Annotated in this window: 119 protein-coding genes (1 of these 119 only partly in view); 46 read left to right on the plus strand and 73 right to left on the minus strand. The window is 60.8% G+C overall.

The features are described 5' to 3' along the window. Positions 1-21 precede the first annotated feature (21 nt). The 27 genes from R2E40_RS21325 to rpsJ all read right to left on the minus strand — a co-directional run bounded on the left by R2E40_RS21325 (position 22) and on the right by rpsJ (position 13,218). Positions 22-1,011, minus strand: a complete 990-nt coding sequence (locus tag R2E40_RS21325; protein ID WP_005307997.1) for a DNA-directed RNA polymerase subunit alpha — start codon at positions 1,009-1,011, stop codon at positions 22-24. Positions 1,012-1,036: 25 nt separating this feature from the next. Then, complete coding sequence (gene rpsD, locus R2E40_RS21330) at positions 1,037-1,657, minus strand: 30S ribosomal protein S4 (RefSeq protein ID WP_011704319.1); 621 nt, start codon at positions 1,655-1,657, stop codon at positions 1,037-1,039. A gap of 39 nt (positions 1,658-1,696) precedes the next feature. Further along, positions 1,697-2,086 (minus strand): 30S ribosomal protein S11, encoded by a 390-nt coding sequence (gene rpsK / locus R2E40_RS21335; protein ID WP_005319702.1) that lies wholly within the window; start codon positions 2,084-2,086, stop codon positions 1,697-1,699. Positions 2,087-2,100: 14 nt separating this feature from the next. Then, positions 2,101-2,457, minus strand: a complete 357-nt coding sequence (gene rpsM, locus R2E40_RS21340; protein ID WP_005307991.1) for a 30S ribosomal protein S13 — start codon at positions 2,455-2,457, stop codon at positions 2,101-2,103. 139 nt (positions 2,458-2,596) lie between these two features. After that, a complete protein-coding gene (gene rpmJ, locus R2E40_RS21345) occupies positions 2,597-2,710 on the minus strand; it encodes a 50S ribosomal protein L36 (RefSeq protein ID WP_005319705.1) in 114 nt (37 codons plus the stop codon). Positions 2,711-2,737: 27 nt separating this feature from the next. Continuing rightward, positions 2,738-4,066 carry a preprotein translocase subunit SecY gene (secY, locus tag R2E40_RS21350; RefSeq protein WP_010672567.1) on the minus strand — a complete coding sequence of 443 codons (1,329 nt, stop codon included), beginning with the start codon at positions 4,064-4,066 and terminating at the stop codon, positions 2,738-2,740. Between the two features lie 8 nt (positions 4,067-4,074). Next, positions 4,075-4,512 carry a 50S ribosomal protein L15 gene (gene rplO, locus R2E40_RS21355; protein WP_005307987.1) on the minus strand — a complete coding sequence of 146 codons (438 nt, stop codon included), beginning with the start codon at positions 4,510-4,512 and terminating at the stop codon, positions 4,075-4,077. A 2-nt stretch (positions 4,513-4,514) separates the two neighbouring features. Then, positions 4,515-4,694 carry a 50S ribosomal protein L30 gene (gene rpmD / locus R2E40_RS21360; protein ID WP_005307985.1) on the minus strand — a complete coding sequence of 60 codons (180 nt, stop codon included), beginning with the start codon at positions 4,692-4,694 and terminating at the stop codon, positions 4,515-4,517. 6 nt (positions 4,695-4,700) lie between these two features. After that, positions 4,701-5,201, minus strand: a complete 501-nt coding sequence (gene rpsE, locus R2E40_RS21365; protein WP_011704318.1) for a 30S ribosomal protein S5 — start codon at positions 5,199-5,201, stop codon at positions 4,701-4,703. A 14-nt stretch (positions 5,202-5,215) separates the two neighbouring features. Next, a complete protein-coding gene (rplR, locus tag R2E40_RS21370) occupies positions 5,216-5,569 on the minus strand; it encodes a 50S ribosomal protein L18 (RefSeq protein ID WP_011704317.1) in 354 nt (117 codons plus the stop codon). A 9-nt stretch (positions 5,570-5,578) separates the two neighbouring features. Beyond that, entirely contained in the window at positions 5,579-6,112 is a 534-nt protein-coding gene (rplF, locus tag R2E40_RS21375; RefSeq protein ID WP_005307981.1) for a 50S ribosomal protein L6, read from the minus strand. 13 nt (positions 6,113-6,125) lie between these two features. Next, positions 6,126-6,518 (minus strand): 30S ribosomal protein S8, encoded by a 393-nt coding sequence (gene rpsH / locus R2E40_RS21380; RefSeq protein ID WP_011704316.1) that lies wholly within the window; start codon positions 6,516-6,518, stop codon positions 6,126-6,128. Positions 6,519-6,539: 21 nt separating this feature from the next. Then, positions 6,540-6,845, minus strand: coding sequence for a 30S ribosomal protein S14 (rpsN, locus tag R2E40_RS21385; protein WP_011704315.1), 306 nt, complete (start codon positions 6,843-6,845; stop codon positions 6,540-6,542). Positions 6,846-6,855: 10 nt separating this feature from the next. Beyond that, the gene (gene rplE, locus R2E40_RS21390; RefSeq protein ID WP_005331162.1) at positions 6,856-7,395 is read right to left on the minus strand and encodes a 50S ribosomal protein L5; all 540 of its coding nucleotides are present in this window, start codon (positions 7,393-7,395) and stop codon (positions 6,856-6,858) included. A 13-nt stretch (positions 7,396-7,408) separates the two neighbouring features. Then, positions 7,409-7,726 (minus strand): 50S ribosomal protein L24, encoded by a 318-nt coding sequence (gene rplX, locus R2E40_RS21395; RefSeq protein WP_005307977.1) that lies wholly within the window; start codon positions 7,724-7,726, stop codon positions 7,409-7,411. Positions 7,727-7,737: 11 nt separating this feature from the next. Then, the gene (gene rplN / locus R2E40_RS21400) at positions 7,738-8,106 is read right to left on the minus strand and encodes a 50S ribosomal protein L14 (RefSeq protein WP_005307975.1); all 369 of its coding nucleotides are present in this window, start codon (positions 8,104-8,106) and stop codon (positions 7,738-7,740) included. Positions 8,107-8,253: 147 nt separating this feature from the next. Further along, complete coding sequence (rpsQ, locus tag R2E40_RS21405) at positions 8,254-8,502, minus strand: 30S ribosomal protein S17 (RefSeq protein WP_005307966.1); 249 nt, start codon at positions 8,500-8,502, stop codon at positions 8,254-8,256. Beyond that, on the minus strand, positions 8,502-8,693 hold the full coding sequence (gene rpmC, locus R2E40_RS21410; protein ID WP_005307965.1) for a 50S ribosomal protein L29: 192 nt from the start codon (positions 8,691-8,693) through the stop codon (positions 8,502-8,504). The genes rpsQ and rpmC overlap by 1 nt, the downstream gene beginning before the upstream one ends. After that, complete coding sequence (rplP, locus tag R2E40_RS21415) at positions 8,693-9,106, minus strand: 50S ribosomal protein L16 (RefSeq protein ID WP_005307963.1); 414 nt, start codon at positions 9,104-9,106, stop codon at positions 8,693-8,695. Before rplP ends, rpmC begins: the two co-directional genes overlap by 1 nt. Positions 9,107-9,119: 13 nt before the next feature. Then, complete coding sequence (rpsC, locus tag R2E40_RS21420; protein ID WP_005331168.1) at positions 9,120-9,833, minus strand: 30S ribosomal protein S3; 714 nt, start codon at positions 9,831-9,833, stop codon at positions 9,120-9,122. A gap of 3 nt (positions 9,834-9,836) precedes the next feature. Beyond that, positions 9,837-10,181 (minus strand): 50S ribosomal protein L22, encoded by a 345-nt coding sequence (gene rplV, locus R2E40_RS21425; protein WP_011704314.1) that lies wholly within the window; start codon positions 10,179-10,181, stop codon positions 9,837-9,839. 10 nt (positions 10,182-10,191) lie between these two features. Continuing rightward, positions 10,192-10,470 (minus strand): 30S ribosomal protein S19, encoded by a 279-nt coding sequence (gene rpsS / locus R2E40_RS21430; RefSeq protein WP_005307960.1) that lies wholly within the window; start codon positions 10,468-10,470, stop codon positions 10,192-10,194. Between the two features lie 22 nt (positions 10,471-10,492). Beyond that, entirely contained in the window at positions 10,493-11,314 is an 822-nt protein-coding gene (gene rplB, locus R2E40_RS21435; RefSeq protein WP_005307957.1) for a 50S ribosomal protein L2, read from the minus strand. A gap of 15 nt (positions 11,315-11,329) precedes the next feature. Then, positions 11,330-11,632 (minus strand): 50S ribosomal protein L23, encoded by a 303-nt coding sequence (gene rplW / locus R2E40_RS21440; RefSeq protein WP_005307955.1) that lies wholly within the window; start codon positions 11,630-11,632, stop codon positions 11,330-11,332. Continuing rightward, positions 11,629-12,234 (minus strand): 50S ribosomal protein L4, encoded by a 606-nt coding sequence (gene rplD, locus R2E40_RS21445; protein WP_005340616.1) that lies wholly within the window; start codon positions 12,232-12,234, stop codon positions 11,629-11,631. The genes rplW and rplD overlap by 4 nt, the downstream gene beginning before the upstream one ends. Positions 12,235-12,251: 17 nt before the next feature. Next, on the minus strand, positions 12,252-12,884 hold the full coding sequence (gene rplC / locus R2E40_RS21450; RefSeq protein ID WP_005340620.1) for a 50S ribosomal protein L3: 633 nt from the start codon (positions 12,882-12,884) through the stop codon (positions 12,252-12,254). 22 nt (positions 12,885-12,906) lie between these two features. After that, the gene (gene rpsJ, locus R2E40_RS21455; protein WP_005307944.1) at positions 12,907-13,218 is read right to left on the minus strand and encodes a 30S ribosomal protein S10; all 312 of its coding nucleotides are present in this window, start codon (positions 13,216-13,218) and stop codon (positions 12,907-12,909) included. Between the two features lie 356 nt (positions 13,219-13,574). Here rpsJ and R2E40_RS21460 point away from each other — a divergent pair, with 356 nt between their 5' ends. Continuing rightward, positions 13,575-14,489 carry a DMT family transporter gene (locus R2E40_RS21460; RefSeq protein WP_318164344.1) on the plus strand — a complete coding sequence of 305 codons (915 nt, stop codon included), beginning with the start codon at positions 13,575-13,577 and terminating at the stop codon, positions 14,487-14,489. A gap of 35 nt (positions 14,490-14,524) precedes the next feature. Here R2E40_RS21460 and envZ read toward each other — a convergent pair whose 3' ends face one another. Both envZ and ompR read right to left on the minus strand, forming a co-directional pair. After that, positions 14,525-15,835 (minus strand): two-component system sensor histidine kinase EnvZ, encoded by a 1,311-nt coding sequence (gene envZ, locus R2E40_RS21465; RefSeq protein ID WP_017410611.1) that lies wholly within the window; start codon positions 15,833-15,835, stop codon positions 14,525-14,527. Further along, positions 15,832-16,551 carry a two-component system response regulator OmpR gene (gene ompR, locus R2E40_RS21470; RefSeq protein WP_005307934.1) on the minus strand — a complete coding sequence of 240 codons (720 nt, stop codon included), beginning with the start codon at positions 16,549-16,551 and terminating at the stop codon, positions 15,832-15,834. The genes envZ and ompR overlap by 4 nt, the downstream gene beginning before the upstream one ends. A gap of 236 nt (positions 16,552-16,787) precedes the next feature. Between ompR and greB the strand changes: the two genes are divergently transcribed. Together greB and R2E40_RS21480 are read left to right on the plus strand one after the other, a co-directional pair. After that, entirely contained in the window at positions 16,788-17,261 is a 474-nt protein-coding gene (greB, locus tag R2E40_RS21475; protein WP_318164345.1) for a transcription elongation factor GreB, read from the plus strand. 268 nt (positions 17,262-17,529) lie between these two features. Next, a complete protein-coding gene (locus R2E40_RS21480; RefSeq protein WP_318164346.1) occupies positions 17,530-19,836 on the plus strand; it encodes a Tex family protein in 2,307 nt (768 codons plus the stop codon). A gap of 55 nt (positions 19,837-19,891) precedes the next feature. On the opposite strand, the gene R2E40_RS21485 is transcribed toward R2E40_RS21480, so the two are convergent. The 4 genes from R2E40_RS21485 to bioH all read right to left on the minus strand — a co-directional run bounded on the left by R2E40_RS21485 (position 19,892) and on the right by bioH (position 22,134). After that, complete coding sequence (locus R2E40_RS21485) at positions 19,892-20,170, minus strand: hypothetical protein (RefSeq protein WP_011704307.1); 279 nt, start codon at positions 20,168-20,170, stop codon at positions 19,892-19,894. Positions 20,171-20,265: 95 nt separating this feature from the next. Continuing rightward, a complete protein-coding gene (locus R2E40_RS21490) occupies positions 20,266-21,063 on the minus strand; it encodes a putative metalloprotease CJM1_0395 family protein (protein WP_318164347.1) in 798 nt (265 codons plus the stop codon). Position 21,064: 1 nt separating this feature from the next. Beyond that, positions 21,065-21,298 carry a hypothetical protein gene (locus R2E40_RS21495; RefSeq protein WP_005319796.1) on the minus strand — a complete coding sequence of 78 codons (234 nt, stop codon included), beginning with the start codon at positions 21,296-21,298 and terminating at the stop codon, positions 21,065-21,067. A gap of 71 nt (positions 21,299-21,369) precedes the next feature. Beyond that, positions 21,370-22,134: a pimeloyl-ACP methyl ester esterase BioH gene (gene bioH, locus R2E40_RS21500; RefSeq protein WP_318164348.1), complete on the minus strand. Its 765-nt coding sequence runs from the start codon at positions 22,132-22,134 to the stop codon at positions 21,370-21,372. A gap of 36 nt (positions 22,135-22,170) precedes the next feature. Between bioH and R2E40_RS21505 the strand changes: the two genes are divergently transcribed. Together R2E40_RS21505 and nfuA are read left to right on the plus strand one after the other, a co-directional pair. After that, positions 22,171-22,899: a ComF family protein gene (locus R2E40_RS21505; RefSeq protein ID WP_318164349.1), complete on the plus strand. Its 729-nt coding sequence runs from the start codon at positions 22,171-22,173 to the stop codon at positions 22,897-22,899. An 80-nt stretch (positions 22,900-22,979) separates the two neighbouring features. Continuing rightward, entirely contained in the window at positions 22,980-23,558 is a 579-nt protein-coding gene (nfuA, locus tag R2E40_RS21510; RefSeq protein WP_011704302.1) for a Fe-S biogenesis protein NfuA, read from the plus strand. A 70-nt stretch (positions 23,559-23,628) separates the two neighbouring features. On the opposite strand, the gene gpsA is transcribed toward nfuA, so the two are convergent. From gpsA to R2E40_RS21525, 3 genes are read right to left on the minus strand one after another with little or no spacing between them, the layout of a single operon-like run. Further along, positions 23,629-24,633, minus strand: coding sequence for an NAD(P)H-dependent glycerol-3-phosphate dehydrogenase (gpsA, locus tag R2E40_RS21515; RefSeq protein ID WP_011704301.1), 1,005 nt, complete (start codon positions 24,631-24,633; stop codon positions 23,629-23,631). A 2-nt stretch (positions 24,634-24,635) separates the two neighbouring features. Further along, the gene (secB, locus tag R2E40_RS21520) at positions 24,636-25,106 is read right to left on the minus strand and encodes a protein-export chaperone SecB (RefSeq protein WP_011704300.1); all 471 of its coding nucleotides are present in this window, start codon (positions 25,104-25,106) and stop codon (positions 24,636-24,638) included. 46 nt (positions 25,107-25,152) lie between these two features. Further along, complete coding sequence (locus tag R2E40_RS21525; protein ID WP_005307875.1) at positions 25,153-25,584, minus strand: rhodanese-like domain-containing protein; 432 nt, start codon at positions 25,582-25,584, stop codon at positions 25,153-25,155. A 325-nt stretch (positions 25,585-25,909) separates the two neighbouring features. Between R2E40_RS21525 and gpmM the strand changes: the two genes are divergently transcribed. Continuing rightward, a complete protein-coding gene (gene gpmM / locus R2E40_RS21530; RefSeq protein WP_318164350.1) occupies positions 25,910-27,439 on the plus strand; it encodes a 2,3-bisphosphoglycerate-independent phosphoglycerate mutase in 1,530 nt (509 codons plus the stop codon). Between the two features lie 9 nt (positions 27,440-27,448). Further along, complete coding sequence (envC, locus tag R2E40_RS21535) at positions 27,449-28,798, plus strand: murein hydrolase activator EnvC (protein ID WP_043118209.1); 1,350 nt, start codon at positions 27,449-27,451, stop codon at positions 28,796-28,798. A gap of 121 nt (positions 28,799-28,919) precedes the next feature. Here envC and R2E40_RS21540 read toward each other — a convergent pair whose 3' ends face one another. Beyond that, complete coding sequence (locus R2E40_RS21540) at positions 28,920-29,570, minus strand: Qnr family pentapeptide repeat protein (protein ID WP_016349102.1); 651 nt, start codon at positions 29,568-29,570, stop codon at positions 28,920-28,922. Positions 29,571-29,660: 90 nt separating this feature from the next. On the opposite strand from R2E40_RS21540, the gene R2E40_RS21545 reads away from it, so the two are divergent. Then, positions 29,661-30,668: a substrate-binding domain-containing protein gene (locus R2E40_RS21545; RefSeq protein ID WP_103828659.1), complete on the plus strand. Its 1,008-nt coding sequence runs from the start codon at positions 29,661-29,663 to the stop codon at positions 30,666-30,668. 97 nt (positions 30,669-30,765) lie between these two features. Here R2E40_RS21545 and R2E40_RS21550 read toward each other — a convergent pair whose 3' ends face one another. From R2E40_RS21550 to R2E40_RS21560, 3 genes are read right to left on the minus strand one after another with little or no spacing between them, the layout of a single operon-like run. Then, positions 30,766-31,407 (minus strand): bifunctional 4-hydroxy-2-oxoglutarate aldolase/2-dehydro-3-deoxy-phosphogluconate aldolase, encoded by a 642-nt coding sequence (locus R2E40_RS21550; protein WP_318164351.1) that lies wholly within the window; start codon positions 31,405-31,407, stop codon positions 30,766-30,768. Between the two features lie 23 nt (positions 31,408-31,430). After that, positions 31,431-33,227: a phosphogluconate dehydratase gene (gene edd / locus R2E40_RS21555; RefSeq protein ID WP_318164352.1), complete on the minus strand. Its 1,797-nt coding sequence runs from the start codon at positions 33,225-33,227 to the stop codon at positions 31,431-31,433. Beyond that, positions 33,224-33,733, minus strand: coding sequence for a gluconokinase (locus R2E40_RS21560; protein ID WP_005307862.1), 510 nt, complete (start codon positions 33,731-33,733; stop codon positions 33,224-33,226). The genes edd and R2E40_RS21560 overlap by 4 nt, the downstream gene beginning before the upstream one ends. A gap of 245 nt (positions 33,734-33,978) precedes the next feature. Between R2E40_RS21560 and gntU the strand changes: the two genes are divergently transcribed. From gntU to R2E40_RS21585, 5 genes are all read left to right on the plus strand, one after another. Continuing rightward, entirely contained in the window at positions 33,979-35,319 is a 1,341-nt protein-coding gene (gene gntU / locus R2E40_RS21565; protein WP_017410600.1) for a gluconate transporter, read from the plus strand. A gap of 146 nt (positions 35,320-35,465) precedes the next feature. Continuing rightward, positions 35,466-36,815, plus strand: coding sequence for a CDP-diacylglycerol--serine O-phosphatidyltransferase (gene pssA, locus R2E40_RS21570; RefSeq protein WP_016349097.1), 1,350 nt, complete (start codon positions 35,466-35,468; stop codon positions 36,813-36,815). A gap of 34 nt (positions 36,816-36,849) precedes the next feature. Beyond that, positions 36,850-37,104 (plus strand): hypothetical protein, encoded by a 255-nt coding sequence (locus tag R2E40_RS21575; protein ID WP_124252692.1) that lies wholly within the window; start codon positions 36,850-36,852, stop codon positions 37,102-37,104. A gap of 213 nt (positions 37,105-37,317) precedes the next feature. Continuing rightward, a complete protein-coding gene (gene recG / locus R2E40_RS21580; RefSeq protein WP_039215264.1) occupies positions 37,318-39,387 on the plus strand; it encodes an ATP-dependent DNA helicase RecG in 2,070 nt (689 codons plus the stop codon). A gap of 170 nt (positions 39,388-39,557) precedes the next feature. Continuing rightward, positions 39,558-41,624, plus strand: coding sequence for an AsmA-like C-terminal region-containing protein (locus R2E40_RS21585; protein ID WP_318164353.1), 2,067 nt, complete (start codon positions 39,558-39,560; stop codon positions 41,622-41,624). Positions 41,625-41,686: 62 nt separating this feature from the next. On the opposite strand, the gene R2E40_RS21590 is transcribed toward R2E40_RS21585, so the two are convergent. After that, the gene (locus tag R2E40_RS21590) at positions 41,687-42,595 is read right to left on the minus strand and encodes a bifunctional GNAT family N-acetyltransferase/hotdog fold thioesterase (protein WP_016349094.1); all 909 of its coding nucleotides are present in this window, start codon (positions 42,593-42,595) and stop codon (positions 41,687-41,689) included. A 295-nt stretch (positions 42,596-42,890) separates the two neighbouring features. Between R2E40_RS21590 and R2E40_RS21595 the strand changes: the two genes are divergently transcribed. Further along, positions 42,891-43,568, plus strand: a complete 678-nt coding sequence (locus tag R2E40_RS21595; protein ID WP_236660175.1) for a spermidine synthase — start codon at positions 42,891-42,893, stop codon at positions 43,566-43,568. Here the strand turns inward: R2E40_RS21595 and dtd are convergent. The 3 genes from dtd to typA form a co-directional block, all read right to left on the minus strand. Then, on the minus strand, positions 43,557-43,994 hold the full coding sequence (gene dtd, locus R2E40_RS21600; protein WP_201887344.1) for a D-aminoacyl-tRNA deacylase: 438 nt from the start codon (positions 43,992-43,994) through the stop codon (positions 43,557-43,559). The genes R2E40_RS21595 and dtd overlap by 12 nt on opposite strands. An 80-nt stretch (positions 43,995-44,074) precedes the next feature. Next, entirely contained in the window at positions 44,075-44,947 is an 873-nt protein-coding gene (locus R2E40_RS21605) for a virulence factor BrkB family protein (protein ID WP_201887345.1), read from the minus strand. A gap of 173 nt (positions 44,948-45,120) precedes the next feature. Then, positions 45,121-46,932, minus strand: a complete 1,812-nt coding sequence (typA, locus tag R2E40_RS21610; RefSeq protein WP_011704285.1) for a translational GTPase TypA — start codon at positions 46,930-46,932, stop codon at positions 45,121-45,123. Positions 46,933-47,283: 351 nt separating this feature from the next. Here typA and glnA point away from each other — a divergent pair, with 351 nt between their 5' ends. From glnA to add, 5 genes are all read left to right on the plus strand, one after another. Next, positions 47,284-48,693 (plus strand): glutamate--ammonia ligase, encoded by a 1,410-nt coding sequence (gene glnA / locus R2E40_RS21615; protein WP_011704284.1) that lies wholly within the window; start codon positions 47,284-47,286, stop codon positions 48,691-48,693. Positions 48,694-48,785: 92 nt separating this feature from the next. Further along, a complete protein-coding gene (locus R2E40_RS21620) occupies positions 48,786-49,367 on the plus strand; it encodes a DUF4124 domain-containing protein (protein WP_101615738.1) in 582 nt (193 codons plus the stop codon). 80 nt (positions 49,368-49,447) lie between these two features. Next, on the plus strand, positions 49,448-50,503 hold the full coding sequence (glnL, locus tag R2E40_RS21625) for a nitrogen regulation protein NR(II) (protein ID WP_011704282.1): 1,056 nt from the start codon (positions 49,448-49,450) through the stop codon (positions 50,501-50,503). Between the two features lie 9 nt (positions 50,504-50,512). Next, positions 50,513-51,931, plus strand: coding sequence for a nitrogen regulation protein NR(I) (gene glnG, locus R2E40_RS21630; RefSeq protein WP_010635441.1), 1,419 nt, complete (start codon positions 50,513-50,515; stop codon positions 51,929-51,931). A 141-nt stretch (positions 51,932-52,072) separates the two neighbouring features. Beyond that, entirely contained in the window at positions 52,073-53,074 is a 1,002-nt protein-coding gene (gene add, locus R2E40_RS21635) for an adenosine deaminase (RefSeq protein WP_318164354.1), read from the plus strand. A 68-nt stretch (positions 53,075-53,142) separates the two neighbouring features. Here the strand turns inward: add and hemN are convergent, their stop codons facing one another. The 4 genes from hemN to R2E40_RS21655 all read right to left on the minus strand — a co-directional run bounded on the left by hemN (position 53,143) and on the right by R2E40_RS21655 (position 57,018). Continuing rightward, positions 53,143-54,516, minus strand: coding sequence for an oxygen-independent coproporphyrinogen III oxidase (hemN, locus tag R2E40_RS21640; RefSeq protein ID WP_044798902.1), 1,374 nt, complete (start codon positions 54,514-54,516; stop codon positions 53,143-53,145). A 27-nt stretch (positions 54,517-54,543) separates the two neighbouring features. Further along, complete coding sequence (locus R2E40_RS21645) at positions 54,544-54,984, minus strand: DUF2489 domain-containing protein (protein WP_016349087.1); 441 nt, start codon at positions 54,982-54,984, stop codon at positions 54,544-54,546. Positions 54,985-54,995: 11 nt separating this feature from the next. Continuing rightward, complete coding sequence (yihI, locus tag R2E40_RS21650; protein WP_199268939.1) at positions 54,996-55,574, minus strand: Der GTPase-activating protein YihI; 579 nt, start codon at positions 55,572-55,574, stop codon at positions 54,996-54,998. An 826-nt stretch (positions 55,575-56,400) separates the two neighbouring features. Beyond that, positions 56,401-57,018 carry a c-type cytochrome gene (locus tag R2E40_RS21655; protein WP_318164355.1) on the minus strand — a complete coding sequence of 206 codons (618 nt, stop codon included), beginning with the start codon at positions 57,016-57,018 and terminating at the stop codon, positions 56,401-56,403. Between the two features lie 142 nt (positions 57,019-57,160). Here R2E40_RS21655 and yihA point away from each other — a divergent pair, with 142 nt between their 5' ends. Continuing rightward, the gene (gene yihA, locus R2E40_RS21660) at positions 57,161-57,811 is read left to right on the plus strand and encodes a ribosome biogenesis GTP-binding protein YihA/YsxC (RefSeq protein WP_318164356.1); all 651 of its coding nucleotides are present in this window, start codon (positions 57,161-57,163) and stop codon (positions 57,809-57,811) included. A 790-nt stretch (positions 57,812-58,601) separates the two neighbouring features. Here yihA and R2E40_RS21665 read toward each other — a convergent pair. The 9 genes from R2E40_RS21665 to R2E40_RS21705 all read right to left on the minus strand — a co-directional run bounded on the left by R2E40_RS21665 (position 58,602) and on the right by R2E40_RS21705 (position 65,344). Next, a complete protein-coding gene (locus R2E40_RS21665) occupies positions 58,602-58,862 on the minus strand; it encodes a DUF1488 domain-containing protein (protein ID WP_011704275.1) in 261 nt (86 codons plus the stop codon). Beyond that, the gene (gene aroE / locus R2E40_RS21670) at positions 58,859-59,680 is read right to left on the minus strand and encodes a shikimate dehydrogenase (RefSeq protein WP_318164357.1); all 822 of its coding nucleotides are present in this window, start codon (positions 59,678-59,680) and stop codon (positions 58,859-58,861) included. Before aroE ends, R2E40_RS21665 begins: the two co-directional genes overlap by 4 nt. A gap of 103 nt (positions 59,681-59,783) precedes the next feature. Continuing rightward, positions 59,784-60,692, minus strand: coding sequence for an oxygen-dependent coproporphyrinogen oxidase (gene hemF / locus R2E40_RS21675; protein WP_318164358.1), 909 nt, complete (start codon positions 60,690-60,692; stop codon positions 59,784-59,786). A gap of 94 nt (positions 60,693-60,786) precedes the next feature. Further along, complete coding sequence (locus R2E40_RS21680; protein ID WP_042065946.1) at positions 60,787-61,347, minus strand: Sua5/YciO/YrdC/YwlC family protein; 561 nt, start codon at positions 61,345-61,347, stop codon at positions 60,787-60,789. A gap of 134 nt (positions 61,348-61,481) precedes the next feature. Then, on the minus strand, positions 61,482-61,985 hold the full coding sequence (purE, locus tag R2E40_RS21685) for a 5-(carboxyamino)imidazole ribonucleotide mutase (protein WP_016349078.1): 504 nt from the start codon (positions 61,983-61,985) through the stop codon (positions 61,482-61,484). A 74-nt stretch (positions 61,986-62,059) separates the two neighbouring features. Next, complete coding sequence (locus R2E40_RS21690; RefSeq protein WP_318164359.1) at positions 62,060-62,617, minus strand: type I DNA topoisomerase; 558 nt, start codon at positions 62,615-62,617, stop codon at positions 62,060-62,062. A 55-nt stretch (positions 62,618-62,672) separates the two neighbouring features. After that, complete coding sequence (locus R2E40_RS21695) at positions 62,673-63,146, minus strand: DUF494 family protein (RefSeq protein WP_011704269.1); 474 nt, start codon at positions 63,144-63,146, stop codon at positions 62,673-62,675. Next, a complete protein-coding gene (gene dprA / locus R2E40_RS21700; protein ID WP_318164360.1) occupies positions 63,139-64,254 on the minus strand; it encodes a DNA-processing protein DprA in 1,116 nt (371 codons plus the stop codon). The genes R2E40_RS21695 and dprA overlap by 8 nt, the downstream gene beginning before the upstream one ends. A gap of 1 nt (position 64,255) precedes the next feature. Beyond that, positions 64,256-65,344 (minus strand): LysM peptidoglycan-binding domain-containing protein, encoded by a 1,089-nt coding sequence (locus R2E40_RS21705; RefSeq protein WP_318164361.1) that lies wholly within the window; start codon positions 65,342-65,344, stop codon positions 64,256-64,258. A gap of 108 nt (positions 65,345-65,452) precedes the next feature. On the opposite strand from R2E40_RS21705, the gene def reads away from it, so the two are divergent. The 5 genes from def (at position 65,453) to R2E40_RS21730 (ending at position 71,334) form a co-directional block, all read left to right on the plus strand. Next, entirely contained in the window at positions 65,453-65,965 is a 513-nt protein-coding gene (def, locus tag R2E40_RS21710; RefSeq protein WP_011704266.1) for a peptide deformylase, read from the plus strand. Positions 65,966-65,977: 12 nt separating this feature from the next. Next, the gene (gene fmt, locus R2E40_RS21715) at positions 65,978-66,922 is read left to right on the plus strand and encodes a methionyl-tRNA formyltransferase (RefSeq protein WP_318164362.1); all 945 of its coding nucleotides are present in this window, start codon (positions 65,978-65,980) and stop codon (positions 66,920-66,922) included. Positions 66,923-66,978: 56 nt separating this feature from the next. Further along, positions 66,979-68,271 (plus strand): 16S rRNA (cytosine(967)-C(5))-methyltransferase RsmB, encoded by a 1,293-nt coding sequence (gene rsmB / locus R2E40_RS21720; RefSeq protein WP_017410576.1) that lies wholly within the window; start codon positions 66,979-66,981, stop codon positions 68,269-68,271. Positions 68,272-68,418: 147 nt separating this feature from the next. Then, entirely contained in the window at positions 68,419-69,795 is a 1,377-nt protein-coding gene (trkA, locus tag R2E40_RS21725) for a Trk system potassium transporter TrkA (RefSeq protein WP_011704263.1), read from the plus strand. A gap of 96 nt (positions 69,796-69,891) precedes the next feature. Beyond that, complete coding sequence (locus R2E40_RS21730; RefSeq protein ID WP_011704262.1) at positions 69,892-71,334, plus strand: TrkH family potassium uptake protein; 1,443 nt, start codon at positions 69,892-69,894, stop codon at positions 71,332-71,334. A gap of 104 nt (positions 71,335-71,438) precedes the next feature. Here the strand turns inward: R2E40_RS21730 and rmuC are convergent, their stop codons facing one another. Both rmuC and R2E40_RS21740 read right to left on the minus strand, forming a co-directional pair. Beyond that, on the minus strand, positions 71,439-72,779 hold the full coding sequence (gene rmuC, locus R2E40_RS21735) for a DNA recombination protein RmuC (protein WP_076362604.1): 1,341 nt from the start codon (positions 72,777-72,779) through the stop codon (positions 71,439-71,441). Further along, on the minus strand, positions 72,776-72,991 hold the full coding sequence (locus R2E40_RS21740; protein ID WP_016349071.1) for a hypothetical protein: 216 nt from the start codon (positions 72,989-72,991) through the stop codon (positions 72,776-72,778). Before R2E40_RS21740 ends, rmuC begins: the two co-directional genes overlap by 4 nt. 138 nt (positions 72,992-73,129) lie before the next feature. Between R2E40_RS21740 and R2E40_RS21745 the strand changes: the two genes are divergently transcribed. Continuing rightward, positions 73,130-73,642, plus strand: a complete 513-nt coding sequence (locus R2E40_RS21745) for a ferredoxin-type protein NapF (protein ID WP_011704259.1) — start codon at positions 73,130-73,132, stop codon at positions 73,640-73,642. 58 nt (positions 73,643-73,700) lie between these two features. Here R2E40_RS21745 and R2E40_RS21750 read toward each other — a convergent pair whose 3' ends face one another. From R2E40_RS21750 to R2E40_RS21775, 6 genes are all read right to left on the minus strand, one after another. Continuing rightward, a complete protein-coding gene (locus R2E40_RS21750; protein WP_011704258.1) occupies positions 73,701-74,153 on the minus strand; it encodes an Rrf2 family transcriptional regulator in 453 nt (150 codons plus the stop codon). Between the two features lie 299 nt (positions 74,154-74,452). After that, the gene (locus R2E40_RS21755; protein ID WP_016349070.1) at positions 74,453-75,292 is read right to left on the minus strand and encodes a PfkB family carbohydrate kinase; all 840 of its coding nucleotides are present in this window, start codon (positions 75,290-75,292) and stop codon (positions 74,453-74,455) included. Positions 75,293-75,411: 119 nt separating this feature from the next. Next, complete coding sequence (ald, locus tag R2E40_RS21760; RefSeq protein WP_017410574.1) at positions 75,412-76,527, minus strand: alanine dehydrogenase; 1,116 nt, start codon at positions 76,525-76,527, stop codon at positions 75,412-75,414. Next, positions 76,524-77,279 (minus strand): glutamine amidotransferase-related protein, encoded by a 756-nt coding sequence (locus R2E40_RS21765; protein ID WP_011704255.1) that lies wholly within the window; start codon positions 77,277-77,279, stop codon positions 76,524-76,526. The genes ald and R2E40_RS21765 overlap by 4 nt, the downstream gene beginning before the upstream one ends. Before the next feature lie 84 nt (positions 77,280-77,363). Next, a complete protein-coding gene (locus tag R2E40_RS21770) occupies positions 77,364-78,860 on the minus strand; it encodes a CoA-acylating methylmalonate-semialdehyde dehydrogenase (protein ID WP_318164363.1) in 1,497 nt (498 codons plus the stop codon). Between the two features lie 98 nt (positions 78,861-78,958). Further along, positions 78,959-80,290, minus strand: coding sequence for an aspartate aminotransferase family protein (locus R2E40_RS21775; protein WP_318164364.1), 1,332 nt, complete (start codon positions 80,288-80,290; stop codon positions 78,959-78,961). A gap of 185 nt (positions 80,291-80,475) precedes the next feature. Between R2E40_RS21775 and R2E40_RS21780 the strand changes: the two genes are divergently transcribed. From R2E40_RS21780 to R2E40_RS21805, 6 genes are all read left to right on the plus strand, one after another. After that, positions 80,476-81,018, plus strand: a complete 543-nt coding sequence (locus tag R2E40_RS21780) for a cupin domain-containing protein (protein ID WP_011704252.1) — start codon at positions 80,476-80,478, stop codon at positions 81,016-81,018. A gap of 268 nt (positions 81,019-81,286) precedes the next feature. Then, complete coding sequence (locus tag R2E40_RS21785; RefSeq protein ID WP_318164365.1) at positions 81,287-82,783, plus strand: aldehyde dehydrogenase; 1,497 nt, start codon at positions 81,287-81,289, stop codon at positions 82,781-82,783. A gap of 125 nt (positions 82,784-82,908) precedes the next feature. Next, positions 82,909-83,082: a hypothetical protein gene (locus R2E40_RS21790; protein ID WP_016349064.1), complete on the plus strand. Its 174-nt coding sequence runs from the start codon at positions 82,909-82,911 to the stop codon at positions 83,080-83,082. Between the two features lie 125 nt (positions 83,083-83,207). After that, positions 83,208-84,110, plus strand: coding sequence for an EamA family transporter RarD (gene rarD, locus R2E40_RS21795; protein WP_011704249.1), 903 nt, complete (start codon positions 83,208-83,210; stop codon positions 84,108-84,110). A 67-nt stretch (positions 84,111-84,177) separates the two neighbouring features. After that, a complete protein-coding gene (locus R2E40_RS21800; RefSeq protein WP_318164366.1) occupies positions 84,178-84,996 on the plus strand; it encodes an AraC family transcriptional regulator in 819 nt (272 codons plus the stop codon). A gap of 79 nt (positions 84,997-85,075) precedes the next feature. Then, entirely contained in the window at positions 85,076-85,723 is a 648-nt protein-coding gene (locus tag R2E40_RS21805) for a LysE family translocator (protein ID WP_318164367.1), read from the plus strand. A 99-nt stretch (positions 85,724-85,822) separates the two neighbouring features. Here the strand turns inward: R2E40_RS21805 and mgtA are convergent, their stop codons facing one another. After that, entirely contained in the window at positions 85,823-88,585 is a 2,763-nt protein-coding gene (gene mgtA, locus R2E40_RS21810) for a magnesium-translocating P-type ATPase (protein ID WP_318164368.1), read from the minus strand. Positions 88,586-89,812: 1,227 nt separating this feature from the next. Here mgtA and R2E40_RS21815 point away from each other — a divergent pair. After that, positions 89,813-90,922 carry a YeeE/YedE thiosulfate transporter family protein gene (locus R2E40_RS21815; RefSeq protein ID WP_005307705.1) on the plus strand — a complete coding sequence of 370 codons (1,110 nt, stop codon included), beginning with the start codon at positions 89,813-89,815 and terminating at the stop codon, positions 90,920-90,922. A gap of 86 nt (positions 90,923-91,008) precedes the next feature. Here the strand turns inward: R2E40_RS21815 and R2E40_RS21820 are convergent, their stop codons facing one another. Further along, positions 91,009-92,202, minus strand: a complete 1,194-nt coding sequence (locus R2E40_RS21820) for a DUF2920 family protein (RefSeq protein WP_318164369.1) — start codon at positions 92,200-92,202, stop codon at positions 91,009-91,011. A 127-nt stretch (positions 92,203-92,329) separates the two neighbouring features. Further along, the gene (locus tag R2E40_RS21825; RefSeq protein WP_318164370.1) at positions 92,330-92,950 is read right to left on the minus strand and encodes a LysE family translocator; all 621 of its coding nucleotides are present in this window, start codon (positions 92,948-92,950) and stop codon (positions 92,330-92,332) included. Positions 92,951-93,051: 101 nt separating this feature from the next. Here R2E40_RS21825 and R2E40_RS21830 point away from each other — a divergent pair, with 101 nt between their 5' ends. Beyond that, a complete protein-coding gene (locus R2E40_RS21830; protein WP_318164371.1) occupies positions 93,052-93,936 on the plus strand; it encodes a LysR family transcriptional regulator in 885 nt (294 codons plus the stop codon). A 9-nt stretch (positions 93,937-93,945) separates the two neighbouring features. Here the strand turns inward: R2E40_RS21830 and R2E40_RS21835 are convergent, their stop codons facing one another. Further along, positions 93,946-94,620 (minus strand): chromophore lyase CpcT/CpeT, encoded by a 675-nt coding sequence (locus R2E40_RS21835; protein WP_041213570.1) that lies wholly within the window; start codon positions 94,618-94,620, stop codon positions 93,946-93,948. A gap of 271 nt (positions 94,621-94,891) precedes the next feature. Between R2E40_RS21835 and R2E40_RS21840 the strand changes: the two genes are divergently transcribed. From R2E40_RS21840 to R2E40_RS21850, 3 genes are all read left to right on the plus strand, one after another. Further along, the gene (locus tag R2E40_RS21840; protein WP_024944646.1) at positions 94,892-95,548 is read left to right on the plus strand and encodes a DUF3313 domain-containing protein; all 657 of its coding nucleotides are present in this window, start codon (positions 94,892-94,894) and stop codon (positions 95,546-95,548) included. Positions 95,549-95,646: 98 nt separating this feature from the next. Continuing rightward, positions 95,647-96,159 carry a cupin domain-containing protein gene (locus tag R2E40_RS21845; RefSeq protein WP_017410560.1) on the plus strand — a complete coding sequence of 171 codons (513 nt, stop codon included), beginning with the start codon at positions 95,647-95,649 and terminating at the stop codon, positions 96,157-96,159. A gap of 79 nt (positions 96,160-96,238) precedes the next feature. Further along, on the plus strand, positions 96,239-96,688 hold the full coding sequence (locus R2E40_RS21850; protein WP_011704236.1) for an SRPBCC family protein: 450 nt from the start codon (positions 96,239-96,241) through the stop codon (positions 96,686-96,688). Between the two features lie 104 nt (positions 96,689-96,792). On the opposite strand, the gene R2E40_RS21855 is transcribed toward R2E40_RS21850, so the two are convergent. Further along, positions 96,793-97,293 (minus strand): DUF1993 domain-containing protein, encoded by a 501-nt coding sequence (locus R2E40_RS21855; protein ID WP_029302441.1) that lies wholly within the window; start codon positions 97,291-97,293, stop codon positions 96,793-96,795. A 278-nt stretch (positions 97,294-97,571) separates the two neighbouring features. Here R2E40_RS21855 and ydfZ point away from each other — a divergent pair, with 278 nt between their 5' ends. The 4 genes from ydfZ to R2E40_RS21875 all read left to right on the plus strand — a co-directional run bounded on the left by ydfZ (position 97,572) and on the right by R2E40_RS21875 (position 101,492). Continuing rightward, positions 97,572-97,769: a putative selenium delivery protein YdfZ gene (gene ydfZ / locus R2E40_RS21860; protein WP_226032723.1), complete on the plus strand. Its 198-nt coding sequence runs from the start codon at positions 97,572-97,574 to the stop codon at positions 97,767-97,769. Between the two features lie 284 nt (positions 97,770-98,053). Further along, the gene (locus R2E40_RS21865; RefSeq protein ID WP_318164372.1) at positions 98,054-98,839 is read left to right on the plus strand and encodes a hypothetical protein; all 786 of its coding nucleotides are present in this window, start codon (positions 98,054-98,056) and stop codon (positions 98,837-98,839) included. 146 nt (positions 98,840-98,985) lie between these two features. Continuing rightward, entirely contained in the window at positions 98,986-99,879 is an 894-nt protein-coding gene (locus R2E40_RS21870; protein WP_318164373.1) for a LysR family transcriptional regulator, read from the plus strand. Between the two features lie 452 nt (positions 99,880-100,331). Continuing rightward, entirely contained in the window at positions 100,332-101,492 is a 1,161-nt protein-coding gene (locus tag R2E40_RS21875) for a glycosyltransferase (protein WP_318164374.1), read from the plus strand. Positions 101,493-101,584: 92 nt separating this feature from the next. On the opposite strand, the gene R2E40_RS21880 is transcribed toward R2E40_RS21875, so the two are convergent. Next, positions 101,585-102,097 carry a hypothetical protein gene (locus R2E40_RS21880; protein ID WP_318164375.1) on the minus strand — a complete coding sequence of 171 codons (513 nt, stop codon included), beginning with the start codon at positions 102,095-102,097 and terminating at the stop codon, positions 101,585-101,587. 264 nt (positions 102,098-102,361) lie between these two features. On the opposite strand from R2E40_RS21880, the gene R2E40_RS21885 reads away from it, so the two are divergent. Continuing rightward, positions 102,362-103,524, plus strand: a protein-coding gene (locus R2E40_RS21885; RefSeq protein ID WP_318164089.1) for an IS3 family transposase whose coding sequence is annotated in 2 segments (ribosomal slippage) — positions 102,362-102,617 and positions 102,617-103,524 — 1,164 coding nt in all. Because the reading frame shifts where the segments join, the coding sequence is not laid out codon by codon here. Between the two features lie 29 nt (positions 103,525-103,553). Here the strand turns inward: R2E40_RS21885 and R2E40_RS21890 are convergent. Then, entirely contained in the window at positions 103,554-104,672 is a 1,119-nt protein-coding gene (locus R2E40_RS21890; RefSeq protein ID WP_318164376.1) for a DUF1963 domain-containing protein, read from the minus strand. Between the two features lie 252 nt (positions 104,673-104,924). Beyond that, positions 104,925-107,096, minus strand: coding sequence for a DNA helicase II (uvrD, locus tag R2E40_RS21895; RefSeq protein ID WP_318164377.1), 2,172 nt, complete (start codon positions 107,094-107,096; stop codon positions 104,925-104,927). A gap of 432 nt (positions 107,097-107,528) precedes the next feature. Between uvrD and R2E40_RS21900 the strand changes: the two genes are divergently transcribed. From R2E40_RS21900 to R2E40_RS21915, 4 genes are all read left to right on the plus strand, one after another. Beyond that, positions 107,529-108,527: a BMP family lipoprotein gene (locus R2E40_RS21900; protein ID WP_024944638.1), complete on the plus strand. Its 999-nt coding sequence runs from the start codon at positions 107,529-107,531 to the stop codon at positions 108,525-108,527. Between the two features lie 83 nt (positions 108,528-108,610). After that, entirely contained in the window at positions 108,611-110,191 is a 1,581-nt protein-coding gene (locus R2E40_RS21905; RefSeq protein ID WP_043163420.1) for an ABC transporter ATP-binding protein, read from the plus strand. 82 nt (positions 110,192-110,273) lie between these two features. Further along, the gene (locus tag R2E40_RS21910) at positions 110,274-111,389 is read left to right on the plus strand and encodes an ABC transporter permease (protein ID WP_005307647.1); all 1,116 of its coding nucleotides are present in this window, start codon (positions 110,274-110,276) and stop codon (positions 111,387-111,389) included. A 57-nt stretch (positions 111,390-111,446) separates the two neighbouring features. After that, positions 111,447-111,593, plus strand: partial view of an ABC transporter permease gene (locus R2E40_RS21915; RefSeq protein ID WP_016349044.1) — the beginning only. It continues 819 nt past the right edge of the window; 147 of the gene's 966 nt are visible here — the first part of the coding sequence; it begins with the start codon at positions 111,447-111,449; the stop codon falls past the right edge of the window.

Genomic DNA, 111,593 nt, shown 5'->3' on the forward strand with positions numbered 1-111,593 from the left:
CTGTGAAACCCGTAATCTGGATTACTCGTCAGCGATGCTGGCGGGCGGCCAATTCTCGAGGCGCATGCCAAGAGACAGACCACGGGAGGCCAACACGTCCTTGATCTCAGTCAGGGACTTCTTACCGAGGTTAGGAGTCTTAAGCAACTCAACTTCAGTACGCTGTACCAGATCACCAATATAGTGGATAGCTTCTGCCTTCAGACAGTTCGCAGAACGAACTGTCAGCTCCAAATCATCGACAGGACGCAGCAGAATCGGATCAAACTCGGGTTTCTCTTCTTTCTTCTCGGGCACGCTGACATCGCGCAGATCCACGAAGGCTTCCAGTTGCTCGGCCAGAATAGTGGCAGAACGACGGATGGCTTCTTCAGGATCCAGAGTACCATTGGTCTCCATGTCGATGACCAGCTTGTCCAAGTCGGTACGCTGCTCCACACGTGCTGCCTCAACGTTGTAGGCAATACGAACGATGGGGCTGAACGCGGAGTCCAGCAGCAGGCGACCAATAGGACGCTCTTCATCATCGTTGTGAACACGAGCAGAAGCAGGCACATAACCACGACCGCGCTGAACTTTCAGGCGCATGCTGATTTCAGCATTGGCGCCAGTCAGGTGGCAGATTACGTGCTCCGGGTTTACGATCTCGACTTCATCACCGTGAGTGATATCACCAGCGGTAACGGGGCCTGTTCCAGACTTGGTCAGGGACAGAGTTACCTCGTCCTTGCCTTCCAGCTTCACAGCGATACCTTTCAGGTTGAGCAGGATTTCAAGAATGTCTTCCTGTACACCTTCTTTGCTGCTGTACTCATGCAGTACCCCGTCAATTTCGACTTCAGTAACTGCACAACCGGGCATAGAAGACAGCAAAATACGACGCAGGGCATTACCCAGCGTGTGACCAAAGCCACGCTCAAGTGGCTCGAGAGTCACTTTCGCATGAGTCGGGCTAACTTGCTCGATGTCAACTAGCCGCGGTTTAAGAAAATCTGTTACAGAACCCAGCATTGTGTCCTCTCTTTAGAAGCTAGCTTTACTTGGAGTAAAGCTCGACGATCAGCTGTTCGTTAATGTCGGCAGACAGGTCGGAACGCTCTGGCAGACGCTTGAAAGCACCTTCCATTTTAGCGGCATCAACCTCTACCCAAGTCGGCTTCTCGCGCTGACCAGCAACCTCGAGGGATGCTTTGATACGCGCTTGCTTCTTAGCCTTCTCACGAACGCAGATCACGTCCTCAGGGGAAACCTGGAAAGAAGGAATGTTCACAACGCGACCGTTGACCATGATGGCCTTGTGGCTCACCAGCTGACGAGATTCAGCACGGGTAGCACCGAAGCCCATACGGTAAACAACGTTGTCCAAACGACCTTCCAGCAGCTGCAACAGGTTTTCACCGGTGTTACCCTTTTGACGGGCAGCGTCGCGGTAGTAGTTGCGGAACTGTTTTTCCAATACGCCGTAGATACGACGAACTTTTTGTTTCTCGCGCAGCTGAACACCGTAGTCAGACAGACGCGCTTTACGCGCACCGTGTTGACCAGGAACGGTGTCAATCTTGCACTTAGAATCAATCGCACGAACACCAGACTTCAGGAAGAGGTCGGTGCCCTCACGACGGCTAAGCTTAAGCTTAGGACCGATATATCTTGCCATCTTCTTTCTCCAACAATCCTAGACCAAGTAGCTACAGCGTTACACGCGGCGCTTCTTGGGAGGACGACAACCGTTGTGCGGGATCGGAGTCACATCAGTAATGTTAGTGATGCGGAAACCAGCCGCGTTCAGAGCGCGGATGGAAGACTCACGACCGGGACCCGGACCTTTGACCATGACTTCCAGGTTCTTCACGCCGTATTCTTTGGCGATCTCACCAGCACGCTCAGCAGCTACCTGGGCAGCAAACGGAGTGGACTTACGGGAACCACGGAAACCTGAACCACCGGAGGTAGCCCATGACAGAGCATTGCCCTGACGGTCAGTAATGGTCACGATTGTGTTGTTGAAAGATGCATGAACGTGCGCAATACCGTCGCTCACTTGCTTTTTAACGCGCTTGCGAGCACGAGTCGGAGTTTTAGCCATTTTCTACCTTCCCGTTACTTCTTGATAGCCTTGCGCGGACCCTTACGGGTACGAGCGTTGGTCTTGGTACGTTGACCACGAACAGGCAGGCTACGACGGTGACGCAAACCACGGTAGCAACCCAGATCCATCAATCGCTTGATGTTCATGGAAATCTGACGACGCAGGTCACCTTCAACGGTGAATTTACCTACTTGTTCACGCAGACTCTCGATCTGAGCTTCGTCCAGGTCTTTAATTTTCACATTCTCAGCGATACCGGCTGCGGCACAGATGGCCTTGGAGCGGGTACGACCGACGCCATAAATAGCAGTCAAAGCAATGACTGCATGCTTATGGTCAGGAATGTTAATGCCAGCGATACGGGCCACTATTCACTCCTACATATAGTAGATTACGACCACCACAAAGCCCGTGAGCGGATACGTGGCGGTCAACCAATACACAACAAAAGTTGGCTGGCTATATTAGCCAGCACAACTATTTGTTGCAAGTACTAACCGTAAAAAATTAGCCTTGGCGCTGTTTATGCTTTGGCTCGCTGCAAATCACACGCACCACACCGTGACGCTTGATGATTTTGCAGTTACGGCAGATTGCCTTAACGGAAGCACGAACTTTCATTGCTTAACTCCGTAACTACGCCGACCTTTAGCGGCCGTAGCCCTTCAGGTTGGCCTTCCTCAGGACATCACCATATTGATGAGACATCATATGGGTCTGAACCTGAGCCATGAAGTCCATGATAACTACCACGATAATCAGCAGCGAGGTGCCACCGAAATAGAACTGTACGTTCCAGGCAGTCATCAAGAACTGGGGTACCAGACAGATAAAGGTTATATAGAGCGCACCTGCCAATGTCAGGCGAGTCATAACCTTATCGATATAACGTGCTGTCTGCTCGCCCGGGCGGATCCCCGGGATAAAGGCTCCACTCTTCTTCAGGTTATCTGCTGTCTCGCGGGGGTTGAACACCAGCGCGGTATAGAAGAAGCAGAAGAAGATAATGGCTGCTGCATAGAGCATCTCATACAAGGGCTGACCCGGCTGCAGGACCATAGAGACCTGTTGCAGGATGTCAGCGATCTTGCCCTCGCCCTGACCAAACCAAGAGGTAATGGTCCCTGGGAAGAGGATGATGCTGGATGCGAAAATCGCAGGAATCACACCGGCCATATTCACTTTCAACGGCAGGTGCGTGCTTTGCGCGGCAAATACCTGGCGGCCTTGTTGACGCTTGGCATAGTTAACGACGATACGACGCTGACCACGCTCCACGAACACCACAAAGTAAGTCACTGCGAAAACAATCAAGCCCAGCAACAACAACAGCAGGATGTGCAATTCCCCTTGACGTGCCTGTTCGGCCGTAGCGCCAATGGCATGAGGCAGACCAGCAACGATACCTGTGAAGATAATCAACGAGATACCATTACCAATCCCACGCTCGGTAATCTGCTCACCCAACCACATCAAGAACATGGTACCGGTGACCAGACTCACAACGGCCGTGAAATAGAAGCCCAAACCCGGATGAGTCACGAGTCCTTGCATCATATTCGGCAGACCGGTTGCAATACCAATGGCCTGGAACGTTCCCAAAACCAGCGTGCCCCAACGGGTATATTGGCTAATCTTGCGACGGCCGGATTCACCTTCTTTCTTGAGTTCAGCAAGAGCAGGGTGAACCACAGTCAGCAGCTGGATAATGATCGACGCCGAAATGTACGGCATGATCCCCAGCGCAAGAATAGAAGCACGCGAGAGTGCACCACCACTGAACATGTTGAACATCTCAATGATGGTGCCCTTCTGTTGTTGGAACAACTCGGCCAGTACGGCGGCGTCAATACCAGGAATCGGCACATAAGAGCCTGCACGGAAAACGATAATCGCCCCGAGAACGAAGAGCAGACGGCTCTTCAGTTCACTCAGACCACCCTGTGCTTTAACATCCAATCCTGGTTTCTTAGCCATTGTACTGATTATTCCTCGATTTTACCGCCAGCGGCCTCGATGGCTGCACGTGCACCTTTGGTGACGGACAGACCACGAACGGTCACAGCACGGTCAATGTTGCCAGACAGAACAACTTTAGCGAACACGATGTTTTTAGTAATAACACCGGCTTGCTTCAGAGTGCTCACGTCGACCACATCACCTTCTACCAGGGCGATTTCGTTCAGGCGCACTTCGGCAGAAACCAAAGATTTGCGAGAGAAGAAACCGAACTTCGGCAGACGGATTTTCAAAGGCATCTGGCCGCCTTCGAAACCGTTGCGAACTTTGCCGCCACCGGAACGAGAGGTTTGACCTTTAACACCACGACCACCGGTCTTGCCCAGACCAGAACCGATACCACGGCCCGGACGGTGCTTAACGCGCTTGGAGCCAGCGGCCGGAGACAGAGTATTCAGACGCATGCTTAGCCCTCCACCTTAACCATGTAATAAACCTGGTTGATCATGCCGCGTACGCAGGGAGTATCTTCCAGCTCAACGGTGTGACCAATGCGACGCAGACCCAGACCACGCAGAGTCGCCTTGTGCTTTGGCAGACGGCCGATAGAGCTGCGAGTTTGAGTTACTTTTACAGTGTTAGCCATGTCGCATTACCCCAGAATTTCTTCAACGCGCAGACCACGCTTGGCAGCGATCTGGGCCGGGGATTGACCCTGTACCAGAGCGTCGACAGTTGCGCGAACAACGTTGATTGGGTTGGTGGAACCGTAGGTCTTGGCCAGCACGTTGTGGATACCAGCAACTTCCAGAACAGCACGCATGGCGCCGCCTGCAATGATACCAGTACCTTGAGAGGCCGGCTTCATGAACACGGTGGAACCGGAGTGAACACCGCGCACCGGGTGGTGCAGAGTGCCGTTGTTCAGCTCAACCTTGTTCAGGTTACGCTTAGCCTGTTCCATCGCTTTTTGAATAGCGGCCGGAACTTCACGGGCTTTACCGTAACCGTAACCTACACGGCCGTTACCATCACCCACCACGGTCAACGCGGTGAAGGACATGATACGACCACCTTTAACAGTTTTCGAAACACGGTTTACTGCAATCAGCTTTTCTTGCAGTTCGCCGGCTTGAGATTCGACTTTAGCCATCTTCGACTCCTAGCTTAGAACTGAAGACCAGCGTCACGTGCAGCAGCTGCCAGAGCAGCGATGCGACCATGATACTTGAAACCGGAACGATCGAAAGATACGTTCTGAACGCCTTTGGCAATAGCACGCTCAGCGATTGCTTTACCTACCGCGGTCGCTGCATCAGCGTTACCGGTGTATTTAATAGCTTCACTGATGGCTTTCTCTACTGTGGAAGCAGAGGCCAGAACTTCGGAACCGTTGGCTGCAATAACCTGCGCATAGATATGACGCGGGGTACGGTGAACAACCAGACGGGTAGCTCCCAGTTCCTGCATCTTTTTCCGAGCACGAGTAGCACGACGGAGACGAGCTGCTTTCTTGTCCATAGTGTTACCTTACTTCTTCTTAGCTTCTTTAGTACGCACTTGCTCGTTGGCATAGCGTACACCCTTGCCCTTGTAGGGCTCCGGAGCGCGGTAAGCACGGATATCGGCGGCGACTTGGCCAACCAGCTGCTTGTCGACACCACGCAGAACGATTTCTGTGGCAGTCGGGCACTCAGCGGTCACACCAGCCGGCAGCGCATGCTCTACCGGGTGAGAGAAGCCCAGAGCCAGCGCAACAGCATTGCCCTTGATGGAGGCTTTATAACCTACACCAACCAGCTGCAGCTTGCGCTCGAAGCCTTGGGTAACACCGATTACCATGTTGTTGACCAATGCACGGGCAGTACCGGCCTGAGCGTCAGCACCAGCGATGCCGTCGCGCGGGGCGAACTTCAGTACATTGTCTTCTTTGGTCACTTCTACACCGGCGTGAATAGAGCGAACCAGGGAACCTTTACCACCTTTGATGGACAGTTCCTGGCCGTTCAGAGTCACCTCTACGCCAGCAGGAATAGTGACGGGTGCCTTAGCAACACGAGACATTTCCTACCTCCTATTAAGCGACGTAGCAGATGATCTCACCGCCCATGCTTGCTTTGCGGGCAGCACGGTCAGTCATCACACCTTTAGACGTGGACACGATAGCAACACCGAGACCGCCCATAACTTTCGGCAGATCAGTAGTGCGCTTGTAAATACGCAGGCCGGGACGGCTCACGCGTTGGATTAGTTCTACAACTGGCTTGCCCTGGAAATATTTCAGTTCAATTTCCAGTTCCGGCTTCACGTCACCAGCTACGGAGTAGCCAGTGATGTAACCTTCTTCTTTCAGCACTTTGGCGATAGCCACTTTCAGCTTGGAAGAAGGCATGGAAACCGCAACTTTGCTCGCCGCCTGACCGTTACGGATGCGGGTCAGCATATCCGCGATCGGATCTTGCATGCTCATAAGTCTAACTCCCGAGATTCGTTACCAAGAAGCCTTCTTCAGGCCCGGAATTTCGCCCTTCATGGCATGCTCACGCACCTTGATGCGAGACAGGCCAAACTTGCGCAGGAAACCGTGCGGACGACCAGTAATATTGCAACGGTTACGCTGGCGGGACGGACTGGAATCACGGGGCAGCTGTTGCAGTTGCAGGACAGCATCCCAACGCGCTTCTTCAGAAGCGTTCATATCAACAATGATAGCTTTCAGCTCGGTTCGCTTGGAGGCGAACTTGGCTACCAGCTTCGCACGCTTTGCTTCACGTGCTTTCATGGAAGTTTTAGCCATAACCCTAACCTTACTTGCGGAATGGGAAGTTAAAGGCAGCCAGCAGAGCACGGCCTTCTTCATCGGTATTCGCGGAAGTGGTGATGGTGATATCCAGACCACGGACGCGATCGACCTTGTCATAGTCGATTTCCGGGAAGATGATTTGCTCACGCACGCCCATGGAGTAGTTACCACGACCATCGAACGCTTTAGCGTTCAGGCCACGGAAGTCACGGATACGCGGTACGGAGATGCAAATCAGCCGTTCCAGGAACTCCCACATACGCTCGCCACGCAGGGTTACTTTACAACCTATCGGGTAGCCTTCACGAATCTTGAAGCCCGCAACAGATTTGCGAGCTTTGGTGATCAGCGGCTTCTGACCGGAAATGGCAGCCATATCGGCAGCAGCATTTTCCAGCAATTTCTTGTCAGAGATCGCTTCACCAACACCCATGTTCAGGGTGATTTTCTCGATCCGAGGGACTTGCATGATAGTCTTGTAACCGAACTGTTTGGACAGTTCATTTACTACATCGGATTTGTAGTAATCATGCAGTTTCGCCATCGTTAAACTCCAATTACTTCACAAGTTCGCCGGTGGATTTGAAGAAACGGACTTTTTTGCCGTCTTCAATCCGGAAACCAACGCGGTCAGCCTTGCCAGTGGCAGAGTTGAACAGCGCTACGTTAGATACATCGATGGGGGCTTCTTTGGTGACGATACCGCCAGCCTGACCCAGTGCGGGTACCGGCTTCTGGTGTTTCTTCACCTGGTTGATGCCTTCCACGATTACCTTACCTTTTGCAATCAGGACTTGAGTGACTTTGCCACGCTTGCCCTTGTCTTTGCCGGTAAGAACAATCACTTCGTCTTCGCGACGGATTTTAGCTGCCATCGTTCGACTCCTTACAGTACTTCGGGTGCCAGGGACACAATCTTCATGAACTTCTCATTACGCAGTTCACGAGTCACCGGGCCAAAAATACGAGTACCGATTGGCTGTTGGTTGTTGTTAAGCAACACAGCCGCATTGTTGTCGAAACGGATGACAGAGCCGTCCGGACGACGAACGCCTTTACGGGTGCGTACGACCACCGCGTTATACACATCACCTTTCTTCACTTTACCGCGAGGAATGGCTTCCTTGATGGAAACCTTGATGATGTCGCCGATGCCGGCGTAACGGCGGTGCGAACCACCCAGAACCTTAATACACATTACACTGCGAGCGCCGGAGTTGTCGGCAACACCCAGCATACTTTGCATCTGGATCATCTTAGTGCTCCGCTTTGTTTACTTCTTATCCCTCTCGGGATCTGGCTGCCTTCAAAAGGCGCGAAACTATAACACAGGATTTTTAGAAAAGGTAGCCTAAAAAACAAACGGCCCCGCTAAGGGGCCGTTTGGACTACAAAGTACCGATTAGGCCTTTTCTACAACGGCAACCAGAGTCCAGGACTTGGTCTTGGACAGCGGGCGGCATTCGCGGATTTCCACGAGGTCGCCAGCTTTGCATTCGTTGTTTTCATCATGTACGTGCAGCTTGGTAGTGCGCTTGATGATCTTACCGTAGATCGGGTGCTTTACCTTGCGCTCGATAGCAACAGTGATGGACTTGTCCATCTTGTCGCTGATTACACGACCTTGCAGAGTACGGATCTTGTCAGTCATTACGCACCTGCCTTCTCAGTCAGTACAGTCTTGATACGTGCGACGTCACGACGCACTTGTTTCAGAGTGTGAGTCTGAGCCAGCTGGCCGGTGGAAGCTTGCATGCGCATGTTGAATTGCTCACGCAGCAGACCCAGCAGCTCCTGGTTCAGTTCTTCGACGCTCTTTTGACGCAGATCTTGGGCTTTCATCACATCACCGTCTTAATTACGAAAGTGGTCTGAACGGACAGCTTAGCTGCGGCCAGGGCAAACGCTTCACGCGCCAGAGCCTCAGGTACACCATCCATCTCGTACAGAACCTTGCCAGGCTGGATCGGGCAAACCCAGTATTCCACGTTACCCTTACCTTTACCCATACGAACTTCGAGGGGCTTTTCGGTGATGGGCTTGTCCGGGAACACACGGATCCAGATCTTGCCTTGACGCTTAACGTGACGGGTCATGGCACGACGGGCTGCTTCGATTTGACGAGCAGTCAGTTGACCACGGGATGTCGCCTTCAGGCCAAAGGTACCGAAGGATACTTCGTTACCAGAGTTGGCCAGACCGCGGTTACGACCCTTGTGGGTCTTGCGGAATTTAGTACGCTTTGGTTGCAACATTTACCGAATCTCCTTACTTAGCAGCGCGGCGCTTGTTGTCACGCTTGGGCTTTGCAGGAGCTTGCTCTTGAGCAGCAGCGGCATTAACAGCAGCCAGACCGCCCAGAACTTCGCCCTTGAAGATCCAAACTTTAACGCCGATCACACCGTAAGTGGTGTGGGCTTCAGAAGTTGCGTAGTCGATGTCGGCACGCAGGGTGTGCAACGGCACACGACCTTCACGGTACCATTCGGTACGCGCGATTTCAGCGCCGCCCAGACGACCGGAAACTTCCACTTTGATGCCCTTGGCACCCAGGCGCATTGCGTTCTGTACGGCGCGCTTCATAGCACGACGGAACATTACACGACGCTCCAGCTGGGAAGTGATGCTGTCGGCAACCAGTTTGCCATCCAGCTCCGGCTTGCGGACTTCGGAAATGTTGATCTGAGCAGGCACGCCAGCAATTGCGGCTACAGCTTTGCGCAGTTTCTCAACGTCTTCGCCTTTCTTACCGATCACAACACCCGGACGAGCGGTGTGAATGGTCACACGGATGCTCTTGGCCGGACGCTCGATGGTGATCTTGGACAAGGACGCGTTTTTCAGTTCCTTGGTCAGGAACTGGCGTACTTGAAAATCGCTGTACAGGTTGTCAGCGAAGTCTTTGGTGTTCGCGAACCAGGTAGAATTCCAAGGCTTGGTAATACCCAGGCGAATGCCATTAGGATGTACTTTCTGACCCATTGCTTATCTCCCAGCCTTAGCGTCGGATACCACTACGGTGATGTGAGCGGTACGCTTGAGGATACGATCCGCACGACCTTTGGCACGCGGACGGATGCGCTTCATGGAGGGACCTTCGTCGACCATGATAGTAGCAACACGCAGCGCGTCGATATCGGCGCCTTCGTTGTGCTCAGCGTTTGCAATGGCAGATTCCAGCACTTTCTTCACCAGAGCTGCAGCCTTTTTCGGGCTGAAGGTCAGGATGTTCAGAGCCTTGTCTACGGACAGACCACGTACTTGATCGGCTACCAGACGAGCTTTCTGGGCAGAAGTACGGGCATAACGGTGTTTAGCGATAGCTTCCATCATTTATCCCTTAGCGCTTCTTAGCCTTCTTATCAGCAGCATGGCCGCGATAAGTACGAGTCGGTGCGAATTCACCCAGTTTGTGACCGATCATTTCTTCGGTAACGAAAACCGGAACGTGCTGACGACCATTATGGACAGCGATGGTCAAACCGATCATGTTCGGGATGATCATTGAACGACGGGACCAGGTCTTAACCGGCTTTTTATCCCCGCTTTCCACCGCTTTCTCTACCTTCTTCAGCAAGTGCAGGTCAATAAATGGACCCTTCTTGAGAGAACGTGGCATGGTGATTCCTCTATGTTAACAATTACTTGTTACGACGACGTACGATGTACTTGTCGGTACGCTTGTTCTTACGGGTCTTGAAGCCTTTAGCCTTCTGGCCCCATGGGGACACAGGCTGCATGCCCTTGTTGCGACCCTCACCACCACCGTGCGGGTGGTCGACCGGGTTCATCGCCATACCGCGAACGGTCGGACGAATACCACGCCAGCGGTTTGCACCGGCTTTACCCAGTTGACGCAGCATGTGCTCGGAGTTACCAACTTCACCGATGGTGGCGCGGCACTCGGCCAGAACTTTACGTACTTCGCCGGAACGCAGACGCAGAGTTACATAGTTACCTTCACGAGCCAGGATCTGGATGAAAGTACCAGCGGAACGAGCCAGCTGGGCACCTTTACCAGGCTTCATCTCAACAGCGTGAACGGTAGAACCGACCGGGATGTTGCGCATCGGCAGGGTGTTACCTACCTTGATTGCGGCATCAGCACCAGAAGCGATTGCATCACCAGCTTTCAGGCCTTTCGGAGCCAGGATGTAACGACGCTCACCGTCTGCATACAGCACCAGGGCGATGTTTGCGGTACGGTTAGGATCGTATTCCAGGCGCTCTACTTTGGCCGGGATACCGTCTTTGTCGCGCTTGAAGTCGACGATACGGTAGTGTTGCTTGTGACCACCGCCGATGTGACGGGTGGTGATGCGGCCGTTGTTGTTACGACCACCGGACTTGTCTTTCTTGTCCAGCAGAGCTGCAAAGGGCTTGCCCTTGTACAGGTCTTGGTTGACGATCTTGACGACGTGGCGGCGGCCCGGAGAAGTAGGCTTGCACTTAACGATTGCCATTTTTGAGAACTCCTCTTACTCGGCTGCGCCCATGAAGTCGATGTCCTGACCAGCTTTCAGGGTCACATAAGCCTTTTTCCAATCGGAACGACGGCCTACGCGTGCACCTGCGCGCTTGGTCTTACCCTTCATGTTCAGGGTACGGACGGTCTCAACTTCGACCTCGAACAGTTTCGCAACTGCAGCTTTGACTTCCGCCTTGGTAGCATCAACAGCAACTTTGAACACGATAGTGTTCTGCTTTTCTGCAACCATGGTGCTCTTTTCAGAGATGTGCGGAGCCTTCAGAACTTTCAGCAGACGCTCTTCACGGATCATGCCAGCATCTCCTCGATTTGCTTAACTGCGTCAGCAGTCATCAGAACCTTGTCGAAAGCGATCAGGCTGACCGGGTCGATACCGGCAACGTCACGCACGTCAACTTTGTACAGGTTGCGAGCAGCCAGGAACAGGTTCTCATCGACTTCAGCAGTCACGATCAGAACGTCAGTCAGTTCCATTTCTTTCAGCTTGGCGATCAGTTCTTTGGTCTTCGGAGCTTCGATGCCGAACTTCTCAACAACGATCAGGCGCTCTTGACGTACCAGCTCGGACAGAATGCTACGGATAGCGCCGCGGTACATCTTCTTGTTTACTTTCTGGCTGTGATCTTGCGGCTTAGCAGCAAAAGTCACACCACCGGAACGCCAGATGGGCGAACGGATGGAGCCAGCACGGGCACGACCAGTACCCTTCTGACGCCACGGCTTTTTGCCGCCACCAGACACTTCAGAGCGAGTCAGCTGCGCACGAGTACCCTGACGGGCACCAGCGGCATATGCAACGACGACCTGGTGAACCAGAGCTTCGTTGAATTCGCGCCCGAAGGTAGTCTCGGAAACTTCAAGAGCGCTCTTGGCGTCTTTCATTACCAATTCCATTACTATCTCCTCAGACGTTACGCTTTGACGGCAGGTTTGACGATCACGTTGCCGTTGGTTGCACCCGGTACTGCACCTTTGATGAGCAGCAGGTTGCGTTCAGCGTCAACACGAACCAGTTCCAGGTTCTGAGTCGTTACACGCTCAGCACCCATGTGACCAGCCATCTTTTTGCCCTTGAATACACGACCCGGAGTCTGGTTCTGACCGATAGAACCCGGAACGCGGTGAGACAAGGAGTTACCGTGGGTCATATCCTGGGTGCGGAAGTTGTGGCGCTTAACAGTACCAGCAAAGCCCTTACCTTTGGATGTGCCGGTAACGTCTACCAGCTTAACGTCAGCGAGAAGATCTACTTTCAGCTCGCTACCAACAGTGAAAGTTTCACCGTTGTTCAGGCGGAATTCCCACAGACCGCGACCGGCTTCTACACCAGCTTTGGCGAAGTGGCCAGCTTCCGGCTTGGTCACACGGCTGGCTTTTTTGGCGCCAGTGGTAACCTGAATAGCGTTGTAGCCGTCGGTTTCTACAGATTTGACCTGAGTTACACGGTTAGCTTCAACTTCGATAACAGTCACCGGGATAGAAACGCCATCTTCAGTGAAGATGCGAGTCATACCCACTTTGCGACCTACAAGACCGATTGTCATTGTTATCAACCTCTTTCCGTAATTAACCCAGGCTGATCTGGACGTCTACACCAGCTGCCAGATCCAGACGCATCAGGGCGTCTACGGTCTTGTCAGTCGGCTCAACGATGTCTACCAGACGCTTGTGAGTGCGGATCTCGTACTGATCACGCGCATCTTTGTTGACGTGCGGGGAGATCAGGACGGTGAAGCGCTCTTTGCGAGTCGGCAGCGGAATAGGACCGCGAACCTGCGCGCCAGTGCGCTTAGCAGTTTCAACGATTTCCGCAGTGGATTGATCAATCAGGCGATGATCAAAAGCCTTCAGGCGGATACGGATTCTTTGGTTCTGCATTGACAGAGCTCCAATAGATAAAAGAACATAAATCAACACCGCCCGACCGAGATTTCTCCCGCCAGAGGTGTGATTTTTCACGTTTCCCCCCATATCGGGAGGACTGTATGGCTGGCCCCCGCAAGCGGGAAACTCAGCAAGCAGACATATCGTCTGGCTTACCTCATGGGTAAGCGGAGGGGATTATACGGATTTTTTCAATTTGCGCAAGAGAAGGCGAACAGATTGTGCGCAATTTTATGTGACAGATGGATCTCGCCAACGGCTGGGCAAGCCCTTGCCTGGCAGGGGTAACGACAATGTTGCAAACAGGCTGGTAGACTGTGCGCCGGCCTTCGTCATCGGAACGACACCCCATGCTCAAAGATCAGAAAAAAGCCTATCAATATGGACTCTGCGCCGTCGCCCTCTGGTCGACGGTCGCCAGTGCCTTCAAGATCTCCCTCGCCTACTTTGAACCGGTGCAGCTGCTGCTGGTCGCGGCCTGCACCTCGACCCTGACGCTGGGGGGGATCGTGGCCTGTCAGGGCAAACTGCCGCTGCTGCTCGGCTACATCAAGAGTCGCCCCTTTTACTATCTGGCACTGGGAGTGCTCAACCCCTTCCTCTATTACCTGCTGCTGTTCAAGGCGTATGACCTGCTACCCGCCCAGCAGGCACAGACCCTCAACTACACCTGGGCCATCACCCTCAGTCTGCTGGCGGTGCCCTTCCTCGGTCAGAAGCTGCGCCGCCGCGACGGAGTCGCCATCGTGCTCGGCTACTTCGGTGCTCTAGTGATTGCCACCAAGGGGGATGTATTCGGTCTGCAGTTCGACAGTCCCCTCGGCGTTACGCTGGCACTGGTGTCGACCCTGATCTGGGCCGGCTACTGGATCCTTAACACCCGCAACCAGGGCGACCCCATCGTCAGCCTGCTGCTCGGCTTCCTCATCAGCCTGCCCTTTATCGTCGCGGCAACCTGGCTGCTCTCGGACTTTGCCATGACCGCCTGGCAGGGGTGGGCTGGCGCCATCTACGTGGGGTTGTTCGAGATGGGCTTCGGCTTCGTGCTCTGGCTGATGGCGCTGCGCCACGCCACCAACACGGCCCCCATCAGCAACCTCATCTTCATCTCGCCGTTTGCTTCGCTGGTGCTGCTCAACCTGCTGATCGGCGAAACCATCCACCCGGCCACCCCGATCGGGCTGGCGCTCATCGTCGTCGCCCTGCTGATCCAGCAGCTGAAATACGGCAGGCGCTACCGCAAGACCAGCGAGCCGCAAGCCTGACATACGAAGGGCGTATCCACGGATACGCCCTTTGTTCAATCAATCCACTCCAGCGGCTGGTTCTTGGGCAGCCGGATCTCCACCAGCAAGCCCCCCAGCTCGGAGCGCCCCAGCCTGATGGTGCCGTGATGCTGGGACACGATCTTGGCGACGATGGCCAACCCCAGGCCGCTGCCGCTGCCGGTACGGGCCTCGTTGCCCTGGGTGAAGGGCTTGAGCACCCGGTAGTAATCCTGCTCCGGAATGCCGGGGCCATCATCCGACAGGCGCAGCCGCACCCAGTGACCATCATCCTTGAGCTCGGCCTGCAGCCGGCTCGCACCGTAGCGCAGCGAATTGCCCGACAGGTTGTTGAGGATACGGCGGATGCTGATGGGGTTGCAGGCCACCCGCACCGCCTCGGCCGGCAACTCGAGCTCCACCTCCAGACCCTGATCGGTCTGCACCAGCAAGCTGTCGTGGATCAGCTGGGTCAGGTCGATCTGCTGGGTATCCAGCCCCTCGTCCGGCCGAATGTAGTCGATGAACTGATCGATGATGCCATTGGACTCGTCAATGTCCGCGTTGATGCTCTCCTTGAGATACTCATCGCCGGAGGACATCATCTCGGTCGCCAGCCGGATACGAGTCAGCGGGGTACGCAGATCGTGTGAGACGCCCGCCATCATCAGGTTGCGCTCCTCGATCAGGCCCTTGATGGAGCTAGACATGTGATTGAAGGTGCGAGTCAGCCGACGCACCTCACGCGAGCCCTGCTCTCCCAACGCATCGGGGAAATTGCCGCGCGCCACCGCCACGGCCCCCGCCTCCAGATCCTCCAGCGGCCGCACCAGCTGGCGGGCAAAGCGCCAGGCGGCGAACAGGGTCACCACCAGCAGCACGCTCATGTAGAGGATCAGCGGCTCGATGTCGTCGTCCTCGATCTCGGTCAGCGGGATGCGCACCCACACCTTGTTGGCCTGGGGCGGCTGGATCCAGATGATGTAGTGATCCTGGATCTCGACCCTGACCTTGGTCTTGCCCCCCAGCTCGCGGCTGATGCTCTCTTCCAGATAGGTGTAGGGCTTGGACTCGTTGAGCCCGTGCTGCTCCGCCTCGGTCTGGGTATAGATGTCGCTGCCGGTCGCCACATAGACCAACGCCTCGGCGTCTTCACTCAACGCCAGCTGGTTGCTCTCGACCGGGAAGATGAGCTTGACCTGGTTGGCCAGCAGGTGACTGATCTGCTTGACGGTCGGCGCCAGCAGATAGTTGTAGAAGGTGGCATAGGAGACAAACTGATAGACCACCAGCACGGCGGCCAAAAACCAGAGCATGCGGGAGAACATGCTGCTCACTTTCTTCATTCGCCGTCACCGTCCGGCACGAACACATAGCCCAGACCCCAGACGGTCTGCAGATAACGGGGCTGCGCCGGGTCCTGCTCCAGCAGGCGACGCAGACGGGAGACCTGCACGTCGATGCTGCGCTCGGTGGCGGTATATTCGCGACCACGGGCCAGGTTCATCAGCTTGTCGCGGGAGAGAGGCTCGCGCGGATGGCTCACCAGCACCTTGAGCACGGCGAATTCACCGCTGGTCAGCGCAACCGGGTCACCATCACGACTCAGCTCGCGGGTCGCCAGGTTGAGCTGATAGCTGCCAAAGCTCACCACCTTCTCGGCGGTGGAGGGGGCCCCCGGCAACTCGACGGTGTGCCGGCGCAGCACGGCGCGGATCCGGGCCAGCAGCTCACGGGGGTTGAACGGCTTGGGCAGGTAATCGTCAGCACCCATCTCGAGCCCGACGATGCGATCCACCTCATCCCCCTTGGCGGTCAGCATCAGCACCGGGATCTGGTTGCCAGCCTCGCGCAGGCGGCGGCAGATGGAGAGGCCGTCTTCCCCCGGCAGCATCAGATCCAGCACCATCAGGCTGAAGTTCTCACGGGTCAGCAGGCGGTCGGCCTGTTCGCCATTGGCGACGCCCCGAACCACGAACCCCTGTTCGGTCAGGTAGCGCTCCAGCAGGGAACGTAATTTCAAATCATCGTCGACGACCAGAACCTTGTATTGCTGACTCATTGCTTGCCTCTCCTCTCGATATGCTGCCAATACTAGAGCTCGGGCTCGTAACGGCCAAGCCTAAATATGTTACCGGTTATTGCCCATTCAGCCGATTTTGCGCCCCTGCACCCCGCACCTTATCACCCAAGCATCCCCTCAGATGCCCCAGTTTTTGCTCGACAGCAAGGCGACAACGGATAAGATCTGCCGAGCCATAAGAGGCTCATCAGCCCCACTGACGCAGGTAACGACCGATGAAGACCAAGCTGATCACCCGTGAAGGCTACAACAAGCTCAAACAGGAGCTCGATTTCCTCTGGCGCGAGGAGCGCCCAGAGACCACCCGCAAAGTGGCCTGGGCGGCCAGCCTCGGTGATCGCAGCGAGAATGCCGACTACCAATACAACAAGAAACGGCTGCGGGAGATCGACCGGCGGGTCCGTTACCTGCGCAAGTGCCTCGAGGAGCTGGGGATCGTCGACTACTCCCCCGCCCAGGATGGCAAGGTCTTTTTCGGTGCCTGGGTCGAGGTGGAAAACGAGGAGGGAGAGACCAAACGCTTTCGCATCGTCGGCTATGACGAGATCTTCGAGCGCAAGGATTACATCTCCATCGACTCCCCCATGGCCCGGGCCCTGCTCAAGAAAGAGGTGGGGGACGAGGCCATAGTGCGTACGCCAGTCGGTGACGCCTGCTGGTACATCAATGAGATCAGCTATCCCAAATAAACCAGTGCCGGCCCTGACTGCCAAATCGGCTGACGAGGCCAGGAGAGACCGAGCATGTCCGCCCACCGGGTATGACAAGCGTCGTTTTTGCCGGGGTGGCATCCCGCTGCCCGACCCCATATAGTGCTCACACCCGGCGCCTTGCGGCGCCAACCGGCCCGCGCGGCAGTGGTCCGGCTGGTACCTTGAGTACCGCCAGGACAGACCCCTGCCCGGCGACATCGCCTCGCGCCTGCCCGTTGACCAGGACCCGACCAAGAGACCCTCGATGCAAAGCCACGTAATAGAACATCAGATTGCCGGTGAGCTGAATGCCCGCCCGGAGCAGGTGCAGGCCGCCGTTCGCCTGCTGGACGAAGGTGCCACCGTCCCCTTCATCGCCCGTTATCGCAAAGAGGTGACCGGCGGTCTCGACGACAGCCAGCTGCGTACCCTGGAGAGCCGCCTCGGCTACCTGCGTGAACTGGCGGATCGCCGCCAGGTGATCCTGCGCTCCATCGAAGATCAGGGCAAACTGACCCCCGAGCTGGCCCGCGAGCTGAACGACGCCGACAGCAAGACCCGGCTGGAAGACCTCTACCTCCCCTACAAGCCCAAGCGCCGCACCAAGGGGCAGATGGCCATCGAGGCGGGATTGGAGCCACTGGCGGATTTGCTGCTGAGCGACCCGATGAAGGATCCCGAGCAGGAGGCGGTTCGCTTCCTCAATGCGGAGCAGGGCATAACCGACGGCAAGGCCGCCCTCGACGGTGCCCGCTACATCCTGATGGAGCGCTTCGCCGAGCAGGCCGATCTGCTGGAGAAACTGCGCGACTATCTGTGGCACAACGCCACCCTGCGCGCTCGCGTGGTGGCCGGCAAGGAGCAGGAAGGGGCCAAGTTCAAGGACTACTTCGAGCATGACGAACCGCTGCACAAGGCCCCCTCCCATCGGGTACTGGCGATGTTGCGTGGCCGCAACGAGGGAGTACTCAACCTGGCGCTGGTTGCCGGCGACGATGAGGCTGCCAGCCCCTGCGAAGGGATCATTGCCCATCACCTCAGGCTCAACCTGCAACACCGCCCGGCCGACAAGTGGCTGCAGGGGGTGGTGAGCTGGACCTGGAAGATCAAGCTTTCCTTGCAGATGGAGACCGAGCTGATCGGCCGCATCCGCGAGTCAGCAGAAGACGAGGCGATCAAGGTATTCGCCATGAACCTCAAGGATCTGCTGATGGCGGCGCCGGCGGGCATGCGCTGCACCATGGGGCTGGATCCCGGCATCCGCACCGGGGTCAAGGTAGCCGTGGTCGATGCCACCGGCAAACTGGTCGATCACGCGACCATCTATCCGTTCGAACCCAAGCGCCAGGTTGACCAGAGTCTCAAGACCCTGAGCGAGCTGTGCCAGAAGCACAAGGTCGAACTCATCAGCATCGGCAACGGTACCGCCTCGCGGGAAACCGACCGCCTGGTGAGCGATCTGTTCGAGCGCTACCCGGCCGCCAAGGCGCAGAAAATCGTGGTGAGTGAAGCGGGGGCATCTGTCTACTCTGCCTCTGAGCTCGCCTCCCAGGAGTTCCCGGATCTCGACGTCTCCATTCGCGGCGCCGTCTCCATTGCCCGCCGGCTGCAAGATCCGCTGGCCGAGCTGGTCAAGATCGATCCCAAGAGCATAGGTGTCGGCCAGTACCAGCACGACGTCGGCCAGAGCCAGCTGGCCCGCCGGCTCGATGCGGTGGTCGAAGATTGCGTAAACGCGGTCGGGGTGGATGTGAATACCGCCTCGGTCGCCCTGCTCAACCGGGTTTCCGGCCTCTCCCAGACCCTGGCCCAGAACATCGTCGCCTACCGGGACGAGAATGGCGCCTTCCAGCACCGCCAACAACTGTTGAAAGTGAGCCGGCTCGGGCCCAAGGCATTCGAGCAGTGCGCCGGCTTCCTGCGCATTCGCGGCGGCAGCAACCCGCTGGACGGCTCGGCGGTGCACCCGGAATCCTACCCTGTGGTGGAGCGGATCCTCGCCAAGCTGGAGCAGACCGTCAACAGCCTGCTCGGCAACAGCAGCCTGCTGCGCACCCTCAAGCCCGCCGACTACACCGATGAGCAGTTCGGGGTGCCTACCGTCACCGACATCATCGGTGAGCTGGACAAGCCAGGCCGCGACCCGCGTCCCGAGTTCAAGACCGCCACCTTCAAGGAAGGGGTGGAGAAAATCAACGATCTGGTGCCCGAGATGGTGCTGGAGGGGGTGGTCACCAACGTCACCAACTTCGGTGCCTTCGTCGACATCGGCGTCCATCAGGATGGCCTGGTGCATATCAGTTCCCTCACCGATCGCTTCGTGAAAGATCCCCGCGAGGTGGTCAAGGCCGGCGACATCGTCCGGGTCAAGGTGCTGGAAGTCGACGTACCGCGCAAACGCATCAGTCTGACCATGCGTCTGGATGAAAAAGCCGGCCAGCCAGCCCGCAAACCGGCCGAGCCGCGCCACACCGGCAATACCAAGCCGAAGCAGGCACCGCGTCAGAGTGCTCCGACCGATGGAGCCATGGGCAACGCCTTCGCGGCCGCCCTCTCGAAGCTGAAGAAATAAGCCCCCAGAATGCAAAAAGCCCCGCGAGGGGCTTTTTTGTCGCCGTTGTTCAACCTTATTGGGCCAGCGCAGCCAGAATGGCGTCAGCCTCCCGATGGGCTGCCAGTACCTCCCGCAGGCGGTTGAATGCCTTGCAGGCCTCTTGCGGATACTTGCCATAGGAGACCACGCCGGTATGGCTCCAACCTGCTGCCAGCATCACCTTCTTCTTGAAATGGGTGCCTTCGGTGCCGCCCCCGCCGAGCTGCATCAAGAACTGCTCCATCTGGAGGTGCGGCGGCGGTACACGGGAGAAGGTGGCAAAATCTTCCGGTTTGACTTCATCAAAATGCATGGCGACTCCTGTGAGCGTGGATGGGATTACCCCTCAGATTAGTTGCAAATGGCTGCTAGCGAGGGAAAAAACCGGGAGGAAATCCGGCGGGGACTTCAGGCGCTGAGGCTCAGGCTCTGCGGGCTGGCGGGTTTGACCGCCTGCTGATAACGCTGGGCGATGACCTGGTTGCGCTGCTCCATGTAGCCGTTCAGTACACCGGTCTTGGCACTGCCATCAGCTCTCAGTGCGGAGTCGGGGTCGGAGGAGATCAGCGCCTTGCGAGCCTGAGCCTCCTTGGCGGCGGCACTTCGGGCGACACTCAGATCCTGGGAAGAGGGATCGGCAGGCGCCAGTGCGGCGGCGCGCACCTGCTGCATCTTGGCAATGGTGGCTCTGGGATCACCGGGAATGATACCGATATCGATGGAGACGCCACCGCCGGTCGCGTAACGCTTGCCATCCGGTCCCATGGCAAATTCATAGGTAGGGCTGCCCGCATACTGACCACCGGTGCTCTGATGCGCCTGCTCGTGAGTGCGCACCTCCTGATCCCTGTCGGCCAGCTCCTTGACCTGTAACTCCTGCTTCTGCTGTTGCTCCTGCTGCTTGGGATCCTGCTGTTTGTTGCGCTGGCCGTCATCACCGGTGGCCTCGACAAAGCGATTGTCGATCGCCGCCTGCGGGTTGCCGGTCTGGGAACCTTCGCGCGCCTGCTGGGAAGTCTGATTGGGATTGGCCTGGCTGGCTCTGGACTTCTCTTTCTGGGAGCCGACTTCGGACTCGGCGTTGAAAGCCTCGCTCTGACGGCTCTGGGGGATGAGTGCCGCGCGGCGATTGTCAGTACGTGCCGATTCCGTCTGCGGTTGCAGCTGGTTGGGAATGATGGTCGGCAGACTGACATTGATGTTCATGTCACACCCGGATGTCGATCAGGGTTCCCATCATGTCGCTGGCGGTCTGGATCACCTTGGCAGAGGCACCGGCCTGCACCTCGGCCACCTTGAGATTGACCAGCTCGTCGGGCAGCTGGACCTGGTCGCCGCTTGGGGTATTGAGCCTAGCGATCTGGCTGGATGCCTTGTCGGCGATCTGCTCCGCACGCTGAAAGCCTTGCACACCGCTGTTCAGTGCTGAATCTATACGCATGACAACTCTCCTCTGACACTGGATTAATTATCCGCCACGCCAGAGGATTAATGAAGCAAATTGGCTATTTTTCAACCTACAAAATGTTCAATGATTTCAATGAACTGTTGTGGATGGGAAATAAAGGGTGCATGTGAGGCCTTTTCCAGCACCACACTGCGGCTGCTTGGGTAACGCTCGTCCAGCAGAGGGATGGACGCCTTGGGCACCAGCGAATCCAGCCGACCGTAGACTCGCAGCCAAGGCAGGCTCAATGGTGTCAACTCATCACGCAGATCGACCTCGGCCAGCAAACCGAGTCCGGCCTCCAGCGCGGCAAGCTGGGGAGCGGGCCGCTCCGCCAGCCAGTGGCGCAACTGGCGGATATCGTCTCTGGCATGTTCGCTGCCCATGGCCTGGATCGCTAGGAAGCGTTCTATGGTCTGCTTGAAGTCCCCTGCCAGCATCTGGTTGAAACTGGTCAGCACCTTGGGGGCGATCCCCGGCCACTCGTCACGGGCCATGAAACAGGGGGAGCTGGCCACCGTGATGAGGGAGTGCAACCGCTCGGGATGGCTCAAGGCCAACTGGCTTGCCACCAGGCCACCGAGGGACCAGCCCAGCAAATGGCACCGCTCCGGCAGGATGGCTGCCACCTGTTCAGCCAGCCAGGGCAGACTGTACGCTACCTCGCCCGCCAGCGGACTGTTGCCAAAGCCGGGCAGATCCACCAGATGGACGCGATAGCGAGACGCCAGGGCCGGCACAATGCCGTGCCAGACCGCGCCATTCATTCCCCATCCGTGCAACAGCACCAGATCGGGCCCCTGACCAAACCGCTCAACCGACACGCTCATCTAGACTCAGATCCTGTTCACTCTGTTGGGGTCAGCATGTTAAAGCGGTTGCTCGCCAAAGCAAGTCCGATCCTCGGCCGCCATGCCGACTGGCAGGGCAACTGCCTGCTCTGCCAGCAGCCTTGCGATGTTGACCCCTTGCTGTGCAGCTGGTGCCGACAGGCCCTGCAGCAGGCTGAGCATACCTGCCGCTTGTGTGCAGCCCCCCTGCCGGCAATGCATGAAGAACACCTGCCGATCTGTGGTCGCTGCCAGCGCAGGCCGCGGCCATGGGAGCGGCTGCAGGTCATCGGTGACTACCGCCCCCCCTACCCCATGCTGATCCCCCGGCTGAAGTATTCCGGCCAGATCCTGCTGGCCCCGCTGCTCGCCCGGCTGCTGGCAGACCATCTGGATCTCAGCGAGCCGCCAGAGGCCATCATTCCGGTACCGCTGCACTGGTGGCGCCAGTGGTGGCGCGGCTTCAATCAGGCGGAAGAGATAGCCATCACTCTCAGCGAGCTGACCGGCATTCCTTGTGACAAGCGCCTGCTGCGCCGGGTCAGGGCAACCCCGCAGCAAACCAAGCTCAGTGCCGGCCAGCGGCGGCGCAATCTGCGCGGCGCCTTCCAGATCAGGCCCCACGCCTATCAGCACGTGGCGCTGCTTGATGATGTGGTCACCACGGGCGCGACCGCCGGCCATCTCACCCGTTTGCTCCATGAGAGCGGAGTCACAAAGGTGGAAGTGTGGGCCGTCTGTCGCACCCTCAAGCATCTCAAGTAACCATCGGCATGCTACCCAAGCCTTGCCAAGAGAGTTATCATGAATACCCTAGTCGTACACTCAGGTTTATGAGGATAGTGATGATCAGCATTTCCGACACCGCCCAGGCCCATTTCCGTAAACTGCTGGAAAAACAGCCTGATGGCACCAATATCCGGGTGTTTGTGGTCAATCCGGGAACCCAGAATGCCGAGTGCGGCGTATCATATTGCCCACCCGACGCGGTCGATCCGGAAGATCAACACCTGCCCTTCAGCGGTTTCGACTGCCTGGTCGATCCCCTGAGCGCCCCCTTCCTGGTGGATGCCACCATCGATTTCGTCACCGATCAGATGGGCTCCCAGCTCACCCTGAAAGCCCCCAACGCCAAGATGCGCAAAGTGGCCGACGATGCTCCGCTGATCGACCGTATCGAGTACGTGTTGATGTCCGAGGTGAACCCCATGCTGGCCGGTCACGGCGGCAAGGTCACCCTGGTCGAGCTGACCGAGGACAAGCTGGCCATCCTGCAGTTTGGCGGCGGTTGCAACGGTTGCTCCATGGTTGACTACACCCTGAAAGAGGGGATCGAGAAGCAGCTGCTGGAGAAATTCCCCGGCGAGCTCAACGGCGTCAAGGATGCCACCGAGCACCAGCGCGGCGATCACTCCTACTACTGATTTGCTGCCCTTGCAGCAAAGAAAAGGCCCCGCCAACCGGCGGGGCCTTTTGCATTCTGCGGCGAGCGGATCACTCGTCCTTCTTGTCTCGCGACAGCAGGGCGATGGCCGCCTCTTTCGGATTCTTGCCTTCGTACAGCACCTTGAAGATCTGCTCGCAGATGGGCATCTCGACGCCACAGCGGGCCGCCAGCAGATGCACCTCCTTGGTGTTGCGATAGCCTTCCACCACCTGGCCGATCTCAGCCATGGCGGTGTTCACGTCCTTGCCGGCCCCGAGGGCCAGCCCGAAGCGACGGTTGCGCGACTGGTTGTCGGTACAGGTCAGCACCAGATCCCCGAGCCCCGCCATCCCCATAAAGGTCTTGGCATCTGCCCCGAGCGCGGCGCCCAGGCGCTGCATCTCTACCAGACCCCGGGTGATGAGCGCGGTCCTGGCGTTGGCGCCAAAACCCAGCCCGTCGGAGAGACCGGCACCGATGGCGATGACGTTCTTGACCGCCCCGCCCAGTTGCAGACCGATGAAGTCCGGATTGGTATAGACCCGGAACGAACGGCCACAGTGCAGCAGCAAGGAGAGATCGTCGGCAAAGTCGTCGTGGGTCGACGCCACCGAGATGGCGGTCGGCAGACCGGCGGCCAGCTCCTTGGCGAAGGTAGGGCCGGAGATGACCGCCAGCGGCATCTCGTCACCCAGCACCTCGCGCGCCACGTCTTGCAGCAGACGGCCGCTGTCCGGCTCCAGCCCCTTGGTGGCCCAGGCGATACGGGTATCCGGGCGCAGGAAGGGTTTGACCTGGGCCAATACCTGACCGAACACATGGCTCGGCACCACCAGCAGCAGCACGGGGGCGGCTTGTACCGCCTGTTGCAGATCGGCGGTCAGCTGCAGATCGGCAGGAAAAGGGACATCCGGCAGAAAAGCCTTGTTGCAGCGGTCTTGTTCCAGCTCGGCGACATGGGCAGGGTCGTGACCCCACAGCAGGGTCGGATGACCGTTGCGCGCCAGAGAAATGGCAAGGGCGGAGCCATAAGACCCCGCCCCCAAGACCGAGATAGCGATCTGGTCGGCCATTATCAGGCTTCCGCAGTCGCCTGCTGGGCCTGTGCCTGCGCCATATGCTGGGCAAACAGGGCATCGAAGTTGACCGGTGCCAGGTTCAGCTGCGGGAAGGAACCCTTGCTCACCAGGTTGGACACCGCTTCGCGGGCATACGGGAACAGGATGTTCGGGCAGAAAGCAGCCAGGCAGTGAGCCAGTTGCGGCTCCGGCAGGTTGCCGATGGTGAAGATACCGGCTTGCTGAACTTCACACAGGAAGGCCGTTTCGGTTTCCAGCTTGCAGGTCACGGTCAGGGTCAGTACCACTTCATAGACGCTGTCGGCCAGGATGTTGGTCTTGGTGTCCATGTCCAGCTTGACGTCCGGCTGCCACTCTTTCTGGAAGATGTGCGGGGTATTCGGCGCTTCGAAGGAGACGTCCTTGGTGTAGACGCGCTGGATGTGGAATTCCGGTTGTACTTCCTGGTTGTTGATCTCTTCAGCCATTTTGTTTGATTCCTTTTATGAAAATAGGTGGGCGCAGGCCCTTAAATCAGCGTTTTTTGGTCACCGGCAGATTCTCTGCACGCCACTGGGCCATGCCACCGCTGAGCACATACACCTGCTTGAAGCCGGCTTTGCTCAATTGGCGACCCGCGCCACCAGCGGTCATCCCCGACTCGCACACCACTATGATGGGGGCATCTTTATGCTTTTCAACCGGGCCCAGATTATTGCTCTGGATCTGGCTGAGCGGCAGGTGCTGGGCACCGGCCAGATGGCCCTTGGCAAACTCTTCCTGACTGCGAATGTCCACCACGGTGGCGTTTTCACGGTTGATCAGCAGGGTTGCGGTGTGGTTGTTCACCGACTTCACCGGAGAAAAACGAGCACGCACCGTGGTGTAAACCAGAGTGCCTGCCAGGCCGAACCAGGCTGCGGTCAGCAGCGGGTTGCGGGCCGCGAAATCCAAATACTCTTGCATCTTCTACTATCCAGGGACCAAGACAAGTGCCCGAGTATACATGGGGACCCAGCCAAGATCAGCCATCTTGGCGGCAAAGCGGGAGCGGGCTCCCACCAGACGGGGACGGGGGAAAGCGGCGGCATAAAAAGTGGCATTCAGCCCGCTGCGGCGAGGATTCGTCGAGTGGTGCGACAAGCCGGCGACAAAGCAGAAACAGCTCGGCAACAGCGTGCGGCCCCCGCCGGACGGGGCTTGGCTATCAGGTGACTATTTCGGCAGATGTAGTAATATTACGCTAGTTTCACTTCCCGCAATTCATTCCTATCCGAGAGGACATAGCCTTATGTCAACAGCTAAGAAACCTTTGGTTCTGGTCATCATGGACGGTTGGGGCTACAGCACCAAGCAAGAGCACAATGCCGTCGCTGCCGCCAAGACTCCCAACCTCGACCGTCTCGCCCGTGACTACACCAGCACCCTGATCTCCGGCTCCGGCCTGGACGTGGGTCTGCCGGATGGTCAGATGGGGAACTCTGAAGTGGGCCACGTCAACATCGGCGCCGGTCGCATCGTCTATCAGGAACTGACCCGCATCTCCAAAGACATCCAGGACGGCGACTTCTTCCAGAACGTCGAGCTGGCCAAGGCGGTCGATGCTGCCGTGACCAAGGGCAAGGCCGTGCACATCATGGGCCTGATGTCCCCGGGTGGCGTGCACAGCCACGAAGAGCACATCATGGGCATGATCGAAATGGCCGCCAAGCGTGGCGCCGATCAGATCTACTTCCACGCCTTCCTGGACGGCCGTGACGTGCCGCCGCGCTCCGCCCAGTCCTCCATCGAGCAGTTCGATGCCCTGTTCGCCCGTCTGGGCAAGGGTCGCTTCGCCTCCATGATCGGCCGTTACTACGCCATGGACCGCGACAACCGCTGGGATCGCGTGCAGCAAGCCTATGACCTGATGACCCAGGGCAAGGGCGAGTTCACCGCCGACAGCGCCAGCGAAGCCCTGGCCGCCGCCTACGCTCGCGACGAGAACGACGAATTCGTCAAAGCCACCCGCATCGGTGCTGCCGCTCCCATGCAGGATGGCGATGCGCTGATCTTCATGAACTTCCGTGCCGACCGTGCCCGCGAGATCACCCGCGCCTTCGTTGACAGCGACTTCACCGGCTTCGCCCGCACCGCCACCCCAGCGCTGAACTTCGTGATGCTGACCGAATACGCGGCCGACATCAAAACCGCCTGCGCCTACCCGCCGACCGCGCTGGTCAACACTCTGGGTGAATGGCTGGCCAAGCAGGGCAAGACCCAGCTGCGCATCTCCGAAACCGAGAAGTACGCCCACGTCACCTTCTTCTTCAACGGCGGCGAAGAGGCCTGCTTCACTGGCGAAGATCGCGAGATCGTCGCCAGCCCGAAAGTGGCCACCTATGACCTGCAGCCGGAGATGAGCTCCGAAGAGCTGACCGACAAGCTGGTCGGCGCCATCAAGAGCGGCAAGTACGACGTCATCATCTGCAACTACCCGAACGGCGACATGGTCGGCCACACCGGCGTGTTCGACGCCGCGGTCAAGGCCTGTGAAGCGGTTGACCACTGCATCGGTCGCGTCACCGACGCCCTGGCCGAAGTGGGTGGCGAGTGCCTGATCACCGCCGACCACGGCAACGCCGAGAAGATGATGGACGAAGAGACCGGTCAGGCCCACACCGCCCACACCAACCTCCCGGTTCCGCTCATCTATTTCGGTCGCAAGGCCGAGGTGACTGAAGGCGGCAAATTGTCCGATCTGGCCCCCACCATGCTGACCCTGATGGGTCTGCCGGTACCGCCGGAAATGACTGGCAAGCCCCTGATGATTCTGAAATAATCCTTCCCCATGCGGGGATGCGAAGTTATTTCAACCAAAACCAGTCGCGTCGGCCTGTTGGCCGGCGCGCTGTTTTTTTGTCTGTCGTTCGGGCCGGCCACGGCTTGGGCTGCCAACCAGCAGCTCGGAGCCATGCAGTCCCAGATCAAGGAACAACAGCAGACCATCAAGCTCAGCAAGCAGGAGCTTGCCAAGCTCAACACCCAGCTCAAGGCTGATGAGCAGGCCATCTCGGCCGCCGCCGCCAAGCTCGACCAGACCAAGCAGCAGCTCAGAGAGAACCAGCAGAAACTGGTGGGGCTGCAGCAGGACAAGCTGGATCTGGAACAGCAGGCCAGCCATCAGAAGCAGTTGCTGGCCAAGCAGGCGGAGAGCGCCTTCACCGCCGGCAACCACGATTACCTCAAACTGCTGCTCAATCAGCAGGATCCGGCCAAACTGAGCCGCTCCCTCGACTACTACGACTACCTCAACAAGGCCCGCATCGAAGCCATCGAGGCGCTGCGTGCCACCCGCACCAAGCTGGCCAAAAACCAGCAGGCCACCAAAGAGACCGAAAGCCGGCTGCAAAGCCTGCTGAGCGAACAGCAGCAACATCATCAGAGCCTGCTGGCCAGCCAGCAGAGCCGCGCCAAGGTGCGCAACCAGCTGCAGCAATCGGTTCAGGATGACGAACAGAAGCTGAGCAAGCTGGTCAAGGCGGAAAAAACCTTGAAGGCCCGGCTGGAAGAGCTGCGCCGCCAGCGGGAAGAACAGGAACGGCGCGAACGGGCCGAGCGGGAACGCCTCGCCAAGCTGAAGGCGGAGCAGGAGCGGCAGCGCAAGCTGGCAGAGCAGCGCCGTGCCGAGCAACAGCGGCTCGCTGCCCAACAGAACAAGGCAGCCCAGCAACAGCAGCCGACCGAGGAAGTGGCCAGCAGCAAACCCGAGCGGGGTTCGGGGATCAGCAGCGCCGGCTATTACAGCGGGCTCAAGACCAACGGCAGCCTGCGCTGGCCGGTGCAGGGCCCCATCCTCATCGCCTACGGCTCGCCGCGCACCGCCGAACTGAAGTGGAAAGGCACCCTGATCGGCGCCAGTGAAGGTACCCAGGTCAAGGCGGTGGCACCGGGCCAGGTGGTCTACGCCGACTGGCTCGACGGCTTCGGCATGCTGCTGGTGATCGATCACGGCCGCGGCTACATGAGCCTCTACGGTCACAACCAGTCGCTGCTGCGCCAGGTGGGCCAGAACGTGGAACAGGGTGAACCGGTGGCGCTGGTCGGCGACAGCGGTGGCCAGGACAGACCCGGCCTCTACTTCGAGATCCGCTATCAGGGCGAGGCGATCAACCCCACCAAGTGGCTGGCCAAGCGCTGATGACCGCCACCCGGCCGCCAACCTGCCATCCAGAAAAGCCTGCATCATGCAGGCTTTTTTCATCGCCGCCGGCCGCGGGCATGACAGCAGATGACGAAAACTTACCTCTTTTCCTGCCGGCTCAGGGGAAGACGATCAGCCCGATCTGCTCCAGCAAGGCCTGCTGCTGATCTTCGTTGATCTGCACCCCGTCCAGATTGACCCGCCGCAGATCCAGCCCGGGCAGATCGCACTGGCGCAGGTCACAACCCTGCAGGTTGACGCTGGCCCAGTCTATTTGGCCAAACTCGGATCCGCTGAGATCGGAGCCCGCCAGCGAGGCACCGAACAGGTTTGCCCCCTGCCAGCGATTGCCGCTCAGTTCGCATTGCTCCAGCAGGCACCCTTCGAAATTGGCGTAACTGAAGTTGTTGCCGGTCAGGTGCGCCTCGCAGAAGTAGCTCTTGACGGTGATCTGGTTGGCAAAACTGGCGCGGGAGAAGTTGATCCCCAGCGCCTGACAGTCGCGCAGCTCCAGCCCCAGACATTGGCTTTGGCTGCAGTCGGCCATGGTGAGATCGCAGCGCAGAAAACTCGCCTCACGCAGGTCGCAACCCTGCAGCAAACAGCTCTGCTCGCTCTCCCGGTCATAGAAGCTGCAGTCGACGAAGCGGCATTCGGCCAGATCGAGCCAGGAGAAGTTGCAGCCGATGAAACGGCACCCCTGGAACTGCGCCCCCTCCAGGTCTTGCTGCTCGAAGCGCACGCCCTCGAAGCTCTTGTCCTTGATCATCCCGCGACTCCCCCTGTTGATGGCGTCATATGCTGACTTTGTTAAACAAAAACGGTAATGTTACGTGTAACATTTCTGCCGGATCCCGAGATGAACGACACCCGCAAGCGCCGCCCCACCCTGCAGGACATAGCCGACCTGACCGGGGTCACCAAGATGACCGTCAGCCGCTACCTGCGCGACCCGCAAGCCGTGGCCGAGGGCACCCGCGAGCGGATCGCCGCCGCGGTGGAGGAGCTCGGCTACATCCCCAACCGGGCGCCGGACATTCTCTCCAACGCCACCAGCAAGGCGATCGGCATCCTGATCCCCTCCCTCTCCAACCAGGTCTTCTCCGCCGTGGTGCACGGCATCGAATCGGTGACCCGGCCCGCCGGCTATCAGACCCTGCTGGCCCACTACGGCTACAGCCCGGAACGGGAAGAGGAGCAGGTCGCTTCCCTGCTCTCCTATCACGTGGATGGGCTGATCCTCTCCGACAGCCAGCACACCGAGCGCACCCGCAAGATGATTGCCACCGCCGGCATCCCGGTGGTGGAGACCATGGATCTGCCGCAGAGCCCCATCGACATGGTGGTCGGCATGGATCACCGGGCAGCCGCCCGGGCCATGGTAACAGAGATGCTGCGCCGAGGCCGACGCAAGCTGGTCTATCTCGGTGCGCGGCTCGACGTGCGCACCCAGCTGCGGATGGAAGGCTACTACCAGGCGATGCAGGATTTCGGCCTGAACGGCCAGCACCTGCTGACCGAGCAATCCTCCAGCTTCACCCTCGGCGGCCAGCTGCTGGAGCAGGCACTGGTGCGCTATCCCGATCTGGACGGCCTGTTCTGCACCAACGATGACCTGGCGGTGGGCGCCCTGCTGCAGTGTCAGGCCAAGTGGATACCCGTGCCCCAGCAGATCGCCATCGCCGGCAGCAATGCCCTCGACATCGGCCACGCCATGACCCCCAAGCTGGCCAGTATCGTCACGCCGCGCAAGGAGATCGGCCGTGCGGCCGCCACCATGCTGCTGGCCCGCCTCAACGGCCAGCCACTGGCCGACACCCGGCTCGACATGGGCTTCTCCCTGTACGAGGGGGACAGCTTGGGCTGAGGGCCAGACCCCCGCCATTCAAGCAGAACAGAGCAGGCCACCCGAGGGTGGCCTGCTTGCTTGGCAAACGGAAGGTCCGGCTCACGCCGGCGTCAAATCAGGATGCGACCAGAGCGACGGCTTCGCGGGAGAGGCGGGTCACCTCTTCCCAGTTACCGTTCTTGACGGCCTCGGCCGGCAGCATCCAGGAGCCGCCGACGGTGGCCACGCATTTCAGCGCCAGGTAATCGGCCACGTTTTTCGGGCCGATACCGCCGGTGGGGCAGAACTTCACCTGGGGCAGCGGCGCGGCGATGGCGGAGAGCGCCTTGGTGCCGCCGTTCGCTTCGGCCGGGAAGAATTTGAGGTGGTCGTAACCGGCTTCCAGCGCCTGCATCACCTCGGACGGAGTGGCCACACCCGGGATCAGCGGCGCCGTGCTGTTGGCCGCGTGGGCCAGCAGGGCCGGGGTCATCCCCGGGGAGATGACGAAGCGGGCACCGGCGGCCACGGCGGCGTCAAACTGCGCGCAGTTGAGCACGGTACCGGCACCGACCATGGCCTCCGGCATCGCCTTGGCGATGAGGGCGATCGCATCGAGTGCCACCGGGGTGCGCAGGGTGATTTCGAACACCGAGATGCCGCCGTCCAGCAGCGCCTTGGCCATCGGCAGGGCCTGCTCCAGCTCGTTGATGACCATCACGGGTACCAGCGGGGAGGCGGCAAACACCTCGGCCGGGGTCACTTTCCAGTTCTGCATAGCTCTTCCTTAGTCAAAGGCTCTTAGTCAAAAATAGTGGCGCCACACTCGGCGCTCGATACCGCGCGACGCATCACGCTGAACAGTTCACGGCCCCACCCCTCTTGTTCCAGGGTGAGGTCGATCTCGGCCTGGGTACGGCCGCTCAAATCGGTCAGGCAGTCGAGGCTGCCGGTTACCGCGTCCACTCGCAGCAAGTCGCCATCGGCAAGCAGGCCGATGGCCCCGCCGTGCAGCGCTTCCGGGGTGACGTGGATGGCGGCCGGGATCTTGCCGGAGGCGCCGGAGAGACGGCCGTCGGTGACCAGCGCCACCTTGTAACCGGCCTTTTGCAGGTTGCCGAGCACCGGCATCAGCTTGTGCAGCTCCGGCATGCCGTTGGCGGCCGGGCCATTGTGGCGCACCACGATGACGGCGTCCTGATTGAGATCGCCCGCCTTGTAGGCCGCCTCCACCGCATGCTGGGAGGAGAAGACCCGCGCCGGCGCCTCGATGACGCGATACTCGGGAGCCACGGCGGAGACCTTGACCACGGCGCGGCCCAGATTGCCTGCCAGCAGCTTGGTGCCGCCGGTAGCCTGAAATACGCTGCCGGAAGGCGACAGCACACTCGCATCGCCGCTCTCGCCCACCGGCTGCCATACCAGCTGGCCATCCACCAGTGCCGGACGGCTGAGGTAATCCTGCATCTCGCCAAACACCGGGGTGGCATCCAGGTGGATCAGCCCCTCTTCAGCCAGCCGGCGCATCAGGCCGGGCACGCCGCCCGCCTGTTCGAAGGCGTTGACGTCGGCCGGGCCGTTCGGGTACATGCGCACCAACAGCGGCACCACGTCGGAGAGATCGCTGATGTCGTCCCAGGTCAGGTGCAGGCCGGCAGCGCGGGCCAGCGCCACCATGTGGATGCTGTGGTTGGTGCTGCCGCCGGAGGCGAGCAGAGCCACCAGCCCGTTGACCAGCGAGCGCTCGTCGATCACCGCACTCAGGGGGCGATAGGCCGGGGACCCCGGGATCATGGCGCTGATGCGGCGGGCTGCCTCCTCGGTGAGGGCGCGGCGCAGCTCGCTGTGCGGGTGCACGAAGGCGGAACCGGGCAGCATCAGACCCATGGCCTCGAACACCAGCTGGTTGGTGTTGGCAGTGCCGTAGAAGGTGCAGGTGCCCGCCGCGTGGTAGGCACCGCACTCCATCTGCAGCAGGGCGTCGCGGCCCACTTCGCCGGCGGCGTACTGCTGGCGCACCTTCACCTTCTCGTCGTTGCTGATGCCGCTCGCCATCGGGCCGGCCGGCACGAAGGCGGTGGGCAGGTGAGCGTGGGAGAGCGCCCCCATGATCTGGCCCGGCGCTATCTTGTCGCAGATGCCGAGCAGCAGGGTGGCGTCGAAGGTGTTGTGGGAGAGCGACAGCGCGGTCGCCTGGGCGATCAGGTCGCGGGAGAACAGGGACATGTCCATCCCCGGCTGCCCCTGGGTCACGCCGTCGCACATGGCGGGCACGCCGCCGGCCACCTGGGCGCTGTGGCCCAGCTCGGCCAGCGAGGCCTTGATGATGTCCGGATAGCCCTGATAGGGCTGATGGGCGCTCAGCATGTCGTTGTAGGCGGTGACGATGCCGACGTTGGCACGGGTCATGTCGAGGATGCGTCCCTTCTCGTCACAGCTGGAGGCGGCCACGGCGTGGGCCAGGTTGCCGCAGGCCAGTGCGGCGCGGGTCTTGCCCTGATCGGCCTGACGCTGGATGCGGGCCAGGAAGGCCTGGCGACGGGCGGCACTGCGCTCGCGAATGCGGGCGGTGACGCTGGAAATGACCTGATGGATCATTGGGCTTGCTCCAATGCTGTGACGGCGCGATCAACCACCTGTTCGAAGGTGCCGTCGATATCGATGTGGAATACACCGGCTTCGCCGTCCGGGCGCTCCAGGGTATCGAACTGACTTTGTACCATGCTTTCGCGCATGAAGTGGCCCTTGCGGGCCCGCATCCGCTCGAGGATCAACGGCTGGCTGCCGTCGAGGAAGAGGAAGCTGACCGACTCGTTGCCTTCACGGATCTGATCGCGGTACTGCTTCTTGAGGGCCGAGCAGACGATGACGCCCACCTCGTTCTTCTGCTCCAGGCTGTAGGCCGCGTCGCGGATCCGCTCCAGCCAGGGGGCGCGATCCTCGTCGTTGAGCGGGTTGCCGCCAGCCATCTTCTGGATATTGGCCCTGGGGTGCAGATCATCACCGTCGATGAACTTGGCGCCCAGCACACTGGCCACCTTGAGGCCCACGCTGGACTTGCCGCTACCACATACACCCATCACGATAATGCTCTTACCCGCCATTGTTTGACCTCTATCTCATTTTTCAAAAAACGTGCTGCCGATGGGTTCTAACTTAGCACGTTACCGGTAACATGTTACCGGTAACAACAAGAATTGTGAAGTCTGCCACAGACTGAGCGCACTCATAGTCACCTGGGCAATCGAGTTTGAGCCCTGGCCATAAATCTAAATAAATCATAAAGATATGGTCTGCCGACGGATCGGCAGGGTGTCGACACTGAACTTGGAACAAGGAATGCACAACAATGTCTGACCTCTCCCTGATCATGACGGCCGCCGGCTCCATCGTGCTGCTGCTCTTTCTGGTGATGAAGGCCCGCCTGCACGCGGTCGTCTCCCTCATCCTGGTCTCCATGGTGGCGGGGCTCGCCGCCGGCATGAACCCGGCTGACATCGCAGCCACCATCCAGAAAGGGATGGGCGGCACCCTCGGTTTCGTCGCCGTGGTGGTGGCACTGGGCGCCATGTTCGGCAAGGTGATGGAAGTCACCGGCGCCCTCGACCGGGTGGCCCATACCCTGCTCGGCAAGTTCGGCGTCAAGCGCGCCAACTGGGCCATGGCACTGACCGGCTTCGTCTGCGCACTGCCGCTGTTCTTCGACGTGGCCGTGGTGCTGCTGATCGGCGTCGCCTTCGCCATCGTCCGCCGCGGTGGCGGCAGCGTGGTGAAGATCGGCATCGCCCTGCTGGCGGGCATCGCCACCTGCCAGGCCTTCCTGATCCCGGCGCCGGGCCCCATCCTGGTGGCATCCCAGCTGGGCGCCGACTTCGGCTACATGATCCTGTTCGGCCTGATCGCCGCCGTTCCGGCCCTGATCCTGGCCGGCCCGCTGTTTGGCGAGCTGATCAGCAAGGTGGTCGACGTGCCGCTGCCGGCCGACGCCCAGAGCAGCGCCCACGACGACGGCCAGAACCTGCCCTCCTTCGGGCTGGCCATGGGCCTCATCGGTCTGCCGCTGCTGCTGATCGGTCTCAAGACCATCGTCGGCCGCTTCGTCGAGGCCGGCACGCCCCTGCACGGCTGGCTGGAGTTCATCGGCCACCCCTTCACCGCCATCATGGTCGCCTGTCTGGCCGCCTTCTACCTGCTGGGGATCCGTCGCGGCATGTCCCGTGACGAAGTGATGAACGTCTGCAACAGCGCCATCCAGCCGGCTGGCGTCATCATCCTGGTGACCGGTGCCGGTGGCGTGTTCAAGCAGATCCTGGTGGATTCCGGCGTCGGTGCCGCCCTTGGCAACATGCTGGCGGACTCCGGCCTGCCCATCGTCGCGCTGGCCTTCATTCTGGCGGCCGCGGTGCGGGTCATTCAGGGTTCCGCCACCGTCGCCATGCTGACCGCCTGCGGTCTGGTGCTGCCGATGTTGGAGCCGCTCGGCCTGAACGGCGCCCAGCTGGCGGCGGTCACCATCGCCATCGGCGGCGGGGCCATCGTGCTCTCCCACGTCAATGACTCCGGTTTCTGGCTGGCCAACCGCTACCTCGGCCTCACCGAGAAGCAGACCCTGCAGACCTGGACCGTGATGGAGACCATCATAGGCACCACCGGCGGCGTGATGGCGATGATCATCTACAGCTTCCTCTGATCGCAGCCGTGCGGAAAAAGGCCTCCAATGTGAGGCCTTTTTCATCTTTATGACGATTCTTTCTTTGGCTAACAGGGCGAGATTGCTAGAATCGCCTATCCATCGCTCCGAGTGGAACGCTTAACGCAGTGATTTCAGGTTTCTCTATGCATTCATCGGCACATTATCGACAGCTGCTGGCGCGCCTGCCCCAGATCGCCGTCGCCGCAGACCAGTTTGAAGTGCTCAACAGCGCCAAGGACTTCAAGAGCCGGATCCTTTCGCTCATCGCCAGCGCGCGTCAGCGCATCTATCTGGTGGCGCTCTATCTGCAGGATGACGAGGCGGGGCGGGAGATCCTATCCGCCCTCTACGCCGCCAAGCAGCGCAACCCGGCCCTCGACGTCAAGGTGTTCGTCGACTTCCACCGTGCCCAGCGCGGCCTGATCGGCAAGGGCAAGCAAGGCGGCAACCACCTGATGTATCAGGAGATGGCCGCCCGCCACGAGCACCAGATCGCCATCTACGGCGTGCCGGTGAAGGGGCGTGAACTGCTCGGGGTACTGCACCTCAAGGGCTTCATCTTCGATGACACCCTGCTCTACTCCGGTGCCAGCCTCAACGACATCTACCTGCACCAGCAGGATCGCTACCGTTTCGACCGCTATCACCAGATCACCAGCCCGGAGCTGACCCGCAGCATGGTCAACTACGTGGATGACCTGTTCCTGCGCAGCGAGGCGGTGCAGCGGCTGGATCGCACCGACATCCCCAGCGCCAAGCAGCTGAAGGGGCCGATCCGCCGCTTCAAGCACAACCTGCGCCTCGGCCAGTACCGCTTCGACACCATGCCGGTCAACAGCCAGGAGGTGGCCATCACCCCGATGAGCGGCCTGGGCAAGCGCGGCAACCAGCTCAACAAGATGATCCGTACCCTGGTGCGGGCCACCGAGCGGGAGATCTTCATCTGCACCCCCTACTTCAACCCGCCCAAGGAGTTGAACAAGGATATCGAGGCCCTGCTCAAGCGCGGCTGCAAGGTGACCATCGTGGTGGGCGACAAGACCGCCAACGACTTCTTCATTCCGCCGGAGGAGAAATTCTCCACCATCGGCGGTCTGCCCTATCTGTACGAGACCAACCTGCGCAAGTTCGCCGAGCGCAACCAGCATCACATCGATGCCGGCCGTCTCAACCTGATGCTCTGGTGCTGCGAGCGCAACTCCTACCACCTCAAGGGGATCTTCGTGGATGACGAGTGGGCCCTGCTCACCGGCAACAACCTCAATCCCCGCGCCTGGGCGCTGGATCTGGAGAACGGCCTGCTGGTCTACGATCGCCGTCACCTGCTGCGACCCCAGTTCAACGCCGAGCGCGAGAACATCTTGGCCAACACCAAGCGCATCAGCCACTTCGATCAGATCGAGCAGATCCAGGACTACCCGGATCAGGTGCGCAAGCTACTGGCCCGGATCCACAGGGTCAAGGCCCATATCCTGCTCAAGCGGATAATCTGATTTCAAACAACCCATTGTTGTACAAGAGGGATACATGCCATTGATCATTTCAACCCAAGTAGTTGATACATGGAAAAAGAAGATCGAAAAGGATGGTCTGCAAGGCATAACATACTTTTGTCAGCAAGGAGGAAAGGTTTGGGTGTCTGCGTCAATGGATCATAAGCAGATATGTCAGCAAGTCCTTGGCGCAGATTCAGGCACCAGTTCTCTACCAAGCTACCTTCGTTGGGATGATGTCAGTGCTGTGAATCTAGTAGAGTTGCTGTACCAAATTGAAAAGGCATAGTTCTTTTAAAGAGTCACATTTACATACACCTCATCTTATTTTTCTCCAGCGCCAACAAAGGTCTCCCGTTTTCGGCAGACCTTTGTTGTATCCGCCATCCGGCCTCGTGTCCCTCTTGCCTAGGCGCGGCCCCCTCAGCAACTCGGCTTGCGTCGAGACAGCAATAAACCCTATCATCTGGACATATTTACAGTGTTTTCGGGCATCTAATTGATGAAATTGGATAAAATCTCCCTCGACAGCCTCAAGGGCGTCGGCAGCAAGATGCAGGAAAAGCTCGAGCGGCTGGGGCTGGCCACGGTGCAGGATCTGCTGTTCCACCTCCCCCTGCGCTACGAGGACCGCACCCAGGTGTGGCCCATCGGCGATCTGCCGCCCGGCCTGCACGGCGCCGTCGAGGGGGAGATCCAGGACACTCAGCTGGTGATGGGGCGCCGCCGCATGCTGGTCTGCCGCATCAGCGACGGCACCGGCACCCTCACCCTGCGCTTCTTCAACTTCACCGCCGCCCAGAAGAACAGCCTGAGCCCGGGCCGGCTGATGCGCTGCTTCGGCGAGGTGCGCCCCGGCAAGTACGGGCTGGAGATGGCCCACCCCGAGTACAAGCTGCTCGGCGAGGAGCAGGCCGGCCAGACCGAAGAGGCGCTCACCCCCGTCTACCCGACCACTGAGGGGCTGCGCCAGCTCACCCTGCGCAGTCTCACCGATCAGGCGCTGGCCCAGCTCGACCTCTACGGGGTGGAGGAGCTGCTGCCCGCCGGCCTCTATCCCCAGCAGATCGATCTGGCCGCGGCCCTGAAGCTGCTGCACCGTCCGCCCCCCTCGGTGGCGCTGGCCCTGCTCGAGAGCGGCCAGCACCCGGCTCAGCAACGGCTGGTGCTGGAGGAGCTGCTGGCCCACAACCTCTCGGTCTTGAAGGTGCGGGCTCAGGCACAAACCCAGCTGGCCCGCGCCCTCAAGCCGGCCCCGGCGCTGGTGGAACAGCTGCTCGGCGCCCTGCCGTTCACCCCCACCGGCGCCCAGAACCGGGTGGTGGCGGAGATCGGCCGGGATCTGCAACAGAGCCACCCCATGATGCGGCTGGTGCAGGGGGACGTGGGCTCAGGTAAAACGCTGGTCGCGGCGCTGGCCGCCTTGCAGGCCATCGGCAACGGCTGTCAGGTGGGGCTGATGGCGCCGACCGAGCTGCTGGCCGAACAGCACGCCATCAACTTCGCCAAGTGGCTGGAACCGCTCGGCATCGGAGTCGGCTGGCTGGCTGGCAAGCAGAAGGGCAAGGCACGAGAAGAAGCGCTGGCCGCCATCGCCGACGGCAGCGTCAAGATGGTGGTGGGTACCCACGCCATCTTCCAGGAGCAGGTGGTGTTCCAGCGCCTCGCCCTGGTCATCATCGACGAACAACACAGATTCGGCGTGCATCAGCGGCTCGCCCTGCGGGAAAAAGGGGAGCGGGAAGGGGTGCATCCCCATCAGCTCATCATGACCGCCACCCCCATCCCCCGTACTCTGGCGATGACCGCCTATGCCGACCTCGACACCTCCATCATCGACGAGCTGCCACCGGGCCGCACCCCCATCACCACGGTGGCGCTGCCCGACAGCCGCCGCCAGGACGTGATCGAACGGGTCAGACTGGCCTGCGAGGAGGGCAAGCAGGCCTACTGGGTCTGCACCCTGATCGAGGAGTCGGAGGTGCTGGAGTGCCAGGCCGCCGAGGACACTGCCGCCGAGCTGCAGAATCTGCTGCCCGGCCTGCACATCGGGCTGGTACACGGCCGGATGCGGCCGGTCGAGAAACAGCGGGTGATGGAGGAGTTCAAGGCGGGCATACTGCAACTGCTGGTCGCCACCACCGTCATCGAGGTGGGGGTGGACGTGCCCAACGCCAGCCTGATGATCATCGAAAACCCGGAGCGACTGGGGCTGGCGCAGCTGCACCAGCTGCGCGGCCGGGTCGGGCGCGGCTCGGTGGCCTCCCACTGCGTGCTGCTCTATCATGCCCCCTTGTCCAAGACGGCCCAGAGCCGGCTCGGGGTGCTGCGGGAGACCAACGACGGCTTCCTCATCGCCCAGCGGGATCTGGAGCTGCGCGGCCCGGGCGAGCTGCTCGGCACCCGCCAGACCGGCCTGGCCGACCTCAAGATCGCCGACCTGGTACGCGACCAATCGCTCATCCCGCAGGTGCAGAAGATGGCGCGCTTCCTGATGGACCGCCACCCGAGCCATGTCGAGCCACTGATTCGCCGCTGGCTCGGTCTACGGGATCACTATTCCAATGCTTGACCAAGGCAGATGCAGAAGATGGTCACCTTGCCTGATGGATAGGCACCCGGGCCATGTCGAACCCTTGATACGCCGCTGGCTCGGTCTGCGGGATCACTACTCGAATGCCTGACCTGCGGGATCACGCTGCCAACGTCTGATCACTCAACCAATACAGGAGGAAAGCGCTTATGAATTCCTGGCTGCGCGGCCTGCTCTACACCCTTGCCTTCCTGTTGCTCTTTGTCTGGGTCGGGCTCGGCCTGTTCGACGCCGAACGGGCCAAGAGGCCCATCGCCGGCTGGCTCAGCCAGCAGACCGGTGTGCCCGTCACCATAGGCCGGCTGGTGTTCAACCCGCTTCACCCCTACACCCTGCTGGCAGAGCAGGTGAGTTACGGCAACGCCGTGGCCCTCGACAAGATCTATCTCGAGATAGAGAGCATCGACTGGCTGAGTCGCGATGTGCGCATCGCCCATCTCGATCTCATTCGCCCGGCCATCAAGCTGCCGTTGCCCAACCAGCTGCCGAGCCTGCCGGTGCACTCCCTCACCATCGCCGACAGCACCATAGACCGGCTCAGCCTGGAGAGCGACGGGCTGACCCTGCGCGGCCTCAACGCCACCCTGAGCGACTGGCAGCTGCTCAATCCGGTGCGCCCGTCCCAGGCCAACCTGACCCTCAACATCAATGAGCTGGCGACCCCGGCCTGGGCCCTCTCCCGCCTCAACCTGGCCGGCCGGCTGGAAGGGCAGGTGCTAAGCACCGACAAGCTGACCGCCAACCTGTTCGACGGTCTGCTCGAGACCGGCATGGTGCTCGACTGGCCCGCCCGCAGCCTGCGGCTGAACAACCTCAAGACCCAGGGCATGCGCATCGAGTGGGGTACCCTTGCCAAAGCCGAATCCCCCCTGCGCCAGGTCAGCCTGGATCTCGGCCAGATCCGGGATCTCAGCTTCAACGACATCGAGCAGGAGCTGGCCCTCAACAACCTCAACGGCCAGCTGACCGCCTTCAACTGGCAGGCCGGCAGCACGCCCAGCGGCTACTTCTCGGGAACCCTCGGCGATCTCGGCCGCGGCCTGTTCCAGCTGGAATCCATCCAGGGCAAGGTCGCCTTCTCGCCCCAGCAGCTGGATGCCGAGTTGCAGGGCAAGGCCTATGAAGGGGAGTTCAACCTGGAGCTCTCCCTCGATCCCCTGCAACAGAAGCTGACCCTCAAGGACATGGCGCTGAGCGGCATGGACATCAGCCTGCCGGAAGGGTGGTGGCAGGATTGGCAGCGCTGGCGCCCGCAACAGATCGACATCCGCAAGCTGGCCTTCGACAAGCTCAAGGTGCTCTCCTTCGACGATACCCTACCCCTGTCGCTGACCGGCTGGCAGTTCTATCTGACCGATCTCAGCCTGCGCGGCAATCAGCCGGGGCCGCTGCTGGGCCGGGCCCGGCTCGAGAGCGCCTGGTTCGAACTGGTGTGGGACGGCCTCAGCGCCCGCAACGGCGAGCTGGATGGCGAGCTGACGGCTGGCTCCTGGCAGCTCAACAAGCTCACCAGCTCACTGCCGGATGAGGGCAGCCTCAGCCTGAGCGGCCAGTGGGGCCGCGAGCCGGGCCAGACCAGCCGGTTGCAGTTCAAGGGCGAGAAACTGGATCTGGTGCAGTGGGGCAAGATCCTCCACTCCCCCGTCTCCTTCGCCGGCAAGATGGATCTGAGCGCCGATCTGCAGGCGCTGCACGGCGGCACCCCAGGCGCCTGGCGCAGCTCCCTGCAGGGGAACATTGCGCTCGATGCCACCGAGCCGTTCTGGGACAAGGTGAAGATAGATCCGCTGCTGGATCAGTGGTTCAAGCAGGCGGCGGCACCAACCCTCAGCCCGGCCGAGCTCTGGCAGGCGATGCAGGAGGGCGACACCCCCTTCTATCGCATCAAGCTGCAGGGCAAGGTGGCGCAGGGCCAGCTGAAGATCGAGCAGGCCGGCGCTTCCACCATCACCCACCTGCTGGGGGTGCAGGGCAGCGTCGATCTGGTCAATGAGCAGTGGCAGCTGGATCTGGGCGTCCTCAACGGCCAGCACTGCGCCGAGCTGCTCGGCCAGTGGCGCGGGCCGCTCGCCGAGCCGACCCTCAGCTGGGGCTTCCAGCAGAAACCGGATGGCTGCGGCTGGGAGACCGGCGTACGCTACCCACCCCAGGGCAACAGCAGCCCGCTCTGGCGACCGGCGCCGAAGGCCCAGGCCGCACAGGCGGCCAACGGCTAGCCGACAGAAAGCAACAAGGCCTCGTGATGAGGCCTTGTTGCTTGATGGGAACCAGCGCGGGGCTACTGGCCCGGCCGCTTCACCGGCTGCACCACGTAGTGACCGAGGAACTCGGCCGCCAGCTTGTCGCCGCTGAACAGCTTGATCTTGAGGCTGAACTTGGCAGATTCGCCAGCCTTGAGCGGCTCGAGCACGGCGGGCATGCCTTCGCGCGCCACCCGCGCCTCCGGCTCCTCCTTGACCGGCCGATAGTACTTGATGTTGCCCTCCGCCAGCACAGTATCCCCTACCAGCCCCGCCTCCTTGAGCTGCAGCCAGATCAGGCCCCAGCCCGCCAGCACGCATTGGCTGTAGATGCTGCCGGCGAACATGGTGTCGTGCACGTTGAGATTGGCCGCCAGATTGGCCTTGAGGTGGAAAGTCTGGCCGTCGTAGTGGGTGATGTGCACCCCCATCTTCTCGCTGATGGGGATGCCGCGCGACCAGCGGGTGGTGAGATCCTGGCACCACTCCGGCCGGTACTGGATGGTCTGCAGCGGGCTCAGGGACTTGATCATCTGGCGGTGCGGAATGCGGCCGAAGGAGACGGGGCCTTCCCCCACCTCCAGAAAGCCGCACTTGCGGTAGAACTCCACCGCCTCCTGGCGGGCATTCATCACCAGCCGCTTCACCTTCTCGCTGCGGGCCAGCTGTTCGAGATCTTCCACCATGCGGGCACCCAGCCCCTGGCCACGAAATTCGGGGCGCAGCGCCATGAAGCGGATCTGGGCCTCGTCACCGCCGACAAACAGCCGCCCCACCGCGATGGGCGTGCCGTCGGGGGCCAGCATCAACCGGTGAATGGCGACGGTATCGTATTCATCCCGCTCGGAACCGACGGGCAGATTGAAGGGTTTACGCAGTAGTTCCCAGCGCAACTGGTAGTAAGAGTCCAGCTCGGCGGCCGTTTGAGGAGTGACTACCCGGTACATAAAGCGATCCTTGAGTTAGCGCCGACGGACAGACGGAAGGGCTTGCGCACCCATGCCTCCCAACTCAGCTGGTAGTAAGAGTCCAACTCGACTGCTGTTCGAGGAGTGACTACCCGGTACATAAAGCGATCCTTGAGTTAGCGCCGACGGGCACATTGAAGGGCTTGCGCCCCCATGCCTCCCAGCTCAACTGATAATGGGTATCCGGTTCGGCTGCCGTCTGGGGGGTGACCACCCGGTACATAGTTCCATCCTTGAGTTACACTGGTCGAAAACCATCTTGCCGTGCAAATTCATGGACTTCAATCTGCAAGCGTACCAAGCCGACCACTTATTGCACCTCAGCGCCAAGCCCCAGCGCCGGCTCACCGTACAGGAAAATGCCCATCATCGCTGGCTGGAGATCGACGGAGTGGTGCAGTCGGCCATGTCCCTGGCCGAACCCGCCACCCTCTGCCTGCCTCACCAGCAGGTGATCGCCTGTCTGCTGCCCGAGCAGGCCGGCAGCATCCTCGAGCTGGGGTTGGGGGGTGGCGATCTCACCCGCCATCTGCACCAGCGCTGGCCCGATGCCCGTCACGAGTGCGTCGACCTCGATGAAGAGGTGATCACCCTCTATCAGCTGTTCTTTCAGCCCGACCACCACCCGCAGCGCACGCCGACCCTGCACCAGGCCGATGCCCTCGCCTTTCTGGAAGAGAGCGAGGCGCAGTACGACCTCATCCTGCTCGACCTGTTCAGCCAGGACGGCAATCCGCCCCTGCTGTTCCAGGAGCGGATCTATCAGGCTCTGGCCCCCCGTCTGAACGGCGAGCTCATCATCAACCTGCTGCCGCGCACCCGCCTCGAGCTGACCCGGGTGCTGATGCTGCTGGAGCAGTGGGTCGGCCCCACCACCCCCTACCCGGTGCCGGGGCTGCGCAACGTCCTGCTGCACACGGCCCCCCGCTACGAGCTGGCGTCAGACCTGTAGCCAGAAGGTAACCGGCCCGTCATTGACCAGCGCCACCTTCATGTCGGCGGCGAAGCGGCCGGTGGCGGTCGGTATGCCGCTGGCAGCGGCCTGCGCCACGAAATAGTCATACAGCCGCTCGGCCTCGACCGGATGGGCGCCGCCGGAGAAGCTGGGCCTCATCCCCTTGTTGGTATCCGCCGCCAGGGTGAACTGGGAGACCACCAACAGGCTGCCGCCGGCCTGGCTCATGTTGAGATTCATCTTGCCGTTCTCGTCACAGAAGATGCGGTAACCGCTCACCTTGTGCAGCAGCTTGTCAGCCTTGGCCTCGTCATCCCCCTGCTCCACCCCGAGCAGCACCAGCAGACCCTGGCCGATGGCCCCGGTCACCTCGCTCTCTACCGTTACGCTGGCCTCGCTGACCCGCTGAATCAGTGCAATCACATCCCTCTCCTCTCAAAACGAAACAACCGCCCCCATCTGCTGATGGGGGCGGTCGTCGATGCTAACAGCAAGGGACCGGATCAGGCCAACTCATCGGCGCCCGGTCGCTCATATTCGCCGAGGCAGGCGGTGGTTTCCGCGCCAAGCAAGACCACCAACCAGCTCAGGTAGACCCAGACAAACAGGATGGGGATGGTCGCCAGCGCGCCATAGATGGCCTGATACGAGGGGAAGTTGGTGATGTAGATGGCAAAGCCGCGCTTCGCCAGCTCGAACAGGGTGGCCGCCACCAGGGCCCCGATGAAGGCGTGCATCAGCCGCACCTTGCAGTTGGGCACCACGGTATAGACCAGCAGGAAGGTGAGTACCGAGAACAGGAACGGCAGGCCGCGCAGCAACAGATAGCCGATGCCGAACAGGCTCTCGGCCCCGAACAGCCGCAGCGATAAAATGTAGGAGGAGATGGCAATGCTGGCCCCGATAAGCACCGGGCCCAGGGTCAGGATCATCCAGTACATGGCGAATGCCTGCGCCAGCGGCCGGCTCTGGGTGGAGCGCCAGATGTAGTTGAGGTTCTTGTCGATGGCCGAGATCAGCATCAGCGCCACCACGATCAGCGCACCGATACCGACTGCCGTGGTGTTGGTGGCGTTGGCCACGAAGCCGTCGATGTACTCCTTGAGCATCTCGCCGGCGGTTGGCACGAAGTTGTGATAGACGAACTGCTCCATCGCCTGCTTCAGGCTCTGGAACACCGGAAAGGCCGACATCATGCCAAATACCACGGCGATCATCGGCACCAGAGAGAGCAGGGTCACATAGGCCAGATAGCCGGCGGTGACCGTCAGCCTATCCTGCTGGAAACGGCCCCAGACGAACTGGGCGAAGTGGCCGCCATCGTGGCGTAAAAAAGAGAGGGCATGGCCAAGACGGCCGCCGAATTTTTGCTGCATTGTCGCTCCCAACGTCTTCATAGTGCAGACATTGTGTCAGATAGCATGGTCATTTGACCACCCATGGGCCGGCCGGGTGCGACTCGCACCGCCACCTGCAGCCGACTGCCCGCGGCGATCAGGCATAAAAAAAGAGGCCCGAAGGCCTCTCTCTGTCTGTCGATGAACAGATATCAAGCACGACCGGCGCGCTTGCGATCCATCTCGGTCAGCAGTTTCTTGCGGATACGGATGCTCTTCGGAGTGACTTCAACCAGTTCGTCGTTGTCGATGAACTCCAGAGCCTGTTCCAGCGACATGCGGATCGGCGGAGTCAGCACCTGGGCTTCGTCGGTACCGGAGGCACGCATGTTGGTCAGCTGCTTGCCCTTCAGGCAGTTCACGGTCAGGTCGTTGGAACGGGAGTGAATACCGATCACCTGTCCTTCGTACACTTCGGTCGCGTGACCGATGAACAGACGACCGCGGTCTTGCAGACCGAACAGGGCATAGGTCAGCGCCTTGCCGGTGGCGTTGGAGATCAGCACGCCGTTCTGACGCTCGCCGATGCTGCCACCCTTGTGCGGACCGTAGTGGTCGAAGGTGTGGTACAGCAGACCGGTACCGGAAGTCAGGGTCATGAACTCGGTCTGGAAGCCGATCAGGCCACGGCTCGGGATCATGAAGTCAAGGCGAACACGGCCTTTGCCATCCGGGGTCATGTTGGTCATCTCGCCCTTACGCAGGCCGAGTTGCTCCATCACGGAACCCTGGTGTGCTTCTTCCACGTCCACGGTAACGGTTTCGAACGGTTCTTGCAGAACGCCGTCTACGGTGCGCAGGATAACTTCCGGACGGGATACCGCCAGCTCGTAACCTTCGCGACGCATGTTTTCGATCAGGATGGACAGGTGCAGTTCACCACGGCCGGAGACACGGAACTTGTCCGGATCATCGGTCTCTTCCACGCGCAGGGCCACGTTGTGGACCAGCTCCTGGTTCAGACGCTCCAGGATGTTGCGGGAGGTCACGAACTTGCCCTCTTTGCCGGCGAACGGTGAAGTGTTGACCTGGAAGGTCATGTTCACGGTCGGCTCGTCAACGGAGAGCGGCGGCAGCGCTTCAACGGCGCCGTTGTCACAGATGGTGTCGGAGATCTTCAGCTCGCCCAGACCGGTGATGGCGATGATGTCGCCAGCTTGCGCATCGGCCACTTCGGTACGGGACAGACCCAGATAACCCAGCACCTGACCGACCTTGCCGGTACGGGACTTGCCGTCGGCACCGACGATGGTGACCTGCTGGTTGGTCTTGACGCGACCACGGGTGATGCGGCCGATACCGATGACGCCAACATAGGAGTTGTAGTCCAGCTGGGAGATCTGCATCTGGAAACCACCGTCGGCATCAGCCTTGGGCGCTTCCACGTTGTCGACGATGGCCTGGAACAGGGGTTCCATGTTATCGGACTCAACGTCCTGATCCATGGTGGCCCAACCGTTCAGTGCAGAGGCGTAAACAACTTTGAAGTCCAGCTGCTCGTCGGTGGCACCCAGGTTGTCGAACAGATCGAATACCTGATCCATTACCCAGTCAGGACGAGCACCCGGACGGTCGATCTTGTTGATGACCACGATCGGCTTCAGACCCTGGGCGAATGCCTTCTGGGTCACGAAACGGGTTTGCGGCATCGGGCCGTCAACGGCGTCAACCAGCAGCAGCACGGAGTCAACCATGGACAGTACGCGCTCTACTTCACCACCGAAGTCGGCGTGACCCGGGGTATCAACGATGTTGATGCGGTAGTCGTTCCAGCGGATCGCAGTGTTCTTGGCGAGAATGGTGATGCCACGTTCCCGTTCCAGATCATTGGAGTCCATGATCCGTTCCTGGCCTTCCGTGGAGCGGTCCAGGGTGCCGGACTGCTGCAGCAGCTTATCAACCAGAGTCGTTTTGCCGTGGTCAACGTGCGCAATAATCGCAATATTGCGTAAATTCTCTAACATTCTCGCCTCAATCACCGGGTAAAATTGGGCGCTAATTGTACTCTCGCCTTTGTGATCTGCCTAGCAGAATTGCAGTACATTCGCGCACAACTGGGGATCAGGATCATAGACCTTCCGATCAAAGCCTGCTTAGATGGGGGCTGACTGTATAACGCGCACCATTTTAGTGCACCAAAACGATCCATGGATGCACTACTTTGAGGCGTAACGCGCTGAGATGGCGGGTCTCAGGGCTGGCTTATAGCCCCAAATGCCCTGAAATCAAGCTGTCACAAACTTGGCACGATACTGGCTTATGTGAATGTGATGACGCATTCACCCTAAGAGTTTTAACACCGGAGGTTACTTAGCATGTCAGCCCAGAACGTTTTGGCCCTGATCCAGGAACACGAAGTCAAGTTTGTCGACCTGCGCTTTACCGACACCAAGGGTAAAGAGCAGCACGTATCCATCCCTTCCCATCAGGTTGACGAAGATTTCTTCGAAGACGGCAAGATGTTCGATGGTTCCTCCATCGGCGGCTGGAAGGGCATCAACGAATCAGACATGGTGCTGATGCCGGATGCGGCCTCCGCCAAACTGGATCCGTTCACCGAAGAGACCACCCTGAACATCGTCTGTGACGTGCTGGAACCGGCCACCATGCAGGGCTACGACCGCGATCCGCGCTCCATCGCCAAGCGCGCCGAAGACTTCCTAAAGTCCAGCGGCATCGCCGACACCGTGCTGTTCGGGCCGGAGCCGGAATTCTTCATGTTCGACAACATCACCTTCTCGAACACCATGGGCCACAGCTTCGTGAAGATCGAATCCGAAGAAGCCGCCTGGAACTCCGGTACCGATTACGAGCACGGCAACAAGGGTCACCGTCCTTTCGTCAAGGGTGGCTACTTCCCGGTTGCACCGGTTGACTCCTCTCAGGACATCCGTGCCGCCATGTGTCTGGTGCTGGAAGAGATGGGCCAGGTCGTTGAAGCTCACCACCACGAAGTGGCGACTGCCGGTCAGAACGAGATCGCGACCCGTTTCAACACCCTCACCCTGAAAGCGGATGAAGTGCAGGTGCTGAAGTACGTGATCCACAACGTGGCCCACGCCTACAACAAGACCGTCACCTTCATGCCGAAACCCATGTTCGGTGACAACGGCTCCGGCATGCACTGCCACCAGTCCCTGGCCAAGAACGGCGTCAACCTGTTCGCCGGTGACCTGTACGGCGGTCTGTCCGAGATGGCGCTGCACTACATCGGCGGCATCATCAAGCACGCCAAGGCCATCAACGCCTTCGCCAACCCGACCACCAACTCCTACAAGCGTCTGGTACCGGGTTATGAAGCACCGGTCATGCTGGCCTACTCTGCCCGCAACCGCTCTGCCTCCATCCGTATCCCGGTCGTGCCGAGCCCGAAAGCTCGCCGCATCGAAGTCCGCTTCCCGGATCCGGCTGCCAACCCGTACCTGGCCTTCGCAGCCCAGCTGATGGCCGGTCTGGACGGCATCATCAACAAGATCCACCCGGGCGATGCCATGGACAAGAACTTGTATGACCTGCCGCCGGAAGAAGCAGCCGAAGTGCCGACCGTGGCCGGCTCTCTGGACGAAGCCCTGGCCGCGCTGGATGCGGATCGCGAGTTCCTGACCCGCGGCGGCGTATTCAGCGACGACTTCATCAACTCCTATCTGGAGCTGAAGCAGCAGGATGTTGACCGCGTGCGCATGACCCCGCACCCGCTGGAGTTCGAACTGTACTACTCCGTTTAAATCCGGAAGCCAGCTCAGAACTTGACCAAACCCGCCGACAGGCGGGTTTTTTCTCTGATAGGATTAAGCAAAATCCCGTCAAGGAGAGATGGATGAAAAACGCCAACCCAGTATGGATGCTGAGCCTGTTGCTGCTGGCCGCCACCGGCGCCCAGGCTGCCAAGGTATACTCCTGGACCGACAGCCAGGGAGTCGTTCACTACACGGATGCCCCTCCTCCCGGCCAGAAAGCCAAGGAGGTCGATCTGCGCGTCGCCCCCTTCATCGGCAGTTCACCCCGCTCGGTGCAAGTTGACAACTTCAACAGCCTCACCGGCGTCGATGCCAAGAAAGAGAAGGAGGCGGCCAAGCTGGTGATCGAACTGCTCTCCCCGGAACAGGGCAGCACCCTGCGCGACAACACCGGCAACGTGGTGTTTCAGGGTCAGATCAGCCCGCAACCGCCGACCCAGTACGATGTGCGCCTGACCCTGGACGGCAAGGCGGCCCCCATCGTTAAAAACTCGCTCGCCATCCGGGTCGAAAACCTCGATCGCGGTGCCCATGAGGCCCAACTCGAGCTGCTCGCCAAAGACGGTACGATCCTTGCTAAATCCAAGCCAGTCACCTTCTACCTGCACCGGGCCAGCATTGATCCTGCACCCAAAGTGACCCCCCTCAACAACAAGGGGTGATCCTGTGCCTCGATACGGGTAGACTAAATGCACCATATTGGTGCATTGCTGGTGTACAGCACCGTTTTAGGGAGAAACCTGTGCCAACCCGCCCGGATCAAGCCAAGATACTGCTCGATAACTTGCTGACCGCCGTCATCCTGATGGATGAACGGCTCTGCATCCAATTCGTCAACCCGGCCGCCGAGCAGTTGCTCTCCCTCAGTCAGCGCCGGCTGATCGGTATCGAACTGCCCCATCTGCTGGAACACATCTCCCTCGATCTGCAGCGGCTCAAGCAGTGCCTAAGCTCGGGGCAAGGCTTCACCGACAGCGAAGTCACCCTGGTGGTGGAAGGAGAGCCCAGACTGGTGGAGATGAGCGTCAGCCCGCTGGCCGATCATGAGCAACGGCTGATGGTGGTGGAGCTGCGCAAGATCGACCAGCAGAAGAAGATCAGCCAGGAACTGCAACAGCATGCCCAGCAGCAGGCGGCCAAGGAGCTGGTACGCGGCCTGGCCCACGAGATCAAGAATCCCTTAGGTGGTTTGCGCGGCGCGGCCCAGCTGCTGCAAAAGGAGCTGCCCGATCCAGCCCTGCGCGAATACACCGGCATCATCATCGAACAGGCCGACCGGCTGCGGGTGCTGGTCGATCGGCTGCTCGGCCCCCAGCGCCCGGGTCGTCACCAGATGCACAACGTGCACTCGGTGCTGGAGCAGGTACGCCGCCTGGTGGAGCTGGAGCTGCCGCCGACGGTGCGCATCGAGCGGGATTACGATCCCAGCATCCCGGAGTTCGAGATGGAACCGGACCAGCTGCAGCAGGCCTTCCTCAACATGGTGCGCAACGCCGCTGAGGCCATCGGCGAACAGACCGGCCTCATCCGCATCAAGACCCGCACCGCGTTCCAGATCACCATCCACGGCCAGCGCTACCGACTGGCGGCCGAGATCAAGATCATCGACAACGGCCCCGGCATCCCGGACGCCATCCGCGACACACTCTTCTACCCCATGATCACCGGCAAGGAGGGGGGCACCGGGCTCGGCCTCTCCATCGCCCAGAACCTGATCGACCAGCACAAGGGGCGGATCGACTGCATCAGCTGGCCTGGCCACACCGAATTCACCATCTTTCTACCGCTTCGCAAATAAGGGAACGTCATGACAGCAAAAGTGTGGATCGTCGATGACGACAGTTCTATCCGCTGGGTGCTGGAGCGCACCCTCGGCAGTGAAGGCTTCGAGTGCGAGAGCTTCGCCGATGGCGAGGCGCTGCTGAGCTCGCTGGAGATGCGCTCGCCGGACGTGATCCTCTCCGACATCCGCATGCCCGGCATCGACGGCCTCAGCCTGCTTGAGCAGATCCATCGCCGCCAGGCCGATCTGCCCATCATCATCATGACCGCCCACTCGGATCTCGACAGCGCGGTCAATGCCTACCAGCGCGGCGCCTTCGAATACCTGCCCAAGCCATTCGACATCGACGAGGCGGTCACCCTGGTGCGCCGCGCCGAGAATCACCTCAAAGAGCAGCGCACCAAGCGCAAGGCACGCCAGCAGGATCCGGCCAGCAGCCCGGAGATCATCGGCGAGGCACCGGCCATGCAGGAGGTGTTCCGGGCCATCGGCCGGCTGTCGCGCTCCAGCATCTCGGTGCTGATCAACGGCCAGAGTGGCACCGGCAAGGAGCTGGTCGCCCATGCCCTGCACAAGCACAGCCCGCGCGCCCACAAGAACTTCATCGCCCTCAACATGGCAGCCATCCCGAAAGACCTTATCGAATCGGAACTGTTCGGCCATGAGAAAGGGGCCTTCACCGGCGCCAACAACATTCGCCACGGCCGCTTCGAACAGGCCGACGGCGGCACCCTGTTTCTCGACGAGATCGGCGACATGCCGCTGGATGTACAGACCCGGCTGCTGCGGGTACTGGCCGACGGTCAGTTCTACCGGGTTGGCGGCCATCAGCCGGTGCAGGTGGATGTGCGGATCATCGCCGCCACCCACCAGAATCTGGAGAAGCGGGTGGCCGACGGCGAGTTTCGGGAAGACCTGTTCCACCGCCTCAATGTCATTCGGATCCACATTCCTGCCCTCAAGGAGCGCCGTGAGGACATTCCCCAGCTGGCCCAGCACTTCCTGCTGCGAGCGGCCAAGGAGCTGAACGTGGAGGCCAAGAGCCTGCATCCGGATACCCAGGCCTACATCAGCCGCCTGCCCTGGCCGGGCAACGTGCGCCAGCTGGAGAACGTCTGCCGCTGGCTCACCGTGATGGCCTCGGGCCAGGAGGTGCTGGTGAGCGATCTGCCCACCGAACTGCTGACCCCCATCACCAGCACCGCCGAACCGGGTCAGCCAGCCCTGTCCGGCGGCTGGCAGCAGCAGTTGCAGGATTGGGTCGCCGCCAAGCTGGCGCTGGGCGAGACCGACATCCTGGCCGATGCCCTGCCCCAGTTCGAGCGGATCATGCTGGAAACCGCGCTGGACCATACCCATGGTCACAAACAGGAGGCTGCTCGCCTGCTCGGCTGGGGGCGCAACACCCTCACCCGCAAGCTGAAGGAGCTAGACCTCTCCTGAGTCCTTGGGAAAAACGATTCCCATCACGCCTTGGCAAATCACCGACCAATAAGACCCCGTTTGATTTCAAACGGGGTATCTTTTTTGAGATCCCTGCCTAGAATGGCAGGCTTTCACACCCGACTCGAAGAAGGCGCCATCATGATTGACAGATCTCTTCCCCTGACCGACCTGCACCGCCATCTGGACGGCAACATCCGCCCGCAGACTATCCTCGAGCTGGGCCGTCAGCACAATATCCAACTGCCCGCCTTCGAGCTGGAGGCGCTGCGCCCCCATGTGCAGATCGTCGAGAATGAGCCGAGCCTGGTCGCCTTCCTCAAGAAGCTGGACTGGGGCGTGGCCGTACTGGCCGACTATGACGCTTGCCGCCGGGTCGCCTACGAAAATGTGGAAGATCTGCTGCGCGCCGGCATCGACTATGCCGAACTGCGTTTCAGCCCGGCCTACATGGCGATGGCCCACAAGCTGCACCCGCAGGGCGTGGTCGAGGCCATCATCGACGGCGTGGCGGCCGGCAGCCGCGACTTCGGCATCAAGACCAACCTGATCGGCATCATGAGCCGCACCTTCGGCACCGAGCAGTGCAAGCAAGAGCTGGATGCCTGTCTGGCCCATCGCGATCGGCTGGTTGCCATCGATCTGGCCGGCGACGAGCTGGGCTTCCCGGGTGAGCTGTTCACCGACCACTTCCGCCGGGTGCGTGACGCAGGCATGCGCGTCACCGTGCACGCCGGTGAAGCCGCCGGCCCCGAGAGCATGTGGCAGGCCATTCGCGAGCTGGGTGCCGAACGCATCGGCCACGGCGTCAAAGCCATTCAGGATCCGGCCCTGATGGCCTATCTGGCCGAGCACCGCATCGGCATTGAATCCTGCCTCACCTCCAACGTTCAGACCACCACGGTGGCGAGCCTGACCGAGCACCCGATCCGCCAGTTCCTGGCCGCCGGCGTGCTGGCTTGCCTCAACACCGACGACCCGGCTGTAGAGGGCATCGACCTGCCCCACGAATACGAGGTGGCGGCCCCAGCTGCCGGCATGACGGTGAGCGAGATCCACACCGCCCAGCAAAACGGCCTGACCCTGGCCTTCCTGAGCGAGGCCGAGAAGGCCGAGCTGAGCGCCAGCGCAGCCCAACGCTGAGTGCAGCCAAATCCAATAAAAAAACCGCCGAGAGGCGGTTTTTTTATTTCCCAACGACATCGACCGGCTTAGATCACCCGGGAGAACTGCTGCTGGCGTGCCTTGCTCCGCAGGTAGACATCGAAGCACATGCAGATGTTGCGGATCAGCAGCTGACCGGTGGAGACCACCTCCAGCCCCTCTTCGGTCATCCGCACCAGGCCGTCATCGATGAAGGTCTGCAACAGCTTGAGATCCTCAGCAAAGTACTCCTTGAACACCAAGCCATGGGCCTGCTCGACGGCGGCAAAGTTCAGGCGAAAATCGCAGATGAGGCGCTTGATCACCTCCCGGCGGATCAGGTCGTCCTGATTGAGAGAGCACCCCTTCCACTGGGCATGCCCCAGCGTTTCCACCTGACCATAGTAGGCCTTGAGCTCTTTCTGGTTCTGGGAATAGGCATCACCGATCATGCTGATGGAGGAGACCCCCAGCCCCAGCAGATCGCAATCCCCCTGGGTGGTATAGCCCTGGAAGTTGCGGTGCAGCTTGCCCTCACGCTGGGCTACTGCCAGCTCGTCGTCCGGCTTGGCGAAGTGATCCATGCCGATGAACTGATAACCACGGCCGGTCAGGAAGGCGATGGTGTCCTGCAGCATGGCCAGTTTTTCCTGCGGCGCCGGCATGTCCGCCTCTTTCAGCTTGTGCTGAGCGGCAAAACGGCTGGGCAGGTGGGCATAGTTGAAGATGGAGAGGCGGGCCGGGTCGGTCTTTAGCACCTCTTCCAGGGTGTGATGGAAGCTCTCCCGGTTCTGGTGCGGCAGGCCGTAGATGAGATCCAGGTTGGTGGAACGAAAGCCCAGTTCGCGGGCCCGCTCCAGCATGGCGCGGATGAAGTCGTTGTCCTGCTCGCGGTTGACCGCGACCTGGACCTCCTTGTTGAAATCCTGCACGCCGAGGCTGATGCGGTTGAAGCCGATCTCCCGCAGTACGTCCAGCATGGAGAGCTCGATCTCGCGCGGATCCACCTCGATGCTGATTTCGCCCTCTTCGGCGAAGTGAAAATGCTCCCGCAACATGGCCATCAGTCGGCGAGTCTGGGGTTCATCCAGATAGGTGGGCGTACCGCCGCCCCAGTGCAACTGGGTCACCAGCCGCTGCTTGAACAGCGGGGCCTGCGCTTTGATCTCCTGCTCGAGGAAATCGAGGTACTGATCGGCCTTGTGACGGTGACGGGTGATCACCTTGTTGCAGCCGCAGTAGTAGCAGAGCTTGTGACAGAAGGGGATATGCACGTAGAGCGACAGGTTGCGCGCCGGATACTGGCTCGCGGCCTGGACGAAGTCCGGATAACCGAAACCCTCGTTGAACTCCAGCGCAGTGGGATAGGAGGTGTAACGCGGACCGCTGTAGTTATACTTCTCGATCAGGGCCTGATCCCACACAATCTGTTCTGCTTGCACGCTTGCTTCCTCTTTTTTGTTATCGGCTCACCGGCTTAACTGAAAATCCTTCAGTCTGGCCACATCCTCGAGGATCTGCGCCTCCAGCTCGGCCTCATAGCCACTGCGTTCGAGATCCATCTTCATTACTTCATTGCGTTTGAGGGCCCGTCTCGCCTCATGAGTCGGCATCTCCTTCACCTTCTCGTAGAGACCGTACAAACCCGGAAATTCGCCGGCAAAGGCGCGACCGCCCTTGATCTGCAACGCATCCAGCAGATTGGTCAACCGGATGGCGCCCTCGGAGTAGTCGCACTGACCATCCCGTACCGCATGGGCAATCACCCTGACACTCTCGAGGATCCGCTCATTGCGGGCCGCGATAGCCTGCTGCTGGCTGTCGTGCTGGCGCTTGAGACGCGCCAGCAGGGTACCGGCATACCAGGCCAGTCCCAACAAAATCAGGCCGCCCAACAAGGCGGCCAGCATCCATCCACTCATCACTTTTTCTTCGGCTCAGGCTTGGGCTCTGGCTGATAGTCGACCTGGGTGAAACGATCCCACAGCTCCTCTTCGGAGGCTGGCTGGCCCGGCTCGTCAAAGTCGGCCTCATCAAAATCAGCCTCGTCTTCGTCATCATCGGTGTCGATGATGCCAAGCTCGTCCATCAGCTCCTGATAACGGTCAACCCGCTGATCTACCCAGGCCTGCTCGGCCGCTTCCAGGGTCTCACCGGCATCGAGCCGATCCAGCAGGTCATTCAGGCGATCATCATTCTCGATGGAGGCCAGCTCCTGCTCCGGCGTCATCACCAGCTTCTTCTCTTTGATCTGCTTGGGCGCGACCGGCTTGCTGCTCTTCTCTTCCACGATCAGGGCAACCGGCTTGCGGGAACCGATGCGCGGATCCTTGGCCTGTTTGGTTCCACTCTTCTTGCCGGCCTGCTCGACCTGCTGGCGGGATCCTGCCTTCAAGCCCTTGCGCTTGGCGGCGCGTTTGCGCTCACGGCCTTCCTGGGCACTGGCATCTGATTCTTTGCGCTTACCGGCAGGTTTGCGATTGGGTTGTTTAGCCGACATGAATGAATGACTCCGACAAATAACTGGATTGAAACCCGTTTCCGGTTCGAAAAGGTCCGGAAGAGGATGCTGACACGGGGGACGATGGATTAGAAACAGAGCGGGATCCCGCACCAATCCGGCCATAAATGGCCTTCGAATACCGCAGGATCGGCATCCTCTGGGCATGTTGCTGGTATTTTGACACAGAATGACCAAGCGGGTTAATGACCCAAAAGAAAAAAGGCAGCCGAAGCTGCCTTGATATGTTTATGCGAGTCCCATCCCTGGCTGCAAATCACCCTGTCCGTGGTGATACTCCTGCGCATCATATCTTGTGTATGGTCATCCTGACCTTAATTGGTCGATCCTGAATGTGCGTGTGCTTGCCTGACCCATGCAGACGACGTCCGGTCATCTTCTGGGGTGGTTGCTTCCCGCAGCCCCGTCCTTCCTGAACGGTCACCATCCTGGTCTTTCAATCCATTGCCTGCCACTCGCGTGGCCCTTGGCATCCAGCCTCATCGACATCCTGTCTTCACGACATCCCGGTCGTGAGCCGCCGCGTGGGCCATTCCATGCATCCACTGTATCAATTTAATAAAGTGACTCAATCCATCAGGAACGTTTTCAAACGGAGATAAACGACTTATTGTCATTTAACATATTGAAATTAATGAATTACTAAGCATTTTTCTAAAAATGTTTAAGCCCTGGCCAGGCTAAGGAATGGGAGATCTCTTACAACAATGCGAGAAAAAATTGGCCAAATGGTGTTAAAGGCCGAAAAGAAACGAGGAGCCGGCGGCTCCTCGTCAATATCAATGAGATAATATCATCGGCTTGATCAGTGCAGACCTGCCACATATTTGGACAGTACTTCGATATCCTGATCGGTCAACTTCTTGGCAACGTCCCGCATCATGCTGTTCGGGTCGTTGTCACGGGCAGCGGCCCTAAAGGCCATGAGCTGGGCCTTGATGTAGGCAGGATGCTGGCCGGACAGGCTCGGATACTTGGCCTGCTCGACGCCCGATCCGCGCGGACCATGGCAGGCAGTACAGGCAGCCAGACCACGGCTCATGTCCCCTCCCATGTAAAGCGCCTTGCCTGCAGTGACGGCGTCATCGGGTACCGCGAGCGGCGTCACCTTCTGACTGGAGAAGTAAGCTGCCAGGTCTTCCATATCCTGTTCAGACAGAGGAAGCGCCATCGGCCCCATGATGGGAGCAACCCGGCCAGTTTGACCAGAAGCTGCAGCCTTCAGTTCAACTAACTGCTTTTTGATATATGATGCGTGCTGACCAGCAATCTTGGGGTACATATCGACTAGGCTGTTGCCGTCCGGTCCATGACAAGCCGCGCAAACGGCAGCCTTGGTTTGTCCCGCAGCGGCATCGCCCTTGGCTTGTGCCATCCCCGTTACGCCAACCATCAGAGCAAGAGTAATGACTAGGTTCTTCATGGCGTTCCAACTTCTCGTTATTAGGCTTCCAGATCCCATGCCGCTGAAGGCATGTTAAAATAAACGCGTTTAAGCGACGCCATTTTACACGATTTCACAAAAAAGTAACTCTATAACCCTCTATCTCTATGGGGAATTTACGTTGGATACACAAACTCTGAATTTCAATAAGGTGCATTTTGTGACCAGCGCACCCGACATCCGTCACCTGCCAAATGATGGGGGTGTCGAGATTGCGTTTGCCGGCCGTTCCAACGCCGGTAAGTCATCTGCATTGAATACCTTGACCAAGCACAAGAACCTGGCCCGCACCAGTAAGACGCCGGGACGTACCCAGCTGATCAACCTGTTTGAGCTGGAACCGGGCAAGCGTCTGGTCGACCTGCCGGGCTACGGTTATGCGCAGGTTCCGCTGGAAATGAAGCTCAAGTGGCAAAAGTCGCTGGCGGAATATCTGCAGCGCCGTGAGTCATTGAAAGGTCTGGTGATCCTGATGGACATCCGCCATCCGCTCAAAGATACCGATATGAATATGCTGGAGTGGAGCTCTCACCGCAAACTGCCGGTCATGCTGCTGCTGACCAAGGCCGACAAGCTGAGCCCAGGTCCACGCAACAATCAGGTCATCAAGGTACGTCAGGCCGTAGCCGAGCTGGGTCCGCAGATCCAGGTGGAAGCCTTCTCTTCCCTGACCCAGATCGGGGTCGAAAAACTGGCACAGACGCTGACTGGCTGGTATCTGGCGGGCGCCGATGAAGTGGCTGACGGTGAGCAAGCACCGCTCGAGGAGTAAGCTACGTCCTGTATACACCACAACCAAACCCTGCAATTGGCGGAGCAGCTCCTCCGCTGATTGAAAGGCTTTCAGTCTGCTTGCCATAACCCCTCTCGCCAGTGACATCGCCCACTCCCTACGATGAGTTCTTGAAACACTATTTTTATCAATGGGATAAACAGTTAATTTTATATAACAATTAACTTTTCATCCCATTGGCAACGTTTTCAAAAATAGATGCCGGCGGGGGCTCTTCCTCGCCAAATAAGTACCAAAGTGAAATTTTATTACAAAGCAGTCAATGGAAAGGATAAAAATGAGGCCGGTTCTGCAAACGCAGTACCGGCCTTAAACAATCAGTTCAAAAATTGGGAAGAAGCTAAATCTTGAGAACAAAGACGACTGGTTTTCCTCAAGAAGCCCCTTCATTCTAACAAACATTTGCCAACATTAAAGCATTTACTCTAAATACAACCCATAAAAAAACACCCCGATGATGACTCACCGGGGTCGCTATTCAGCCACATTCAATTACGTGAAATAAAAGGTCTGAAAGATAGAACATCTTACCTCTGTACCCTACGTTGCTAACTGTATAGCAAAGCAGCAGAAAGTGAAAGTAATTTATGTAATTAAGTTTCACGAAAAATGAATTACATAAATCATGTTACTTTTCATATAGATAAAAAAATCCCCAGTACGAATACCGGGGAGTTATAAAGGTGACTAGCTAGCACTTCCTCAACTATCTAGTTAGTCAGCACAACTTGGCGCAAGTTCCGCTGCTTTGAGAAAAAACTTAAAAAAATCAGAGGTAGATGGCACCATCTTCTGCAAACTCTTGTTCCTCAATGAGTTTTTCAGCAATGTCCTCGATGTCAAAACGCACGCTTTCGAAGGCACGCAGGATGTCTTCCTCTCTCGCGAGGGAGAGCCCGGTCATTTTCTCCAGACGCCGGCGACTGATGTAGCAATCCACCAGCGCCCCCATCTGCTGGGCAGGAAAGTGGATCCGCTGTTCGTGCGCTTGCCAGTCGGCCAGCTCGGGAAACAAGATGCCTTGGTTCATAGGGTCCCCAGATTTCGTTTCAGTTCTCTCAATACCTGTTTAGTCCCTGGCCGGATTCCGCGCCACACGGTAAAGGCTTCTGCCGCCTGTTCCACCAACATGCCGAGGCCATCTACGGTCTGGCGAGCCCCCTGCCCCTTGGCCCAGGCGATAAAGGGGGTATCGGTCGCGCCATACATCATGTCGTAGATGGCGATATCGACATGGATCAGCGCCGGAGGGAGGGGCGGCAACTCCCCCTGCAGACTGGCGGAGGTGGAGTTGATGATCAGATCGAAATGGCCGCCCAGCTGTTCATAGGTCTGGGCACTGACCGCACCCAGATCACGAAACTCGGCAGCCAGCTGCTCCGCCCTGGAGTGAGTACGGTTGGCGATAACCAATGCCTCGGGTTGCTCGGCCAGCAGCGGAGCCAGCGCACCGCGCGCCGCGCCACCCGCTCCCAGCAACAGGATCCTGCTGCCGGCAAGTGCTACACCATGTGCCTTGAGATCGGCCACCAACCCGGCACCATCGGTGTTGTCACCCAGCAGTACGCCATCATCGGTCAGCTTGATGGTGTTGACTGCCCCCGCCCGCAGGGCCCGAGGGCTCAGTCGATCGACCAGGGCGAATGCCTGCTCCTTGAAGGGGACGGTGACATTGCATCCCTTGCCACCTTGGGCAAAGAAGGCTCTCAGACTGGTGGCGAACTCTTCGACGGCCGGCTCGGCCAGACCATATTCCAGCTCCTGCTGGGTTTGCCTGGCAAACAGGGTATGAATAAAGGGGGATTTGCTGTGGCGCACCGGGTGGCCAAAAACCAGATAACGATCCATCAAAGAGTTCCTTCAGAGGGCAATCTCCCGATTTAACGGGTTTTCGCACTCAGTAACAAGCCGAATATCGGCCAATAAGAAGGGGCCATCATGGCCCCTCTGGTCACAACCACTCGCGTGGTTTGAGGTAGTCGCTGTAGAGCAATGCCTCCGGGCTGCCCGCGGGCGGCTGCCAGCCATATTCCCAGCGCGCCAGCGGCGGCATCGACATCAGGATCGACTCGGTGCGCCCGCCAGTCTGCAAGCCGAACAGGGTGCCACGGTCATACACCAGATTGAACTCCACGTAGCGGCCACGACGATAGAGCTGGAATTCCCGCTCCCGTTCGCCATAAACCAGCGCCTTGCGGCGCTCGACGATCGGCAGGTAGGCATCGAGATAGCCCTTGCCGACCGCCTGCATAAAGGCGAAACAGTCGGCAAACGGCCAGCGATTCAGATCGTCGAAGAAGAGGCCGCCGACGCCGCGCGTCTCGTCCCGGTGCTTGAGGAAGAAGTAGCGATCACACCAGGATTTGAACTCGGGATAAATGTCGGTGCCGAACGGCTGACAAAGATCAAAGGAGACCTGATGCCAATGCCGCACGTCCTCCTCGAACGGATAAAACGGGGTGAGATCGAAGCCGCCACCAAACCACCAGATCGGCTCCTCCCCCTCTTTCTCGGCGATGAAGAAGCGCACATTGGCGTGGCTGGTCGGTACGTACGGATTGTGTGGGTGGATCACCAGCGACACCCCCATGGCCTCAAACCGGCGGCCCGCCAGTTCCGGCCGATGGGCCGTCGCCGAGGCAGGCATGGCGTCGCCATGAACGTGGGAGAAGTTGACCCCTCCCTGCTCGATCACGGCACCGTGACGCAGCACGCGAGTGCGGCCACCACCACCTCCTTCACGGCGCCAGGCATCTTCCACAAAGTGTCCGGTGCCATCGGCCAGTTCCAGACCACGGCAGATCTCGTCCTGCAACTGCAGCAGGAAGGCCTTGACCTGGGCCACATCCGGTTTGCTCATCTTGTCTCCAGTCAGCCAGGATCGTCGCCTGACCCTATTATTGTGATGTCGCCGGATGGGCTAAGCCGATCCGCATTGCCGCTCTCCGAGCGGTTCAAGAGGGGCGAATGATGGCGCCGGTTCTAGCATCCTTGATCTCGGACGGATTGGCCTGTCCCCCCACTTCGCCGGGCAGGATATAGGCCAGCTGACTCGCCAGCAATTCGCCTATATCCGCCACCTGGCGGGCCGGCTCCTCACCCGTCAGGTTGGCGCTGGTAGAGACCAGCGGCTTGCCAAACGCGCGGCACAAGGCCTGCACCTGCGGGTGGGCCGTCACACGCACCGCCAGGGTAGTGAACTGACCGGTCAGCCAGGCAGGGGTATTGCTGCGCGCCGGCATGATCCAGGTGAAGGGACCAGGCCAGCTCGCTTCCACCCGGGCCAGCTGCTCGCTGGTGAGCTGGTCCAGATCGATGTAATCCTGCAACTGAGCCAGATCGGCAGCGATCAGGATCAACCCCTTCTCCACCGGGCGTTGCTTGATCGCCAGCAAACGGTGTACCGCCGACTCGGAGTCAGGATCACAACCCAGGCCAAATACCGCCTCGGTCGCATAGGCAATCACCCCATCGCGCTGGAGGGCGGCAACTGCAAGTTCAAATTCATTGGGCATAAAAAATGCGACAGCCGGGCTGTCGCCTCATCATTGATTAACATTGAGCCTACGGAACGGCGACCCTGGTGCCCCTCCCTCATCGACCAGCGAAAGGCTGATGGCGAACGAGCTGGTGGTTGCCGTCTCGGAGCTTACTTGAGCAGGGCCTGCAAGGCGGCATCCTTGGCCAGTACCTCATCGGCATTTTTCTGGCGTTCGGCCTGTACCTTGGCCGCCAGTTCATCATCCGCCACTGCCAGCATCTGAGCTGCCAGATAGCCTGCATTCTTGGCGCCGGCCTTGCCGATCGCCACGGTCGCCACCGGCACCCCGCCCGGCATCTGCACGGTGGAAAGCAGCGCATCCAGCCCCTTGAGCGGGCCGCCATCGATGGGCACACCGATCACGGGACGAGTCGTGATACCCGCCACGGCGCCTGCCAGGTGAGCGGCGAGACCAGCAGCACAGATAAAGACCTTGCAGCCACGGGTTTCGGCGTCGGTCACGTACTGATGAGTTGCAGCCGGTGTACGGTGTGCGGAGGTCACTTTCACTTCTACCGCGATATCGAATGACTTGAGCACCTCGAGGGTGGTCTGCATCACCGGAAAATCAGAATCAGAGCCCATCAATACGGCAACAAAGGGTTTATTCATGGTGGGAATATCCTTACTCCAAGTGGGGGGTTGAAGTTCGCCGAAAACGTTTTAATTCGCTTGTGGCGGCCGGATTATACCTGCTCGCTCTGGTGGCCGCATTTCTTTTGCGGACAGATCCAGCGCAGTGCTCCCCTCACCTTTTTCTCGACCATGATACCCCAGCCACATTGCGAGCAAGGCATGGGGACCGGCTTGTCATTCACCACATATTTGCAATGGGGGTAACCGTCGCAAGAGTAGAACTGCTTGCCATAGCGGGAGGTTCGGCTGATGAGGTGCCCCTTGCCACACTCCGGGCAGAGGATCTGGGTATCGTCGCTCTCCTGCAGGGATTCGATGTGCTGGCAGGCCGGATATTGGGTGCAGCCAACAAACAGGCCATAACGCCCCTTCTTGATGGCCAGCGGCTGGCCGCAGTCAGGACAGGCCGAGCCCTCAAGCACCTTCTCGATATCACGACCGGATGGAGTCAGGGAGCGGATGTAATCGCAGGCAGGATAGGCAGAACAACCAAGGAAGGGACCATGCTTGCCCTGGCGGATCACCAGCTCGGCCCCACACTGCGGGCACGGTTCGCGCTCGAAGGCATGTTCGTGGGCTGAAAAGAGGTGATGATCGATTTTTGACATGGGCCGCGCCTTGAAATCCAGATGACCTGAATTCTACCAGCGCGGCACCGGGCTGTCAGTGGATGACACCATCTGACTCGTCAAACACCAGCTCTTCCATCTGCTGGTAGGCATTTTCACTGCCCGGTACGTTGAACAGCACCATCATGACGACCCACTTCAGATCGTCCAGCTCGATATCCGGTTTATCAAGCTCGAGCAGGCGCTCGATGCAGATTTCGCGGGTTTCGGCATTGAGTACCTGGGCTTGTTCCAGAAACAGCAGGAAACCGCGGCACTCGGTACTGAGGCGTGCCAGTTCTTGTGGAGCATAGATACGCATGGAGCCTTGCGCGCTGGCGGCCACGTAGACCTCCCGCTCGCTGTCATGCAGGTTGGCCAGTCGCTCCAGCCAGTTGAGCGCCTTCTCGATCTCGTCTTTGTCGAAACCTGCCCGGCTCAGTTCGTCGGTGAGTTCATTCTGCTCGACCATCACATCTGCATCGCTGTGGATGTAGGTCTCGAAAAGGTACATCAATACATCAAACATGATTCGCCCTCCTCGCTCTGACGTATCCACCGGCTACCGCCATCACTGCACCGGCCAGCTCCAGCTCTACCAACCTGCCCAATACCACTTCGACAGGAAGCTGGGACCGTTCGGCAACGGTATCCACGCTCGTGGTCTCATAATCTACGTTATCCAACAAATCGGCATAAGGCAATTCGCTATTATTCGAATGCTCAGACAAGTCAGCCACTTGCTGCAGCAGACCGACAAATCCGGGCAGCTCTTCCACTATATCGGCCGCGCTCAATACAAGTTTGGCCCCCTGCTGGATTAATTTGTTGCAACCCAGAGCCTGTACGTTTTGCGGGGCACCTGGTACGGCAAAGACCTCTCGCCCCTGTTCCAATGCATAACGGGCCGTGATGAGCGCACCGCTCTGCTCGGCCGCCTCTACCACCAAAGTACCCAGCGACAAGCCACTGATGATGCGATTGCGCCGTGGAAAGTGCTCGACCAGCGGTCCCTTGTCGGGTGCCAGCTCGGAGATAAGCAAGCCGCCTTGCGCCAGGATCGCCATAGCCAACCCCTGATGACGCTTCGGATAGAGGCAGTCGAGCCCTGAGCCCAGCACGGCCAGGGTGGTCCCCCCTGCCGCCAGCGCCTGCTGATGACACACCCCATCGATGCCAAGCGCCAGTCCGGAGGTGATGGCCAGCCCACAGGCGACCAGCTCACTGCAGAGGCGGGCAGCATTATCCTTGCCGGCATAGGTCGGATGGCGTGTGCCGACCATCGCCAGCTGAGGCACCGACAAGGCGGCAAGATTACCGTGGCAGTAGAGCAGCAGCGGGGCAGCGGGGATCTCTTTGAGCAAAGCGGGATAGGCGGGGTCATCCGGACACAGGAGATGATTGCCGGGCTCGGCGGCCCAGCTCAGCGCCTGCTCGACAACCGGCTGGGGCCACCTCATCTGCTGGATTTGAGCGCTCTGCAGACCAAGAGCTCGCAAGGTGCCGTCATCGGCGTCGAACAGGGTGACAATGTCACCGCCAAAATGGGCCAACAGCCGAGCGGCAGTGACCGGACCAATGCCGGTGACGGCATCCAGCGTCAACCACAGCGCGAGTCGCCCGGATGGAAGAGACACGTCAGAAGTTGCTGACCTGATAACCGGTGCTGACCATGTCCTGACTCTGCAGGATCAGGCCATAACTCAGCTTGTCGTACACCTTGAACAACATGACTCGGGCCACGGCCTCCGACGGCAGGGGTGGCTTGCCGGCCGAATAGAACGCCTTGTCATAGACGGAGGAGTACTCCCGATAGGCGACCTTGCCATTCCTGCTCACCAGCCGGGCACCGGGCCGCAATATCTCCAGCACATCGCCGGGTGCCAACTGATCACGCATGCCCTTGTTGATGAGCACGACGTCGAACTTGCCACCGCCGCGGGCCTTGCTCGGCAAGTCGACGATATAGCCGGGCGAGATGACGGGGGCAGCCTTGGGAGTGAACACGGCGGAGAGGCTCTCCTGCGGCGGGAACGGTATCAGCTTGTCGCCCTGATACACCTCGCGCTGATTGTGGCTGAGGGTAACCCGGGTGCGGCCGTCGGGCAGCAGGGCTTCCGCCCTGGCCGTGCCGACGAAGACCGCCTCTTGCCCCAGCTGTTCGCCACTCTTCTTGTCTTTGTAGATGGTCCCCGGATGATAGATGCCATAGTCCTGACCCGGGATCAGCGAGCCTTGAACATAGAGAGTATCCCCCTCCAGCATGCCGATGTGTGCCTCATCATTGCCCAGCACATAAGGCAGCTGCTTTGCCTGCTGGCTGTCAGCCAGAATATGGTCGGTTTGCAGGAAGGGGCCGATCTCGCTGAGCGGCAGGGTCGGAATGGGGTTGGCCTTGTTCTCGTAACGACTCTTGGGAGAGAGACGAACAACCTGCTTGCCGCCCTGCATCGCCTTGCCAAGGCGCGGCTCACCGTTGACCCAGCTCAGATGCAGCACGTCGCCCGGGTAGATCCAGTGGGGATTGGCGATCTGCGGGTTGATGTTCCAGAGCCTTGGCCATAGCCAGGGCTCTGCCAGATACTGGCCGGAAATATCCCAGAGGGTATCGCCTTTTTGCACCACATAGGTCTCGGGATAACCCGCTTTCAGTTTCAGCTGGTCGGCCAGCACGCCCTGGCTCAGGGTGGCCAACAGACAGGCGAGGATGGTTTGCTTCAGATACATAACACTCCCTGTTACTTCTGCGCGCAAAGTGTTGCTGTTTTTTGTCGGCGTAAATGACTAGAATTACGCCAATATTGACTGCATTTATACGAAACTAAAGAAAAAACTATGGCCATTCTAGATGTATTGCGTTTCCCCGATGAGCGTCTGCGTACCGTCGCAGCCCCTGTCGAGACCTTTACACCCGAGTTACAACACATTGTAGATGATATGTTCGAAACCATGTACGCGGAGGAAGGCATCGGCCTCGCCGCCACTCAGGTCGACATTCATCAGCGCATCATAGTGATCGATGTCTCTGAAAACCGTGAAGATCCTCTGGTATTGATCAACCCCGAGATCATCGAACAGGCCGGCAGCACCGGCATCGAGGAAGGGTGCCTCTCCGTGCCCGGCAGCCGTGCCCTGGTGCCCCGCGCCGAGTGGGTCAAGGTGCGCGCCCTGGATCGCCACGGCAAGGCATTCGAGCTGGAAGCAGACGATCTGCTCGCCATCTGCATCCAGCATGAGATGGACCATCTGGTCGGCAAGCTGTTTGTGGATTACCTGTCCCCGCTCAAGCGCCAGCGCATTCGCCAGAAGCTGGAAAAGATGGCCCGTGAAGATCGCAAAGTCCTCTGAGGATCTGCCCCATTGAATAAGCTGAAACTGATTTTTGCCGGTACTCCCGACTTCGCCGCCCGTCACCTGGCGGCGTTGTTGTCTTCCGACCACGAGGTCGTCGCCGTTTATACCCAGCCCGACAAACCTGCCGGCCGCGGCCAGAAGCTCACCGCCAGCCCGGTCAAGGAGTTGGCGTTGGCCCACAATCTGCCGGTCTATCAACCCGCCTCCCTGCGCAAGGAAGAGGCCCAGGCCGAGCTGGCCGCCTTTGGCGCCGACCTGATGGTGGTGGTGGCCTACGGCCTGATCCTGCCCAAGGCCGTGCTCGACACACCGCGGCTGGGTTGCATCAACGTGCACGGCTCCCTGCTGCCGCGCTGGCGCGGTGCAGCCCCGATCCAGCGTTCCATCTGGGCGGGGGATGCCGAAACCGGCGTCACCATCATGCAGATGGATGTGGGACTGGATACCGGCGCCATGATCCGCAAGGTGAGCTGCCCCATCGCCGCCGAGGAAACCTCCGCCAGTCTATACGACAAGCTGGCCGGGCTGGGCCCGCAGGCGCTGGTCGACACTGTCAATGCCATGGCTGCCGGCAACACCGCCGCCGAAGCGCAGGACGATGCACAGGCCAACTATGCCGAGAAGCTCTCCAAGGAAGAGGCCCGCATCGACTGGTCGATGGAGGCCGGCGCCATCGAGCGCTGCATCCGCGCCTTCAATCCCTGGCCCATCAGCTGGTTTGAAGTCGCCGGCCAGACCGTCAAGGTATGGCAGGCCGAGGTCGTCGCACAGGATCACGGCCAGGCAGCCGGTACCCTGCTCAAGGCTGACAAGCAAGGGATCGACATCGCCACCGGCAAGGGCGTGCTGCGCCTGCTGACCCTGCAGCCACCCGGCAAGAAGGCCATGTCCGTGACGGACCTGCTCAACTCTCGCCGCGACTGGTTTGAACCCGGCACGCAATTGAATTGAACTGAATTGACACAAGGCGGGGCCCAGGCCCCGACTTGCGCATCTAAGGTAACACTATGAAAACACGCGCACAGGCTGCTCTCGTCATTCAACAGGTGCTGGATCAGGGCCAGTCCCTCTCCGCCGTTCTGCCTGCTGCCCAGGAGAAGGTTGCGCCCCGCGATCGCGCCCTCCTGCAAGAACTCTGCTACGGCACCCTGCGCTGGCTGCCCCGCCTCGATGCGGCAGTCGGCGAGATGATGGACAAGCCGCTCAAGAACAAGAGCCGCATCTTCCACTACCTGATCCTGGTCGGTCTCTATCAGCTCATCTACACCCGCATTCCGGCTCACGCCGCGGTGGCCGAGACCGTCAATGCCGTCAAGCTGCTCAAGGGCACCTCCTTGCGCGGCCTCATCAACGGTGTGCTGCGCAACTTCCAGCGCAGCGCCGAAGTCATTCTGCTGCGCATCGACCGGGTTCCCAGCATTCGTCTCGGCCACCCGGAGTGGCTCACCAAGCGGCTGCGCCAGGCCTATCCGGATGAATGGGAATTCATCATGGAGGCCAACAACCAGCGCCCCCCCATGTGGATCCGCAACAACAGCCAGCGCCAGAGCCGCGAGCAGATGCTGGCCCGCATGGCCGAGGCCGGCATCAATGCGATGGCCGGTGAAGAGGGTGAGGATTGCATCCTGCTGGAACGTCCCTGCGACGTGACCAAGCTGCCCGGCTTCGAGGTCGGCGACTGCTCGGTACAGGATGGCGCAGCACAACAGGCCGCCGCACTGCTCGATCCGCAGCCGGGCGAGTGGGTGCTGGATGCCTGCGCCGCCCCCGGTGGCAAGACCGCCCATCTGCTGGAGCGCCAGCCCGCGCTGGCTGGCGTAGTCGCCGTCGATGCCGACGACAACCGCCTCAAGCGGGTGCAGGAGAACCTGGATCGCATCGGCCTCACCGCCAAGGTGATCCACGGTGATGCCAGCACACCGGATCTGTGGTGGCCAGAGGGTCAGTTCGACCGCATCCTGCTGGATGCCCCCTGCTCCGCCACCGGCGTCATCCGTCGTCACCCCGACATCAAGTGGCTGCGCCGGGATCAGGACATCCGCGAGCTGGCCGAGCTGCAACACCGCATCCTTGGCGCCCTCTGGTCGAAACTGAAAAGCGGCGGTACTCTGCTGTATGCCACCTGCTCCGTGCTGCCGGAAGAGAACCGCGACCAGATCCGCGCCTTCCTCGCGGCCACCCCGGACGCCACTCTGGTGCCGCTGCATGCGCAGGACACCCCGGAGTGCCCGGGTCGCCAGTTCCTGCCGGGCGAGGCCGAGATGGACGGCTTTTACTACGCCAAGCTGATCAAGCGGTAAGCAGGGCCATACTCACGACGGGTGCCGCTTGCGGCACCCATTACTGCCCAACATCGAGCGCGCTTTCCCTATGAGATTCATCCTGTTGATGACCGTCCCCACGCACCCTGGCCGCCGTTGCAGCGGCGATGCTCATGAGGCCGTCCTATGAAGATCATCATTCTGGGCGCCGGTCAGGTCGGCGGCACCCTGGCCGAGAACCTGGCCGGCGAGAACAACGACATCACCATCGTCGACACCGACAGCGACCGGCTGCGCGAGCTGCAGGACAAGTTCGACCTGCGGGTGGTGAACGGCCACGGTGCCCATCCCAAGGTGCTGCGTGAAGCGGGCGCTCAGGATGCCGACATGCTGGTCGCGGTCACCAACAGCGACGAGACCAACATGGTCGCCTGCCAGGTGGCCTACTCCCTGTTCAACACCCCCAACAAGGTGGCGCGCATTCGCTCGCCGGCCTATCTGGTGGAGCGTGATCGGCTGTTCCTGCCCGAATCCGTGCCGGTGGATCACCTGATCGCCCCCGAGCAGCTGGTGACCGACTACGTGCGTCGCCTGATCGAGTACCCGGGCGCCCTGCAGGTGGTGGACTTCGCCGGTGGCAAGGTGGGTCTGGTGGCCGTCAAGGCCTACTACGGCGGCCCGCTGGTGGGCAACGCCCTCTCCACCCTGCGCGATCACATGCCCAACATCGAGACTCGGGTGGCGGCGATCTTCCGTCAGGGCCGCTCCATCCGCCCGCAGGGCACCACCATCATCGAGGCCGATGACGAGGTGTTCTTCGTGGCGGCGGCGGGCCATATCCGCGCCGTGATGTCGGAGCTGCAGCGGCTCGAGAGCCCCTACCGACGTATCATGATCGTCGGCGGCGGCAACATCGGCGCCGGCCTCGCCCGCCAGCTGGAGAAGCGCTACAGTGTGAAGCTGATCGAGCGCAACCAGAAGCGGGCGGAGCAGCTCTCCGAGGTGCTGGAAAACACCATCGTCTTCTGCGGCGACGCGGCGGATCAGGAGCTGCTGGCGGAGGAGCACATCGACCAGATCGACGTCTTCATCGCGGTGACCAACGAGGACGAGGCCAACATCATGTCGGCCCTGCTCGCCAAGAAGATGGGCGCCAAGAAAACCATGGTGCTGATCCAGCGCAGCGCCTATGTGGATCTGGTGCAGGGCGGTTCCATCGACATCGCCATCTCGCCGCAGCAGGCCACCATCTCGGCCCTACTGACCCACGTGCGCCGAGCCGACATCGCCAACGTCTATAGCCTGCGCCGCGGCGCGGCCGAAGCCATCGAGGCCATCGCCCACGGTGACGAGAACACCTCCAAGGTGGTCGGCAAGACGGTGGGCGAGCTCAAGCTGCCGCCCGGCACCACCATCGGCGCCATCGTGCGCGGTGACGAGGTGCTGATCGCCCACGACCGGACCCAGATCCAGCAGGATGACCACGTGGTGATGTTCCTGGTGGACAAGAAGTACATTCCGGAAGTGGAACGTCTGTTCCAGCCAAGTCCCTTCTTCCTGTAATCTGCCCATGCACCCAGGCAGCACAACCCAGACCCGGCACAGCCTCTACCAGGGATTGTCCGGGTCTTTTGTCAATCAACGACCAGGTTATCTTGCATGATCAAGCTGCGTCCCATCATCTTCACTCTCGGGCTGGTGCTCTCCAAGCTGGCCCTGTTCATGTGGCTGCCCACCCTGCTGGCCCTGCTGACCGGCTCCGAGGGGTTCGTCGAGTTTCTCAAGTCGGTGCTGATCACCCACGGTGCGGCCCTGCTCTGCCTGCATTACGGCCGCAAGGCGGTGTTCCACCTCGGCGTGCGGGAGATGTTCCTGCTCACCACCTCGGTCTGGGTGGTGGCCTGCATCTTCGGCGCCCTGCCCTTCTTCTTCATCAACCACATCGACTTCACCGACGCCTATTTCGAGACCATGTCGGGGGTCACCACCACCGGCTCCACCGTGCTGTCGGGGCTCGACGGCATGGCCCACAGCATATTGTTGTGGCGCTCCATCCTGCAGTGGCTGGGCGGGGTGGGCTTCATCGTGATGGCGGTGGCGGTGCTGCCCTACCTCAACGTGGGCGGCATGAAGCTGTTCCAGACCGAGAGCTCGGATTGGTCCGACAAGAGTGCGCCGCGCGCCAAGACGGTGGCCAACAACATAGTGCTGGTCTACCTGGTGCTCTCCATGCTCTGCTTCCTGGCCTACTGGGTGAGCGGCATGACCCTGTTCGAGGCGGTCAATCACTCGATGACCACCCTCAGCACCGGTGGCTACTCCACCTCCGATCAATCCATGTCCCACTTCTCCAACTCGGCGCACTGGATCGGTACCGTCTTCATGTTCCTCGGCGGCCTGCCCTTCCTGCTCTACGTGCAGAGCCTGAGCCGGCGTGACAACAGCCTGCTCAAGGATGCCCAGGTACAGGGTTTCTTCTGGCTGGTAGTCTGGGTCACCGTGGTGGTCACCTTCTATCTGTGGCTAAGAGACATCTACGGTTTCATGGATGCCCTGCGCATCAGCTGCTTCAACATCGTCTCCGTGCTCACCACCACCGGCTTCGGGCTCGGTGACTTCGGCACCTGGGGCCCGCTCACCAGCATCATCTTCATCATCTTGCTGGCCCTCGGCGCCTGCTCCGGCTCCACCGCCGGCGGCCTCAAGATCTTCCGGGTACAGGTGGCGTTCGCCCTGTTCAAGAAGCAGATGCGCCAGCTGATGCACCCCTCCGGCGTCTTCCCGCAGAAGTACAACGGCCGCCCGGTCAACGACGCCATCATCCGCTCGATGATCTCCTTCGTGCTGGCCTACTTCGCCGTCATCCTGCTGATCGCCGCCCTGCTCGCCGCCATCGGGCTGGATCCCCTGACCGCCATCTCGGGCTCCATCACCGCCGTCGCCAACGTGGGTCCGGGCATGGGCCCGATCATCGGCCCCAGCACCAACTTCGCCACCCTGCCGGACTCGGCCAAGTGGATCCTGTCGTTCGGCATGCTGCTGGGACGGCTCGAGATCCTGACCGTGGCGGTACTCTTCTTCCCCTCCTTCTGGAAGCAGTAGCCGGTGAGTGCGCGAGATCGAATGGCGAAGGGGACCAAGACGAAGAAATGCAGAAGGGCAGCCACTGGCTGCCCTTCTTGTTGCATGAAGCATGAGGCCCCGCCTCACTCGGCCGGGTCTTCCCGCTCCAGCGCCCGGTTGACCAGCGGCTCGGGCAGGGTCTTGGTCACCTCCACCCCCAGCTCGCGAAAACGCTCCACCTGGGCGATCAGGTTGCCGCGCCCGTTGACCAGCCGCCCCATCGCCTTGTCGTAGCTCTCCTGCGCCCGGTGCAGGCTGCCACCCAGCTGCTGCATCTCCTCCACGAACAGCCGCAGCTTCTCGTAGAGGCGGCCGGCCCGCTCGGCGATCTGGCGGGCATTCTGGTTCTGCCGCTCGTAGCGCCACAGATTCTCTATGGTGCGCAGCGCCACCATCAGGTTGGTGGGGCTCACCAGCAGGATGTTGTTGTCGAGACCGAATCGCACCAGCGAGGGGTCGGCCTCCACCGCGGTGAGGAAGGCGGGCTCCACCGCCACGAACATCAGCACGTAATCGAGGGTGCGCACCCCGGGCAGCTGCTGATAATCCTTGCGGCCCAGCTCGCGGATGTGGTTGCGAACCGAGGCGACGTGCTCTTTCAGCGCGACCGCCTTCTCCAACTCGTCATCGCTGTTGTACCAGCGCTCGTAGGCGGTCAGCGACACCTTGGCGTCGATGATGATGTCCTTGTCCTGCGGCAGGTGAACGATGACGTCAGGCTGGTAGCGCTTGCCCTTGTCCACCTCGATGTTGACCTGGGTGTGGTACTCATGGCCTTCGCGCAGGCCGCATTCGCTGAGGATGCGCGCCAGCACCACCTCACCCCAGTTGCCCTGCTGCTTGCTGTCGCCCTTGAGGGCGCGGGTTAACGCCGCCGCCTCCTCGGTCATGCGGGCGTTGAGCTCCGCCAGGCGCTCCAGCTCGAACTTGAGGCTGTGGCGCTGGGCCGTCTCCTGGGCGTGGGTTTCCCCCACCTGGCGGCGAAAGCCCTCAAGCTGCTCTTTCAGCGGCGTCAGCAGCAGATCCAGGCTGTTCTGGTTCAGTTCGCGGAAGTTGCCCGAGTTTTGCTCGAAGATCCGGTTGGCGAGGTTCTCGAACTGCTGGCTGAGGCGCTGCTCCGCCTCCTGTTGCAGTTGCAGCTTCTCGGCGGCGGCCAGCCGCTCGCTGCGCAGGGTAGCCTCGGCATCCTTGAGGCGGGCGGTGAGCTTGATGAGCAGGGTCTGTTGCTGCTCCAGCTTCTGCTGGCTCTGCAACTTTTCATCCTGCAGCTCGTCACAGCGATCCTGCAACGCCTGCTGGCGCTCCTCGCTCAGCAGCACCTGCTGGGCCAGCTGGGCCGCACCACGCCGGCCCGCCAGCCAGCCGAGGCCGGCCGCCAGCACGGCGGCAGCCAGCAGCAGGCTCCAGAGCCCGGGTTCGATCATTTGCGGCTCCGCTGACGCAGAAAGAGTTCGAGATAGCGGTTGAGCAGCAGCCAGAGCAGCACGTAGAGCAGATAGGCGGCCAGCACCACCCACTTGTGACTGTTAACTCCGGTGTCGAGCTCGACGAATTCGATCCCCTTGATGCGGCAGTAGCCCCACATCAGCAAGGGGAAGACATAGAGCAGAGAAGCACGCCACAGAAATAACCACATGAGTTCATTCAATCCTGCAAAAAGACCCGCCTAGCTTACACAAGGGCAACCCGGCTTGCGATCCTGGCCGGCGCTATTCTCTGGCTTGCGAAGAGAAACTTGGATAAAATTAACCCCTAATAGGTATCAGGGGTGAGCATGACTCATTTTTTCTGTCGCTGGCTGACGCAAGCATTGGGGGGCTCTCGCAAACCGGAGGTGGTTTGTCACGAAGCGCGTCCCCCCTGGGCCATCGAAGAGTCCCAGTTTCTCTCCCTCTGCTCCCGCTGCGGTGAATGCTTCAAGGCCTGTCCCAACGGCCTGCTCAAACCGGCCAACCAGCCCGAATATGACGACACCCCCATCGCCGGCACGCCCGTGCTGGATCTCGCCTGCGGCCAGTGCAGCTATTGCGGCAGCTGCGCCAGAGCCTGTCCGACCGGCGCCCTCGACCTGCAGCTGGGCCGCCAGGTGCAGACCCGGGTGCGGATCGAGGCCAGCTGCCAGGCCCGGCAGGGCTTCTACTGCCTGCTGTGCGAAGATGCCTGCCCCCAGCAGGCGATCAAGGCCACCGCCGACGGCGTCAGCATCAACATGGCGGCCTGCGACGGCTGCGGCGCCTGCGGTCTCGCCTGCCTGCACGGCGCCATCACCCTGATCCCCCAGCTCTGAGCCCAAACCCCGGACATGACAAAGGGGCCCGTGGGCCCCTTTGTCATGCTCGCCTGGCTTATGCCATGGCCAGAATCGAATCCTGTTCGATGCCGAGCAGGTGGCAGAGCCGGGTCGGATCGCGCACCGCATCGGCCAGGGTGTACTCCCCCAGCACCTCGAGGAAGGCGTTCATGGCGCGGCGCAGAATACCCTGGATGCGGCAGCCACCGGAGAGGCGGCAGTTCTCGCGCTTGCAGTCCACCGGGCAGAGTACATGTTCCATATCCATCACCACGTCACGCAGGTTGATGGAGACGGCAGAGCGACCGAGGCGGATGCCGCCATGCTTGCCACGCACCGTCTCTATGTACCCCTTGATGCCGAGCTGATGCACTATCTTGACCACGTGGTTGCGGGAGATGGCAAAGGTATCGGCCACCTCGGTGATGGTCGACAGGCGATCTCCCGGCTGGACCGCCAGAAAAGTCAGGGTACGCAGGGCATAGTCGGTAAATCGTGTCAGTTGCATGGTCGCACTTGCCTCTTACTACAAGTCAGAAATCAGGACGACAACCTAAAGCTAAGAGGCGGGGAAGCGCTTGCGCCCGCGCAAGGTCCGCATCTTAATCTGAGTCGTGGAATGACAAGGTTAAGAGCAGCTCAGGCGGGTGTCGATGAAGATGCACATAAATCGACACTTTCTTTGATTGATCGCAAACTTGCAGGGTTAGTCCAAGGTTTTGGGGGGTTATGGCGGTTAAATTCGCCGGTTTTCCCCTCCGCCTCGGCCCGTACAAAGCGACCTCATCGGCAACAGTTCATGGCGGCTCAGTGCGGCTGCCTGAGCCAGTTTTTCAGGGCGCTGGAGGGGATGGAACTCTCGGAAGCGACCGCGAAGGCACCCCAGTCCACCGCGCACTGCAGTGCATCCCGGATCGCCATGCCTCGCGCCAGCCCGTGGATCAGGCCGCCGGCGAAGGCATCCCCCGCCCCCGTGGTGTCCACCACCGACACCGGCCGCGCCGCCACCCGGATCTGCTCCTCGCCGTGAATGGCCACCGCCCCCGCCTTGCCTTCGGTCAGCACCAGCCAGGCCAGCTGCTCGCCGGCGATCTGGCGAGCATGCAGCCAGGGATCGTCCACCTCGCCGAGATCGGAGCGGGAGGCCACCAGCACGTGGCAGGGGCGACGCGCCTGGCCGCCCTTGGGATACTGGGCCACCACGAAACTCTTGCCGAGCATCTGGCGCATGTAACCGATGATGGCGGTGCCCGGGTAGTTCACGTAGAGGCAGTCCACCCCCTCGCTCGGCAGATCCCCCGGCAGATCCGGGCGCCGCGGCCGCCGGAGGATGGTGCGCTCGCCGGTGGAGTCCACCAGGATCAGCAGCTCGCCGGTCTCACCGCCGAAACGCTCAACATGGCTGCAATCCAGACCGTAGCCCGCCGCCTGCTCCAGCAGCCAGTCACCGGTTTCGTCCAGCCCGATGCGCGAGGCGATGGTCACCTCGTGGCCGGCCCACACCAGCCCGATGCCGGTGTTAGCGGCGCCACCGCCGAGCCGGCGGCCCTGATCCAGGTATTGCAGACGGGCACCGGCCACCAGGGGTTCGGAGAGGGAGAGCACGTGATCACAGTTGAGATTGGCGAGCAGCAGAATGCGGGACATGAAGAGACCTCACTGACAGGGGAGCCCAGTATATGAGAAAGGGCCGTGGCGGCCCTCCCTGAAATCGCGGGGTTTGTGAGCCCGCTCGACGTTTGCCGAGCGGGCGCGCGACGGCTGCGTCAGCCCAGTACCGACTCGGCGCTGACGTACTCGTAGCCGAGCGCCTGCGCCACCGCCGCCTGGGTGATCTTGCCCTTGAACACGTTCAGACCGGCTCGCAGGTGGCGATCATCCTGCAGCGCCCGGGCGTAACCCTTGTCCGCCAGCGCCAGCACGAACGGCAGGGTGGCGTTGGTCAGCGCGAAGGTGGAGGTGCGCGCCACCCCGCCCGGCATGTTGGCCACGCAGTAGTGGATGATGCCGTCCACCACGTAGGTGGGCTCCTCGTGGGTGGTCGGGTGGGAGGTCTCGAAACAGCCGCCCTGATCGATGGCCACGTCTACCAGCACCGAGCCCTTGCGCATCAGCTTGAGCATGTCGCGGGTCAGCAGCTTGGGCGCCGCCGCCCCCGGGATCAGCACGGCACCGATCACCAGATCGGCCTGGGCGATGCACGCCTCTATGTTGGTACGGGTGGAGTAGAGGGTCTTGAGAGCCGGGCCGTACAGGCTGTCCAGCTCCCGCAGTCGCGGCAGGGAGCGATCCAGGATGGTGACGTCGGCCCCCAGTCCCAGCGCCATGCGCGCCGAGTTGACACCGACCACCCCGCCACCCAGCACCACCACCTTGGCGGGCGCCACCGCGGGCACCCCGCCCAGCAGGGTGCCGTTGCCTCCCTGCGCCTTCTCCAGGCTGTGGGCACCGGCCTGGATCGCCATCCGCCCCGCCACCTCGGACATGGGCGCCAGCAGCGGCAGGCCGCCGCGTTCGTCAGTCACCGTCTCGTAGGCGATGGCCACCGCCCCCGAGTGCACCAGCAGCTGGGTCTGCACCGGGTCCGGCGCCAGGTGCAGATAGGTGAACAGCAGCTGGCCCGGCCTGAGCAGTTCGCACTCCTCCGGCTGGGGCTCCTTCACCTTCACTATCATCTCGGCCCGGGCGAAGATCTCCGCCGCGCTGGCCACCAGTTCGGCACCGGCTGCCTGGTACTCGGCGTCGGACAGCCCGATCGCCTCGCCTCCCTGCTGCTGCACCAGCACCTTGTGTCCCCGGGCCGTCAGCTCCTGCACTCCGGCGGGAGTCATGCCGACCCGGTATTCATGGTTTTTGATTTCCTTGGGTACGCCAATAATCATGCTCGCTCTCCTGCTGTGATCCCGCCGGCGGCCGTGTCGGCGCCGGGCAGGATGCCCAAAAATTGCAACAACCACTGCATCATGGTGGCCGAATCCACCTCTCCTTCCAGCGAGGAGAGGCTGCGCTGGTAACGATCGTCCGGCAGCAGATCCCGCCGCCGCTCGATCAGCGCCCGGTTGTACTCCACCGAGAATTCCGGATGTCCCTGGATGGCCACTATGTGGTCACCCTGCAAAAACATGAAATTGGGACAAAAATCATTGCCCGCCAACCGGGTGGCCCCCGGCGGCAGCTGCTCCACCTGATCCTGGTGGCTGGCCAGGATCCGGATGGTCTCGAGCCCAGGCTCCATCCAGGGTTGTCGCGCCAGCATGGGATGGACCGACACCCCCAGCCCCCAACCCTTGGTGGACTTCATCACCTCGCCCCCCAGCGCCTGGGCGATCACCTGGTGGCCGAAGCAGACCCCGGCCAGCTTGACGTCGGCATCGTGGGCGCGCCGGATCCAGTCGCGCAGCGCCCGGATCCAGGGGATGTCGCTGTAGGCATCGTGGCGCGAGCCGGTGATGAGCCAGGCATCGCACTCGTGCAGATCGGCCGGCAGCTCGCCATCGAGCGCCGACCAGACCCGAAACTCCAGCCCGGGGGCCAGCGCCCGGAAGCCCTTGATAAACATCTCGGAGTAAACGGGGCCGAAATCCCCCACCAAGTCGGGGTCCAGCCGGTCACAATCGAGAATTCCCAGTCGCATCTGTTACTCCTTCACAGTGATAGCGGCGAACGAAGGTGGATTCCTGCCACCGGGCCATGTCCGGGCTAGCTGCTGCATGGTTGATTACTTCATGGTCGGCATGGAGAACTCCGCGCCCGCCCGCAGGCTCTGGGGCCAGCGGGCAGTCACCGTCTTCATCCGGGTATAGAAGCGCACCCCATCCGGCCCGTGCATGTTGAGCGGCCCGAAGATGGACCGCTTCCAGCCACCAAAGCTGTGAAACGCCATGGGCACCGGGATGGGAACGTTCACCCCTACCATACCGACCTGCACGCGGGCGGTGAAGTCCCGCGCGGTGTCGCCGTCACAGGTGAAGATGGCGGTGCCGTTGCCGTACTCGTGTTCGTTGATGAGCTTGAGCGCAGTCTCGTAGTCCGGCGCCCGCACGATGGCCAGCACCGGGCCGAAGATCTCCTCCCGGTAGATGCGCATCTCGGGGCCGACCCGGTCGAACAGGCTGCCGCCGATGAAGTAACCCTCGCCGTGGCTCAGGCCCCGGCCGTCCACCACCAGCTCGGCCCCCTCAGCCACCCCCTGATCCACATAGCCGCGCACCCTGGCCAGGTGCTCGCGGCTGATGAGCGGCCCCACCTCGTTCTCCGGACTTTGGCCCAGCCCCGGGCCCACCCGCAGCGCCGCCACCAGCGGCGACAGCTTGGCCACCAGCGCATCGGCCGTCTCATCCCCCACCACCACGGCCACCGAAATGGCCATGCAGCGCTCGCCGGCCGCACCGTAGGCCGCCCCCATCAGGGCGGAGACCGCCAGCTCGAGATCCGCATCCGGCATCACCAGCATGTGGTTCTTGGCGCCACCCAGCGCCTGCACCCGCTTGCCGTGGGCCGAGGCGGTGGCATAGATGTACTGGGCGATGGGTGTGGAGCCGACAAACGACACGGCACCGACCCGCGGGTCGGTCAGCAGCACATCCACCACCTCCTTGTCGCCATTGACCACGTTGAGCACCCCGTCCGGCAGGCCGGCCTGCTTGAGCAGCTCGGCCATGCGCAGGGAGAGGGAGGGATCCTTCTCGGAGGGCTTGAGGATGAAGGTGTTGCCGCAGGCGATGGCCACCGGGAACATCCACAACGGCACCATGGCCGGGAAGTTGAACGGAGTAATGCCGGCGCAGACCCCCACCGGCTGCATCATGGAGTGGCTGTCGACTCCGCGGCCCACGTTGAGGGAGTGCTCCCCCTTGAGCAGATGGGGGATGCCGCAGGCAAACTCCACCACCTCGAGACCGCGAGTCAGCTCGCCCTGGGCGTCGGAGAACACCTTGCCGTGCTCGCGACTGATCAGCCGCGCCAAATCGTCCCTGTGCTGCTCCATCAGCTCCTTGAAGCGAAACAGCACCCTGGCCCGCACCAGCGGCGGAGTCTGCGCCCAGTCGGCCAGGGCGCGCTCGGCGCTGGCGATGGCATCCTGACACTCGGCGGCGGTGCTGAGCACCACCTGGCCCTGCTGCTGGCCGGTGGCGGGATTGAAGATGGCTCCGAAGCGCTCGCTGCGGCTCTCGGTCGTCTCGCCGTCGATGAAGTTGCTGACCCTGTATGTCATAAATCCTCCGTGATGGGTTATACGTGCCTGCCCGCGCCGCCCCGGGGAGCAGGCACGGGCAAGTGGCGCCGCGACGGGCGCCATCAACCGGTTAAAAGTCAGTCCTGGGCCTGCAGGGCGTCCTGCAGCAGGGTGAAGAGATCGTCGATCTGGCTGCGCTCGATGATGAGGGGCGGCGACAGGGCGATGATGTCGCCGGTGACCCGAATAAGCGCCCCCTTCTCGAAGCAGCGCACGAACACCTCGTAGGCGCGCTTGCCCGGCGCATCCGGCATGGACTCGAGCTCGATGCCCGCTACCAGCCCGTAGTTGCGCACATCCTTCACGTGCTTGCAGCCCTTCAGCGAATGGGCCGCCTCCTCCCAGTAGCCCGCCAGATCGGCGGCGCGGCTCAGCAGGTTCTCGTTGCGATAGATTTCGAGGGTCGCGAGGCCCGCGGCGGCGGCCACCGGATGGCCGGAGTAGGTGTAGCCGTGGAACAGCTCGATGGCCCCCTTGCCGGCCGTCATCATGTCGTCATAGATGGCGTTGCTCACCAGCACGGCCCCCATGGGGATGGCGCCGTTGGTCAGCCCCTTGGCACAGGTGATCATGTCGGGAATGACGTCGAACTCCTGGGCGGCGAAGGGGGCACCGAGGCGGCCAAAACCGGTGATCACCTCGTCGAAAATCAGCAGGATGCCGTGTTTGGTACAGATCTCCCGCAGCCGCTTGAGGTAGCCTTTGGGGGGCATCAGCACGCCGGTACTGCCGGCGATGGGCTCGACGATCACTGCCGCTATGTTGCTGGCATCGTGCAGGAAGACAATCTTCTCCAGCTCGTCGGCCAGCGCCACATCCTCTTCGGGCAGCCCCTTGGTGAAGGCATTCTTGGCGATGTTGAGGGTGTGGGGCAGGTGATCCACCCCGCCCAGCAGGGAGCCGAACCACTTGCGGTTGCCGGGAATGCCCCCCACCGAGATGCCGCCGAAGCCGACCCCGTGGTAACCGCGCTCACGGCCGATCAGCCGGGTACGGGTGCCCTGGCCGCGCGCCCGCTGCCAGGCCAGCGCTATCTTGAGCGCGGTATCCACCGATTCCGAACCGGAGTTGGTATAGAAGACGTGGCCGAGCCCCTTGGGGGCGATCTCCACCAGCCGGTTGGCCAGCTCGAACGGCAGGGGGTGCCCCATCTGGAATGTGGGGGCAAAATCGAGGTGGGAAATCTGCTGGGAAACCGCCTCGGCAATCTCACGCCGACCATGACCCGCGTTGCAACACCAGAGCCCGGCAGTGCCATCCAGTATCTTGCGGCCATCCTCTGAGTGATAATACATCCCCTCTGCCGACTTCAGGATGCGCGGCGCCGCCTTGAACTGCTGGTTGGCGGTGAACGGCATCCAGAAAGCGGACATGTCGGAGGGAGTATTGATGTCGCTGATCGGTTTCATGGTCACCTCATCCTTAAGGTGTTTAGTAACTATCGGCCAATGCCTATTAAATTAAACACCTAAAATCTTAAAAAAGGGCTCAAACTTGCCCCATATGGTATCACCCGGCTAGCTGCTCTGAGCGGGGTGGTATAAGATATTTAACACAAATTTAATAATAGTAAACAGTCAAGGAGTGTCTATCGATGGATATCGGTCACCGCCTCAAGGCGGTTCGCACCAAGGCGGCCCTCTCCCAGCGCGAGCTGGCGAAACGCTCCGGTGTGACCAACGGCTTTATCTCCCAGATCGAGAAAAATCAGGTGAGCCCCTCGGTCGCTTCTCTGCGCAAGGTGCTGGAAGGCATTCCCATGTCGCTGGCCACCTTCTTCACCGATGAGACGGAGATGGACTCCGAGGTGATCTTCCGCGCCGCCGACATGCCGGATCTCGGTACCCACCCCATCAGCTACCGCCTGGTGGGCCACAGCCGCGCCAACCGCGCCATCGGCATGATGCAGGAGATACTGCCACCGGGCGCCGACACGGGTGACGACATGCTGAGCCACGAGGGCGAAGAGTGCGGCATCGTCATCCAGGGCCAGGTGGAGGTCACCGTCGGCGAGCAGGTCTACCTGCTGACGCCAGGGGATGGCTACTACTTCGACAGCCGCACCCCCCACCGTTTCCGCAATGTGGATGAGCACGAATGCGTGCTGATCTCGGCCAACACCCCCGCCAGCTTCTAAGCCATGAGAGGGGGATCCCGCCCCTCGGCGGACCCGGCACAGCGAGCCAGCGAGCAGCCCCTTCGCGCCGGCCTCCGGTTTGGCAGGCGCCGACGGCCCGCGCTTGCGGTGCTGTTTGCCCCGCCGAGCGCCCTCACCGGCATGGATTCCGGATGAGGCCAAATCGGCAAGGTGTTTAACGAATTGTTACAAGATGGATTTACAAGCGGCAGGATGTTTAGCATATTGATACGCGGAAACTGACTTTTTGCCGGTTCAAGGAGTGAACATGAGTGACCTGACCCTGGCCCAGTGGCAACACAAGGCCTCCCACCTGACCCTGCCCTCGCAAGCCTTCATCGACGGCAGCTACCGGGACGCCATCAACGGCGCCACCTTCGACTGCATCAACCCGGCCAACGGCAAGCTGCTGACCAAGGTCGCCGCCTGCGACGCCGCCGATGCCGAACTGGCGGTGCAGGCTGCCCGCGCCGCCTTCGACGACAAGCGCTGGAGCGGTCTGCCGCCCAAGCAGCGCAAGCAGATCCTGCAGCGCTTCGCCGAACTGATGCGGCTCAACAAGGTGGAGCTGGCGCTGCTGGAGTCGCTCGACATGGGCAAGCCCATCGGCGACGCCATGGGCTATGACGCCCCCGCCGCCGCCAACTGCATCGCCTGGAACGCCGAGGCTATCGACAAGATTTACGATCAGGTCGCGCCGGTCGAGGAGTCGGCCCTGGCGCTGGTGACCCGCGAGCCGCTCGGAGTGGTCGCCGCCATCGTGCCGTGGAACTTCCCGCTGGTGATGGCCTGCTGGAAGCTGGGGCCGGCGCTCGCCACCGGCAACTCGGTGATCCTGAAACCCTCCGAGAAATCCCCGCTCACCGCCCTGCGCATCGCCGGTCTGGCCAAGGAGGCAGGCATCCCCGACGGCGTGTTCAACGTGCTGCCCGGTTTTGGCCACACGGTCGGTGAGGCGCTGGCCATGCACATGGATGTGGACTGCATCACCTTCACCGGCTCCACCAAGATCGGCAAGCATCTGGTGCAGTGCTCCGGCAAGTCGAACCTCAAGCGCGCCTTTATGGAGTGCGGCGGCAAGAGCCCCAACATCATACTGGCGGATGCGCCGGATCTGGACGCCGCCGCCCGCAGCGCGGCCGGCGCCATCTTCTACAACCAGGGCGAGGTGTGTACCGCCGCCTCCCGCCTGCTGGTGCAAAACAGCATCAAGCCGCAGTTCATGGACCGGCTGCTGGCTCATGCCCGCGAATGGATCTCGGCCAACCCGCTCGACCCTGCCACCCGCATCGGCGCCATGGTGGACCACATCCAGATGGAGCAGGTGCTCAACTACATCGCCATCGGCCAGCAGGAGGGAGCCAAGCTGCTGCTGGGGGGCAAGCGCACCAATACCGAGAGCGGCGGCTTCTACATCGAGCCCACCATCTTCGACGAGGTGACCCCCGAGATGCGCATCTTCCGCGAGGAGATCTTCGGCCCGGTGCTGGCGGTGACCGGCTTCGACACGCTGGAAGAGGCCATTGCGCTCGGCAACGATACTGACTACGGCCTGGCCGCCGCGATCTGGACGGCGGATCTCAACAAGGCGGTGAAAGGCTCCCGCGCCCTGCGCGCCGGCACCGTGTTCGTCAACAACTGGGATGGCGGCGACATGACCATGCCGTTCGGCGGCTTCAAGCAGTCCGGCAACGGTCGCGACAAGTCACTGCATGCGCTGGAGAAGTACACCGAGCTGAAAAGCACCTGGATCCAGCTCGAATAGCATCAGAAATGACGCTTATCTGCGAATTGGGGGAAGAAATCCCCCTTTTTCATTTTTGCCCTTTCATCGCCAGCCTCAATCGATATAATCATCAAATAGACAAGCCCTTAAATATAAAGATAAAAATGTTATTTTTTCTGGGAAGTGTACTGTTTCTGGTGATAGGACTGCCGCTGCTGTTCTACATGCTGGGACACGGCGAGGCCTACGTGACCTGGGGTCCGTGGATCTCCGCCATCGCGCTCATGCTGTGGCTGCTGCTGGATGTGGACAAGATCCGCCGGGGCGGTGGCCGCTGAGCAGGGCAGTACGTCGTTAAAATCCGCTGATCATCATTTATTAACTTCTTTCCCCGCAAAAGGATCGCTACACTGATTTTTTGCGATGTTTTCCCGCATCCAACTCTCCAGTGAAGGTTATCCGCATGCAGCAACACGTTCAGCGCCAGGGCGTCATCTACGCCTTGTGCGCCTATACCCTTTGGGGGTTGGCCCCCATCTACTTCAAGACCATTGCCGCCGTGCCGGCCGCCGAGATCCTGACCCACCGGATGATCTGGTCGTGCGCCCTGCTGATGGTGCTGACCCTGCTCGGCCGCCAGTGGCACAAGGTACAGGCGGTGCTGCGCCAGCCGAAAGTGCTGCTCACCCTGGCCTTTACCTCCATCACGGTCGGCGGCAACTGGCTGCTGTTCATCTGGGCCATCAACAACGGCCACATGCTGGATGCCAGCCTCGGCTACTACATCAACCCGCTGTTCAACGTGCTGCTCGGCATGCTGTTCCTGAGCGAGAAGCTGCGCCGGCTGCAGTGGTGGGCGGTCGGGCTGGCAGCGATCGGAGTCGCCATCCAGATCATCGCCTTCGGCTCCCTGCCCTGGATCGCGCTGGTGCTGGCCTCGAGCTTCGCCATCTATGGCCTGATCCGCAAGAAGCTGGCCCTCGATGCGCTGACCGGCCTCTTGATCGAGACCCTGATCATGCTGCCGCCAGCCGCCATCTACCTGTGGGGCTTTGCCGACAGCCCCACCAGTCATCTCACCCAGAATGACTGGCATCTCAACCTGCTGCTGATCGCCGCCGGGGCGGTCACCACGGCCCCCCTGCTCTGCTTCACCGCCGCCGCCACCCGGCTCAAGCTCTCCACCCTGGGCTTCTTCCAGTACATAGGGCCGAGCCTGATGTTCATCCTGGCGGTCACCCTCTATGGCGAGGCGCTGGCACTGGACAAGATGATCACCTTCGCCTTCATCTGGAGCGCGCTGGTACTGTTCAGTCTGGACGGGCTGCGCAGCGGCAAGCGCCGGCAGGCTGCGGAGCAGGCTTGACGGCAAGGGGGCGCCACGCTGCAATAATCTACAAGCCCGCGTTCGGGTTTCAGGTTATCAATAGTCGATGAGCGCACCCCAATCCCGCATCCACTACTGGCAATCCCGGCTGCTGCCGGGAGTTGAACTCTCCCACTCCCACCACAGGGAGTTCAGCTATGGCCGCCATGTTCACCTGGACTACCACATAGGTCTGGTGCAGCAGGGCGGCCAGAAATTCATCCACAAGGGCAGCAGCCACCACCTGGTGCGCGGCGAACTCTCCACCGTCAACCCGGACGAGATGCACGACGGCCTCAGCCTGCTGCCGGAAGGGTACGAGGTGCGAGTGTTCGCCATCGCCCCCGAGCAGCTGGCCCGCTGGCTGCCGGACAGCCCGGAACCCTTCTTCGACCAGGGGCTGCAGCGCCGCCCCGACCTCTATCAGGGCTTTGCCCGGCTGCACATGTACCTGGACAATCCCAGCCCCGACGGCCTGCTGGCGGAGAGCGAGCTGCTGGCCCTGCTCGGCGACCTGTTGCACATCGCACCCGAGCGCCACGCCCTGGCCGACCCCCAGCTCAGGTACCTGCGCGACCATCTGTTGGCCCGGCTGGATGAACGCCACAGTCTGGAGGATCTGGCCGCCCTGTTCGGGCTGGATCGCTTCGCCTTTCTGCGCCAGTTCAAGAAGAAGACCGGCATGACCCCCTATGCCTGGCTCAAACGACTGCGGCTCGAACAGAGCAAGCGCCTACTCGGCAGCGGCCTGCCGGTGAGCGAGGTGGCGCTGGCGGTCGGTTTCTTCGATCAGAGCCACTTTCACCACGGCTTTCGCCAGGCGTTCGGCCTCACCCCTGCCGATTTTCGCCAGCAGATGCTGGCCGCCAGCGGGCGCTCCGACTAACCCCGCACTGCAATCTTTTACAATCCGGCGATTCCGCAATCCGCCATGCTGTGAACTCGATACTGTCGCAGAGGTTTCCATGTTCACCAGCCTGTTTCTGACCATAGGTCTCATCCATCTCATCGCCCTGGCGAGCCCGGGCCCGGACTTCGCGCTAATCCTGCGCACCAGCCTGCACAGGCCCACCGCGCTGGGCGCGGCGCTCGGCATCGCACTCGCCATCCTGGTGCATGCCACCCTCAGCCTCACCGGCATCAGCCTGCTGATTGCCGAACACCCCTGGCTGTTCATCACGGTGAAGGTGATCGGCGCCCTCTATCTCGGCTGGCTCGGCTGGGGGGCGCTCAAGGCGACCTGGCGCAGCTCGGCCGAGCTAGCCCTGCACGCCGGCGGCGAGGCGCAGGGTTGGCGCAAGGGGGTGCAGCGCGGCATTGCCACCAACCTGCTCAACCCCAAGGCGCTGCTGTTCTTCATGGGGCTGCTGGCCGCCATGGTGACTCCCCAGGTGGACGGCCTGACTCGCGGCCTGCTGGTACTGGAGCTATTCCTGCTCTCCCTGATCTGGTTCGGGGTGCTGGCCTGGAGCCTCTCCACCGTGCGGGCCCAGCGCCTGCTCGGCCGCGTGCAGCGTCCGCTCAATCTGGTCACCGGCCTGCTGTTTGGCGCGGTCAGTCTCTCCATCCTGACCGGCATGGCCGGCGAGGCCTATGCCCTGGTCCTGCACTGACACCCGTGTGCCAGCCATGAAAAAGAGGGATGGCCCAGGCCATCCCTCTTTGCGTTCATGTTTCCTGGCCGGGTAACCGGCCCTCTCACTCGCCCTTCATCAGAACCACTGGCCGTGGCGCTTGATGTAGATGCTCTTGACGGTCTGGGTCAGCCCCATGTAGGCCAGCATGGTGATCACCAGCCACATGAAGTACTTGGGTCCATCCAGAGTGATGAAGCCGAAGTGCTCCGCCAGCGGCGAGAACGGCAGGTAACAGCCGATGGCGATGGCGATCGAGGTGGAGAGCAGTACCGGCAGGGTGGCGGTACTCTGCAGGAACGGGATCTTGCGGGTACGCAACATGTGCACCACCAGGGTCTGCGACACCAGCCCCTCGATGAACCAGCCGGAGTTCATGATGGCCTGACCGTTGACCAGCGGATCCATGCTGCCGTTGGCGGTGGCATAGAGGGCGCCGGCGCCGAACACGAACCACATCAGGCAGTAGGTGCTGATGTCGAACACCGACGAGGTCGGGCCGAGCCACAGCATGAAGCGCTTGATGTTGCTCGCCTCCCACTTGCGCGGACGCTTGAGGAACTCGGGGTCCATCTTGTCCCACGGCAGCAGCATCTGGGAGACGTCGTACACCAGGTTCTGGATCAGCATCTGCATCGCCAGCATGGGCGCCCAGGGCAGCCAGGCGGAGGCCACCAGCACCGAGAAGACGTTGCCGAAGTTGGAGCTGGCGGTCATGTTGAGGTACTTCAGGATGTTGCCAAAGGTCTCGCGCCCCTTGATCACCCCCTCCTCCAGCACCATCAGGCTCTTCTCCAGCAGTATGATGTCGGCAGTCTCCTTGGCGATGTCGGCACCGCTGTCCACCGAGATCCCCACGTCCGCATCCCGCAGCGCCGGCGCATCGTTGATGCCGTCACCGAGGAAGCCGACGGTGTTGCCGTTGGCCTGCAGCGCCTTCACCACCCGCGACTTCTGCAGCGGGGTCAGCTTGGCGAAGATGGTGGTGTGCTTGACGACTGTGCACAGCGCCACGTCGTCCATCACCTCGATATCCTTGCCGAGCAGCGGCACACCGGGATTCAGTCCCACATCGCGGCACACCTTGCTGGTGATGATGGGGTTATCGCCGGTCAGCACCTTGACCGCCACGCCGTATTCGCGCAGCGCGCGGATGGCAGGCTCGGCAGAGTCCTTTGGCGGATCGAAGAAGGTGAGGAAACCGCGTACCACCAGCTGCATCTCGTCACGGGTCTGATAGCTCTGCTTGCTCTCGCCGGCCGGGATGTCGCGGGTCGCCACGATAAGCACCCGATAACCCTCGGCGTTGTACTCCTCGCTGCGGCGCAGCAGGGCACGGCGCTCTGGCGCATCCAGTTCGCGGATCTGACCGCCATCGTCAATGTGGCTGGAGACGGCCAGCATCTCTTCGACCGCCCCCTTGGAGACCATCAGCTGCTGGCCCAGATCGTCCTGCACGATCACCGACAGGCGACGGCGCACGAAGTCGAACGGCAGCTCGTCCACCTTGCTGTAATTGGCCGGCTTGCAGCTTTCACCCAGTGCATCGGCATGTTCGACCACGGCGATGTCCATCAGGTTCTTCATGCCGCTCTGGTGATGGCTGTTGAGCCAGGCCAGCTGCAGGATCCGGTCGTCCCGCTGGCCACGCACATCGTAGTGGTGCTCGAGGATGATCTTGTCCTGGGTCAGGGTGCCGGTCTTGTCGGTGCAGAGCACGTCCATGGCGCCGAAGTTCTGTACCGAGTTGAGCCGCTTCACCACCACCTTGCGCTTGGCCATGGCCACCGCGCCGCGCGCCAGGTTGGCGGAGACGATCATCGGCAGCATCTCGGGGGTGAGCCCCACCGCCACCGCCAGCGCGAAGGTGAGCGCCGACATCCAGTCACCACTGCTGACCCCGCTCAGCATGAAGACGATGGGCACCATCACCAGCATGAAGCGAATAAGCAGCTTGGTGACGCTGTTCACGCCACGATCGAAGCTGGTCTCGATGAGCTTGTGGCTCACCACGTTGCGGGCCAGCGAACCGAAATAGGTGTCGCTGCCGGTGGCCACCACCACGGCGCGGGCGGTACCGCTCACCACGTTGGTACCCATGAAGCAGATGTTGGGCAAATCGAGCAGACCCGCCTCCCCGGCACTTGTGCCGTCCGCCGACTTGCCGGCCACGGCGCCCAGGGTGTCGTACTTCTCCACCGGCAGCGCTTCGCCGGTCAGCACCGCCTGACTGATGAAGAGATCGCGGGATTCGATCAGCTTGATGTCGGCCGGGATCATGTCTCCCGCCTGCAGGTGCACTATGTCACCGGCCACCAGCTCGGTCATCGCCACCTCCTTGCGCTGGGGGGCAACCCCGGGCGAGGGGCGACGCTGCACGGTGGCTGTATTGCGCACCAGCGACTTGAGCGCCTCGGCCGCCTTGGCCGAGCGATACTCCTGCCAGAAACGGAGCAGGCCGCTCAGGCCCACCATGACGCCGAGGATGATCACCTTGACCCAGTCCTCGTCGCCCGGCTCGGCCATCAGCACGTCCATCACGTAGCTGACCAGTCCGAGCACGATCAGCACCATCACGAAGGGGTTCTTGAACGCCTGCAACAGCTGGATCAGCGCATGGGGCGGCTTGTCGTGGGTCACCTCGTTGGGACCAAACTGGATCAGACGGTTGGCGGCCTCGGTCGCGGTGAGGCCGTCGATGTTGCCGCGCACGGCGGTGAGGGTGTACTCGAGGGACTTGTCGGCCTCGTCGAGCACCCGGGAGGAGATCTTCTCCCTGGCACTGGCCGGGGCAACGAACCCCTGCTGTTTGTGCCGGCTGGCGGTATGTTGTTGTTTCATGACTCGTTATCCTGATTTCTACGCGCAAACGGGCCCTGTCGCGGGCCGGGCCTGGCGTCAGTACTGATGTGAAAAGGCAATGGACCCGGCAGCGAACAGGCGGCCACCGCACACTGGGTGGCCCGCAGACAGCAGTCTGCGCGACCACACCGGCGCGTTCGGGTCGGATCAGGGGTCAGGACACCGCATCCCGTTCCCCGCAGGGGATCAGGAGTGGGTAGGCGTGGACCCCGAGGGTCTAGGTTTGGGCTCTTCGGTCATGACGGTTCCTCCGAGTTGAGCGGCAGCAAGCCGGCCCCGGCATATCGAGGGCACGGCAGGTCATCGCCGGCGGGCAGATCCGCACGGCGGCGTTATCGGCAGGAGGCAAGGGCCGCAACGGGGCGACCAGGACCGATAAAGGAGATCAGGATAACCACAGGCAACAATAACGGCATGATGGCCGAATAATAATGAGGAGGGTTCATGGTCCGGTCACATGAGAAATCAACCGCACCCCATGAATATATTGAGAAATAGCCAGCGCATATTTCCAAATATATAAAGAAGAGACCTTCATTATTTAAATTCGCAACGCATCCTATCGAAAATCACATTGTTTTCAATACGAGCTGTCCATCCTGTTATTTCACGCCGGCCTGTTTGTCCCTGCCCACCAAAGATCCGGTGAACGGGCGCAACGGGCAGCCCCGGGCCCATGACAAAGGGCGTACGTGGCAAGGCGTGCAATTGCTGGGGCGCGAGGCGGCATGGCTCGCAGAGGGAGTGGAACAATCCGGGGAGCAACGCAGGTCCCGGCGGGACTGGGTTGCAAGAGTCGGGATGACTCGCTAGATGCCACACTCTGAGCGATCAGAGTGAGGGAGAAGAAGGAATATCAACCTCAGTTCTGATTAGCCCACATCGCGCTGTGCAATCGGCTACAACTGTCGCTTTCCATAATATCCTTCCATCTGTTGATAACACGCCAAGATTCTACCCAGAAATATTTGGCGGCGCAAAATATAAATTCATCTTTTGCCATTTAATTCCAGCAAAGAGCTGCCGGCACATTATTTCCCGCGCGAAAACGGATTCATCCTCATTTCGCTTCCCCTGCCATCATGAATTGATCTGGATGGGGTTTTGCCCGGATTTTCCGGCCATCCACCCGATCCGGGCTGGAATCGGACTCAATGTGGGAATAGGATGCACGGCTTCCATCCATGACGCACAGGAAACAACAGCATGAATCGAAAATGGTCGCTCCCCATCGTGGCAATCGCGGGGGGAGCGTTACTCTGGCTCGGCAACACCTTTGGTATGAAATGGGCTCTGATGGCCCTGATCGGATTCGGCTTCGGCTTCACCCTCTCCTTCAGCCGCTTCGGTATCGTGTTCGGTTGGCGCGAGATGCTGACCAAGCGCAACAGCTACTACGTGCGGGTTCACCTGCTCACCATCGCCATCGAAATTCTGCTGTTCACCTGCTTCCTCTCCTTTAGCCACGCCCTGTTTGGCGATGCCATGGTGGGCAACGTGATGGCCATCGGCATTCCCTTCATCGTCGGCGCCTTCCTGTTCGGCATCGGCATGCAGCTGGCAGGCGTCTGCGCCACCGGCACCCTTTACTGCTGCGGCGAGGGGCAACCCCGCTTCTGGCTGGTGCTGCTCTGCTACGGCATCGGCACCCTGATCAGCAACCAGTTCCGCCCCGAACTGGAGGCCACCTTCTCCAGCCATGTAGTGTTGGCAAAAGACCTGACCGGCAATATCTGGAGCGGCATGCTGCTCAACCTGGCGCTGGTCGCCGCACTGTTCCTGCTGTTTCGCAAGAGCGAACTCAAACGTACCGGCGAGCTCAAGCCCCTCTTCAGCGGCGGCAACCTGTTCTGGCGCGACGGCCGCTTCACCGTGCTGACCGGCGGCATCATCATAGCTTTGCTCAACTCGTCCGTGGTCGCCCTGCACGGCTCGGCCTGGACCATCACCGGCGCCGTCTATGACATGGCGCTGCGCGGTGCCTCCCTGTTCGGTCTGTTCGAGGGGCACCCCAAGCTGGCCCAGCCACTGTTCATCAACCCCATGGTCGGCATGTTCTGGCTCGGCATTCTGGGGGCCATGCTGGCGCGCTGCATCAGCGGTGGCGGCACCTTCGCCCCGATGCGGCTCGGCAACAGCCTGGCCTCCATCCTCGGCGGCCTGCTGATGGGGATGGGCGCCATGTACAGCGCCTGCAACCTTGGCGGCTTCTTCGACGGCACGGCATCGGGCAGCCTGCACGGCTGGGTCTGGATGTTGATGGCCCTCGCCGGCAGTCTGATCGGCATCCGCCTGCGCCCGCTGTTCAAGCTCTGAGCCGCGAGCCATCGATAACAACAACGGGGGCCAAGCCCCCGTTGTTTATTGGCAAGCACCCTGCTCCAGGCTCTCGGCGGAGGCCGTCAGGCCTCGATCCGCTGGCGTTGCAGCCGCACCTCAGGGTTGGCAAAGTTCAGCTGATAGACCGAGTGACCGGCATGCAGAGTCACCTCGGCGGCGCGAGTAGCCGTAAAGGCAGGCGAGCGTTCGGCCAGCAGCGCCAGCCCCTGCGCGAAGAACTGCAGCATGGAAAGCCCCATGCCGTGCTCCATGTTGCGAATGAACTCACCATCGACACTCGACTCGTCGAACAAGATCAGCTCCGCATTGAAGCCCCGTGCCAGCATGGCGCGTGCCATGGCCAGTTTGGCATCGGCAGGGGCGATGGCGTCATGGATGGCGTGCACCATCAAACAGAAGGTCTGCGTCCCCCCCTGCGCGACCATCTGATCGAGCTGGGAGGCACTGAACGCCCGGATGATGAAGGCATCCACATCGAATTCGTGCGGGTGCCCGGCCACCATCCGCCAAGGAGAGTCCACGCACAGCGCCAGCTCCACTCCACCTTGCAGGCTGCACTGGTACTCCACCGCGCCGATGTCCCGTCCCACCACATAGGCCAGATTGGGCTCGGCCCAGGAGGAGTTGTCAAACAGGGCGCGGGCATAGCCAGGGCGAAACTTGTTGACCAGCTGCGCCAGGTAGCCGCCGTAGGAGGAGCCAACCAGTATCAGGTTGTCTCGATTGCCACCGTAACGGAGCATCGCATCTTCGATGGCATTGAGGATATCGAGGGCAGCCATCACCCCGAAGTTCTGGTAGGCCCCATCGGGGGGCACCAACACCCCCTGAAAGCGCAACGGTGCAGCTGGTTGCACACCATCCAGCGCACGCAGCAGCGCGGTATCGGGTATTTTGGCCGGCAAGCCCAGCAGGGCGAGAGCACGCTCACGTTCCTCTGGCAGCAAGGAGATGGCGGCCCCCACCGCCGGGCGCGAACGCATGCAGAAATAGTCGACACAAAGTGCAGCCATGCCGTGCTGCGTGGCCACCTTCTCGCAAAAGACCTGGCTGTAGGCACCCAGATCACCGCCAAATCCCGGGATATAGACCACCAGGCCGCTGCCGGCCTGTTCGGTACCATGGATCCGGTAGCGTACCTGACGCTCGCCACACAACCCCAATTCCACGTCGGGATGACCGACCACCTCGTGCTCGTAATAGGACATGTTGCCAACCTTGTTGAAAGGCCATGCCATGGGCATCGCCTCGACCATGTCAGTTGGGGTCCTGATTATCCTTGCCCCACTCCCTGAACCGGGGAGCATGCGGCACAAAGAGCACCGATGGAATCTTATTTTTCCTGCTCACCCCATTCGGGATGCTCGCTGCCGGGTTATTCCCCTATCTCAACCCCTTGAACAGCAGCAACAGGGCGAAGCCGGTGAACATCACCGCCGACAGCCGGTTGATCCCCCTGGCGAAGCGTTCGCCATAGCCTTGCGCCCCCACCCAGTGGAACACCAGGCAGTAGCCGCCATGCACCACCAGCACCACGGTGCTGAAGGTGACCGCCAGCAGCATGCACTGGCCCAGTGCCCCGTGACGAAAGTCGATGAACTGGGGAAACAGGCTGGTGAAGAAGATGATCGCCTTGGGGTTGAGCAGGCTGATGAGCGCCCCCTTGATGAAGCTGCGACGGCAATCCCGATCCGGCCCGGCCCCCGGCACCGGGCTCACCGCCCGCTGGCGCCAGGAGTTGAGCCCCAGATAGAGCAGATAGAGCGCGCCGCCCAGGGTTAGGATCTGCTGGCCCGCGGCCAGCCAGCGGGTGAACCAGAGCACCGCCAGCGAGGCCAGGCTCGCCACCAGCAGGATGCCCACCGCCACCCCGCAAAAGCCGGCGATGGCGTGGCGGGTGCCCCGGGTCAGGGTATTGCCTATGGTGTAGATCACGGCGGGCCCCGGGCTCAGCACGGTGCCGATGGCGAGCAGCAGATAGAGGGCGTAATAGTCGAGTGTCATCGGGAGAGATTCCAGCGTGGATTGGCTGCCGCCCAGTATATTGACAGCCGCGATGCCAGCCAGACATAGTGGCGCTCGGCTTTATAAACCAGGAGTTTAGAGTGGATCGCTTGACGGCCATCGAGATCTTCGTCGAGGTTGCCCGCGCGGGCAGTTTCGCCGCCGTGGCGGATCGTTTCGCGATGACGCCGGCCATGATCGGCAAGTACATCAAGTGGCTGGAGGCCAGGGTCGGCTCCCGTCTGCTCAATCGCAACACCCGTTGCCAGAGCCTGACCGAGGCGGGCCAGGAGTACCTCGCCGGCTGCCAGAGCCTGTTGCAACACTACCGGGAGCTGGAGCAGAACACCCTGGCCAATACCGGCCAGGCAGCGGGCAGGATCCGCATCAATGCCCCCGTCACCTTTGGCAGCTACCGGCTGACGCCGCTGCTGTGCCGCTTCATGGAGCGCTACCCGCAGATCCGCATCGAGCTGGACCTGTCGGATCGGCTGGTGGACGTCATCGGTGACGGCTTCGATCTCATCTTCCGGGTCGGTCAGCCCAAGGACGCCGGCTACATCGCCCGGCCGCTGGCCAGCTCCGATTCGGTGTTCTGCGCATCCCCGCACTACCTGCAACGCCACGGCATTCCCCTCACGCTGGCGGATCTGGCCCGCCACCACTGCCTGGGATTCAGCCCCTGGCTCGGCCAGTCGAGCCTGGCCGAGGCCTTTCCACTCGAACAGCTGCACCTGTGGGACAGCCCCTTCATCAGCAACCACGGCAGCGCCCTCAAGGTGGCCGCCCTCAACCATGCTGGCGTCCTGCTGCAGCCGCGCGCCCTGCTGAGCGAGGAGCTAGAACGCGGCACCCTGCAGGAGATCCTGGCGGATGCCCTGCCCGCCCCGCGCCCGGTCAACCTGCTCTACCCGGCCAGGGAGCCCCTGCCACTGCGCCTGCGGCTGATCATCGACTACCTGAGCGAGCAGCGCCACCAGCTGTAGGACGCAGCCCTACTCGCCGCGCTGTTTCACCCGGCGCAGATAGACATAGCCCTCCCCCGGGCTGCCCCAGCGCTGATGGGCCTCGGTGTCGTAGGCCCGATCCAGCAATCTCACGCTGTGGGGGCCAATCCAGAGGTACTGCACCAGGGTGCTGGCGCCGCCAAAATTGGTGGAGCAGCTGCCCACCTTGCTGTGGCCGGCGTACTCCCCGGACGGCTGGCGGGTCAGCCAGATCTCGCAGCCCTGACGCAAAGAGAGCTGCTGTGGCGTGAGGGAGTCGAGCAGCTCGGGCTGGCGCCAGGCGCCGGCAAAGTCGATGGCCCGCGGCATAGTCAGCTCGGCCATCAGGATGCGCCCATCAGGTACCAGCGAGAAGCGGTAGATGCGCTGGCGGAACGGACGCACCGCCCGCTCGGTCAGGAACTGCTCGGCATAGACCCAGCGAAACCCCTTGTAGCCGGGCCAGATCTCCACCAGCCGCAGCTCCGCGCTGGTGAAGCGGTTGTCGTAGCTGGCCTGCTCGCGGCTGGAGAACTCGCCGGTAAACCAGGAGAGCAGCGGCTCCATGCTGGCGGAGGGTGCCGTGGTGGTGCTGTCAGGGGGCGTGGTGACGAAGGGGGTGGGTGCCGCCCAGGCCAGGCAGGAGAGCAGCAGCCCGCACAGGGCCGCCATCAGGCTGGTCATCGAATCCTTCCGAATCAGTTTCATGGCGGCGATTATATGAGCGAACGGCGCCAATATCCGCAACCTTGATCAAATGATTGCCGATCCGAAGCAAAATCATCGTATTAGCGTCATGTCCCGGCAATTGGGTGGCTGCCGCCTGCGGGCTGGATCCCGCCTGAACGCCGCTGCACTCTTCGCTTGTGGGCGCTCTTTGAATCGGTTATTTCTCTTGCAATGCCCTGCGCACCGGATGCCAGGGTCGGGCAAGCGCCGCAATCAGGAGCAAAAGATGAAAAGAGCCGTAATCGCGGGCATGGTGGCCATTCTGCTGGGTGGCTGCGCGGTGAAGAACCAGGTCTCCCACAGCCTGCAGGCGATTCCGCTGACCGCCTTCCAGCAGAGCGAAAGCAACCCCAACCAGCGCATCTACAAGGAGCCCGGCGTGGATCTGCGCCAGTACCATCAGGTGCTGCTCGATCCCTTGCAGTTCATCCGCCAGGAGAACGGCCAGTGGTACCTGCTGACCGCCAACGAACAGAACGAAATCGGCCGCTACTACCACGCCACCTTCCAGCGCGAGCTGATGAGCCACGGCGTCAAGATTGCCAGCGCCCCCGGCCCCGGCGTGATGCGGGTGCAGGCCGCCATCACCAACTTCGACCTGACCCGGCCCGACCCCAAGCTGCGGGATCTGCTGCCCGCCAAGATCGCCATCAACGTCACCCGCGAGGTGATCGGCAAGGAGCCTTATCTGCTCAAGGTGGGCAGCATGGCCCAACTGCTCGACTCCCAGAACGGCAAGCTGCTGGTGCGGGTGATGGATGCGCGCGAGAGCCCGGACACCACCCACAAGGACAGCCCCATCACCGCCAGCGAGATGGAGAAGATGATCGACCAGTGGGCCGCCGGCCGCGCCAAGCAGCTGGCCGACAACCTGGGCCGCTAGTCCGGCTCGCCGCCTCCCGGGCGCAAAGCGCCCACCTCCAGCCCCGTGCGCCCAGCACGGGGCCGCCTGTTTCCCCTTTCATTCGACAAGGAGCCGTCATGAACCGTCACCCCAGCATCAAGCACTGGCGCGAACTGCAGGAGCCCGAGCCCGGCCGCTACTCCGGCAGCGAGGAGCCGCTCTCCCTGGGCAGCGCCCTCGGCAGGCACTACGGCTTTGCCCGCCTCGGCATTCACCACGAGCTGCTGCCGCCGGGCCGGCGCACCAGCTGGCCCCACGCCGAGGAGACCGAGGACGAGTTCGTCCACGTGCTGGAAGGCACCCCGGACGTCTGGCTCGATGGCGTGCTGCATCGGCTGCAGCCCGGCGACTCGGTCGGCTTCAAGGCGGGCGACGGGCTGGCCCACACCTTCATCAACAATACCGATCAGCCGGTGCGACTGCTCTGCGTGGGCGACACCGATCGGGCGGACAACCACATCCACTACGCCGTGCACCCCGAGCGCAACCGCTTCATCGGTGCGCGGCACTGGGATGCGGTGCCCGAGCGCGAGCTGGGGGATCACGACGGCCTGCCCGACCAGCTGCGCGAGCGCAACGGCCCCTTCTAGGGCCCGCAGCCGGCCAGCCGTCGGCAAACGGACGCAACCGACTATCCTTGATGGACCCAAGGCAACGAGGAACAGAGAGATGAGGACAGGAACAGTGCGGCTGCACCGGGTGCTCAAGGCTCCGCCGATGCGGATCTACCGCGCCTTTATCGAAGCCGATGCGCTGGCCAAGTGGCTGCCGCCCTATGGCTTCACCTGCCGGGTGGAGCAGCTGGAGGCCCAGGTCGGCGGCCACTTCCGGATGGCGTTCACCCATTTTGGCAACGGCAACAGCCACGCCTTTGGCGGCGAATACCTGGAGCTCGAACCGGGCAAGCGCATCCGCTACACCGACCGGTTCGACGATCCCAACCTGCCGGGAGTGATGCACGTGACCGTGATCCTGACCGGGGTGGTGTGCGGCACCGAACTCGCCATCGTGCAGGAGGGGATCCCCGAGGTCATCCCGGTGGAGATGTGCTACCTCGGCTGGCAGGAGTCGCTGGCCCAGCTGGCTGCCCTGGTGGAGCCCGAAATCCCGGCGCAGTAACCCGCCTGCGGTGACCCCGAAAACGACAGAGCCTGCCACAGTGGCAGGCTCTTTTTATGCTGGGCAAAGCCCGGATGACGGGATGACGGGATGACGGGATGAGCTTATTGCAGGTTGATGGCGCCCAGGTAATCCCCCTTGCCAAGCTCGACCCCGGCCTTGCGCAGCAGGGCATAGGTCATGGTGAGGTGGAAGTAGAAGTTGGGGATGCCGTATTCATGCACGCAGGTGTAGCCGTCCATCCCCTTGCCACCGGCCCAGTAGGGATAGTAGTGGCCGCTCGCATACTGGCTGAAATCGGCATCCAGCTTGCTCTGCAGATAGGTGAGGGTCTTGGCCACGTGGGTGCGCAGATCCGCCATGGTCTTGGGGTCATCCCCCAGTACCGGCGGCTCGCTCAGGCTGGCGGTGGCCACTACGGCGCGCGCGCTGTCGCAGCAGATCAGCACCTGCTTGCTGAATGGCAGCATGTCGACGATCAGCCGATCGCCGAAGAAGTTCTCCACATTGAATTTCTTGGCGGCGGCGTGGGCCTCGGCCTTGGCCAGGCACTGGTCGAGGTTGGTCAGCATCTTGATAAACTGGGCGACGATATCACGATTCATAATGCGCTCTCGGTTGGTTGAAGGCAGTTGTACGAGCGGCATCCACTATAGCGTATCCCCCCGTTTGTTCGAGCCCGCCCCCGCAAAAAGCAGAATCCACCTGCCTTCCCAGCGACAGGATTGGACGACCCCGCGCGGCAGGCCCGCTCGACCTTGCCGACGCACTGAGTCCCTCTTTGGCTCTTTTTTGATCTGTGACATGCATCACTCTTTGGCAGGGGCGTAGGCTGATCCGCGCAGCCCGGGCATACCGCCGGGCCCCACAAAAGGAGAGTGCCATGAAAATCTATGACCGAAACCGCAATGCGCTCACAGCGGGTCAGCGCGTGATGATCGCCGCCACCGGCGCCGTCGACTTTCTGAAAGAGGCCCACACCGACAACCTGACCCCCTATCAGGCCGAGCATGAAAAGTGCGTGCTGCTGGCCAACTCCCGGGAGCCGTACGCCCCCATCGAGTTGATTAGACTAGGCTGATACCCCGCGTTCTCTGTCACCCTACTCTTTACAATTCACCCGGCCACCGCGCCCCGTCAGTGGCCGGGTTTCTGATTTCCCTTCCCTCATATCTATGCCCCCTGTTTCTACGCAGGTTCGAGCAAGGATGTATCACTCAACCTGGCCCCTGCGGCTCCAGGCGACAGGATGGCGGCCCCCATGTGATTGATTACCAGTAGTGAATTTTGATATTCGTTTGATGCTATTTCAGTGCACTTTCCACCGTCCTAGACTGCTCATCGAACCTTAACGAGGAGTCTTGTATGAAACTCACCCATATCACTTTTCTAGCCAGCACCATCGCTTCGACCCTCTCTTTCAATACCTTCGCCGGTGACCTGGTCTCGGTGCAGTTCAGCGATGGCCGCCCCGCCGTGACCGGGGTCGAGGCGGTCAACAAAGCGCTCAACCCCATCGGCGTCAACGTGGTCACCGTCGACATTCCCGACGCGGCCAGGCCGCTGCTGGAGGCCTCCCACCACCGTGCGTTGACCAAAGCTGAGCACGGCGCCCTGATTGCGGCCTTCAACCTGAGTCAGGGGGAGCTGCTGGAGCAGGCCAGGCTCGCAGGGCGCGAACCCGCGGTGCAAGGGGGTGGCGTCGCCACCGAAGAGACAGGCGTCGGCCCCTACCCCAAGGTCTATGACCTGATGGCGCTGGACGAGCACACCCGCAGCGCCGTGCTCGGCAAATATGGCCGCATGCACGTCAACTCCGCAGAGGACGGCACCGATATCGACGAGGTGATGACGGTGGTCAGCGGCGGGCCGTTCCGCTGGGGCTTTACCCTGCAAGACGGCAGCATCGCCCGCTTCCAGATAGACAAGGTGGGCCTTGCGGACAAGGCCGTGCGGATCAGCTATCACGGGCTCGGCATGCACGCCGGGTTGATGGATGCTAAACAGGGGCTGCTGGTGGCCTTCGCCCACGGCCCCAGAGCATTCACCATGCGCTACCAGGCCGACGTGCCCCACGCCAAACTGCTCGGCACCAACCCCTGGGCCGATGTCGGCATCAGTCTGCCCCCCGCCCCAGGCAAGGCGCAATAAGCCACCGCGGCACCGGGCGGTCGGGTTAATGCCCTGCCGCCCTTGTTGCACCTCTCTGTTAACTGGCGCCTAACGAGCCGGATAGGGTGAATTCGTCGCGCCATGATGGCACCATCATTTACCAGTGGTGAATTATCGGGGGCAGGATGAACAAGATCACGGCGCTGAACGTCTTTCGCCGGGTGGTGGAGATGGGCACCTTCAGGGCGGCGGCAGATGACCTGCACCTCTCACAGGCGGCCGTCAGCAAGAACATCAACGAGCTGGAAGCCTATCTCGGCATCGCCCTCATTAACCGCACCACCCGGCGGCTGAGCGTCACCGAAGCCGGCATGACCTATTACCGCCAGATTTGCGCCGTGCTGGACGGCCTGGAGGCCGCCGACCAGTCCATCATGGCAACCTCCTTCACCCCCAAGGGCAGGCTGAGGATCGGCATGCCCATGTCCTACGGGCTGATCCGGCTCAACCCCCTCGTCTGCGAGTTCCAGCGCAGCTATCCGGCGATCGGCATCGAGGTGATCCTGAGCGACGCCTACATGGATCTGGTGGATCAGGGGCTGGACGTGGTAATCCGGGGGGCTGGCACCCTGGAGGACTCCACCCTGCGCGCCAAACCCCTGTGCCAGGTGCAGCGGGTGCTCTGCGCCGCCCCCGACTATCTCAAAGAGGCTGGTCAGCCCACCCAGCTGGAAGATCTCAAAGAGCACAACTGCCTGCGCTACAGCCTCTCCTCTTCCCCCGATAAGTGGTGCTTTAGCCGGGACGCGGAGAGCCTGGCGGTGGAGCTGCCCCCCGCCAGCTTCTGCGCCAACAACGGCATTGCCCTCAAACAGGCGGCGGTGCAGGGGCTCGGGGTGATCCTGGTGCCGGATGAATTCGTGTCGGACGAACTGGCGGATGGCACCCTGGTCAAACTGCTCCCCGACTGGCAACCCGATCCCCACGCCCTGTTCGCCGTCTACCCCTTCCACAAGGAGCAGTCCCCCAAGGTGCGGCTCTTTATCGAGTTTATCGTCAAGGCGTTTCAGCCGCGGTAGCCCGACAGGCAGCCTCCAGGCCTTGCCATCTCTGTAGCCGAGACACCGATAACCCACCGGCCTTCCACGTGTAAGTTCGATTAGCGAAGCGCCATCGAACGTTAGCAGGCTCGAACATATGGGAAGCAAGGTGGATACCCGCATCTGAAGATCTGCCATTCGTTGACACCTACTTGGGTGACCGTTGGTTGAATAGCTTCACCCGAGACTCAACCCTGCGTTATAAAGGCACAATTGAGACCAACTTAAACAACGTCGCCTTGGCCACCCCTCTGTCCTGACAAGCCAAGAGGCAAGGGCCAACAACAGGCGCCGCACATGCTATGGGTCGCAAAACACTCATCAGGGCATCACGAAGGTACTGGGCCTCAAGGTTGTCACCGGCAGGAGTCTTCAAGCGCTTGCAGCGCCCTCTCCTTGACGAGACACACACGGGATAATGGGGAGAAAACATGAAGGATCAGGCTGCAACCGTACTCTGCTTTGAGCATGTCACCATAGCGAGAGACTGCATGGACACACTCCAGGCGCTGGGGTTTAACGTGATTCGCATCGCCTATTCTGCTGAGGTGTTTACCAAGCTGCCATTTCTCAATTTTGATTACCTCTTCAGCATCAACTTCAACCCCCTCCTCTCTCAAGCGGCCGAAGCGTTGCGCAAGCCCTACATTGCGTGGGTGGTCGATACGCCTTGCTATGGCATGCATCATGACGCCATCTCCAACCCCTTTTCCTTCACGTTTGTCTACGACCTTGCCGTAGCAAGCAGGCTCAAGGAGCGGAGCAATGGCAACGTCTACTACCTGCCGGTCGCCGTCAACGAGCAGCGCCAACTGTCAGCCGAGCCGGGCTATGACCACGATATTTCCTTCATCGCCAACCTGACCCCGCCGGAATACCAGACCCACATCAAGCCACGGTTGGCCGCCGGACCGCTGCAAACGCTGGAAGAGTTGATTGGGCACATCGATGCGCATCTGGAGGGGCGGCCCCTGACCGCACAACTCACGGAGTCTCATATACGGCTTGTCAAAGAGGTGTATCCGCTGAGCGGGCTACCCTACCTGAGCGAAGATGAAAAACTGGCCTATCTGCTGGGGCGCGAACACTCCTATCGGGAAAGGGTGTCCTGTATCCAGGCTCTGGCGGCCCGGTTTGAACGGGTAGCCGTGTATGGAAACCCGGAGTGGGCGACACACACAGATACCTATCGCGGATACGCAGAACATTACCAAGCAATGCCACGTCTGTTTCAACGCAGCAGGATCAACCTGAATCTGGTGCGCAGCTTCGTCGAGTCGGGGCTCCCCATGCGGGTGTTTGATATTCTTGGCGCCGGTGGATTCATGGTGACCAATGACAAGGAGGATCTGCATCATCTCTTCACCCCGGGCAAGGATCTGGTGATCTTCCGCGACAAGCAGGATCTGCTGGAGATCTGTCGCTATTACCTGAGCCACGAGGAGGAGCGCGCCGCCATCGCCGCCCATGGGCAACAGACGGTGCTGACCCACCACACCTATCGATCGCGCCTGATCAGCTTGTTCCAGACCGTCCAGAGTGCGCTGGCAAGCCTGCAACACCCTGGCGTAAAAGCGCATTCAAATAACTGACGGTCATGTTTGCTGTCAGACAGTGAGTGGCCATTCCCCCTGTCAGCCCGTGCAGGTTCGATTAGCGGAGTGTCATCGAGCGCTCCCGTTGGTCACGGCTTGCCTGCAAGGTGGCTCATTTCTGACTGGGTGGTTGGTGCCACTACAAATAGCCGCTTGCCGAGATGGCGGATCAGCAGCAGCGGCACCAGCAGGGTGAGCAGCAACCAGTGGGTGTGGGGCAGGATAAAGGTCCAGATGATCTCGTGGGGCAGCCAGGTCGACGCGGTTGCCGTCATAAAGGCGATGTCATAGGTCTGCCACAACCAGAGTCCGGCAAAGAGCGGCAACAACAGCGGGCGTGGTGTCAGCAAAAACAGCGGCAAGTAAACACAAGCGAGTACGGTGCTGAATTCCAGCATGGCCGGGGTCAGCTCAGCCAAGGTATGACTGGGGGAAAGACCGCTCCATTGGACAGGTGTCCCCTCGGCCAATGCAGGCCACCAGGATGCGTATTGAAACAGGGTAAACGAAATCAGAAACAGCAGGCTGGTCAGCAGCGCCAGCGCCGTTTTTCGTAACAACCACAACCCCAGCCGGCGCAGTGTCGGCATCCACTTAGACATCAATGACTCCCATCTGGTGACGGGGCAGTATGCCTTGGCTGGTGGTATGGTTAAAGCCACCTTGTGGGTTTCCCAACCCCCTTGCCTGAGCCGCCGGGCTTTTCTGTCTCTAAGTTGAAACGAAAACAGGCCTGTAGGTTCGATTAGCGAAGCGTAATCGAACCTACAGCCCTACGTCTCTCTCAAAAGGTGGGTATGTAGTGGTCTAATCATCCCGGACACCATTTTAGGTGGTACAGTCGCCACCATGACCTGAGGTGTTCAATGACAAGATTGCGTCGCTCGTTTACTGCCGAATTCAAACTGGAAGCTGCATCCCTGGTGCTTGATCAGGGGTATTCAGTCCCCGAAGCCAGCCGTTCGCTGGATGTCGGTGAAACCGTGCTTCGCCGCTGGGTTCAGCAGCTTCAATCCGAACGCAGTGGCACTACCCCAATCAGCAAAGCGCTGACTCCGGAGCAGCAGAAAATCCAGGAGCTGGAAGCCCGTATCAACCGGCTCGAACGTGAAAAGGACATTCTAAAAAAGGCTACTGCTCTCTTGATGGCGGACGAGTTCACACGTACGCGCTGATAGACCGATTAAGGGAGCAAGCCCCCATCACCTTGGTCTGCTGCGCTTTCGATGTTCCCACCTCCTGTTTTTACGATTATCTGGCTCGCAGGCGGACGATTAACCGTGAGCGCATGCAGCAGCGCTGCGAGTTGCGCCGGTTGTTCAAAGCGAGCCGGAACTCGGCAGGCAGCCGTGCCTTGATGTCGATGATGCGGGAGCTGGGGTATCAGATTGGCCGGTTCAAAGTACGTAACCTGATGAAGGAAGCCGGGCTGGCATCCAAGCAGCCGGGCGCACACCGTTATAAGGTGGCACAGTCTGAACGACCGGACATTCCCAATTTGCTGGCCCGCGAATTTGATGTCCAGCAACCCAATCAGGTGTGGTGTGGCGATATCACCTACGTCTGGGCAGGTGGTCGTTGGCATTACCTGGCAGCGGTGCTTGACCTGTACACCCGGCGGGTTGTGGGGTGGGCGATGTCAGATAAACCAGATGCAGAGCTGGCCATCAACGCACTGGAGATGGCCTATCAACAACGAGGTTGCCCGTTCGGCGTACTGTTTCACTCTGACCAGGGCAGCCAATATGGCAGCCGGGCATTTCGGCAACGACTGTGGCGCTATCGCATGACCCAGAGCATGAGTCGTCGTGGTAACTGCTGGGATAACGCCCCGATGGAGCGGTTGTTCAGGAGCCTGAAGTCAGAGTGGCTCCCGGTAACGGGATACCTGAGCCTGCGGGAGGCGAAACGGGATATCAGTTATTACCTGATGGATTACTACAACTGGCGGCGTCCACATCAACACAATGACGGGATACCGCCAGCAAAAGCCGAACATCGGCCTAACCGAGTGTCCGGATTTAGTTGACCACTACAGTATCCCAGATTTTTCTCTATCTAGTAGTCATAGATGCAGTAAATACGATCGAATCTTCCTAACGCTAAATCCTCTCGGTGGACAATAAAATTCAACCGCATAGAGTGCTCACTATAGAGGACTTTGAGCAGCACCAGATAATCTTCGGCATTGCCGCCCAATTCAGCCGCAGCGTGAAGTTCGGGGGCTTTATAGCGACTATCTCCATGGCCATTAATGCTGGCGATACCATCGTAATACGGCAGCGGCTGCTCGGGGACGAGCAATGCCTGTAAATTGGATGACTGCCAGCCGGGCAATGCCGCCCATTGCGATGGAGTGAGAATCTGACCGGGGACTAATCCGTGCTTATTCATTTGCATCAGCTCATAGCCCTTGAGCTGATCTTGCCACTCAGGCGCCAATTCATCATCCGCAACCTCTATGGCTTCCAGCACCATAGCTTGCTGCGGTTCAGGTAGCGCTTGTAAACGAGCCTTGGCTAACCTTACTAAATGCGGGTTGTCACTATTAATCATGTCAGGGGCTATCATCTTAATGCTGGCAATCCCCTGAAGTTGGTAAGCCACCTCATACTCATGGTTTGCACAGACAGCATCGTCGAACTTAAGTTCAGCAATCGCTTCCCCAGAGTTCAGTTGCTGATCTTCAGCGACATAATAAACATGGCCGCGAAGCATTTCCGAGCATCGCCAGCGCTCCAAAAAGAACAACAATCGCCCCTCTCGGGGCAAGTAGGATTGTAACGCTTTCAGTTCACTACAATTGAGCTGCGCGATAAATTGCATGGGCACACGATAGGCTTGCGCAACCTCATCCCAACCCCAAGATTGCGACCACCTATAATGCTCCTCGATATACTCGCGAGTATGGTCGAATTCCTCAGCGTAAGCATCCAGCATCTCCTCCCGTCCAACCAAAGTCACCGGATAATCCATGCCGACAGGCAAATCCGGCAATCCCCCGAGCCGGCTGTTACCTAACTGGGTATAGTCTTCGATTGCACTGGGATAGAGATCGACACTACTGCGAATAAACGCCGATAGCGTATGAGCAAGATGCGGGTCTTTAAACTGCGCCAGCTTTTGCTCGAGCAGCTGCTGACGAATGGGGGAATTTTCTGCTAACAACATATCCATATTTACCTCACCAAAAAAATTATTATGCCCCCCCTGATTTTGGTAACCCGATCACTTGGTAGTGGGATCGATAGGTCACCGTTTGCTAATTACCCTATGATCTTCTCCGCTTGGGATAAATCAATCAAATAATGGGCTCATAGGTTCGAATAGCGAATCATATTCGGACGATCGCGTCATTAAATATGTTGCGATAACGGATATAACCAACCCGGCCTAAGCCGGGCTGGTTATTTCAAAAGGCGGGAAAAATCAGAGCGCTTCCAGCCTGGCATAGGCCGTCACCAGCCACTTGGCGCCGACGTCGTCGAACTGGATCTGCACCCGGCTCTGCTGGCCGACCCCTTCGAAGTTGAGCACGATTCCTTCCCCAAATTTAGGATGGAGCACCCGCTGGCCGAGCTTGATGCCGCTGGCGTCGAAGCTCTGCTGCACCTCGTTCTGGCTAAAGCGGCCGTACTGGGTGGGGCGGCTGACCTGGGTGCGCAGCCGGATCTCTTCCAGGCACTCGGCGGGCATCTCGCGAATAAAGCGGCTCGGCTTGTGGAACATCTCGCGGCCGTAGATGCGGCGGCTCTCGGCATAACAGATGTAGAGCTTCTCCATGGCGCGGGTCATGCCAACGTAACAGAGGCGCCGCTCCTCTTCCAGCCGGCCCGACTCCTCGGTCGATTGCTGGCTGGGGAACATGCCTTCTTCGACGCCGACCAGCAGCACCAGGGGGAACTCCAAGCCCTTGGCGCTGTGCAGGGTCATCAGCTGCACCGCATCGGCATATTCGTCGGCCTGATTCTCGCCGGATTCCAGCGCCGCGTGGGCGAGGAAGGCGGAGAGATCACTCATGTCCTCCAGCTCGTCCGGGCGCTGGTACTGGCGGCAGGCAGTGACCAGTTCGTCCAGGTTCTCTACCCGCGCCTGGGATTTCTCGCCCTTTTCCGCCAGATACATCGCCTTGAGGCCGGAGTGCTGGATGGCGATATCCGCCTGCTGGTGCAGCGGCAGCATGGCGACCTGCTCCTCCAGCGCATCGATCAGATCCACAAAGCCGCGCACCGCGTTACCGGCCCGGCCGGTCAGCACCTTGTCATTGAGCAGCGCCTTGGCCGATTGCCACAGGTTCTGGCCCTGATCCCGGGCGTTATTGCGCAGGATCTCCAGGGTGCGATCGCCGATGCCGCGGGTCGGGGTGTTGACCACCCGCTCGAAGCTGGCGTCGTCGCCACGGTTGTTGATGAGACGCAGGTAGGCCATGGCGTCTTTGATTTCCTGGCGCTCGAAGAAGCGCAGGCCGCCGTAGATGCGATAGGGCATGGCGTCCTGCATCAGCGCCTCTTCCAGCACCCGCGACTGGGCGTTGGAGCGATAGAGGATGGCGCAGTCGGCCAGCAAACCGCCCTTCTCTTTCCAGTCCTTGAGGCGGCCAACCACGAAGCGGGCCTCGTCCACCTCGTTGAAGGCGGCGTACAGCGAAATTGGCTCGCCCTCGGCCCCCTCAGTCCACAGCTCCTTGCCAAGGCGCTCGGCGTTGTTGGCGATGACGCAGTTGGCCGCTTTCAGGATGTTGGCGGTGGAGCGGTAGTTCTGCTCGAGGCGAATGGTCTCGGCGCCCTGATAGTCGGTCAGGAAGCGCTGGATGTTCTCGATCTTGGCGCCGCGCCAACCGTAAATGGACTGGTCATCGTCGCCGACGATCATCACCTTGCCGCTGTCGCCGGCCAGCATCCGCAGCCAGGCGTACTGGATGCCGTTGGTGTCCTGGAACTCGTCCACCAGAATGTTCTGGAAGCGGTCGCGGTAGTGCTCGAGGATGTGCGGCTTGTTCAGCCACAGCTCGTGGGCGCGCAGCAGCAGCTCGGCAAAATCCACCAGCCCGGAGCGATCGCAGGTCTCCTGATAGGTCTTGTAGATCTGCTGATAGGTGCGGGTGACGGGGTCGCCGTAGAGGTCGATGTCACCGGGGCGCAGCCCCTCGTCCTTCTTGCCGTTGATGTAGCCCATCACGGCGCGCGGGGCCCAGTGCTTCTCGTCGAGGTTGAGCGCCTTGAGCACCCGGCGAATGAGGCGGTACTGGTCGTCGGAGTCGAGGATCTGGAAATCCTGCGGCAGCCCCGCATCCAGATGGTGAGCCCGCAGCAGACGGTGGGCGATGCCGTGGAAGGTGCCGATCCACATGCCGCGCACACCGTCGCCGATCACTTTCTCGACCCGGCCGCGCATCTCGGCCGCCGCCTTGTTGGTAAAGGTCACGGCGATGATGGAGAAGGGTGAACAGCGTTCCACCTGCATCAGCCAGGCGATACGGTGCACAAGTACCCGGGTCTTGCCCGAACCGGCACCGGCCAGCACCAGCAGGTTGCAACGGGGGGCCGCCACCGCGTCTCTTTGCTTGTCATTGAGCCCGTCGAGCAGGGTTGAAACGTCCATCACCACTCCTGTTTATTTATACAGGCGGGGATTATACGACCTGCGGCGCCACAGACCAAATCGGCTTGTCGGTGATCGCTGCAAGCCGGTTGCTTGCCACCGAGGATGACGCGTTCCAACCGAGAAAAATCCATCAGCTGGCACCATTGGAAGCCACTTTTTGTACAATTTGAAGAAAACGCTTGCTTATAACCTTATGAATACAAACAGAAATGTCATTTGGAGCCAATTATTCACAGAATTTAAATCTGAAAACAGGCATCAAAACAACCACTTATAAAGCGATTTGCTTATATTTCAAACCGTTAACGCAAACGTTTTTCCTTTATGATCTCCTTGACCCACACCGTGGCTCACTTACAGTTAGCCAGCGTGCTTTATGGCCTGCCCCGGCAGGTTGTGGACCCTCACATAACAATCAAGGATACGATCGTGACTAAAGTGCTCAAGCTGGCCACCGTTGCCGCCCTCACTCTCGCTGCCCTTTCTGCCCAGGCAGCCTCCCAGCCCGCCGTCATCTACGACACCGCAGGCAAATTCGACAAATCGTTCAACGAAGCCGTGTTCCGCAATGGCGTCGAAGTCTACAACAAAGACAAAGGCGTCAAGGTCAAGGAGTTCGAACCCCAGAACGAAGCCCAGCGTGAGCAGGGTCTGCGTCGTCTGGCCAGCCGTGGCAACGGCCCGATCGTTGCCGTCGGCTTCAACATGGGTTCCGCGGTCGAGAAAGTAGCGACCGAGTTCCCGAAAACCCAGTTCACCATCATCGACATGGTGGTCGACAAGCCGAACGTCCAGTCCGTCATCTTCAAGGAGCATGAAGGTTCCTTCCTGGTGGGTGCCCTGGCTGCCATCGCCTCCAAGACCGGCAAGGTTGGCTTCGTGGGCGGCATGGACATCCCGCTGATCCGCAAATTCGAGTGCGGCTACGAGCAGGGTGCCAAGTACGTCAATCCGAAGATCGAAGTGTTCCAGAACATGACCGGCTCCACCCCGGCGGCGTTTGCTGACCCGGCCAAGGGTGCCGAACTGGCCAAGTCCCAGTTCGCCAAGGGCGCCGACGTAGTCTATGCCGCCGCTGGCGGTACCGGCATCGGTGTTTACCAGGCTGCCAAGGACGAAGGCAAGCTGGCCATCGGCGTGGATTCCAACCAGAACCACCTGCAACCGGGCACCATGCTGACCTCCATGGTCAAGTCGGTTGGCCTGGCCGCCTACCAGACCTGGGATGACGCCGCCAAGGGCACCTGGAAACCGGGTATCAAGAACCTGGGCCTGGCCGAGGGTGGTGTGGATTGGGCACTCGACAAAGACAACGAGAAGCTGATCACCCCCGAGATGAAAGCCAAGGTGGACGCCATCAAGGCCGAAATCATCTCCGGCAAGGTCAAGGTGCACGACTACATGAGCGACAGCACCTGCAAATACTGAGTAACCGCTACTACTCTCAACCCAACGACCGGCCCGCACGGGCCGGTTTTTAGTCTCTTTTCATGACCCGCAAGGACTGCATCATGGACCAGACAGATCGCTATGCCATCGAATTAAGGGGTATCGATAAGCGGTTTGGCGAAGTGTACGCCAACAAGCAGATCGACCTTAAGGTTCGTAAAGGCAGCATTCACGGTATCGTCGGCGAAAATGGCGCCGGCAAGTCGACCCTGATGAGCATCATCTACGGTTTCTACCACGCCGACAAAGGCGAGATGTTCATCGACGGCAACCCGTTCAAACCCCATGGCTCACAAGATGCGATTGCCGCAGGCGTGGGCATGGTGCACCAGCACTTCATGCTGGTGAACAACTTCACGGTTTTGGAAAACGTCATTCTCGGCGCGGAAAACGGCTGGCACCTGGGCAAGAGCCTGGCGGCGGCCGAAAAACTGCTGGGCGAACTGGCACGGGACTATGGTCTCGAAGTGCCGCTGCACGAGAAGGTCGAGGATCTGCCGGTGGGCCTGCAACAGCGGGTCGAGATCCTCAAGGCGCTCTATCGCGGCGCCCGCATCCTGATCCTGGACGAGCCGACCGGGGTACTGACCCCGCAAGAGGCGGATCACCTGTTCGAGGTGCTCAAGAAGCTGCGCGATCAGGGCGCTACCATCATCCTCATCACCCACAAGCTGCGCGAGATCCTGGCCATCACGGATCAGGTCTCCATCATGCGCCGGGGTGAAATGGTGGCCCACGTCGCCACCAAGGATACCGACAAGGAGCAGCTGGCCGAACTGATGGTGGGCCGCAAGGTGCGCCTCAAGGTCGACAAGGGGCCGACCCAGCCTGGCGACGCCAAGCTCAAGGTCGATGGCCTCAGCTATGTGGACGACGCCAAGGTGGAGCGGGTCAAGTCCGTCAGCTTCGAGGTGCGGGCCGGTGAAGTGGTCGGCATCGCCGGCGTCTCCGGCAACGGCCAGTCCGAACTGCTCAGCCTGCTCGGCGGCATCCTCAAGCCGAGCAAAGGCAGCTTCACCATCACCGGTGGCGGTCAAGCCCACGAAGTGAGCGTGAGCCACCCGGCCGACCCGGAGCGGGTGCGCAACTTCGGTCTCGGCCACGTGCCGGAAGACAGACACAAGATGGGTCTCATCAACCGCTTCGAGGCGAAAGAGGCCTTCATCCTCGGCTATCACCGCCGCCCCCAGTACAACAAGGGCTGGCTGCAGAACAAAGAGGCGATCCTGCAGGATTGCCAGGCCAAGATGGACAAGTGGGACGTGCGCCCGCCCCATCCCGAGCACAAGACCGCCAACTTCTCCGGCGGCAACCAGCAGAAGCTGGTGATCGCCCGGGAAGTGGAGCAGGACCCGGACGTACTGCTGATCGGCCAACCGACCCGCGGGGTCGACATCGGCGCCATCGAGTACATCCACCAGCAGATCATCGCCATGCGCGACAAGGGCAAGGCCGTGCTGCTGGTCTCGGTGGAGCTGGACGAGATCATGAGCCTCTCTGACCGCATTCTGGTCATCGCCGACGGTCGCATCGTCGGTGAGCTGGATGCCGCCAAGGCGGATGAACGCACTATCGGTCTGATGATGGCGAACATAGTTCCTGACGACGTGGCGGCCAGCCAATCACAAGGAGCCACATCATGAAGGTCACAGCCACTTGTAACGGATTCGGCCTGCTGATGGTCAACACCCCCGTCACCGACCAGATTGCCAAGGAGGCTCGCCCATGAGCCAAGCACGTATCCCTGCCTGGATCTCCGTGGGCGTACTGCCCGCGGTCAACATCCTGCTGGCCTTCCTGGTGTCGGCCATCCTGTTCTACTACCTCGACATCAACCCGGTCGATGCCGCCGAGATCATGTGGTACGGCGCCTTCGGCACCGGCGAAGGGGTCGGTTTCACCCTCTACTACGCGACCGGCTTCATCTTTACCGGTCTGTCGGTGGCGGTTGCCTTCCACGCCGGCCTGTTCAACATCGGTGGCGAGGGGCAGGCCTATATCGGCGGCCTCGGCGTCGGTCTGGTCTGTCTGCTGCTGGGTGATTCCCTGCCGTTTGCCCTGCTGTTGCCGCTGGCCATCATCGCCGGCGGCCTGTTCGGCGCGGCCTGGGCCTTCATCCCGGCCTGGCTGCAAGCCAAGCGCGGCAGCCACATCGTCATCACCACCATCATGTTCAACTTCATCGCCGCCTCCCTGATGGCCTACCTGCTGGTCGAGGTGTTCAAGCCGGCAGGCTCCATGGCCACCGAGAGCAAGGTGTTCGCCGAGGCGAGCTGGCTGCCGAAGATGAGCGAACTGGCGGGGGCATTCGGCATGGAGATGTCGAACAGCCCGCTCAACATCAGCTTCTTCTGGGCACTGCTCTGCGCGGCCCTGGTGTGGGTCTTCATCTGGCATACCCGCTGGGGCTACGAGATCCGCTCGGTCGGCGCCAGCCAGAGTGCGTCCGCCTATGCCGGCATCTCCTATCCCAAGGTGGTGATCCTGGCCATGGTGATCTCCGGCATGCTGTCGGGCTTCTTCGCCCTCAACGTGCTGCAGGGTGAACTGCACCAGATCAAGCTCAACTTCGTGGAAGGCTTCGGCTTCACCGGCATCGCGGTGGCGCTGATGGGGCGCAACCACCCGGTCGGCGTCATCATCGCCAGCCTGCTGTTCGGCTTCCTCTATCAGGGCGGCGCCGAGCTCAGCTTCGAGTTCGGGGTGGACCGCAACATAGTGGTGGTGTTGCAGGGTCTGGTGATCCTGTTCTGTGGCGCCCTTGAGCACATGATGCGTCCGCGCATCGAGCAGCTCTATCTGGCGTTTGCCAACCGCTCTGCGCAAGTCAAGGGGGCCTGATCATGAGTGAAATCAAGATCCTGATGTCGCCGAGCCTGACAGTGAAGGGGTATCACCATGTTTGAAATTCTGATCCTGATGCTGGATGCCACCATCCGCACCGCGCCGCCACTCATTCTGGCGGCCATGGCCGGCATGTTCTGCGAGCGCTCCGGGGTGGTCAACATCGCCCTGGAGGGCAAGCTGCTGGCGGCGGCGTTCGCC

This window comes from Aeromonas sp. CD, from assembly GCF_033349375.1.
GTDB lineage: Bacteria > Pseudomonadota > Gammaproteobacteria > Enterobacterales > Aeromonadaceae > Aeromonas > Aeromonas hydrophila.

Bases quoted from the DNA above. Each gene is read 5' to 3' on its own strand.
- R2E40_RS21325 (WP_005307997.1), bottom strand. From the start codon at position 1,011: ATGCTGGGTTCTGTAACAGATTTTCTTAAACCGCGGCTAGTTGACATC.
- rpsD (WP_011704319.1), bottom strand. From the start codon at position 1,657: ATGGCAAGATATATCGGTCCTAAGCTTAAGCTTAGCCGTCGTGAGGGC.
- rpsK (WP_005319702.1), bottom strand. From the start codon at position 2,086: ATGGCTAAAACTCCGACTCGTGCTCGCAAGCGCGTTAAAAAGCAAGTG.
- rpmJ (WP_005319705.1), bottom strand. From the start codon at position 2,710: ATGAAAGTTCGTGCTTCCGTTAAGGCAATCTGCCGTAACTGCAAAATC.
- secY (WP_010672567.1), bottom strand. From the start codon at position 4,066: ATGGCTAAGAAACCAGGATTGGATGTTAAAGCACAGGGTGGTCTGAGT.
- rplO (WP_005307987.1), bottom strand. From the start codon at position 4,512: ATGCGTCTGAATACTCTGTCTCCGGCCGCTGGCTCCAAGCGCGTTAAG.
- rpmD (WP_005307985.1), bottom strand. From the start codon at position 4,694: ATGGCTAACACTGTAAAAGTAACTCAAACTCGCAGCTCTATCGGCCGT.
- rpsE (WP_011704318.1), bottom strand. From the start codon at position 5,201: ATGGCTAAAGTCGAATCTCAAGCCGGCGAACTGCAAGAAAAGCTGATT.
- rplR (WP_011704317.1), bottom strand. From the start codon at position 5,569: ATGGACAAGAAAGCAGCTCGTCTCCGTCGTGCTACTCGTGCTCGGAAA.
- rplF (WP_005307981.1), bottom strand. From the start codon at position 6,112: ATGTCTCGTGTTGCTAAGGCACCCGTCACTATTCCTGCTGGCGTAGAG.
- rpsH (WP_011704316.1), bottom strand. From the start codon at position 6,518: ATGAGCATGCAAGATCCGATCGCGGATATGCTGACCCGCATCCGTAAC.
- rpsN (WP_011704315.1), bottom strand. From the start codon at position 6,845: ATGGCTAAAACTTCCATGAAAGCACGTGAAGCAAAGCGTGCGAAGCTG.
- rplE (WP_005331162.1), bottom strand. From the start codon at position 7,395: ATGGCGAAACTGCATGATTACTACAAATCCGATGTAGTAAATGAACTG.
- rplX (WP_005307977.1), bottom strand. From the start codon at position 7,726: ATGGCAGCTAAAATCCGTCGCGAAGACGAAGTGATTGTTCTTACCGGC.
- rplN (WP_005307975.1), bottom strand. From the start codon at position 8,106: ATGATCCAGATGCAAAGTATGCTGGGTGTTGCCGACAACTCCGGCGCT.
- rpsQ (WP_005307966.1), bottom strand. From the start codon at position 8,502: ATGACTGACAAGATCCGTACTCTGCAAGGTCGTGTAATCAGCGACAAG.
- rpmC (WP_005307965.1), bottom strand. From the start codon at position 8,693: ATGAAAGCCCAAGATCTGCGTCAAAAGAGCGTCGAAGAACTGAACCAG.
- rplP (WP_005307963.1), bottom strand. From the start codon at position 9,106: ATGTTGCAACCAAAGCGTACTAAATTCCGCAAGACCCACAAGGGTCGT.
- rpsC (WP_005331168.1), bottom strand. From the start codon at position 9,833: ATGGGTCAGAAAGTACATCCTAATGGCATTCGCCTGGGTATTACCAAG.
- rplV (WP_011704314.1), bottom strand. From the start codon at position 10,181: ATGGAAGCTATCGCTAAACACCGTTATGCCCGTACTTCTGCCCAGAAA.
- rpsS (WP_005307960.1), bottom strand. From the start codon at position 10,470: ATGCCACGTTCTCTCAAGAAGGGTCCATTTATTGACCTGCACTTGCTG.
- rplB (WP_005307957.1), bottom strand. From the start codon at position 11,314: ATGGCAATCGTTAAGTGCAAGCCTACTTCTCCGGGCCGCCGCCACGTC.
- rplW (WP_005307955.1), bottom strand. From the start codon at position 11,632: ATGATCCGTGAAGAGCGTCTGCTGAAAGTTCTGAAGGCTCCGCACATC.
- rplD (WP_005340616.1), bottom strand. From the start codon at position 12,234: ATGGAATTGGTAATGAAAGACGCCAAGAGCGCTCTTGAAGTTTCCGAG.
- rplC (WP_005340620.1), bottom strand. From the start codon at position 12,884: ATGACAATCGGTCTTGTAGGTCGCAAAGTGGGTATGACTCGCATCTTC.
- rpsJ (WP_005307944.1), bottom strand. From the start codon at position 13,218: ATGCAGAACCAAAGAATCCGTATCCGCCTGAAGGCTTTTGATCATCGC.
- R2E40_RS21460 (WP_318164344.1), top strand. From the start codon at position 13,575: ATGCTCAAAGATCAGAAAAAAGCCTATCAATATGGACTCTGCGCCGTC.
- envZ (WP_017410611.1), bottom strand. From the start codon at position 15,835: ATGAAGAAAGTGAGCAGCATGTTCTCCCGCATGCTCTGGTTTTTGGCC.
- ompR (WP_005307934.1), bottom strand. From the start codon at position 16,551: ATGAGTCAGCAATACAAGGTTCTGGTCGTCGACGATGATTTGAAATTA.
- greB (WP_318164345.1), top strand. From the start codon at position 16,788: ATGAAGACCAAGCTGATCACCCGTGAAGGCTACAACAAGCTCAAACAG.
- R2E40_RS21480 (WP_318164346.1), top strand. From the start codon at position 17,530: ATGCAAAGCCACGTAATAGAACATCAGATTGCCGGTGAGCTGAATGCC.
- R2E40_RS21485 (WP_011704307.1), bottom strand. From the start codon at position 20,170: ATGCATTTTGATGAAGTCAAACCGGAAGATTTTGCCACCTTCTCCCGT.
- R2E40_RS21490 (WP_318164347.1), bottom strand. From the start codon at position 21,063: ATGAACATCAATGTCAGTCTGCCGACCATCATTCCCAACCAGCTGCAA.
- R2E40_RS21495 (WP_005319796.1), bottom strand. From the start codon at position 21,298: ATGCGTATAGATTCAGCACTGAACAGCGGTGTGCAAGGCTTTCAGCGT.
- bioH (WP_318164348.1), bottom strand. From the start codon at position 22,134: ATGAGCGTGTCGGTTGAGCGGTTTGGTCAGGGGCCCGATCTGGTGCTG.
- R2E40_RS21505 (WP_318164349.1), top strand. From the start codon at position 22,171: ATGTTAAAGCGGTTGCTCGCCAAAGCAAGTCCGATCCTCGGCCGCCAT.
- nfuA (WP_011704302.1), top strand. From the start codon at position 22,980: ATGATCAGCATTTCCGACACCGCCCAGGCCCATTTCCGTAAACTGCTG.
- gpsA (WP_011704301.1), bottom strand. From the start codon at position 24,633: ATGGCCGACCAGATCGCTATCTCGGTCTTGGGGGCGGGGTCTTATGGC.
- secB (WP_011704300.1), bottom strand. From the start codon at position 25,106: ATGGCTGAAGAGATCAACAACCAGGAAGTACAACCGGAATTCCACATC.
- R2E40_RS21525 (WP_005307875.1), bottom strand. From the start codon at position 25,584: ATGCAAGAGTATTTGGATTTCGCGGCCCGCAACCCGCTGCTGACCGCA.
- gpmM (WP_318164350.1), top strand. From the start codon at position 25,910: ATGTCAACAGCTAAGAAACCTTTGGTTCTGGTCATCATGGACGGTTGG.
- envC (WP_043118209.1), top strand. From the start codon at position 27,449: ATGCGGGGATGCGAAGTTATTTCAACCAAAACCAGTCGCGTCGGCCTG.
- R2E40_RS21540 (WP_016349102.1), bottom strand. From the start codon at position 29,570: ATGATCAAGGACAAGAGCTTCGAGGGCGTGCGCTTCGAGCAGCAAGAC.
- R2E40_RS21545 (WP_103828659.1), top strand. From the start codon at position 29,661: ATGAACGACACCCGCAAGCGCCGCCCCACCCTGCAGGACATAGCCGAC.
- R2E40_RS21550 (WP_318164351.1), bottom strand. From the start codon at position 31,407: ATGCAGAACTGGAAAGTGACCCCGGCCGAGGTGTTTGCCGCCTCCCCG.
- edd (WP_318164352.1), bottom strand. From the start codon at position 33,227: ATGATCCATCAGGTCATTTCCAGCGTCACCGCCCGCATTCGCGAGCGC.
- R2E40_RS21560 (WP_005307862.1), bottom strand. From the start codon at position 33,733: ATGGCGGGTAAGAGCATTATCGTGATGGGTGTATGTGGTAGCGGCAAG.
- gntU (WP_017410600.1), top strand. From the start codon at position 33,979: ATGTCTGACCTCTCCCTGATCATGACGGCCGCCGGCTCCATCGTGCTG.
- pssA (WP_016349097.1), top strand. From the start codon at position 35,466: ATGCATTCATCGGCACATTATCGACAGCTGCTGGCGCGCCTGCCCCAG.
- R2E40_RS21575 (WP_124252692.1), top strand. From the start codon at position 36,850: ATGCCATTGATCATTTCAACCCAAGTAGTTGATACATGGAAAAAGAAG.
- recG (WP_039215264.1), top strand. From the start codon at position 37,318: ATGAAATTGGATAAAATCTCCCTCGACAGCCTCAAGGGCGTCGGCAGC.
- R2E40_RS21585 (WP_318164353.1), top strand. From the start codon at position 39,558: ATGAATTCCTGGCTGCGCGGCCTGCTCTACACCCTTGCCTTCCTGTTG.
- R2E40_RS21590 (WP_016349094.1), bottom strand. From the start codon at position 42,595: ATGTACCGGGTAGTCACTCCTCAAACGGCCGCCGAGCTGGACTCTTAC.
- R2E40_RS21595 (WP_236660175.1), top strand. From the start codon at position 42,891: ATGGACTTCAATCTGCAAGCGTACCAAGCCGACCACTTATTGCACCTC.
- R2E40_RS21605 (WP_201887345.1), bottom strand. From the start codon at position 44,947: ATGCAGCAAAAATTCGGCGGCCGTCTTGGCCATGCCCTCTCTTTTTTA.
- typA (WP_011704285.1), bottom strand. From the start codon at position 46,932: ATGTTAGAGAATTTACGCAATATTGCGATTATTGCGCACGTTGACCAC.
- glnA (WP_011704284.1), top strand. From the start codon at position 47,284: ATGTCAGCCCAGAACGTTTTGGCCCTGATCCAGGAACACGAAGTCAAG.
- R2E40_RS21620 (WP_101615738.1), top strand. From the start codon at position 48,786: ATGAAAAACGCCAACCCAGTATGGATGCTGAGCCTGTTGCTGCTGGCC.
- glnG (WP_010635441.1), top strand. From the start codon at position 50,513: ATGACAGCAAAAGTGTGGATCGTCGATGACGACAGTTCTATCCGCTGG.
- add (WP_318164354.1), top strand. From the start codon at position 52,073: ATGATTGACAGATCTCTTCCCCTGACCGACCTGCACCGCCATCTGGAC.
- R2E40_RS21645 (WP_016349087.1), bottom strand. From the start codon at position 54,984: ATGCTGGCCGCCTTGTTGGGCGGCCTGATTTTGTTGGGACTGGCCTGG.
- yihI (WP_199268939.1), bottom strand. From the start codon at position 55,574: ATGTCGGCTAAACAACCCAATCGCAAACCTGCCGGTAAGCGCAAAGAA.
- R2E40_RS21655 (WP_318164355.1), bottom strand. From the start codon at position 57,018: ATGAAGAACCTAGTCATTACTCTTGCTCTGATGGTTGGCGTAACGGGG.
- R2E40_RS21665 (WP_011704275.1), bottom strand. From the start codon at position 58,862: ATGAACCAAGGCATCTTGTTTCCCGAGCTGGCCGACTGGCAAGCGCAC.
- aroE (WP_318164357.1), bottom strand. From the start codon at position 59,680: ATGGATCGTTATCTGGTTTTTGGCCACCCGGTGCGCCACAGCAAATCC.
- hemF (WP_318164358.1), bottom strand. From the start codon at position 60,692: ATGAGCAAACCGGATGTGGCCCAGGTCAAGGCCTTCCTGCTGCAGTTG.
- R2E40_RS21680 (WP_042065946.1), bottom strand. From the start codon at position 61,347: ATGCCCAATGAATTTGAACTTGCAGTTGCCGCCCTCCAGCGCGATGGG.
- purE (WP_016349078.1), bottom strand. From the start codon at position 61,985: ATGAATAAACCCTTTGTTGCCGTATTGATGGGCTCTGATTCTGATTTT.
- R2E40_RS21690 (WP_318164359.1), bottom strand. From the start codon at position 62,617: ATGTCAAAAATCGATCATCACCTCTTTTCAGCCCACGAACATGCCTTC.
- R2E40_RS21695 (WP_011704269.1), bottom strand. From the start codon at position 63,146: ATGTTTGATGTATTGATGTACCTTTTCGAGACCTACATCCACAGCGAT.
- R2E40_RS21705 (WP_318164361.1), bottom strand. From the start codon at position 65,344: ATGTATCTGAAGCAAACCATCCTCGCCTGTCTGTTGGCCACCCTGAGC.
- def (WP_011704266.1), top strand. From the start codon at position 65,453: ATGGCCATTCTAGATGTATTGCGTTTCCCCGATGAGCGTCTGCGTACC.
- rsmB (WP_017410576.1), top strand. From the start codon at position 66,979: ATGAAAACACGCGCACAGGCTGCTCTCGTCATTCAACAGGTGCTGGAT.
- trkA (WP_011704263.1), top strand. From the start codon at position 68,419: ATGAAGATCATCATTCTGGGCGCCGGTCAGGTCGGCGGCACCCTGGCC.
- R2E40_RS21730 (WP_011704262.1), top strand. From the start codon at position 69,892: ATGATCAAGCTGCGTCCCATCATCTTCACTCTCGGGCTGGTGCTCTCC.
- rmuC (WP_076362604.1), bottom strand. From the start codon at position 72,779: ATGATCGAACCCGGGCTCTGGAGCCTGCTGCTGGCTGCCGCCGTGCTG.
- R2E40_RS21740 (WP_016349071.1), bottom strand. From the start codon at position 72,991: ATGTGGTTATTTCTGTGGCGTGCTTCTCTGCTCTATGTCTTCCCCTTG.
- R2E40_RS21745 (WP_011704259.1), top strand. From the start codon at position 73,130: ATGACTCATTTTTTCTGTCGCTGGCTGACGCAAGCATTGGGGGGCTCT.
- R2E40_RS21750 (WP_011704258.1), bottom strand. From the start codon at position 74,153: ATGCAACTGACACGATTTACCGACTATGCCCTGCGTACCCTGACTTTT.
- R2E40_RS21755 (WP_016349070.1), bottom strand. From the start codon at position 75,292: ATGTCCCGCATTCTGCTGCTCGCCAATCTCAACTGTGATCACGTGCTC.
- ald (WP_017410574.1), bottom strand. From the start codon at position 76,527: ATGATTATTGGCGTACCCAAGGAAATCAAAAACCATGAATACCGGGTC.
- R2E40_RS21765 (WP_011704255.1), bottom strand. From the start codon at position 77,279: ATGCGACTGGGAATTCTCGATTGTGACCGGCTGGACCCCGACTTGGTG.
- R2E40_RS21770 (WP_318164363.1), bottom strand. From the start codon at position 78,860: ATGACATACAGGGTCAGCAACTTCATCGACGGCGAGACGACCGAGAGC.
- R2E40_RS21775 (WP_318164364.1), bottom strand. From the start codon at position 80,290: ATGAAACCGATCAGCGACATCAATACTCCCTCCGACATGTCCGCTTTC.
- R2E40_RS21780 (WP_011704252.1), top strand. From the start codon at position 80,476: ATGGATATCGGTCACCGCCTCAAGGCGGTTCGCACCAAGGCGGCCCTC.
- R2E40_RS21785 (WP_318164365.1), top strand. From the start codon at position 81,287: ATGAGTGACCTGACCCTGGCCCAGTGGCAACACAAGGCCTCCCACCTG.
- R2E40_RS21790 (WP_016349064.1), top strand. From the start codon at position 82,909: ATGTTATTTTTTCTGGGAAGTGTACTGTTTCTGGTGATAGGACTGCCG.
- rarD (WP_011704249.1), top strand. From the start codon at position 83,208: ATGCAGCAACACGTTCAGCGCCAGGGCGTCATCTACGCCTTGTGCGCC.
- R2E40_RS21800 (WP_318164366.1), top strand. From the start codon at position 84,178: ATGAGCGCACCCCAATCCCGCATCCACTACTGGCAATCCCGGCTGCTG.
- R2E40_RS21805 (WP_318164367.1), top strand. From the start codon at position 85,076: ATGTTCACCAGCCTGTTTCTGACCATAGGTCTCATCCATCTCATCGCC.
- mgtA (WP_318164368.1), bottom strand. From the start codon at position 88,585: ATGAAACAACAACATACCGCCAGCCGGCACAAACAGCAGGGGTTCGTT.
- R2E40_RS21815 (WP_005307705.1), top strand. From the start codon at position 89,813: ATGAATCGAAAATGGTCGCTCCCCATCGTGGCAATCGCGGGGGGAGCG.
- R2E40_RS21820 (WP_318164369.1), bottom strand. From the start codon at position 92,202: ATGGTCGAGGCGATGCCCATGGCATGGCCTTTCAACAAGGTTGGCAAC.
- R2E40_RS21825 (WP_318164370.1), bottom strand. From the start codon at position 92,950: ATGACACTCGACTATTACGCCCTCTATCTGCTGCTCGCCATCGGCACC.
- R2E40_RS21835 (WP_041213570.1), bottom strand. From the start codon at position 94,620: ATGACCAGCCTGATGGCGGCCCTGTGCGGGCTGCTGCTCTCCTGCCTG.
- R2E40_RS21840 (WP_024944646.1), top strand. From the start codon at position 94,892: ATGAAAAGAGCCGTAATCGCGGGCATGGTGGCCATTCTGCTGGGTGGC.
- R2E40_RS21845 (WP_017410560.1), top strand. From the start codon at position 95,647: ATGAACCGTCACCCCAGCATCAAGCACTGGCGCGAACTGCAGGAGCCC.
- R2E40_RS21850 (WP_011704236.1), top strand. From the start codon at position 96,239: ATGAGGACAGGAACAGTGCGGCTGCACCGGGTGCTCAAGGCTCCGCCG.
- R2E40_RS21855 (WP_029302441.1), bottom strand. From the start codon at position 97,293: ATGAATCGTGATATCGTCGCCCAGTTTATCAAGATGCTGACCAACCTC.
- ydfZ (WP_226032723.1), top strand. From the start codon at position 97,572: ATGAAAATCTATGACCGAAACCGCAATGCGCTCACAGCGGGTCAGCGC.
- R2E40_RS21865 (WP_318164372.1), top strand. From the start codon at position 98,054: ATGAAACTCACCCATATCACTTTTCTAGCCAGCACCATCGCTTCGACC.
- R2E40_RS21870 (WP_318164373.1), top strand. From the start codon at position 98,986: ATGAACAAGATCACGGCGCTGAACGTCTTTCGCCGGGTGGTGGAGATG.
- R2E40_RS21875 (WP_318164374.1), top strand. From the start codon at position 100,332: ATGAAGGATCAGGCTGCAACCGTACTCTGCTTTGAGCATGTCACCATA.
- R2E40_RS21880 (WP_318164375.1), bottom strand. From the start codon at position 102,097: ATGTCTAAGTGGATGCCGACACTGCGCCGGCTGGGGTTGTGGTTGTTA.
- R2E40_RS21890 (WP_318164376.1), bottom strand. From the start codon at position 104,672: ATGGATATGTTGTTAGCAGAAAATTCCCCCATTCGTCAGCAGCTGCTC.
- uvrD (WP_318164377.1), bottom strand. From the start codon at position 107,096: ATGGACGTTTCAACCCTGCTCGACGGGCTCAATGACAAGCAAAGAGAC.
- R2E40_RS21905 (WP_043163420.1), top strand. From the start codon at position 108,611: ATGGACCAGACAGATCGCTATGCCATCGAATTAAGGGGTATCGATAAG.
- R2E40_RS21910 (WP_005307647.1), top strand. From the start codon at position 110,274: ATGAGCCAAGCACGTATCCCTGCCTGGATCTCCGTGGGCGTACTGCCC.